This window comes from Nitrobacter sp. (assembly GCF_051535235.1).
In the GTDB taxonomy this organism is placed as follows: Bacteria; Pseudomonadota; Alphaproteobacteria; order Rhizobiales; family Xanthobacteraceae; genus Nitrobacter.
The window spans coordinates 1-113,734 of sequence record NZ_JBPPLZ010000002.1; the positions used below are offsets into that span (position 1 = coordinate 1).

Consider the following 113,734-nt stretch of genomic DNA (forward strand, 5'->3'; position numbering starts at 1 on the left):
GAGGAGCTTGAACCCGATCCCATCCCGAACTCGGCCGTTAAACTCCTCAGCGCCAATGGTACTATGGCTTAAGCCCTGGGAGAGTAGGTCGCTGCCAGGCCTGCCAAGGACAATGATTTCCTCTTTGCGAACTTTTCTTCGCCTCACCAAACAAAAACGCCGTTTCCGAAATGCGCCATGCATGACGGAAGCGGCTTTTTTTGTTCCATCGCTGCATACCGCTCGCCGGTATCAATCGGCCATGATCGGCCGGCAGAATCGGACGGTTCACAGGCCGTTCATTTCGGACCCCATAGCCTCAATGCCGTCATTTCATCCGCGCGAATCGTGAAGAACACCAAGCCGAGGAGAATCTCATGCGCGATATCGTTCGCTCCACCATTATCGGGATTGTCGTTGCCGGTCTCACACTGTTCGTCGCTGCTTTCTCGGCCGGCAACGCTCTCGCACAGGCCACCCGAGCGCCCGCGCCGGCCGAGGCTGCCCCCGCCGGCGATGCGCCGATCAAGCAGATCGCGCTCACGGAGAAGCAGATCGAAGGTGTGCTCGCGGCGCAGAAGGACATGAATGCGCTTGACGACAAGCTGCCGGACAATCCGAATGTGAAACCGGACTCGAAAGTCATGGCGCAGCTCGACGCGATCGCGAAGAAATCGGGCTTTGCAAGCTATGCCGAATACAACAACGTGATCGACAACATCAGTCTCGTGCTCGGCGGTTTCGATCCGGCCACCAAGAAATACATTGGCGTGCAGGAGGTTTTGAAACAGCAGATTGCCGCGGTCCAGGCCGACACCAAGATGCCGGCCAAGGAGAAGAAGCAGGCGCTCGATGACATGAATGCGGCGCTGCAGACGCCGCCGCCTGCGATCGAGAACAAAGGCAATATCGATCTTGTCGCCAAATACTACGACAAGCTTGCTGGCGCGCTGTCCGAGTCCGAGGACGAATAAATTCAACCTCGCGGTGCCGGAAGATCATGGTCCTGAAGGGCTGCGAAGATTGTTGGCTATAGCGAAGAAAGACGTGGGACGCCCCACATAGACGAGCGGAAACGATGGTGCCGCTCTTTGAGCGGTTATGCCCGGCCATGATCGGGTGGTGCGTTCCATCATAACGCGGCCGGCTCCACTGCATTTCAGGCCCGAGGCGTGCGTCGCCTGAAAAAATATCCTGGAAATCAGAATCGTTGTCTGCTGCGGAGAAAGCGACGGTCGGAGAACGCCTCGACCGGCGTGACGACGCTCCTTTGCATCGCGGAACCTTTTCCGTTCCGTTCGCTCTTAACGGGTGAACTTGCCGTAGCCCCGCCGGTGTGAAACCGTGTGGGCGGATCGCGAATGTCCGCATGGGCTCGCATCCGGCGGCCGCGTAACCATGGAGGAGCAGATAGATGGCTGAGGAGCAGGCTCGACCGAGCGGACCGGACCTGACGCAGGGTGTTGATCCCGGCGTTTTCAAGGATGGCAAGCTGGTCGGCCATGTGGGAGACCGGGAGATCCTGCTGGTGCGCGAAGGTTCCGAGATTTTCGCGATCGATGCGCACTGCAGCCACTATCACGGACCGCTTGTCGACGGGCTCGTTGTCGACGGCATCGTCCGCTGTCCCTGGCATCATGCCTGCTTCGATCTGCGCACCGGCGAGGCGACCCGCGCCCCCGCCTTCAACGCGCTCGACGTCTGGGAGGTCGAGCAGCGCGACGGCCGGATCTTCGTCCTCGGAAAACGCGAGCGTCCGGCGAGCAAGCTCGCCAAGCCCGATCATCCCGAGAAGATCGTGATCGTCGGTGGCGGCGCGGCGGGTTTCGCGGCCGCCGAGATGCTGCGCCGCCAGGATTACAAGGGCGGCATCGTGATGCTGAGCAGCGACGATGCTCCGCCGGTCGACAGGCCCAATCTATCGAAAGACTATCTTGCCGGCTCCGCGCCCGAGGATTGGCTGCCGCTGCGTCCCGATGATTTCTACCAGAAGGCCGGCATCGATCTGCGGTTGGGCACGACCGTTACCGCCATCGATCCGGAAAAACGTCAGCTCACGACCACGGACGGCGGCGTCGGTTACGATCGGCTGTTGCTGGCGACCGGCGCCGAGCCGCTCCGTCTGCCTATTCCCGGGGCCAACCTGCCGCACGTTCATACGTTGCGCACGCTCAAGGATTGTCGCGCCATCATCGAGGCGGCGAAGTCGGCGAGCCGGGTGGTTGTCATCGGCGCGAGTTTCATCGGTCTTGAAGTTGCGGCGTCGTTGCGCGCCCGCGATATCGAAGTCCATGTGGTCGCGCCGGAGTTGCGCCCGATGGAACGCATTCTCGGCGCGGAGATGGGCGATTTCGTCCGTGCGCTGCACCAGGAGCATGGCGTCATCTTCCATCTGGAGGACACGGTCGCCGCGATCGGCGAGCAGAAGGTGACGCTCGGCAGTGGCGGAACGCTGGATGCCGATTTCGTCGTCTTCGGCGTCGGTGTGAAACCGCGCCTGGAGCTTGCCGAAAAGGCGGGATTGAAAATCGACCGCGGCGTGCTCGTCAACGAGTTCCTCGAAACCAGCGCGCCGGGCATCTATGCAGCCGGCGATATCGTGCGCTGGCCGGACTCTCATTCCGGAGACAACATCCGCGTCGAGCACTGGGTGGTGGCGCAGCGTCAGGGACAGGTCGCCGCGCGCAACATGCTTGGGCACCGCGAAAAATTCGATGCGGTGCCGTTCTTCTGGAGTCAGCACTACGACGTGCCGATCAACTATGCCGGCCACGCGTTGAAGTGGGATGATATCGAGATCGACGGCAGCGTCGCGGACAGGGATTGCCTGCTGCGCTACAGGCATAAGGGACGCGTGCTCGCGGTGTCATCGATCTACCGCGATATCGACCACCTCAAGGCCGAAGTGGCGATGGAGCGCGCCGTCACGTCGTGAAGTTTGGCTCGCCCTCAGGCACTGTCATCGGGCTGAGGAGTCGTTCTGCCGGGCATATTTCTTGTCGGAATCCGGGTGGATCGCAGCGTTCTCCAATCCTAGATTCCTGACGAGGGGGCCTGGAGGCGGAGCGGTCTATGAGTGACGTGAAGGACTGCAAGTTTGCGCTGTTCGACACCGCGATCGGCACATGCGGCATCGTCTGGAGTGTACGCGGCATCAAGGCCGTGCAACTGCCGCTGCCAGACGAGAACAAGACCCGGACCCGCATTCGCCAGCGCTATGGCGAACTCGCGGAGGCGCTCCCGCCAGCCGACGTGCAGTCCGCGATCGATGGCATGATCGAATTGCTTGAGGGCAAGCCGAGGGATCTGTCCGGTGCGGCGCTCGATCTCGACGGCGTTCCCGATTTCCATCGCGATGTTTATGACATCGCCCGCACCATTGCGCCGGGCCGGACCATGACCTATGGCGAGATCGCCAAGCTGCTTGGCGGCGTCGAACTGTCGCGTGACGTCGGTCAGGCGCTTGGCAGCAATCCGTGTCCGATCGTGGTGCCGTGCCATCGCGTGCTCGCCGCCGGCGGCAAGCCGGGAGGATTCTCGGCCAACGGCGGCGTCGCCACCAAGCTGAAGATGCTCGCCATCGAGGGCGCGGCCGTCAATTACACGCCGAGCCTGTTCGATTGAACCGGTCGGATGAAGCGGATGCCGGCCCCGGCCCGGTCCGGCTGCTTGCACCCGTTACGCCGCAGGCGGCGCCGAGATCTTCACCGAAGGGCGCTGCATCATCTTGTCTTGGAACGCGACGAGGTTCGGATAAGCCTTGCGCCAGCCGCTATCCGTAAAACGAAAGTCGGCGTAGCCGAGCACGCAGGTGAGCGCGATCTGCGCGATATCGAGCGGTCGCGACAGCAGGTCGCTCTGCCTGTCGAAATGCGCCATGCCGGTCCAAACCCGATGCCAGTGATCGTCGGCCCATGCCTGCCAATAGAACTCCTTCGGGCGCGCCGCCTTCTCGTACCGGCACAACACCATCGAATCGAGAATGCCTTGCGCGATCGAATGATCCGTCTTGATCCTCCAGCGCGCCGGACCCGACGCCGGTATCAGCTTTCCGCCGCCGGCGATCTCGTCGAGATATTCGACGATGACGTAGGAATCGAGAATCACGCCGCCGTCGTCGAGGATCAGCACCGGCAGCTTCTTCAGCGGATTGACGTCGCGCGAATAGTCGTCGTCGGGCTTGCCTGGCGCAAGGGCAGCCGGCACGAGTTCGATGGTGTCGATCAGCCCAAGCTCGATGGCGGCGATGCGGACCTTGCGGGCGAAGGGCGAGGTCGGCGAGAAAACCAGCTTCATTATGAAATGCCTCAAGCGCCGATCGCGCCCCTTAATCTTTGTTCTCTCGTCTTAGCTGTTCACGGGACATTACGGGCTGCATTCGACAACCATTCGTCCCGTTTCGCAAGGATGGCCGGGGCGGATCGCAAGGCCGTTCGGGTTTGAGAAATCTCGTCTGCAATTGCTTCACGTCACGGTGATTGGGATCAACCAGGCAGCCTTTGCGTTGGCGTTCTCGAACAAAGGAGTATCGCCAATGCCTGATCTTGCCATTTCGCCGGAAAAGGTCGGTTTTCTCATCGAGAAAGCGCGAGAGTTCGATGCCAAGGAGGGATCGACGGACCCGGATTCCGGTTCAAACGCCTCCGACGACAACATGATCGATGTGCTGACCGACAATGGAGACGACCCGGTGGTTCGCGAAATCACCGGGTTCATCAATTCGCTGTCCGAGGATGAGCAGATCGATCTGGTCGCGCTGATGCGGCTTGGCCGGGGTGATGGCTCGATCGAGGAGTGGACGGATTTGCGGCGCGAAGCCGCAGAAGGACACAACTCCCGGACCGCCAGCTATTTGCTTGGCGAACCGCTTCTGAGCGATTTTCTCGCGGAAGGGCTTGACCAGTTCGGTCTGGAATGGGGCGACGAGCGCACTGTGCCGGCGGGTTGAGCCGTCGCGAGGGGCAGCGACGACCGCCGGCGGCCGATGCCTCATTGCCGCCGTCGTGATAGGATGCTGTTTTATAGCGTTTTCGAGCGAGACGGGACCGGTTCGCGTCAAGAAGCGCGCTAAAGCAAGAAGCTGGAGCCCGGCTTCGGTTCCGTCAGAATGGCTCCAGCAATCCGGAGAGTTTGTTGACCGGCGTAACCCCAGATCCATCCAGTCAGGACCGCGGCGAGCCTGCGGCGCGGCTTGGTCTGGCGCGCGCCCTGCGGCGCGCGAGATGGGCGATTGCATGGGAAAGAGCCTGGCCGCACCTCGCGCGGCTGCTGTCCGTTGCCGGACTGTTCCTGGCGGTATCGTGGGCGGGGCTGTGGCTCGAACTGCCGGCGACGGGGCGCGCCGTTGCCCTGGCGGCCTTTGTCCTGCTGGCGCTGGCGGCGGTGGTGCCTGCGCTCGGGTTCCGCTGGCCGAGCAGCGAGGAAGGGCTGAGCCGGCTCGACCGCAGCGCCGGTCTGCGTCATCGCCCGGTGACCGCGCTCGCCGATACGGTCGCGACGCGGGATCCGGTTGCGCTGGCGTTGTGGCAGGCGCAGCGCGCACGCACGCTGGCCTCGCTCAAGCGCATCCGCGCCGGGCTGCCCTCGCCGCGTCTGCCGATGCATGATCGCTGGGCGCTGCGCGCGCTGGTGGTGGTGCTGATGATCGCGACCTATATCGCCGCCGGGGGCGAGCGAACCGAGCGGGTGGCCGCCGCGTTCGATTTGAACGGCATGCTGACCCCCGCCAATGTCAGGGTCGATGCCTGGGTCGCGCCGCCGCCTTATACCGGCAAGCCTGCGATCATCTTGTCCGCGACGAACAAGGATGCCGGCACATCCGATACCGCGCTTCCGGTGCCGGCGGGCAGCACGCTGATCGTCCGTTCGAGCGGAGGCAGCCTCGACGTCGCGGTCAGCGGCGGGGTGACTGAAAAGGCTCCGGTCGATAACGCCCCGGAAGGCACCAGCGAGCGGCATTTCACCGTTGCAACGGATGGCACGGCGCATGTGCGCGCGCCGTCAGGGCAGCCGAAGTGGACATTCAATGCGATCCCCGATCGCGTCCCGGCGATATCGCTGGCCAAGCATCCGGAACGTCAGGCGCGTGGATTGCTGCAACTGTCCTATCGCATGGAGGACGACTACGGCGTGACCGAAGCCAACGCGGTCTTTTCGGCCCGGACCGACTCCTCTGCGAAGAACGATGCGGCCCCGCGCCCGCTGTTCGATCCGCCGCAATTTCCGCTGGTGTTGCCGAATGCCAGGCCCCGCAGCGGGATCGGGCAGACCGTCAAGGATCTGAGCGAGAGCCCCTATGCCGGCGCCGATGTGACCCTGACGCTGAGCGCGCGCGACGACGCGGGCAACGAGGGGCACAGCGAGCCGTTCGAGCTGCGCCTGCCGGAACGTGTGTTCACCAAGCCGCTGGCGCGCGCGCTGATCGAGCAGCGCCGGATTCTGGCGCTGGACGCCAATCAGAACTCTTCGGTCTTTACCGCGCTCGATGCGCTTCTGATCGCGCCGGAAGTGTTCACCCCGAAGACGGGCGAATACCTTGGTCTTTACAGTGTGACGAAGCAGCTCGAGGCCGCGCGCACGGACGCGCAATTGCGCGAGGTCGTCGGCAACCTCTGGGCGCTCGCCGTCAGTATCGAGGATGGCAATATCACCGATGTCGACAAGGCGCTGCGTGCGGCGCAGGATGCGCTGAAGGAGGCGCTGGAACGCGGCGCGAGCGACGAGGAGATCAAGAAGCTCACCGAGAACCTGCGCGCGGCGCTGGACAAATATCTGAAGCAGTTGGCCGAACAGATGCGCGACAATCCGCAGCAACTGGCGCGCCCGCTCGATCGCAACACCAGAGTCATGCGCCAGCAGGACCTCGACAACATGATCGAGCGCATGGAGCGGCTATCGCGCTCCGGCGACAAGGAGGCCGCCAGGCAATTGCTCGAGCAGTTGCAGCAGATGCTCGAGAATCTCCAGATGGCGCAGCCGGGCCAGGGCGAGGACGGGGACCTCCAGCAGTCGCTGAATGAACTCGGCGACATGATCCGCAAGCAGCAGCAGTTGCGCGACAGGACCTACAAGCAGGGTCAGGACTCCCGGCGCGACAGCATGCACGATAACAGCCATGACGACCACCATGCGATGGATGGCTTGCAGCAGGATCAGCAGGCGTTGCAAGACAGACTGAGGACATTGCAGCAGGAGCTTGCCCGGCGCGGCATGGGCCCGGCTCAGCGTGACAGGCTGGGCCAGGACAGCGAAGAGGGATCGCAAGCTGAACAGGGCGAGGATGGCCTCGGCCAGGCCGATACCGCCATGGGTGACGCCGGCGGGCGGCTTGGCGAAGGCAATCCCGAGGGTGCCGTCGATGCGCAAGGCCGCGCGCTCGAGGCGTTGCGCAAGGGCGCCCGGAGCCTCGCCGAGGCCATGCAGCACGGCGAGGGGCAGGGCGAGGACGGTCCGGGCAGTCGGGCGGGCCGGCAGAGCGGCGGCAACCAGACCGATCCGCTGGGACGGCCGTTGCGTGGCCGGGAATTCGGCAATGATTCAAGCGTCAGGATTCCCGGCGAGATCGACGTACAGCGGGTCCGCCGCATTCTCGAAGAACTGCGCCGCCGCTTCGCCGACCCGTCACGGCCGAAGATCGAGCTCGACTACATCGAGCGGCTGCTCAAGGATTACTGATCGTTGCGTGAGCGTCGTTCGGCCAGCGCATCGGCGACGGCGGTGCGGATATCGGCCACCGAAAACGGCTTGGTGATGACGTCGTGCACGATAGCGTTGAGGCCCGATGCGCGCTCGCGCTGATCGGCGAAACCGGTCATCAGCAGGATGACCAGATCGGGGAAATCGCGCGCGGCGGCCAGCGCCAGCGCGATGCCGTCCATGATCGGCATCTTGATGTCGGTGAGCAGAAGATCGAAGGCGCCCGCATCGCCGGTCAGAATATCCAGCGCCTCGGCGCCGTCAGCCGCGGTCACTGTCTCGTGGCTGTCCATGGCGATGGCGCGGGCGACCAGCGACCGCATCGAATCCTCGTCGTCGGCGATGAGAACGCGCGCCACGACCTACACTCCACTTCCCGTGGCAAGATCCTGCCGGGTAAAGAAACGAACGTCGATACTGCGGCCTTCCGCCGGCGGTGACGCCAGCCGCGAACGGAACCAGGCGGTCTCGCCCGGCTTGAGCGCGGCCTGTTCGAGCACCGCGTTCCACGCATATATCTCGGTGCCGTGCGCGTCACTGACGCTGAAGCGCAGACGCGGCAGTTCGACCGGCTTGCGGGTTTGCGCCACGATCATTCCTTCGATGACCAGTACGGGTTTGCCGTTGACGGTTTCGGTCGACATCTTGACGTCCTTGAAGGCCAATCCACGCAAGTTCACCTCCAGCCCGGCCAGGCGGTAGAACGCTGCGGTTTGCGGCAGCAGCCGCACGATCTCGGCGCGCCAGATCACCAGCGCCATCACCATGGCGGCCATTGCGACGCAGACGGTGTTCAGATTCACCGAAGGCCGGCGCAACGCGAACCTCGGCTTGAGCAGTCCGCGGAGCCGCGAGGTGGCAGTCGAAAGCGGGCGCTCGTTATCCTGAGGCGTATTGTCCTGCTGTGCCGGCGAGGTCCATGCGCCTGCGAGTTCCTGCTGCGCGCCGCTGGGTTCCGGGGTTTCCGGCAGGTCACTGGCGATCGATGGACTGTCGACGGAGGGAACGGTCTCCGCGGGTTCGTTCCATCCCGCCGCATCGTCCGCTCCCGCCATCGAAGGGACGCGAGCCTCGGCGACGGCAATCTTTTCGGGCATTGCCCGCCACGTTTCCTTGCAGCGCGAGCAGCGCACGATGCGACCAGCATCGCCGAAAGTTGCGGAGTCGACCGCGTAGGATGTCGTACAGTGAGGACAGATGATGTGCATGGACGAATCGCCGCAAATGACGCTGTCCGAAGTCTATGCGCCGACCGTTAACGAATCGGAAACCATAACCAACGCAAAACGGGTCCGATCGACGTTCGCCGTTCCGGAGACCGCGCCGACGCGCAGTGGCCGCGGCAGCGCAACCTGTCGGCGCCTTCGTCCCTCGGTTTGTGGGGTGGATCGGAAATTCTCCTCATTTTCTTAAAGGAGTCCGTCAAGGGAACTTCTGAACGACGCACGTTGACGCCCTTTCAAATCCAAGGTTCGCGAAAGGGCGCTCTGAAAATGTTGCGAACTTTGGATTTCGGGGCGCCAGGCTTGATCCGATTCGAAAATGTCGGCTTGCGCTACGGGCTCGGCCCGGAGATTTTGCGCGACCTCAGCTTTCAGGTTCCGGCCCATTCCTTCCAGTTTCTCACCGGCCCGTCGGGTGCGGGAAAGACGTCCCTGCTGCGGCTGTTGTTTCTGTCGCTGCGGCCGACGCGGGGGCTTGTCAACCTGTTCGGTCAGGACGTCTCCCTGCTGGGCAAGGACGAGGTTGCCGATCTGCGCAAGCGTATCGGGATCGTGCTGCAGGACTTCCGCCTGCTCGACCATATGACGACTTACGAGAACGTTGCGTTGCCGTTCCGGGTGACGGGGCGTGATGAATCGACCTATCGGCGAGAAGTCATCGATCTGCTGAAATGGGTGGGTCTCGGCGAACGCATGGATGCGCTGCCGCCGGTGTTGTCCGGCGGCGAGAAGCAGCGCGCGGCGATCGCCCGCGCGGTGATCGCGCGTCCGCAGCTTCTGCTGGCGGATGAACCGACCGGCAACGTCGATCCGACGCTTGGACGGCGGCTGCTGCGGCTGTTCATCGAACTGAACAAATCCGGCACGGCGGTTATCATCGCCACCCACGATATCACGCTGATGGACCAGTACGACGCGCGGCGTCTGGTGCTGCATCAGGGACGGCTGCACGTCTATGAGTAACACGGGCGACGATCACGGTGTTTTAGTGGATCTCGGGCGGGAACGCCCGCAGGTGCCGGCCCGCGCGCGCAACATGTCGCCGATCGTGCCGCGCGCTTCGATCTCCGGCCGCGCTCTGGTCGCCGTCGTCGCCATCATGACGTTTCTCGCCTCGATCACGACCGGTGCGGTGCTGCTGGTCAGCGCCTCGGCGACGGAATGGCAGTCGGACGTCGCGAGCGAAATCACCATCCAGGTGCGGCCGGTCGCCGGGCGCGACATCGAGCGCGACGTGACCGCCGTCGTCAGTGCGATGCGCGCGGAGCCCGGTATTCTCGACGTCAGGCCGTATACCAGGGAGGAGTCGAGCAAGCTGCTGGAGCCGTGGCTCGGCAGCGGCCTGTCGCTTGACGATCTGCCGGTGCCCCGCATGATCGTGGCGCGGGCAGCGCCGGGGACCAGGCTCGACCTTGAAGGACTCCGTGGCCGCGTGACGCAAGTGGCGCCGTCGGCCAGCGTGGATGACCATCGCGCCTGGATCAACCGGATGCGGTCGATGACCAATGCGACAGTGTTCGCAGGCGTCGGTGTGCTGGCTTTGGTCATCATTGCCACTATTATTTCGGTGTCCTTCGCGACCCGGGGCGCGATGGCGGCCAATCGGCCGATCGTCGAGGTGCTGCATTTCGTCGGCGCAAGCGACCGCTACATCGCCAATCGCTTCCTGCGGCATTTCCTGCGGCTCGGGTTCGAGGGCGGCGCGATCGGCTGCGTCGCCGCCATGCTGATGTTCGGGTTCTCCGAATCGATCGCCACCTGGTTTTCCGGAACGCCGGTCGGGGATCAGTTCGCCGCGCTGCTCGGCACGTTCTCGCTGCGTCCCTTGGGCTATCTCGTGCTGGCGGCCCAGACGGTGCTGATCGCGGCGATCACCGGACTGGCGGCCCGCCGCACGTTGTTTGCGACGCTGGACGAAATTGACTGAGAAGCTGTTTCAGGCCTAACGCCTTACCCGGCGCGACCGGATTCCACTTCGCCCTAAAACGAACTAAAGTCGGGTGACCAGGAATATCGAACGGATGAGTGAACAAGCGCGCCATGACAAGCCGGAAGCCACGCGCCAGACGCCGGCGCGGCGTCGCGCCAGGATGCTCGCGGCGGTGGTTGCCGCAGCCGGGATCGCCTTTGTCGGGGCGGGACTGGGCTTCGTCGGATTTCTGTCGCAACTGCGCGGTGTCGAAACCAAACCCGCCAGCAATGCCGACGGCATCGTCGTGCTCACCGGCGGCTCGTCGCGGATTTCCGACGCGATCGAGCTTCTGGCCGGGGGCTACGGCAAGCGGCTGCTGATCTCGGGCGTCCACCCCACCAACGGGGTCAGCGATATTTCGCGCTCCTTGCCCGACAGCCAGCGGCTGCTGACGTGCTGCGTCGATCTCGATCGTTCGGCGGTCAACACCCGGAGCAATGCCAGCGAGACGCGGCGCTGGGTCGACGAACAGGGCTTCCACTCCCTGATCGTGGTGACCTCCAACTATCACATGCCGCGTGCCATCGTCGAATTGTCGCACGCGATGCCGGACACCACCCTGATTCCGTTCGCGGTGATCGGCGACAAGTGGCGCGAAGAGCCGTGGTGGACAAGCGGCGCGACCTTGCGGCTGTTGCTGTCGGAATATGTCAAATACCTCGCCGCGGAGGCGCGGGTTCGTCTGGCTTATATCGGTCTCGAACCCTTCCCCGAGGCGGTCGACCCGTCTGCCGGATCGGCCGAGCCGAAACGACCGCCCTCCGGTTAGTGTATGATCCCGATCCGAAGGCCCGCGCCAGCGCAAAGTGGAAACCGGTTTTGCGATCGGAATGCGCGCGGGTTATTGATGAGAGCATTGCCTTGCGGCTGGCCGGATCCGCTTCCGGCGCCACGAAATTGGATCGTTGATGATTTTGATCTTTCTGCGCTCGCTGGTCTTCAACGTCCTGTTCTACCTGACGATGGCGATCTGGATCATTGCCGCGCTGCCGACCTTCGCGATGCCACGCGCGGCCCTTGTCGGAATGGCGAAAGCCTGGGGACGCTGGAACATCTGGCTGATGCGCGTCATCTGCGGCACGCGCGTGAGGATTCTCGGCGCCGGAAGGATTCCGAAAGGGCCGCTGATCATCGCTGCGAAACATCAGTCGATGTGGGAGACTTTCGCGCTGTTCAGTCTCATCGATCAGCCGATTTTCATTCTCAAGCGCGAGTTGAAGTGGATTCCGTTCTTCGGCTGGTACCTGGCGAAGACCGGCATGATCGGCATCGACCGCAAGGCCGGCATACGCTCGCTCAAGATGCTGGCCCGGATGACGCAGGAGCAGATGCGTCTCGGGCGTCAGCTCGTGATTTTCCCCGAAGGAACGCGGCGGCCGATCGGAGCGCCGCCGGCATATAAAAGCGGCGTCGCCATGATCTATGCTGAGGCCAAGGTGCCGTGCGTGCCGGTGGCGCTCAATTCCGGCCTGTGCTGGCCGCGCCGCACCTTCCTGCGTTATCCCGGAACGATTTCGGTCGAGTTCCTCGATCCGCTGCCGCCGGGATTGCGGCGTGACGAATTCATGTCGCGGCTGGCGGCCTCGATCGAAGGAGCGACGACTGCTCTGGTCGAGGCGGAGCAGCGCGAGCAGGCGCGGTTGTTCGGACGGGTGTCGGATATGCCGGAGAGGGAGGATTAACCGCGCACCGGCGTATCATCGCGCAGCAGTTCCGCCAACTGATGAAGTTTCGGGTCGCGAAAGCCCTGTGCCTCGATCGACTTCACCGTGGACAGCACGTAGTCGCGATTGTGACCGGAGCGGCCGTGGCCCTGCCGGACGTAGCGAACCTGTTCCGCCAGCGTCAGTCGCCCGGCATACTGGACATGACCGCGATCGACAACGTACGCCAGCGCGCTGACCCGCCGGCGGGCGTCGTCCTCGAGCCAGACGGAACGCATCACCTCGCGATAGACGTGGGTGGTCTGCTCGCGCCCGCGCAGGTAAGCGACGGTGGTCTCGCGACAGTTCGGCGCTACGCGGAACGCGATGCCCCGGCAGGCGCCTCCGCGGTCGAGCCCGAGAACCAGCCCCGGCTTCTCCGGCGTCCCGCGATGGTCGAACGAATAGACGCAGAGCGCCCGGTGCTCGCCGATCAGCCGCGCTGGCATCTGTTCAGCAAAGTCAAACCCCGGCCGCCACATCAGCGAGCCGTAGCCGAACACCCAGAAATCGGTATCGGAATGGCCGGAACCCGTCTCGAATTGTCGTTGCGTATTCATCGTGCATGCCTGGGGCGGGGTGCGGAAAAACCTATCGCGTTTTCCGGTCGCATCCTGCTTGAAATATTGCAGACCCGCGCCGTCAGGCGAAGCGGAATTGAAGGGGCTGGTTTTGCCGGAACGGCGCGACTATTGTCCAAGGCAACCGCCGATTTTGACAAATTCAAGAGTGTACCTTCCTGCATGGCCGCAGCCACCACGCCCCCTTCCAAGCATCGTCTTTGGCCCATTTTCGTCATGCCTGCGCTGGTGGTCGTCGCCGCCGCAGCGTGGAGCGCGTTCTGGTTCTATTCGGCTTCGCAGGTCGACCGGACCGTCGACGCCTGGCGCGCACGCGAAGCCGCGTCCGGGCGCATCTATGATTGCGCCAAGCGGACCGTCGCGGGGTTTCCGTTCCGCCTGGAAGTTCACTGCTTGGATGCGACCGTCGAACTGAGGTCGCAGACCGCCGATCAGGCCGCGGCTCAGGCGCCGCCAGTGACCGCGCGCCTCGGGGATATCCTGGTGGTCGCGCAGATCTACACGCCGAAACTGCTGATCGCGGAGTTCAAGGCTCCGGCGACGCTCTCCGAGAACGGGCAGCCGGTGATGGTCGTCAACTGGCGTACCGCGCGCAGCAGCATCGTCGGCTTGCCCGGCACACCGCAGAGCGCGGACATCGTATTCGACGATCCGGCAATCGACCGCGTTGCGGCCTCGGTGCAGACACCGGTTGCACGCGCCAGCCATGTCGAGCTTCATGGCCGTATTGCTGAGAACTCCAGGCCGGATCACCCGACGATCGAGACCGTTGCCGAATTGACCGGAGCAACCCTTCGGGGCGTTCACCCGGTGCTGACCAAGCCGTTCGATGCGGACGTCCGCGCGATGCTGCACGGGTTGAAGGATTTCACGCCCAAACCATGGCCGGTGCGGTTTCGCGAATTGCAGGCGGCGGGCGGCCGCGTCGAGATCATGCAGTCGCGCATCCAGCAGGGCGATCTGATTGCGATCGCCGCCGGCTCCCTTGGTCTCACCGCCGACGGACACCTCGACGGCGAACTGCATATGACGGCGACCGGCTTTGAGGCGATCATTCCGGAACTCGGAATTCAGCAGATGCTGGAGGAGGGCGTTCCGCAGGGCACTCTCGACAAGGTAGCGCCGGGCGTGAAGACAGAGGACATCAACAATCTTTTCGGTGCGCTGGACCGGGCGGTTCCGGGGTTGGGCAAGGCCGTGCGTGAGAACGCCAATGCCGGTGTTACTGCGGGCCTCGCTGCGATCGGTCAGGAGGCGACGCTCGAAGGCAAGAAGGCGCGTTCCTTCCCGTTGCGGTTCGTCGACGGCGCCGTCTTCATCGGGCCGTTGAAGGTCGCCCAGACGCCGCCGCTGTTCTGAAGGTTCTATGCGAGTCTATTCAGATTGAAGCGGAAGCCGCGGAGTCAGTCTGCTCCCTCTCCCCTTGCGGGAGAGGGTTGGGATGAGAGTAGTCGGCGCTACCGGATCAAGTCCGAGCCAACCTGGGTCAAGATTTCTTTGCCGCGTTCGGTTGCAGCCGCCCGAAATCCGGAGCCGCCGAATCCTGACCGATCTCGACGATGCCGCGGCGGATCGCGCGGGTGCGGGTGAAGTGCTCGAACAACGCCTCTCCGTCGCCGCGGCGCATGGCGCGCGTCAGCTTGGAAAGGTCCTCGTTGAAGGTGCCGAGCATTTCCAGCACCGCGTCCTTGTTGGACAGGAAAACGTCGCGCCACATGGTGGGATCGGAAGCCGCGATGCGCGTGAAATCGCGAAAGCCGCCGGCGGAGAATTTCATCACCTCCGAGGACGTGACCTCGCCCAGTTCGTCCGCGGTGCCGACGATGGTGTAAGCGATCAGGTGCGGCAGATGGCTGGTGATCGCCAGCACCAGGTCGTGATGCTCGGGCGTCATGGTCTCGACCCTGGCGCCGATCGCGGTCCAGAATGCGCGCAGTTTTTCGACCGCGGCGGTATCGGTCCCCTCGGGGGGCGTCAGGATGCACCAGCGGTTGATGAATAGTTCGGCGAAACCGGAATCCGGGCCCGAATGCTCGGTGCCGGCGACCGGATGCGCGGGCACGAAATGAACGCTCGCGGGCAGATGCGGAGCCATGTCGCGGACGACGGCGCCTTTCACCGATCCGACGTCGGAGATGATGGCGCCTGGCTTGAGATGTGGTGCGATCTCCTGCGCCACCGCTCCGCACGCCCCGACGGGGATGCAGAGGATCGCGAGGTCGGCGCCATCGACGGCTTCGGCGTTGGTTTCCACCACGCGATCAGCGATGCCAAGCTCCGTCACCCGCGCACGCGTCTTCGCGGAGCGTGCGGTGACGACGATTTCTCCGGCGAGGCCTCGCGCACGCGCGGCGCGCGCGATCGAGCCGCCGATCAGCCCGAATCCGATCAGCGCGATCCGCTGGAACAAGGGCGCTGCCGTCATGCCGGCGCCATGAAGTCGCGCAAGCCCTCCGCCACCAGGCGGTTGGCTTCCTCGGTGCCGATGGTCAGACGAAGCGCATGCGGCAGGCCGTAATTGTCGAGCGCGCGCAGCACCAGGCCGCGTCTGGTCAGAAACGCGTCGGCTTCGGACGCGGTCTTGCCTCGGGTTTCGGGGAAGTGGATCAGGATGAAGTTCGTCACGCTCGGCGTCACCTTGAGGCCAAGTTTTGTCACTTCATCCGTCAGCCAGTTGCGCCACTTCTCCGTATGCGCCTTCGACATCTGGACGTGCGCGGTGTCCCCGATCGCTGCCGCGGCCGCAAGCATCGCAGGGGTCGAGACGTTGAAGGGGCCGCGTATCCGGTTCACGGCCTCCACGATATGCGCCGGGCCGAACATCCAGCCGATGCGCAGCGCAGCCAGGCCGTGGATCTTGGAGAATGTGTGCGTCAGCACGGTGTTTTCGGTCGTCGCCACCAGTTCGATGCCGAGTTCGTAGTCATTGCGCGACACATAATCGGAATAGGCGGCGTCGAGCACCAGCAGCATCTGCGACGGCAGTCCTGCGCGCAACCGCCTGATCTCGTCGAACGGCAGGTAGGTGCCGGTCGGATTGTTGGGATTGGCGAGCCAGACCATCTTGGTCTTCGGCGTCACGCGCTTGAGGATCGCGTCGACGTCGGCGGTGTAGTCGGTCTCCGGCGCGACGACGTTGGTCGCGCCATTCGCCATGGTCGCGATCGGGTACACCAGAAAGGCGTGCGTGGTCGAAATCGCCTCGTCGCCGGGGCCGAGATAGGTATGCGCCAGCAGGTTCAGGATTTCGTCGGATCCCGCGCCGCAGATGATGCGGGCCGGGTCGAGCCCATAGGCGCGAGCGATGGCTTCGCGCAGCACGCGCGAGGTACCTTCCGGATAGTCCCGGAGATGCGTCACGGCATCGCGGTAGGCGTCCATCGCCTTCGGCGACGGACCGAAAGGCGTTTCGTTGGCCGACAGCTTGAACATCTTGCGGCCCGCTTCCGGCACCGGGCTCTTGCCGGGCACGTAGGGCGCAATATCGAGAATGCCGGGATTCGGCACCGGTCGGGACATGATGGACTCCGGGACTGTCCGAGGTTACGGGCGAGCCGCCCCGCTGGAAGGCATCGTATAGCGCGTTGCGTGGCTGCCGACGAGGGCCGTCGAACGGACCGACGCGCCGGCCTCGAACAGCGCCGTTTTGATCGCCTCGAAGCCGATGTCTTTCGTCACCGACACCAGCAGCGCGGCGCCGTCGAAGGCGGCATCGGGCACGGCCACGATCTCGGCGAGCGGCGACAGCGTGCGGGCGGTATCGGCGTTCCAGCCGGAGACGCGCACGCTCCATGTCTCCACTTCGGTCACCCGTGCATCGTCGGCGACGCGCGAGACCACGAACACCGGCAGCGCGGCCGGATGGTCGGCGCGCTCGATGAAAGGAAGCCGGGCGATGATCTTCGGCGCGCCGTCGGCTTCGAGCGCGAGCCACCACGGCGCACGGCTCGATGTCGCCGAAACAAGCGCAAGGTCGCCCTTCGAGTTGGCGACGGCTTCGACGGCGGCCTGCGCGCTGAAATGCGGCACGAACGGCACCGTGAAGCCGAAATGGAAGCGCGCGGAATCCCGCATCGCGGATTCGCCAAGCGACAGGTCGGCGTGCAGCGAGAACGGCGCCTGCACATAGGTGAAGGTCGAGATGATGACGCGCCAGATGCTCTCGACGGTGTCGAGCGGCAGGATGCCGCGGTGACGCTGCGCCAGGCGGCGCATCATGTCGGCTTCGCGCGCCGGGCGGAACGCGGAGCCGACTTCCTGGGTCTGCTTCACCGAGATCAGGCGGTCGATGATGTCGCCGCGCCGCATCAGCAGGCCATGAACCTGCTCGTCGATGGCGTCGATCTCTTTGCGCAGTTCCTGCAAGGAAGGTGGCGCGGGCGGTGCTTTGGTCATGATGCCACTTGTCGGCCGCGAACGGGCGGCTACCGGTTCTGCCATTCCCATCCCGTTTCAGGGGGCGCCTTTTTGCGAAGCCCCGACGCTAAAGGACAGTTGCGCCGGTCCCTCGGCGAATTCGGGTTCTTCGGCAAATAGCGGGTCGCGAATGTAAATGAATTCCCACCAGCGGCCGCATTGATAGGAAAGTAGGCGCACGAAAGCAAAGAAAACCTTGCCCTCGACGCAAGCACTTTCGTCGGGAAGCGCAGCTTGTCTTGACGAAAACCGCATGCGGGATTAGTTTTCGTGAGTTCCGTGGTCATTTGAGCCGGCCGGCTTGCAGCCACGTTAAACAACTCGCTAAACAGGCCGGGGACAGCAAAATCCTGATCCCGGCCGAACCCATGTTCAGGCCGGGTTTTTTATGGCCTGCGGTCTGGCGGTTTCTCGAAGCCGCGGGCGGAGGTCAGTAGCAGGATGGTAAACGTGCAATCGATACCGGGCCCGGCTCCCGCCGAGGATCGAGCCCTGGAGGCGGACCATCCCACCTCGCAGGTTGCGACGTTCGGCAGCGACCAGCCGCTGCGGCTCGATTGCGGCATCGATCTCGCGCCGTTCCAGATCGCCTATCAGACCTACGGCAAGCTCAATGCCGGAAAATCAAACGCCATTCTGATCTGCCATGCGCTGACCGGCGATCAGCATGTCGCCAACGTTCATCCGGTCACCGGCAAACCGGGTTGGTGGGTGACGCTGGTTGGGCCCGGCAAGCCGCTCGACACCGACAGGTACTTCATCATCTGTAGCAACGTGATCGGCGGCTGCATGGGTTCGACCGGCCCCGCCTCGACCAATCCAGCGACCGGAGCGGTGTGGGGGCTGGACTTTCCCGTCATCACCATCCCCGACATGGTGCGCGCGCAGGCGATGCTGATCGATCGGCTCGGCATCGACACGTTGTTTTCCGTGGTCGGCGGCTCGATGGGCGGCATGCAGGTGCTGCAATGGTGCGCGGCCTATCCGCGGCGCGTGTTCTCGGCGCTGCCGATCGCGTGCAGCACGCGCCACTCCGCGCAGAACATCGCGTTTCACGAGTTGGGGCGGCAGGCTGTCATGGCCGATCCCGACTGGCGCGACGGCCGCTATGTCGAGCAGGGCACCCATCCGCACCGGGGCCTCGGCGTGGCGCGGATGGCCGCGCACATTACTTATCTGTCGGACGCGGCGCTGCATCGCAAATTCGGACGCCGGATGCAGGACCGCGAGCTGCCGACGTTTTCCTTCGACGCGGACTTTCAGGTAGAGAGCTACCTGCGCCACCAGGGATCGTCTTTCGTCGAGCGCTTCGATGCCAACAGCTATCTCTACCTGACGCGGGCCATGGACTATTTCGACATCGCTGCCGACCATGACGGCGTGCTCGCCGCCGCATTCCGCGGTACCCGGACCCGTTTCTGCGTGGTCTCCTTCACGAGCGACTGGTTATTCCCGACATCGGAATCTCGCGCCACCGTCCATGCACTCAATGCCGGCGGGGCACGGGTCTCGTTCGCGGAGATCGAAACCGATCGCGGCCACGACGCCTTCCTGCTCGACGTTCCCGAATTTTTCGACATCGCGCGCGCGTTCCTGGAATCGGCAGGCGATAGCCACGGGCTGACGGCGGCAGGGGAGTGAGATGAGCGCACCGCAACCCACCCTGCCACTGGATGACAGCGCGCCGTCCCGGAAGCGCTATCGTCAAAAAGGCCGTTATCGCGGCGACCATCTCCTGCTGGCCGAGATGATCGAGCCCAACTCGAAGGTCCTGGACGTCGGCTGCGGCGACGGCGACCTCCTGCAACTGCTCGAGACCCGCGGCGTCGACGGCCGCGGCATCGAACTGTCGCGCGAGGGCGTCAATCGCTGCGTCGCCAAGGGGCTCGCTGTGGTGCAGGGCGATGCCGATACCGATCTCGTCAACTACCCCGACGACGCCTTCGACTACGTCATCCTCTCGCAGACCTTGCAAGCCACGCGGCAGCCGAGAGTGGTGCTGGAAAATCTGCTGCGGATCGGCCGTCGCGCCATCGTGTCGTTTCCGAATTTCGGCTACTGGAAGATGCGGGTTCAATTGCTTGTCGGCGGCCACATGCCGCGTACGGAGAACCTGCCGGCGACATGGTATGACACGCCGAACATCCATTTCTGCACGATCAAGGATTTCGTCCAGCTCTGTGACGAGATCAACGTCAAGATGGAGCGTGCGGTCGCACTCGATCTTTACGGGCGGCCGCTGCGCTTCAACGCGCCGTGGTGGTTCTGGAACATGTTCGGGGAGCAGGGCGTGTTTCTGCTCAGCCGGGCGGAGAAGACCAGATAACCGTCAGGTAGCGCGGACGGCGTTATCGCTTTTTTAACCAATGCGACAAGGCCTCGCGAAGCTCTCCGATTCGGTACGACATCGGGAGCGTGATGAGATTCGTCAATCCTGTGATCCGGCTCTCCACAGGAAGAAATTATAATTATAAAACAGATAGTTACATAAATTTAAGGACCGGCCGCACCCAACTGCATTGCTGATATGCGTTAAACGCAACCCAGGTATGACTTCCAAATCCCTAACTCCCGTGGTTTCAAAGCGCCGCGTTTTCCCGTCACAACATAATCGCGGATTTACCGTGAAGCGTGGGGGGAAGTGGGAGGTGTTACAGGGGAGCAAGTATGTTTCAGTTAGTTGCGTTGCGCCGGCTGCCGCGTATCTTGGCACTGGCGGTTGGTTTCCTGGCGGTCGTTGCATTTGCGGCGCCGGCCTCGGCAAGGCCTCATCATCGCGCGGGACATCACGCGCACGTTCATCACCACAAGCATCATCATTACGCCCGCCACCACCACCGGCATCGCCATTACCATCACAGATACCGTCACACCTCACAGGGTGCCGAAGAAACCGGTTTCTCGGGCGGCGGTTTCGTTTCGAATATCGTCGCCGAAGCTCGCCGCTACATCGGCGGCAATCCGACCGGCCGCAGCCGGCTCTGGTGCGCCCGCTTCATGAACATGGTTCTGAAACGCTCCGGGCATCAGGGGACCGGCTCGGACATGGCGAGTTCGTTCGCACATTACGGACGGCGGGTCTCCGGCCCGCAGGTTGGCGCCATCGCCGTCATGGGTCGGCGTGGTGGCGGCCATGTCGGTGTCGTCAGCGGTGTGGATCGGCGTGGCAATCCCATTATCGTTTCGGGCAACCACGGCCATCGCGTCGCGGAGGCGGTCTATCCACGTGGCCGCATCTACGCCTACGTCGTGCCCAACTGAGGCATGTGAGTCCCGCTGCCGCCCCTTCCCTTCAATACGGGGAAGGGGCCGCGGTGAACCGGATGGGCAGGACACGCATCGGCGCAATCCCCTCCCATTCTCGTCGGCAGGGATTTCAAAACCGATTGCGTCGGTGCGCCTTCATCCTGAGGCGAACCGATTTCTCGGCCTACAAGAGCGATTCCCGCAGCGTTTCGACCTTGTCGTCGATCCTGACCGTACCGCCGGTGACGACTTCGGCATAGATCCCGCAATCGCAATGCCCCAGCGTTCGCATCAGCGTGCGCGGAATGTCGAGATCGCGAACTGCCGTCTCGGGGTCGACGTTGGTGGCCGTACATCGGACAATGCGTTTGACGACCTTGAGGCGGACGTCGCCAATCGCGAGCGTGCGCTCGAGCAGGTCGAGTTCGCTCCAGGCAGGCCAACCGCGGACGTAAAGATTGGCGCGGAAGCGCAGCGGGTGAACCGGTTGCCCGACCATTGTCTCGATGGCGGCTACGCTGCTGAGGTTGATGATCGAGACCACCTTCCTTGCGACGTCGGAGAAGCTGTGTCCGTTGCCGACGAGAAGCTTCGGCGGTCCCTTGAGTTCCTCGGCGAAGTTTGCGCCGAAGAACCGTTCGACCGCGGCGCGGCCCTCGGCCGTTCCGAGGTCGGCGCGCACCGCCTCTTCGCCATTGACGCCGATGGTGAGGGTCCGGCTGGCATCGTCGTAGCGGCTGCGGAGCGCGGCGAGCCGCTCGTCGCGCATCAGCATCAGGAAACGGGACTTGGGAAAATATCGAGGCGCGGCCGGGTCGAAACCGGTGGGGCCGTTCTCGATGGCGTAGCTGCGGTCGCCCGGAATGGTCTTGCCGGGGCTCAGGATCGCAGAGGGCAAGGGCTCGGCGGACAGGCCCTTGACGGGATAACGGTAAAGAGCGGCTACGGCCGCATCGGGGACGGCAGACATAGGGTTCTTTAAGGGATTCGGACCGGCGATGCCATTGGCTTCCAGCGTTTGAAGCGTGGCGGCCTGACCCGAAGAGGAATGCCGGTTCGCTTGAAGAAACGCGTCAAATCAAAATCATTGAGATCCGCTTCTGCTCCGTTGGAAACGGAGGTCCAAAATCAGCGCCGTTACCCTTCATTTCCTGGGAGCGTATTCCTACATTTGCCACAAGCCGGATCGACGATCCGGCGCGCCGACCGTTGCCGGTTGAGGAACGTCAATGCGGCCAGCGGAAATCCAATACCCAATGAAGATGCCGCTTCTGTGCCTTCGGGGCAGGGACGACAGGCTGAGGGAGATCCCATGAACATTGAAAAATATACCGAGCGGGTGCGCGGCTTCATCCAGTCGGCGCAGTCGCTCGCGGCGCGCGAAGGCCACCAGCAATTCACGCCGCTGCACATTCTGAAAGTATTGCTCGACGACAGCGAAGGTCTGGCGGGAGGCCTGATCGATCGCGCCGGCGGCAATTCGCGCGCGATCCTGAAGGCGACCGAAGCCGCGCTCAACAAGATGCCGAAGGTATCCGGCGCCGGCGCGGGCCAGATCTATCTGGCGCCGGCAACGGCGCGCGCGTTCGATGCCGCCGAGCAGGCCGCCGAGAAGGCGGGCGACAGTTTCGTCACGGTGGAGCGGCTGCTGCAGGCGCTGTTGGTCGACAAGGACAGCGATGCCGGCAAGATCCTGAAGGACGGCGGCGTCACGCCGCAGAACCTCAACGCCGCGATCAACGCGCTGCGCAAGGGGCGCACGGCGGACAGCGCCACCGCGGAAAATGCTTATGACGCGCTGAAGAAATATGCCCGCGACCTGACGCAAGCGGCGCGCGACGGCAAGCTCGATCCGGTAATCGGCCGCGACGAGGAAATTCGCCGCACCATCCAGGTGCTGTCCCGGCGCACCAAGAACAATCCGGTGCTGATCGGCGAGCCCGGCGTCGGCAAGACCGCCATCGCGGAAGGCCTGGCGCTGCGCATCGTCAACGGCGACGTGCCGGAAAGTCTCAAGGACAAGAAGCTGCTGGCGCTCGATCTGGGATCGCTGATCGCCGGGGCGAAATACCGCGGCGAGTTCGAGGAGCGACTCAAGGCGGTGTTGCAGGAAGTGACGTCGGCCGCCGGCGGCATCATCCTGTTCATCGACGAGATGCACACGCTGATCGGCGCGGGCAAGGCCGATGGCGCCATGGATGCATCGAACCTACTGAAGCCGGCGCTGGCGCGCGGCGAATTGCACTGCGTCGGCGCGACCACGCTCGACGAATACCGCAAGCATGTCGAAAAGGACGCGGCGCTGGCGCGGCGCTTCCAGCCGATCTTCGTGTCCGAGCCGACCGTGGAGGATACCGTCTCGATCCTGCGCGGGCTGAAGGACAAGTACGAGCAGCATCATGGCGTTCGTATCGCCGACTCGGCGCTGGTCGCGGCCGCCACGTTGTCCCACCGTTATATCACCGACCGCTTCCTGCCGGACAAGGCGATCGATCTGGTTGATGAGGCGGCGGCGCGGCTGAAGATGCAGGTCGATTCCAAGCCGGAAGAACTCGACTCGCTCGACCGCGAGATCGTGCGGCTGAAGATCGAGCAGGAGGCGCTGAAAAAGGAGAACGATGCCGGCTCCAGGACGCGTCTCGAGAATCTCGAGAAGGAGCTCGTCGATCTGGAGAAGCGCTCGGCCGATCTGACCTCGCGCTGGAACGCCGAGAAGAACAAGTTGTCGGATGCGGCCAGGCTCAAAAGCGAGCTGGATCAGGCGCGGATCGAACTCGCCAACGCGCAGCGTAGCGGCGAATACCAGAAAGCCGGCGAGCTGGCCTACGGTCGGATTCCCGAACTCGAAAAGCGTCTGGAGAGCATCGAGGCCTCCGAAAGCAATACGATGATGAATGAAACGGTAACGGCGGATAACATCGCTCAGGTGGTGTCGCGCTGGACCGGCGTTCCCGTCGACAAGATGCTGGAGGGCGAGAAGGAAAAGCTGCTGCGGATGGAAGAGAGTCTCGCGGCGCGTGTCGTGGGACAATCCGAGGCCGTGCGCGCGGTTGCGACCGCGGTGCGGCGCGCCCGTGCCGGCTTGCAGGATCCAAACCGTCCGATGGGTTCGTTCATGTTCTTAGGGCCCACCGGCGTCGGCAAGACCGAGCTGACCAAGGCGCTCGCCGCCTATCTGTTCGATGATGAAACCGCGATGGTTCGCATCGACATGTCCGAATACATGGAGAAGCACTCGGTGGCGCGGCTGATCGGCGCGCCTCCCGGCTATGTCGGTTACGACGAAGGCGGTGCGCTGACGGAAGCGGTACGGCGGCGGCCTTATCAAGTGGTGCTGTTCGATGAGATCGAGAAGGCGCATCCGGACGTGTTCAACGTGCTGCTGCAGGTGCTGGATGACGGCCGCCTGACCGACGGTCAGGGCCGCACGGTGGATTTCCGCAACACCCTGATCATCATGACGTCGAATCTCGGTTCGGATTTCCTGGTGAACCAGCCCGAGGGAGAGGACACCGGCGCGGTGCGCGAGCAGGTGATGGAAACGGTGCGCGCGCATTTCCGTCCTGAATTCCTCAATCGCGTCGATGAGATCATCCTGTTCCATCGGCTGCAGAAGAGCGAGATGGGAAGGATCGTGGAAATCCAGTTCGCCCGGCTGCAAAAGCTGCTGGAAGACCGCAAGATCGTGCTCGATCTCGATGCGGCCGCGCGCGACAAGCTGGCCGAGAAGGGCTGGGATCCTGCCTATGGCGCGCGCCCGCTCAAGCGGGTGATCCAGCGCGATGTGCAGGATCCGCTCGCCGAAATGATCCTGGCGGGCAAGATTCACGATGGCGATCATGTCGCGATTTCGGCGAAAGACGGCATGCTCACGTTCAACGGCGAAGCGCCGCAGCGCGCGAACATCGAGCCGTTCGAACCGCGCGTGTCGAAGCGCAAGCTGCACTGAGCGCCACCGCACGCGGCCCCTTCCTGCATCGCGGGAAGATGCCGCGTGCGGAAAGCGCGACCATCCCCTTCGCGCCGGTGGCGTGATCGTGCTTTACAGCATTAACGCCGTGTAAAAGGGCCGACGCGCCAGCGCCGATTCCCTGCGCCCCGACCACTCTCCCGCAATGCTAAAAATGGGTACACAGGCGGAATATTCGTTTCGCTGCCGGCGTTCGGCGAAGGGTAATATTCTTTTTTTCAATAACGCATTGTTTTCTCTGCCAAACCGGACCTAATCAAGAAGCCGGACTGTCGAAAATGGCGCGACAGATTCTGTTCGTTCAGCGGCTCGACCCGACCTGTGAAGCGCAAATCGCGGCGGGCGGCGGTTCGTTCCCGAGGTTTGCTTGCAATGACAAAATTGGAATTTCCAGGATCAGCTCTCACGACGGATCAATGGACGCAGGTCAACCAGCTTGCGACGTCGCTCAGTCATGAACAGGCGATCTGGATCAGCGGCTATTTCGCGGGTCTCAGCAATCGTGCGCGTATCGGCGCCGCTGCATCGGATGTCGCGGAGCTTGCGCCGCCCTCGCAGAGCACTCTCACGGCTCCCGCGACGCGGCTTTTGACGGTGCTGTTCGCCAGCGAGACGGGAAACAGCAAGGCTCTGGCCAAAACGCTCGTTGAGAGGGCGAAGGCGAAGGGCATCGAGGCCCGCCTCGCCGACATGGCGGACTACAAGATGCGTGGCCTCAAGGACGAGCAGGACATGCTCATCATCGCCAGCACCCATGGCGAGGGCGATGCACCGCAGACCGCGGTAGGGTTCTTCGAATTTCTGGAAAGCCGCAAGGCGCCCAAATTGCCGCAGTTGCGCTATGCGGTGCTGGCGCTGGGCGATTCGACCTACGAAAAATATTGCGAGGCAGGTAAGCGGGTCGACCGGCGGCTCGAGGAACTGGGCGCGCAGCGACTTGCTGATCGCGTCGACTGCGACGTCGATTATGAAGACGCTGCAGAGGCCTGGATTGCGGCCAGGGTCGCCAGCCTCACGCCGGCCGCGCAGACTGCGCGATCTATCCCGGCATCGGCGGGCGCCGCGCAGGTCCGTGAGCCGGCGTCCGCGACATTCGACAAGAAGCATCCGTTTCAGGCCGCGGTCATCGACAACATCGTGCTGACCGGGCGCGGGTCGACCAAGGAGACCCGCCATATCGAGTTGTCGCTGGCGGATTCCAGCCTGACCTATCAGCCTGGCGACGCGCTCGGCATCGTGCCGCGCAACGACCCGGCGCTTGTCGAGGCTGTGCTGGAGAAGCTGTCGCTGCCGGCCGATGCACCGGTGACGGTGAAGCAGACAACGACAAACCTCAGAGAGGCGCTGAGCGCGACCTTCGAGATCACGGCGCTGACGCCGCGTTTTCTCGACCATTGGGCCGACATCACGGGCGCCGCCGAGCTTCAGGCGTTGCGTGCGCCCGATCAGAAAGAGGCCCGCGCGGCGTTCCAGCACAACCACCATATTCTTGATGTCGTCAGCCGCTTTCCGGCGTCCGGCATCGATGCCGCGCAATTCGTCGCCGGTCTTCGGCCGTTGCAGCCGCGGCTCTACTCGATCTCCTCGAGCCTTGCCGCGGCGCCGGACGAAGTCCATCTCACGGTCAGCACCGTGCGTTACATGATGCACGACCTGCCGCGCGCCGGCGTCGCTTCCGGCTATCTCGCCGCGCGCACCGAGGCGGATGCCACGATTCCGGTCTATGTCCAGTCCAACGACCATTTCCATCTGCCGAACGACGATGTGCCGATCCTGATGATCGGCGCGGGCACCGGCGTGGCGCCGTATCGTGCTTTCATGCAGGAGCGCGAAGCCCGCGGTGCATCCGGCCGCTCCTGGCTGTTCTTCGGCGAACGCAATTTCCGCAGCGACTTCCTCTATCAGGTGGAGTGGCAGGAACTGGTGAAGAACGGCGTGCTGAGCCGGCTCGATCTCGCCTTCTCGCGCGATGCCGCGCCGAAGACCTACGTGCAGGATCGCCTGCGCCGCCAAGGCCGCGATGTCTATGCGTGGCTGGAGGAAGGCGCATATCTTTACGTCTGCGGCGACAGCGCGCACATGGCGCCCGATGTCCATGCGGCGCTCACCGATATCGTTGCCGAACACGGTGGTCTCGATCGCGACGAGGCGGGCGCCTATCTCTCCGCGCTGCAGCGCGATCGCCGCTACCGGCTCGACGTGTATTGAGGCCAGTTTGATGGATGTGAAGGCGGAGCCTGATCGCAGCCGCGACGTTTCCCAACCCCTCGACAAGCTCGGGCCGGACGAAACGCTGAAGGCCAACAGCGACTATCTGCGCGGCACGATCAAGCAGAGCCTGGCCGACGAGATCACGTCGGCGGTGACGGCCAACGACGCCAAGCTGATGAAGTTCTTCGGCATCTATCAGCAGGATGACCGCGACATCCGCGACGAGCGTCGACGTCAGAAATTGGAAGCGGCGTTCTCATTCATGGCGCGCGTGCGGCTGCCGGGCGGCGTCTGCAGTCCCGGCCAGTGGCTGAAGCTCGACGAGTTGGCGCGCAACTACGGGGGCGACACGCTGCGGCTGACCACGCGTCAGACGTTCCAGTTTCACCGTGTCATGAAGCACAACCTGCGCAGCCTGCTACAGGGACTGCGCGACGTTCTGCTCGACACCAAAGCCGCCTGCGGCGACGATACCCGTGGCGTGATGTGCACGGTCAATCCCGACTTTTCGAAACTGCACGCCGAGGTTTACGCTCTGGCCAAGCGCGCGAGCGATCACGCCGTCCATCGAACGGGCGCCTACAAGGAAATCTGGTACGACGCCGAGCGCGAGGAAACGGATGGTCCCGAGGAGCCGTTCTACGGCCGCACCTATATGCCGCGGAAGTTCAAGATCGGCTTCGCGATTCCGCCGAGCAACGACATCGACGTCTACGGCCAGGATCTCGGCTTCATCGCCATCGCGCGACGCGGCAAGCTGAAGGGCTTCAACGTCGCCATCGGCGGCGGCCTTGGCCGGACCGATCAGTCGCCAAAAACCTATCCGCGTCTCGCCACCGTCATCGGCTACATCGACGCCGACAAGCTGTTTCCGACGATCGACGCGGTGATGTCGGTGCAGCGCGACTACGGCGACCGGCTTGACCGGCTGCACGCCCGCTTCAAGTATACCATCGACGAAAAGGGACTTGACTGGATCAAGGCTGAGACCGAGCGCCGGCTCGGCTTCGCGCTCAAGCCTGCGGAGCCCTACACCTTCACCTCGAACGGCGATCCGCTCGGCTGGGTCAAGGGCGAGGACGGCCGCGAGCATTGCATCCTGTTCATCCAGAACGGCCGCGTCATCAACACGCCCGACTTTCCGATGATGGACGGCTTGCGCGCCATCGCGCAGGTCCACAAGGGCATGTTCCGCGTCACGCCGAACCAGAATCTCATCATTTCCGACATCGCCCCAGAGGATCGGCCGGCTATCGAGGCGCTGATGAAGCAATATGGTCTCGACCAGTTCGAGACGCGCAGCGGACTGCGCCTCAATTCGATGGCCTGCGTCGCGCTTCCGACCTGCGGTCTGGCTATGGCCGAAAGCGAGCGCTATCTGCCCGATCTCGTCACCCGGATCGAGGCCATTCTTAATACGCACGGGCTCAAGGATGACCCGATTACCATCCGCATGACCGGCTGCCCGAACGGTTGCGCGCGACCCTACATCGCCGAGATCGGCCTGACTGGCCGCGCTCCCGGCAAATACAATCTTTATCTCGGCGGCGGCTTCCACGGCGAGCGCCTCAACAAGATGTATCTGGAGAATGTCGGCGAGCCCGCGATCCTCGAAGCGCTGGACAAGACGCTCGGCCACTATGCCCGCGAGCGCAAGCCGGGCGAACATTTCGGCGACTTTGCCATTCGCGCCGGCTACGTCGCGGAGGTCAAGGAAGGGCGGTTCTTCAACGACTAAATGGGCCGCGCCGGCCCATTTATATTTCGGCTGAAGCTCTTTAAATATGTCGCGGTCGGCATGTCGCGGCTCCCCGGACGGGATGTGCGGTTGCCGCATTTCATCGAAAGTCCACGAACATCATGTCCGAATCTACGAACCTGAAAACGGTCGCGGCCGCAAACGGCATCGCGACCGAGGATAACGTCGGCGCGGTGACGCCGTCAATCTGTCTGTCGAGCACGTTCACCTGGCCCGGCTTCGGGCGCAGCGGCCCGCACGAATATACCCGTACCAGCAACCCCACCCGCACGCTGCTGGCCGACACTCTCGCCAAGCTCGAAGGCGGCGCCGGCGCGGTGGTAGTGTCCTCGGGTATGGCCGCGATCGATCTGGTGCTGTCGCAATTGTCGCGCGATGAGATCGTGATTGCGCCGCACGACTGTTACGGCGGTACCCACCGCTTGCTGGTGAACCGCCGCGACCGCGGCCACTTCAAGGTGGCCTTTGTCGATCAGAATGATCCCGCCGCGCTGACTGCGGCGTTCCAGAAAAAGCCCAGGCTTGTGCTGATCGAAACTCCGAGCAATCCTCTGATGCGCATCGTCGACATCCGGGCGATTGTCGCGCAGGCAAGAGCGGCCGGCGCCAAGGTCGCCGTCGACAACACATTTCTGTCGCCCGCTCTGCAGCGCCCCATTGCGCTCGGGGCTGATTTCGTCATTCACTCGACCACGAAATATCTCAACGGCCACTCGGACATGGTCGGCGGCGCCGTGATCGCAGCCGATGCCGCTGATGCCGAGGCGCTGGCAGCCTGGGCCAATATCGTCGGCACGACGGGGGCGCCGTTCGATTCCTATCTGGCGCTTCGCGGTATCCGCACGTTGTTTCCGCGCATGGAGTGGCAGCAGCGCAGCGCGCAGGCGGTCGCTGAGTTTCTGATCAAACATCCTCTTGTTGCCGCGTGCCATTATCCGGGGTTGCCCACGCATCCGGGCCATGCTGTCGCCAAGGCTCAGCAATCCGGCTTTGGCGCGATGCTCAGCTTCGAACTGAAAGGAAGCGGCGCGGCGGCTGCCCGCTTTGTCGAGGCCGTTCGGCTTTTCAGTCTCGCGGAGTCGCTCGGCGGCACCGAGAGCCTGGTGGCTCATCCCGCGACGATGACCCATGCCAGCATGTCGGAGGAAGCGCGCAAGGCCGCCGGCATCACGAACGGTCTCATCCGGCTTTCAATCGGCCTGGAGGATACCGCCGATTTGATCACCGATCTGGACCGGGCTCTTGCCGAAATCGATGCGGCGGCTCGTTCAAAAGCGAACGCCTGAACGGTCACGTCGTAGACGGCTGCAGGCCAAAAATCCGCTTGTAAAAAAACGCGGAGCCGACGGGCTCCGCGTCAAACGGCTCGAATGTGTCGGCACGATCGTGTGCCGAAAATTCTGTCGCTTACGGACAGGAATGACGGTAGCCGTCCAAGCCAAGATATGTTCCGGAGGCCGGATCGTAGGAGCGGAAGCGCTGCGCGCAATAGGCCGCGTTCTGTTGTGCGTTGGCCTGACCGGCAGCGATTGCGCCGCCGATAATGGCGCCTGCCGCCAGGCCGCCGATCAACGCCCCGGCGCCGCCGCCTCCACCATGATAGTGGCGATGGTGATGGTGATGTCCATAATATTGAACAGCTTCGATCGAGGACGGAGCCGCCTTGCTCATATCGGACTGGCCCATGAGCGGTGCCGACGTCGCCGGCACGGAAAAGGTGAACGCTACGGAGCCGGCGAGCAATGCCGCTAACATGATCTTCGATCGCATGGTCAATCTCCTCAATGGCAGGATCGGGACCGGATATTTGGTCAAGACGCCGTGATTGGCGAGGCGTCAGATTGACGCGAGCGGCCGGAATAGCAAGGGGTGGGGATGGATGGGCTGCCGGCTCGCGTGAAGAAATGTGTTAAACAAAAAAGATCAAAAAAGACAAAGTCTCTCTCCTGATTGCGTCAGAGGCGGGAAGGCTCCACCGACGGCCCGCTACACCACGACGCTCAGCCGCTTCGCGGCGCGGGTGATGCCGGTGTAGAGCCAGCGCGCGCGGCTGTCCTGAAACGCGAAACTTTCGTCGAACAGCACCACGTCGTCCCATTGCGAGCCCTGTGACTTGTGCACCGTCAGGACATAGCCGTAGTCGAACTCGTCGTAGGGCTTGCGCTGCTCCCACGGAATGTCTTCGATACCGCCAGCGAAGCAGTCCTGCCGCACCGAAACTTTCGTCACCTTGTGCGCGAATTCTTCATCAGGGGAGAGCCGCATCGTGATGATTTTCGATTTCGAGGCCGCTCGCGACTTCACGCGCCACAGGCCGCCGTTGAACAGCGCTTTCTTGCGGTTGTTGCGCAGGCAGACCAGTTTGTCGCCGGCCACCGGCAGCGGATCCTCGATGTTCTGCCGTTGGCGGAATCGCATGTTGTAGGAACGGCGGGTGTTGTTGCGGCCGACCAGCACCTGGTCGGCGTTCATCACGCGTGCGGGATCGAGCTCGCCGCGCGCCACAACCTCGCTTTCGCCGTAGCGGCCGATGTCGAGATCGCGGCCCTCGCGGACGTCCATCGACATGCGCACGATCGGGTCGTCCTGAGCCTGACGGTGAACCTCGGTCAGCATCGCGTCCGGATCGGCGCTGGTGAAGAAGCCGCCGCCCTGGATCGGCGGCAGTTGCGCGGGATCTCCCAGCACCAGCAGCGGACAGTCGAACGACATCAGGTCGCGGCCGAGTTCGGCGTCGACCATGGAGCACTCATCGATCACGATGAGCTTGGCCTTGGAGGCGGGCGCATCGTCCCACAATTCAAAACTCGGCTGCTCCTCGCCGGATTCGCGGGCGCGATAGATCAGCGAGTGAATCGTCGAAGCACTGTCGCAGCCCTTGTTGCGCATCACCAGCGCGGCCTTGCCGGTGAAGGCCGCGAACTTGACCTCGCCGTCGACGCCATCGGCGATGTGGCGCGCCAACGTGGTCTTGCCGGTGCCGGCATAGCCGAACAGGCGGAACACCTGCGGCGTGCTGCCTTTGCCGGGTTTGGCTTTCAGCCAGTCGGCGACGGCTTTCAGCGCTGTGTCCTGATGCGGCGTAAAGGAGGTCATGGGGTCCCGACGCTGACAGAGCCCCGAAGCGGTGCCGCGACTCGATGGTCGAAACCTAACCATTCGCGAGGCCGGCGCAAGATGCGTTCCCTCGGTGCGGTGGAACGCCTGTTGCCCTTGCGTTTAAGCGCCGCTTCGCTTCCGCACCGAAAGCGGGAAGGGTGCTCAGACCGTCGGAACGAATGCGCGATGATCGCCGCTGCCGGGAGGCGTGATCGGGATACCGCCGTCGGCATATTCGTTGAGCTTGTTGCGCAGCGTCCGGATCGAGATGCCGAGAATGTTCGCGGCATGGGTCCGGTTGCCGAGGCAATGCTTCAGCGTTTCGAGAATCAGGTCACGTTCGACGTCGGCGACGGTGCGGCCGACCAACGCCCGCGTCACCTGCTCGGCGGCGAGCGTGGCATGGGCGACGGCGGGCGCGGTCTTCGCCAGGTCGAGACGGTCGCCGTCGGGCGTCAGGATCGCGTCGGCGCCGATCTCGTCGTCGCTTGTCATCAAGACCGCGCGGTGAATGGTGTTCTCCAACTCGCGGACATTGCCTTGCCAGCGGTTCGTCGTCAGCACGCGCCGCGCATCAGTCGACAGCGAACGTACCGGCAGGCCGTTGGCTTCGGCATATTTCTTTGCGAAATGCTGCGCCAGTTCGAGAATGTCGGCGGGACGCTCGCGCAGCGGCGGGATCTTCAGGTTCACGACGTTGAGGCGGAACAGCAGGTCCTCGCGGAAGCTCCCCTCACGCACGGCGTCCGCAAGGTTGCGGTTCGAGGTCGCGATGATGCGGATGTCGACCGGCACCGGCCGCGTGCCGCCGACCCGATCGATCACGCGCTCCTGGATGGCGCGCAGGAGCTTCGATTGCAGCCGAACGTCCATCTCGGAAATTTCGTCGAGCAGCAGCGTGCCGCCGGTGGCTTCCTCGAATTTGCCGATGCGGCGCGCGACTGCGCCGGTGAACGCGCCCTTCTCATGACCGAACAGTTCGGATTCCAGAAGATGCTCCGGGATCGCCGCGCAATTGATCGAGATGAACGGCCGCTTGGCGCGGTTCGAGCGGGTATGGACATAGCGCGCCAGCACTTCCTTGCCGGTGCCGGATTCCCCGGTGATCATGATCGAGGCGTCGGAGCCGGCGATCTGCTGCGCCAGCTTGATGACCCGGGCCATTACCTCGTCGCGGTAGATGAGATCGCGGGAATCGTTCGCCACGGCGGCGAGCACCGCGGCGATCAGTTCCGGATCCGGCGGCAGCGGGATGTATTCCTTGGCGCCCGCATGGATCGCGGCGACGGCCGCTCGCGCGTCGCTGGTGATGCCGCAGGCGACGATCGGCACGTGAATGTGTTCCGCCTCGAGCCGCATGACGAGGGCGCGTATGTCGAGATCGACATCGACCAGAAGGAGATCGGCACCCTTGCCGCCGCGAAGCACGGCCATGGCCTGGTCGTTGCCGTCGGCGTGGGTGACCGAGGCGCCATTGTCCATGGCGATCTTGGTGGCGGTCGTGAGCTGGCCCTTCAGTGTGCCAACGATGAGAAGCCGCATGATCTGCTCCTGTGATGTGTCCCGGCTCGCGGCGGGCGTCAGGCTTTCTCGGCCTTGATGATTTCGGTCATGGTCACGCCGAGCTTGTCCTCCACGAGAACGACCTCGCCGCGCGCCACAAGCCTGTTGTTGACGTAGATGTCGATGGCCTCGCCGACTCGCCGGTCGAGTTCCAGAACGCTGCCGGGCCCGAGCTTGAGGAGCGCGCCGACGTCCATCCTTGAACGGCCGAGCACGGCGGACACCTGGACCGGAACGTCGAACACTGCCTCGAGATCGGACGCGACCCGCGAAACCTGCTCGTCCTCGCTGTATCCGACGTCATCGTCCGCCGGCGCATCGGCGGCATTGAGGTCGGGAAGCGGCACCTGGGTGTCGTTATCGCTCATTGTTCGTCCCCATGCCCTCAGGTGTTGCCATTCGATTTGCGAGCCATGTAGCCACGCACCAGTTCGTCGATCCTGGCATCGATGGCCGCGCGTTCCAGCACAATCCCGCCATCGGCCCACTCGATCCGGCAGTCGCCGGTCTCGATGTCGGGTTCGGCGAGGATGACGAGTTGTCCGGTAAACCCGTTTTGTTTGGCGATGCGCTCAATCTGCTCGCGCGCCGTGTCGTAGAGTTGATCGTTGATCCGCACCACGAGATGCGGTGTGGACACCAGATGCCGGAAACTGTCGCTGACCAGCGCGGCGATTTCCGTCAAGGGTTCAGCGGCGATCAACTCGCTGCACAATTTGCGCGCGACGGCGACGGCGACGTCGACCGCCTCGGTCTCCATCCGCGCTTCGACCCCCGCGACGCTTTGGGCGATTGCCCTGACGTCAGCGGAAATGTTCTCGATTGCCAGCGCGATGCGGCGGTCGCTCTGCACCCTGGCCTCGCGCTGCGCGGCGTCGAACCCGTTCTGATATGCCCGGGATTCCGCGGCCGCGATCTGCTGCGCGATCTCCTGGGTCGTCGGCGCACGCTCGTTGGATTTATGCGAAACCGAGAAGTCCGTATCGAACAGGAATTTTGCCGGAGCGCCCATCAGTACACCAGTTCGTCGTCGGCGCGGTTTTTCGACAGCATGATTTCGCCCTTGGCGGCGAGATCCTTGGCGAGATTCACCAGCAGCGCCTGCGCCTCGTCGACATCGCGCAACCGGACCGGCCCAAGCGCGGCCATGTCGTCCATCAGCATCTTGGCGGCGCGCGACGACATGTTGCCCATGAAGAAGGCGCGCACCTCCTCGTTGGCGCTCTTCAGCGCGATGCCGAGCTTGTCCTTGTCGACGTGGCGCATCAGGGTCTGCGCGGAGCCGGCATCGAGCTTCACCAGATCGTCGAAGGTGAACATCAGCGCCTTGATGCGTTCGGCGGACTCCCTGTTCTCTTCTTCCAGCGCGGTGATGAAACGGGTCTCGGTCTGGCGGTCGAAATTGTTGAAGATTTCGGCCATCACCTCATGGGCGTCGCGGCGGCGTGTCTGCGACAGGTTGGACATGAATTCGCTGCGCAGCGTCTGCTCGACGCGCTCGATGACTTCCTTCTGCACCGCTTCCATCTTGAGCATGCGGCCGACCACGTCGAGCGCCATGTCCTCGGGCAGGATGGCGAGCACCCGCGCGGCGTGCTCGGGTTTCAGCTTCGACAGCACGACGGCGATGGTCTGCGGATATTCGTTCTTGAGATAGTTCGCGAGAACCTCCTCCGGAACGTTGGACAGCTTTTCCCACATGTTGCGGCCAGCCGGTCCCCGGATCTCATCCATGATTCCGCTCACCCGGTCGTTGGGAAGATACTGGTTCAGCAGCCGCTCCGTCGCATCGAAGTTGCCCATCAGGGCGCCCGACGCCGACATCCGCGAGACGAATTCGAGCAGCAGGTCTTCGACCACATCGGCCTCGACCGTGCCGAGAGTGGACATCGCCAGCGACAGATCGCGGACCTCGTCGTCGTCCAGCATCGCCCAGACCTTGCCGCCGTATTGCTCGCCCAGCGCCAGCATCATCACGGCCGCCCGTCTCGGCCCGCTCATTGGCTTGGACTTGGGACGGTTGCTCTGACGACTCGCAAGCGAGGCGACGACGCTGGCGATATCGTTTGCATTGGTTGTTTGAGGTACGGCCATGTCGGATCACGCGGGCTCGGCTAGCCATTGACGGATGATGGAAGCGGTTTCGGCAGGATTGCGATCGGCCAGTTCGCCGACCCGATGCACCGACTGGGCGTGAACCTGGCCCTGCACCTGGGCAACGTCGATCAACTGAGCGGTGGCGTTGTTGCCGGGAACCAGATTTTGCCCGGATGGGGCGGCCTGGGCATTGGCCTCGGACGGAGCCGGGAGCGCGGACGGCGGGCTGGGCGGCGGCGGATCCGACGCCAGGATACGGCGGACCAGCGGCCGGATCACCATGAACGTCACCACGAGGCCGAGCAGCATCATGACCAAGAGTTCGATGACGTACATCACGTCGTCTTTCGTGAATTGCAGCATTCCCAGCAAACCGGCCGGTTCAGCGAGCGGCGCGACAGCGGGCGGCTCGGCGAATCTGAGGTTGACGACCTCGACCTGATCGCCGCGCTTCTGGTCGAAGCCGATGGCTGAGCGCACCAGCGTGGCGATGCGGTTGAGCTGATCCTTGCTGCGCTCGGCGTAGACCATCTGGCCCTTGTCGTCCTTGGTATAGGTGCCATCGACGAGAACGGCGACCGAGATGCGATTGACGCGGCCGGCTTCGGTCACCTCGGTCTTGGTGGTGCGGGAGATTTCGTAGTTGTTGGTCTCTTCGCTCTTCTTGCTCTGGTCGCGAGCAGGGTTTGTCGTGTCCGATTGCTGAGTGCCGGGCAGCTCGTTGTTGACCGTGACCTGGCCGTTGTTGTCGGCGGTGACGGAGGATTCCTCGCGGGTCTGGCTGGATCGCAGCACCCGGCCTTCCGGATCGAACTTGTCCGAGGTCTGGGTGATCTTGTTGTAGTCGAAGTCGGCGGAGAGCTCGACGCGCGCCCTGCCGCTTCCGACCACCGACGACACGATGGTCTCGACCTGATTGCGCATGCGCTTCTCGAATGCCGCGCGCCGCTCGTCTCCGGTCACGCCGTCGGCATCGGTGTTCGAGCCGTCGGCAAGCAACTGGCCAGCTTCGTCCACGATGGACACCCGCTGCGGCTTCAGTCCGTTGACGGCCGAGGCAACGAGATGGCGGATGGCACGGATCTGCTGCGGCTCGAGGCCGCCGCGGACGCGCAGCACGATCGAGGCGGATGGCTGCGGTGCTTCGCGCGAGAACAGCGGCCGCTCGGGCAGCACCAGATGGACGCGGGCGTCCTGGACGCGATCTATGGCGCGGATGGTGCGGGCGAGTTCGCCTTCCAGCGCGCGCAGGCGATTGATGTTCTGGACGAAGCTCGTGGTGCCGAGCGCGTCGGATTTGTCGAAGATCTCATAGCCGACCCCGCCGCCCTTGGGCAGTCCCGCCTCGGCGAGTTTCATCCGCAGCCGCGTCACTTTGTCCTTCGGCACCATGATGACGGCGCCGTCGTTGCGCAACTCGTAGGGAATCGCCTGACGTTCGAGGTCCTTGATGATTCCGGAGGAGTCCTCGACGCTGAGGTCGGTAAAGAGAGTCGTCATCTGCGGGGCGGTGACGCGCATGATGACGAACGCGAAGAAGCCGATCAGCACGGCGGTGACGGCGACCATCGCCATCAACCGTGACGCACCCAGGCCTTTCAGAAATGCCAGCAGCCCCTGCAACGAACCAGCCCCTTGACCCGGCCCGCGGAAAGGCCGACTCGGCAATTATTGCCTATGGTATGGTTTCGATATGGTTAACGACGGTTAAGACCCGTGACGAAATTGCTCAATGACAAAAAACCGGTCTCCAGAAGGAGGCCGGTTTTCCGAGAATTCGCGCTAATCTGGACGTGTCTTACTGGCGATATTGCTGGATTCGCGTGGTGCGCAAACCGGCAAGGCCGTGCTGGTCGATCGAGAACTGCCAGGACAGGAATTCGTCAACCGTCAACGTATAGCGGCTGCAAGCCTCCTCGAGGGAGAGCAATCCGCCGCGAACCGCGGCAACGACCTCGGCCTTGCGGCGGATTACCCACCGCTTGGTGCCGGGCGCCGGCAGATCGGCGATCGTTAACGGGCTTCCGTCGGGCCCGATGACGTATTTCACCCTCGGGCGATGGGGTTCTGTCATGGCGTACTCACAAACTCTAAACCACTGAACTCGCCGAGGAAGCTACGCCTTGCGACTTAAAATTTGCCTAAGCCCAAGGCTTCAATACGATTCTCCTTGAAAAGACTGTTTTGGAACGACGCCGGGTAGCGGTCCCGGACGCGCGAAACCACTCGAATAGGGGCAGAAAGATAGGTTCCGGTCGGCCAGGCACGAGCCGCGCCGGTCAGTTCACGATGCGCTTGATCTGGCTGATGGTGTAGGTCTGGCCGCCGATCGACAGCAGCGGCGGCGATTGGGTCAGATCGACGGAATTGACCTGACCCTGAATCTGCGTCGAGACCATGACCGGATTACCGGACGCATCCGCCGCCGTCGTCGTCAGCGTGTATTTGCCGTCGGGCCATTGCGTGCCGTCGTTGCCGAGGCCGTTCCAGGAGAAAACCTGATTGTCGCCGGCATTGACGCCGTAGGAGCCGGAGAAAACATTCTGACCGGTGCTGTTGGCGATGTTGACGGTGAGGGTGGAGGCGGCCGGGACGCTGAGCTGCCAGGTCGCCGCGCTGTTGGTCATGGTGGCGGTGCTGCCGTCGACGACGGCATTCTTTCCGACGAAGTCCAGCGCCTGCGTCGCCTGAGTCGTTTGCTGCAGGGAAACGAGACTGGCGAGCTGGTCGTTCGTCTTCAACTGCTGCTCGACGCCGGCGAACTGGACGAGTTGCTGGGTGAACTGATTGGTATCCAGCGGATCGAGCGGATTCTGGTTCTGCAACTGCGTCGTCAGCAGCGTCAGGAAGGTCTGGAAGTTGCCGGCCAGCGTACCGTTGTTGCTCGATGCTGCAGAGCTGGAGGAGGAGGCGGGCAACGGCGTCGTGCCCGACACCACCTGCTGAACCGCGGAACCCACTGAACTCGTCATGTCCGTCTCCCTAAACCCTGATATCGAGGCCGCCGCTCGATCCGAGCACCCGGCCATAGCTTCGTCCCGCCGCCGCCGGAACGACGTTGTCTTCGGTCACGATCAGGCGCTGCGCATTGCGGCCGGTATCGTCGCGCGGGGTCTGACCCTGCGAGGATTGATCGCGCAGGCTGAACTGCAGGCCGCCGTCGCCGGTCTTCAGGCCCGCGTCCTGCAGCGCGCGCTGGAGTTGCGGCGCGTCCTGCCGCAGCATCGCGAGCGTTTCCGGCTTCTCGACGGTCAGATGAGATGTGACCCGGCCCTGACGGTCGACGTCGAGGCGGACATCGATGCGGCCCAAATCGGCGGGGTCGAGCCGGATTTCGAAGCGGCTCTTGCCGCTTTGTGCCGTGACCGCGATCTGGACTGCCAGTCCGTTCAACGGCACAGCGGCGCCAGCGGCGACCGCGACATTGTACTGCGGCGTTGCAGGCGTTGGCGCGGCGGTTGATTGCGCCTGCGGCTGCGCGACGGCGCCATTGATGCCCTGCGGTTGACCGTTGTCGGGCTGCGGCTGAGCCGCGCTGGCGTTGGTCGCCTGGGCGGAATGCTGCGGTGCTGCTGCTCCCTGCTGCGTCGCGGGCGTGCCGGCATCGGATGGGGCCGGCTTTGTGCTGTCGCTGGCGGCGGCATCATGCTTGTGATCGCCGACCGTCGCGTCGTGCGGCGCGTTCGGGCTCGCGGAGGCGGCTGACGGCGCTGATGCATCCGAGGTCGTTGGTGGAGGCTGGAGACCGGTCATGACCGACGCGGCCGTCTTGGCCGGCTGCGCATTGTCCGCTGTCTTTGTGCCCGCCTTCGCGGTGGCCGGTGTCGCCGCGGCGACCGCGGCTCCGAGGGTCAGCACGGCGGTTGCCTGCGCGGCCTGCTGGGAAGCCGGCGGGACTGTCGCCTCTTTCACGAATGCTGCTGCGGCAACGGCCGTATCCGCGGCCGGGCTGGAATCGGGGTCCGCGAGCGTGGCTTGACTAGCGGAAGCGGCGTCAGCAGCCGAGGCCCCGGCGGCTCCGGTTGATGCGCTTGCCGAATCGGTGGCTGCGGTTGCGGCGGACGCGGCAGCCGCCGATGGTGTCGCAGCCACCGGTGTCGCGACCGGAACCGCGACCGCAACCGGCGCCACCGCGAATTGCGGTGAGGTGCCCGCGTCTGTGGTTGTGACGTCCGGGGTCGTCAGCGCGGGATTGGAAGCGTCCCCGGCGACCTCGGTATCTCTGTGTTTGGTCCCATGGTGGTGTCCGGCGTTCGATGCCTTCGTGCCGGCATCGGACTTCTGAGCTCCGGTGGCTGGTTCCGCGCTCGAATTGGCTTGCTGTGCGGTGGATGATGGCTGGGAACCACGTGTCGGTGCATTGTTATCAATCGGCACAGTGCGGTCTGGAGCGGAGGCGTTGGAAAGCCGCTCGGGACGCATGGCATGCTGATCGGACCAATTCGACGCGGGCGCGGCCGGAGCCTGCGAGGCCTGTGCGCTGATGTCGACCAGGGCCTCAAAAGAGTTCCCCATCGGCTGGTCGTCCCGCTCGGGCCTCTGCCGCGTATTCGGTAACGACGCGCTGGTGGCGGCTTCTGGTGTCACGCTAAGCACAGGCAACCTCTCGCGATAGGGTACCAAGCGAGCAGCAAGGACCGGGCCATCGTCCGGTTTGAATTTATAATTAGTATATTCAATTAGTTATGCGGCATGTCCAGCCGCCGGCCCGGCCGGTTCGGCTGCTTGTTTTCTGCCCGGCGGCAAGATTTGCCGCTGGTCCGGCGCCGTCATCCGGCCGTGATTGCCTCGCAGGAATACGAACTATATTACTATACAAAAGCTGGTCTTTCGGTCGGCCGGACGGAACGGAATTCCCGCTCCGGAACACCGCGAAAGTCTCCGATCGGCAAGGCGTGCGACCTTGCGCGATCTCATGTATGACGGGATCAATGCTCAACAGTCTGGATCTGGAAGGCCGTCCTCAGGATACGCGGGTCGTGGTCGCCATGTCGGGCGGTGTCGATTCGTCGGTGACGGCCGCGCTGTTGAAGTCCGAGGGTTATGATGTCGTCGGAATAACGCTGCAGCTCTACGATCACGGCGCGGCCACCCATCGCAAGGGAGCCTGCTGCGCCGGCCAGGATATTCATGACGCCCGCAACGTTGCCGAACGCCTCGGCATTCCGCACTACGTGCTGGATTATGAAAGCCGCTTCCGCGAAACCGTGATCGAGAATTTCGCGGACAGCTATGCGTCGGGCGAAACGCCCGTGCCCTGCATCGAGTGCAACCGTCTGGTCAAGTTTCGTGATCTCCTCGCTACTGCGCGCGAGCTGGGCGCCACCGCGCTGGCGACCGGTCATTACGTCGCCTCACACCGTCTGGCCGGCGGCTCGCGTGCGCTGCTCTGCGCGGCGGATTCGGATCGCGATCAGAGCTACTTCCTGTTTGCCACCACGCGCGAGCAACTCGATTTTCTGCGTTTTCCGCTGGGCGACATGACAAAGGCGCAGACCCGCGAACTGGCGCGGCGCTTCGACCTGTCGGTTGCCGACAAGCACGACAGCCAGGATATCTGTTTCGTGCCGACCGGGCGCTACACCGACGTCATCAGCCGGCTGAAGCCGAACGCATTGGAGCCGGGCGACATCGTCGATCTCGACGGGCACGTCCTCGGTCATCATGAGGGCATCGTGCATTTCACGGTCGGACAGCGCCGTGGCCTCGGCATCGCCTCCGGCGCGCCGCTTTACGTCCTCAGTCTCGATGCCGCCAACCGGCGCCTGGTTGTCGGACCGCGCGAAGCGTTGAAGATGCATCGTATCGTGCTGCGCGACGTGAACTGGATCGGCGACGGCGCGCTCGATCGCGCCGTGGGCGCAGGACTCGAACTGTTCGTGCGGGTCCGCTCGACCCGCAAGCCCCAGCCGGCGTGGCTGCGCGCCATCGACGGCCGCTATGAGATCGAACTCGTGGCCGGCGAGGAGGGCGTGTCGCCCGGTCAGGCCTGCGTGTTCTACGATGGGCCGGAAGGGCAGGCGCGGGTGCTTGGCGGCGGGTTCATCGCGCGTGCCATGGCGAAGCGCGCAAGCGGAACGGCCATGCAGAGCGGCACGCCGGTGGCGCCTCTCGCCGCCGAACTGCGCGGATAGGGTTCGGGACGCGCGGACGGCATGGGCAACGACATCGACCGCGCCGGCGTCGCGAAGGCCTATGGCCGCTGGGCGCCGGTCTACGATCTCGTGTTCGGCAAGGTTTTCGATCCGGGCCGCCAATCCACCATCGCCATAGCCGATACGATCGGCGGGCGTATCCTTGACGTCGGCGTCGGCACCGGACTGTCGCTGTCGGACTATGCCTCTACCACGAAACTGTATGGCGTCGACATTTCCGAACCGATGCTGCGCAAGGCGCAGCAGCGCGTGCGTGCGCTCAATCTCACAAACGTCGAAACGCTGGCGGTGATGGACGCCAGGAATCTCGCCTTTGCAGATTCGTTTTTCGACGCGGTGGTGGCGCAATACGTCATCACGGCGGTGCCGGACCCCGAAGCGACATTGGACGATTTCGTCCGCGTGCTGAAGCCGGGCGGCGAATTGATTCTCGTCAATCACATCGGCGCCGAGCGCGGGTTCCGCCGTCTGTTCGAACTGGCGTTTGCGCCTCTGGCCCGGCGGCTCGGCTGGCGCCCCGAATTTCCGTGGCAGCGCCTTGTGAACTGGGCTGCGAAGCATGGCGGCGTCACGCTCTTCGAGCGTCGCCCGATGCCGCCGATGGGGCACTTCTCGCTGATCCGCTATCGCAAATCCTGATCCTCGGTTCCGGCGGAACATCGGCTGTCGCCGTTCGTTGCCACCCCATGCGGATGACAGTCAGGTCCTTATTTGTGTTGGTCGCCCTTGTTGCGCTTCCGGAGATCGCCTTTGCACAGGCGCCGCCGCCGGGCGCGCCCCCTGCCACGACGCTGGCTCCGTCCCCGAACGCAGGCAATTGTGCGCCTCACGATACGGCCTCGCCGAGCGGAACGACGACCGGCAAACCCGGGGAGCCGCTCGGGGACAAATTGGCGAAATCCGACGGCGTGCTGTGCCCGCCCGCGGGCGTCGATCCGGAGATGCGCGCGCCGACCCCGGAAGGCGGCAATACGCCGGTTATTCCGCCACCCGGCAGCCCCGGCGGGGATCCCAACGTGCGGCCGAAATAAGCCCCCAGCAATAAACCGGCATATCGGTCGGCTTTGCTTGACACGCCATTGAGCGGCTTTTTATATGCCGCGCGTTCACGGCTTTCGTCGTGAACACTGTGGCGAGGTAGCTCAGCTGGTTAGAGCACGGGAATCATAATCCTGGGGTCGGGGGTTCGAGTCCCTCTCTCGCTACCATCATCCCCTTTATATTGGGGAATATCGCGAATCCCCGAAAATCGCCGTCACCCGGTCTTGGCCCGCGACTCTTGGCCCGCAACGTCGGATGTTCGGCGCGACGCGCGTGAGGATCGCCATTCGCGGCTAGCGCGCCGGCCTGTCTCCTCTCAGCACGACATAAATTGCCGGGATAACGAGCACGGTCAACGCCGTCGATGATGCGAGGCCGAACAACAGCGAGATGGCGAGCCCCTGGAAGATCGGGTCGGCGAGAATGACGGCCGCGCCGATCATCGCCGCGATCGCGGTCAGCAGGATCGGCTTGAAGCGGATTGCGCCGGCCTCCAGCAGCACCTCGGTCAACGGCCGGCCGGGCCGGCGTGCATGGCGGATGAAGTCCACCAGCAGGATCGAGTTGCGCACGATGATGCCGGCCAGCGCGATGAAGCCGATCATCGAGGTCGCCGTGAACGGCGCGTTGAACAGCCAGTGGCCGAGCATGATGCCGATGAAGGTGAGCGGGATCGGCGTCAGGATCACCAGCGGCAGCTTGAACGAGCCGAACTGCGCGACGACGAGAATGTAGATGCCGAGGATCGCCACCATGAAAGCCGCGCCCATGTCCCGGAAGGTCACCCAGGTCACCTCCCACTCGCCGTCCCACAACAGGGTCGGGTGGGTTTCGTCGTCAGGCTGACCGTGCAGGGCGATCACGGGCTTCGGAAGGTTGCCCCAGTCGATCCGGTCGATCGCGTCACGCACCGCCAGCATGCCGTAGATCGGTGCTTCATAGGCACCGGCGAGTTCCGCCAGCACCATTTCGGTGGAGCGGCCGTTGTGCCGGAAGATCGGCCAGGACGCCGGCTCACGGGTGACGCTGACAACATCACCGAGTTCGACCACTCCACGACCGCCGGGAAGCGCGTTGGCGGGCACCGGTGTCGTCAGCGCGCGCGCATCCATCACGGCGTTCGCCTTGGGCAGCGCGAGGCGGATGGCGATCGGATAGCGTCCTCCACCACGCTGGGAATAGCCGACCGTGGTGCCGCCATAGAGATCACGCAGGGTATCGTAAACGTCAGATTGTTCGACCCTGTAATATTCGAGATTGTCCTGATTGATGGCGACGCGCACGCGCTCAGCCTGGTTGTGATAGCTGTCATCGACATCGACGATGAACGGCACGCTCTTGAACGCCGCGCGCACCTTGGCGGCGACCGCGCGCCGGGTGTCGGGGTTGGGACCGTAGATCTCCGCAAGCAGCGTGCCCAGCACCGGCGGCCCCGGAGGCGGCTCGATCACCTTCACCACGGTGTCCTTCGGCAGGTCGAGACCGCTCAGGCGCTGCCTGAGTTCAAGCGCGATGGCATGGCTGGCGCGCGCGCGGTCGCCTTTCGCGAGCAGGTTCACGGCAATATCGCCCAGCTCGGGACTGGAGCGGAGATAATAGTGCCGCACCAGCCCGTTGAAATCGAACGGCGCACCCGTGCCGGCGTAGGTCTGGAACGACACAATTTCGGGTACGGATGCCAGGCGATCAACCATCGCCTGCAGCGTTCGGTCGGTATCCTCGACAGACGAGCCCTTCGGCAGGTCCAGCACGACCTGAAGATTGGCCTTGTTGTCGAACGGCAGCAGCTTCACCGTGACATGCCTGGTGTAGAACAGCGAGAGCGAGGCCAGCGTCGCCGCCCCGACCAGAGCCAGGAAAATCCAAGCGCGCCACCGCGACGCCAGAACGGGCCTCGCGACAGCAACGTAAAGCCGGCCGAGGCGGCCGCCGCTCGCCGTATCATGGCCTTTGCCGGCAGTATTGTGATCGCCTCCGAGCTTCATCATCAGCCACGGCGTCAGGATGACGGCGACGAAGAAGGAGAACAGCATCGCCGCCGAGGCGTTGGCCGGAATCGGGCTCATATAGGGACCCATCATGCCGGACACGAACAGCATCGGCAGCAGCGCCGCCACCACCGTCAGCGTCGCGACGATGGTCGGATTGCCGACCTCGGCCACCGCGTCGATCGCGGCCTGCGCGCGCGAGCGGCCGTCGCGTATCGCCCAGTGGCGGGCGATGTTCTCGATCACCACGATGGCGTCGTCCACCAGAATGCCGATGGAGAAGATGAGCGCGAACAGGCTGACGCGGTTGAGCGTGTAGCCCATGATCCACGAGGCGAACAGCGTCAGCAGGATCGTGGTCGGGATCACCACCGCCACCACCAGCGCCTCGCGCCAGCCGATGGCGATGGCGACCAGCACCACGATCGACACTGTGGCGAGGGCGAGATGGAACAGAAGTTCGTTGGCCTTCTCGTTCGCCGTTTCACCATAGTTGCGCGTGACCGTCATCTCGACATCCGACGGGAAGATCTGGCCGCGCGCCTGCTCCAGCCGCCGCACGATCTCCTCGGCGATCACCACCGCATTGGTGCCGGGGCGCTTGGCAATGGCGAGCGAAACGGCGGGCGCGCGTTCAAGGCCGGCATCTGCCGTCTTGCGGATGTCGGTGACGCGATTTTCGGCCGGCGAGGTTGCAAGCACGACATTGGCGACGTCGCGGACATAGACCGGGCGGCCGTCGCGCGCGGTGAGCAGGATGTTGCCGATCTCGGGCAACGCCTGCAGGGTCTGCCCGGCGACGATCGCGCGTTGCTGCGTATCCTCCCGCACCGTGCCGATGCGGAATGAACGGTTGGCGCCTTCGATCTTGGCGGCGACTTGCTGCAGGGTGATGCCGTAGAGCGAGAGCTTTTCCGGATCGGGTTCGACACGGAACTGCTCCGGCTGCTCGCCGACGATGTAGGTGAGGCCGACGTCGGGCAGTTTGGACACCTCGACCTGCAGTTCGCGGGCGAGCCGCGTCAGCCCGTTCGCGGTCCAGCGCGCGTCGGCATCCGGCGTCGGGCGCAGCGTCACCACCACGATCGCCACGTCGTCGATGCCGCGGCCGACGATCAGCGGTTCGGGAATGCCGAACGGGATGCGGTTCATGTTGGCCCGGACCTTCTCGTGCACGCGAAGAATGGCGGCGTCCGGATTGGTGCCGACCTTGAACCGCGCTGTCACCACGGTGCCGTCGTCCTCGGTCTGCGAGTAGAGGTGCTCCACGCCATCGATGCTCTTGACGATCGTCTCGAGCGGCTCGGTGACGAGCTTCAAGGCGTCCTCGGCCTTCAGCCCATTGGCAGCGACATGGATGTCCACCATGGGCACGGATATCTGCGGCTCCTCCTCGCGCGGCAGCGAGATCAGCGCGACAAGCCCGAGTGCAAGGGACGCGAGCAGGAACAGCGGCGTCAACGGGGAAGCGATGAAGACGCGGGTGAGGTTGCCGGCGAGCCCGAGCTTCATGGCAGCATGATCCGGTCGCCGTCGTGCAGGCCGGTAAGGATTTCCGTGCGCCTTTGGCCGCCCTCTTCGACGGCCTCGCCCAGAATGACGGCGACATCCATTTCTCCGGTGGGCGTGACGAGGCGTACGTAGTCGACGCCGTGCATCGTCCGGATCGCCGCCGGCGGCACCGCCAGTACCATACGTTTGCCGACCGGGATCGACACCAGCGTGCGCTCGTTGACGAAATAATCGCCGATCCCTTCGACCTCGACATCCGCGATCACGCGTCCGTCGGTGATCTCCGGATAGACCTTGACGATGCGGCCGCGGTGCGGGGCGGACAGCCCGCCCGGCGCGGTGAGCCCGCGCGCGCCGACCGTCACGTCGGCGCCCTGTGTGATCTCGCCGGCATGACGCTCCGGCAGCGACAGCCGCAGATAATACGGCCCCGGCGCGATGCGGGCGATGTCCTCGCCGGGCATGATCACCGAACCGAGCGTGACGGGGACGGTGAGCACGCGGCCCGTCGCCGGCGCGAAGACGGTGCCCTCGCGCGCGCTCTGCTCAATGACGGTCTTCTCCGCCTTGGCCGCAGACACCTGATTGGTCGTCACCTCGAACTGCATCTTGGCCTGATCGAGGCTGACCTGCGTGCCCGACCCGCTCGCCCGAAGCTGCTGCGCCCGCTCGAGCTGGACGCGTGCATTCGAAAGCTGCGAGTTGAGCGCCTCGATCTTGGCGTCGGCGGCGTTGAGCTGAAGCGCGAGCTTGTCATCGACGACGACGGCGATCGCCTGTCCTTCCCTGACTTCGTCACCCTGCGTGACGCGAAGCTCGCGCACCGAGCCGCCGATGCGGGCACGCGCCGGCACCACGATGCGGCTCTCGACCTGGCCGAAGACGGCCTTCATCTCGGGAATCGTCGTGGCCTTGACGACGAATTCAGCGGCGTTGGCCGCCGTCGCGCCGGCGATCGCGGCGCCGGCGAGAACGGCTGTCAGGAAGCGCAAGATCGGTCGATGCATGAGCGTGCAGCTTTCACGGAGCGATCACGAGTTTCGCCCGGCCATCGGATGAAAAGGCTGGTCGTTATTTGAATGCGACGCCGGCCGGGCAGCCTAGTTTCCTGAAGACCATGGCCGCGGGACAAAAGCCTGAGACCGACGCCTGGATCAGATTTAGGCCCACGAAACCCGTGAGCAGAAACCACCAGGGCGACACGTAAAATCCGAGCCCCAGCGAGACGAGAACCATGAAGCCGGCAAACATCATCACGGCGCGATCGATTGTCATTGTCGTTTCTCCTCTGCTTCAAGACTGCGCCTGTTCGGCCGTCTCCACGTGAATGTCCTTCAGCTTCCTGATCCCGAGCATGTCGAGGACGAGGTTTTCGTAGAAGGTCTCGGCCTTGCCCTGGCGTACCTTGCGCAGGAAGTATTTCTCAAAGCCGATCTTGGCTGCGTGGACCCATTTGCCTTGCGACGACCAGTTGACGTTGCGCGGCGGAATCTGGGGCTGGGCGACGAAAGCGATGCCGTCGTCGCCGAAGTCGGCGAGGCAGACCGCGTTCCAGGTTGCGACCGCCTTCGGCTGCTCGCCCTTGAGGAGCGAAGCGATGTTCTCCGCCGTGGCAGTGACCATGGATTCGATCATGAAACCGGTCTTCGGCACGCCGACCGCGAGCGGGGTCTTGCCGACCGGCGGAATGGCGACGCAGACGCCGACGCCGAAAATGTTCGGGAAGACCGGGTTGCGCTGGTGCTTGTCGATCACGATAAAGCCGCGCGGATTGGTCAGACCCTCGACGCCATGAACGGCCTTGACGCCCCGGAAGGCCGGCAGCAGCATCGAGAAGGCGAAGGGCAGTTCGTGTGTCGCCTTGACCGAGCCGTCGTCGTTGACTTCTTCGACGACGAGCTTTTCATGGTCCACCTTGGTGGTTCGCGCATTGGTGATCCATTTGATGTGGCGGTCGCGCATCGCGCTTTCGATCAGGCCCTTGGTGTCGCCGACGCCGTCGAGCCCGAGATGGCCGATATAGGGCTCCGGCGTCACGAAGGTCATGGGCACGCGGTCGCGGACGCGCGCATTGCGCAAGGCCGTTTCGAGGATGAAGGCGAATTCATAGGCCGGGCCATAGCAGGATGCGCCTTGCACGGCGCCGATCACCACCGGTCCCGGCGTCCTGACGAGTTTGTCGAACGCGACTTTGGCTTGAAGGGCATGATCGGTCTGGCAGACGGACTGGGTATGGGCAGTCGGGCCCAGTCCCGGCACCTCGTCGAAGGCAAGGTCAGGTCCGGTGGCAATAATCAGGTAGTCGTAGGTAATGGATGTGCCGTCGTTGAGTTGAATCCGATTTTCAGCCGGCTCGACGCGTTTGGCCCCCTCCGGCCGCAGTTCGATGCCTCTCTGTTTCAGCACCGGAGCAAGGTCGACTTCGATATCCGCCGGCTGTCTCCAGCCGACGGCGACCCATGGATTCGAAGGCACGAACGAATAGGTCGAGCCGAGATTGACGACGGTGAGACGGTCGTCGCGTCTCAGCTTGGTCTTCATCTCATAGGCCATGATGGTTCCACCGAGGCCCGCGCCGAGAACGACAATGTGAGACATGGACTATTCCTCCGATTTATCCGCCGAGTTTCCCTGACATCGCGCATTGCGTCTTGATCTGGTTCAAGGCAGGAGCAAACTGTCCTTTGAACCTTGCGCCGACCTCTCGGAAGGCCGGACACCTTGCACATAACATTCAAGGAGTATAAATTCAATACTATGAATGTAGGAGATATGATGCCGGCGGCGGAGTCGGCCGCGGAACTGATGCGCAGCCTGTCCCACCCGCAGCGCCTGCTGGTGCTCTGCGCCCTGGTGGACGGTGAGAAATCGGTTGCTGAATTGCGTCAGGGGCTCGGGATCGAACAGGTGCCGATGTCGCAGCAGCTCATGCGGCTCAGGTCGGACGGACTCGTCGAAGCCCGTCGCGAGGGAACGACGGTCTACTATTCCATCGCACGGCCGGAGGTTTTGACCGTTGTGGATGCGCTGCATTCAGCCTTCTGCGCACCAGCCAGAGGCAAGCGTCCGCGCGGCGGCCGGCAAATCAACACGCGAGGTTCCTAGAGGGCGTTGCTGGATTTGGTGTCCGCGGCGAATGCGCTTGGGCTTCTGGCGTTTGACGCTGATGCTGGCCCGTGCACGATGAAGGCCCGCTTCTGTTTCAAATCGGGCTGTCCCGATAGGAACAGCGCAGGGGTGGCGGTTACCTCATCGGCAACGATGGCTGTCGGTGCAACAAGGAGAACAATTCTATGACTGCACGTGTGCTGTCCGTCGCGGCTATCGCCCTTTGGCTTATTACCATTGCGGTGGCCGTATTCTTCTTTGTGTACGGTCGGACGCAGGTGGCGCCCGACGGTCGCACGGCTGTTCTGCTGGCATCGGATGAGCGTGATCTCGTGCTCACCGAAATGCGCGGCATGCTTGAAACCGTGCAGGTCGTCGTCGATGGGGTAAAGGCGGGCGACATGAAGCGGATTGCACAGGCTGCGCGCGCGAGCGGCATGGCAGCGGCCGCCGACGTCAATCCGGCACTGATGGCCAAGTTGCCGATCGAGTTCAAGCGGCTCGGGCTCAGCGTCCATAAGCGCTTCGACGAGATTGCCGCCACAGCCGAATCAGGCGCCAGTCGCGAGCAGTTACTCGCAACTCTGAGCACACAGCTATCGGCGTGCGTCGCCTGCCACGCCAGCTATCGCCTCGACGCGGAGACGCCGGCGGCGAAGTGAGCAGGATCGTTCGCAGCCCTGAAAGCGGCGAGGGTGAGGGCTCGCCGTGCATCCCATACGTCTGCGACCGGCACCAACCAACCGAACTGCCAACCACCGTTTTTTAACTGACCTGTTCTATCCTGCTTCATCAGAACGCGAGTTCCCGGTAAGCCACAGAAGGTGCCTCCGCGATGGTTCACTTGTTCCAGTTGCCCTCAGCCCTGACGTGCGTCCTTCCCAGGTAAGCTTTTGAGGGCGCCGCTACCGGTTTCTGCTCACGCAATTTCTCTCGAATCGCGTCATGGCAGCGTATCGGGCGCCGCAACGCTTGCTTCAACCACAACAGATCGACGAGTTTCCCCGTGCGCAAGAACTTTCCGGTTACCGACGCCGAATATCCCGTTTCCGATGAAACGCTGATCGTTTCGAGGACCGACCTCAAGGGCCGTCTGACCTACGTCAACGAGGACTTCATCGACGCCGCGGAATTCACGACCGAAGAATTGATGGGCAAGGCGCACAACATCGTCCGCCACCCGGACATGCCGCCGGAGGCGTTCGAAAATCTTTGGGATACACTGAAGGCCGAGAAGCCCTGGGTCGGCGCGATCAAGAACCGGCGCAAGAACGGCGGTTTTTACTGGGTGCTGGCGACTGCCTCGCCGATTCGCACGAACGGGCAGGTCACCGGCTATACGTCGATCCGCACCAGGCTTGCTGCCGACCAGCGCGCGCTGGCGGAGGAAGTTTATGCAGCCATTCGCGAAAAGCGGCGACATCCGTACCGGATCGATGCCGGCATCATCCGGAAGCGATCGTTCTTCGACCGTTTCGGGCTGTTCACACGGACCATACGGGCGCGAATGACGACGCTGATCACGCTGCAGGTGGCTTTCCTGCTGGCCTGTAGCGCGCTGGGGGTAACCGCGGTTGGCGGGACATGGGGGCTCGTCCTCGGCTTTCTTGGCATTGCCGGGGTTGCTGCCGGAGGGTTCGTCGGGCGTCAGACGCTTCGCGCGTTTGAGGAACCGATGGGTCACCTCAACGAGACGATGCTGAACCTGGTCCACGACAAGTTCGACAACCGCATCGAGATCAAGCGCGACGACGAAATCGGCCTGGCGCTTCGCAACCTTCAGACCGTGCAGACGTTGATCCGCTTCAGCCGGGAAGAGGTTAATTCCACGCAACGCCGCGCGGACATCCAGCGCAAGACGGACATGACAAAGATCGCCGATTCCTTCGAAGCGGCGATCGGCGAAATCGTTCAGGCTGTCGCCACGTCAGCGACCGAACTGGAAGCATCCGCAACCACGCTCGCGTCGAACGCCGACCATGCAAGGGATTTTGCTGCACGCGTCGCCAACGGATCGAACGAAGCCTCCTCCAACGTCAATTCGGTGGCTTCGGCCACCGAGGAGATGACCGCCTCGGTTCGCGAAATCAGCCAGCGGATGCAGGAGTCGGCGCGCATGGCGGGCAGTGCGGTCGATCAGGTTCATTCGGCGACCGAGCGCGTCAGTGCGCTGTCGAGCGCGGCGTCGCGCATCGGCGACATCGTCGAGATCATCAACAATATCGCTGGCCAGACCAACCTCCTCGCCCTCAACGCCACCATCGAGGCGGCGCGCGCCGGGGAAGCCGGGCGAGGATTTTCGGTCGTTGCCTCGGAAGTGAAGGCGCTCGCCGAGCAAACCGGCAAGGCCACCGGCGAAATCGGTCAGCAGATCGGCGACATCCAATCCGCCACGCAGGAATCCGTCGCCGCGATCAACGAAATTCGCAACTCCATCGAAAAGCTGTCAGGCATCTCTTCCACGATCGCCTCGGCTATCGAGGAACAGGGCGCTACCACCCAGGAAGTCTCCCGCAACGTCCAGCACGCCGCCCAGGGGGCGCAGGAAGTTTCCTCCAATATCGGCAATCTCCAGCGCGGAGCGGCGGAAACCGGAACTGCCTCGTCCCTGGTGTTGACTGCTGCGCAAACGCTGTCGCGCGATAGCGCCCGGCTCAAGGCGGAGGTCAACAACTTCCTGAACTCCGTCCGGGTCGCATAGAGATCGACGCGTGGCCAGACGTCGGTAAGACGGAGCCTGGCGTGAAATTGCTGCTGCACCGGGGCAGACGATCATAGCTGGGGTCGAGGTTCGAATCCTTCTCCCGCTACCAGCCTTTCCATGACAACCCGGATCAAGTACATCCGCCGTTCACGGTTGCCGATGCGGATTGCAATGCCGTGCGCGAGCGTGCCGGCTATCCGCGGATAGCCGCGCCCTGAGGGTAAGAAGCAGCCGGCGCAACGGGCATCGACGAAGCCCGCGGTAATTGCGTATCCTGGATTGAACTTGCGGAAATTCTGTCGATCGGCCGAGGGGGCATGCACGAACTTATTGGCGATATCACGCTTTCCATCCTGTTCGCCTGGGGTCTCGGGCTGGCCGCGCACTTTTCCCGGCAACCGTTGATTCTGGCCTATCTGGTGGCCGGGTTCGTCATCGGCCCGTTTGGAATGGGATGGGTCAAATCGCAGGAATCGATCCAGACCATTTCCGAGCTCGGCCTGATCTTCATGCTCTTCATGATCGGCCTGGAAATCGACCTGAAGAAGATCGTGCGCGCCGGGCCGGTGATCCTGATCGCCGGCGGCGGCCAGCTCCTCGGCGGCTGCATCCTCGGCGTATTGTTCTTCATGGCGATCGGCCTGGCCATGGGCCACGGCGGCTTCGACGCGCTGTATCTCTGCGTCGCCTGCGCGCTGTCGAGCACGGTCATCATCGTCAAGGTCCTGTACGAGAAACGCGAGCTTGATACGCTGCCGGGCCGCATCACCCTCGGCGTGCTAGTGCTGCAGGATATCTTCGCGATCCTGTTCCTGGCGGTGCAGCCCAGCCTGGACAACCTGCAGATTTCCATCGTCCTGTTGTCGATCGCGCGGGTCGGCGCGCTGGTCGCGACCGCGCTGATCCTCAGCCGCTATGTGCTGCCACATCTGTTTCACCAGATCGCGCGCCGCCCGGAACTGGTGCTGCTCGGCGCGCTGGCGTGGTGTTTTCTGATCGGGGAGATCGCCGAGCGACTGCATCTGTCGCGCGAAATGGGTTCGCTGGTGGCGGGCGTGTCGCTCTCGACCTTTCCTTACGCGCTCGACGTCACCGCCAAGGTGACGACGCTGCGCGATTTCTTCATCACGCTGTTTTTCGTCGCGCTGGGCATGACCATTCCGATCCCGAACGGCTCGGTGATCTGGCTTGCGCTGACCATCGCGGCCTTCACGGTGGTGAGCCGCGTGATCACGACCTTCGTGCCGCTGTATCTGATGAAGCAGGGCCTGCGCGCCAGCCTGCTGCCGGCCATCAATCTGGCGCAGATCAGCGAGTTCTCGCTGGTCGTGATCCAGACCGGGCTGGCCGCGCGGCACATCAGCACACAGACCGCGAGCGCGGCCTCGTTCGCCTTCGTGGTGCTGGCCGTGCTGAGCACGTTCGCGATCGGACGCAGCGATCAACTCTCGCGATCGGGGATCGGCTTTTTGAAGCGGCTCGGCTTGCGCGATCTCGACCGCGCCGAGGCCGGCGAGGGCGGACACGACGGCGGTGGGCATGGCGAGCCGCGACGCATTGTCATCCTTGGCTTTTTCCGCGCCGCGAGCGCGCTTTTGAGCGAGATCGAACGCCGCAACGAGTCGCTGCTGGACCAGATCGCGGTGGTCGACTTCAATCCTGTGGTGTTCAGCACCCTGTCCGCCCGTGGCCTGCACGTCACCTATGGCGACATCAGCAACGTGGATACGCTGCTGCATGCCGGGGTCGGCGGCGCCGAGATCATCATTTTGAGCGTGCCGGATTCGCTGCTCAAGGGCGCCACCAATGTCAAACTCGTCCGTCACGTCCGCTCGCTCAATCCGACCGCGAAGATCATCTCGACGGCGGACCTGCTGTCGGATGTCGAGGATCAATATGCCGCCGGCGCGGATTACGTGACGGTGACGCGGCTGACGGACGCGCATGAGCTGTTCGCCGCGATCGAGGCCGCCGACAATGGTTTGCTGGCCGACAAGCGCGCCGAGACCGAGGCGCTTCTGAGCGAACGCCGGGAGGTGCTGCCGTAAGCCGATCCTGCTGCCAAATTCGCCATGCGGATCATATATGGGGCGTGATGGTCGGGCGGCGTTCCGGCTGGGTTGGTTGCGCCGCAGCCCGCTCTAGGCCATACGGTCCTTCCTTCAAACGCGAAAGCGCGACTCATGCCCCATCCAATTCCGGACGTCCTCCAGGCCTTCGCCAATGGCGAGATCGTCGTCGTCACCGACGATGACGACCGCGAGGGCGAGGGCGATCTGATCGTCGCGGGCTCGCTCTGCACCGCGGAGAAGATGGCGTTCATCATACGGCACACGTCCGGCATCGTTTGCGCGCCGATCACCACCGAGGATGCGCAGCGGCTGCGGCTCGATCCGATGGTCGCGCACAACGAATCCAACCACACCACCGCTTTCACCGTCTCGATCGACTACAAGCCCGGCGGTGGAACCGGCATTTCGGCCGAAGAGCGCGCCTCCTGTTGCCGGGCGCTCGCCAATCCCAACGCCGGGGCCAGCGACTTTGCCCGGCCCGGCCATATCTTTCCGCTGATCGCGCGCAATGGCGGCGTGCTGCTTCGCGCGGGCCATACCGAGGCGGCGATCGATCTCTGCAGGCTCGCCGGTCTGCCTCCGGTCGGGGTCATCAGCGAGTTGATGAACGACGACGGCACGGTGATGAAGGGCGAGCAGGTGGCGCGGTTCGCTGCCGCGCACGGCCTCAGGCATGTGACCATCGCCGACATCATCGCGTATCGCCAGGCGCGGGAGAAGCTGATCGAGCGGGTCTCCGAATTCATCACTGACAGTCCGATCGGACCTTTACAGGGCTACGCATACCGCTCGCCGTTCGATTCCACCGCCCACGTCGCATTCGTCTATAACGGCATCGGCGACGGCCGGAATGTCCTCACGCGCTTCCACAAGCCCAATATCGTGCGCGATATTTTCGCCGGGCCGAGGCGCATGGAGGTCGTCCTCGAGCATTTCAGGAAGGCCGGAAGCGGCGTGCTGGTGTATCTGCGCGACGGTGCGGCGGGGGTGCCGGTGGCGCCGCTCCCCGAAGACAAATCTGCGGAAGCCGATCGCAACAGGCAGTGGCGCGAGGTTGGCGTCGGCGCGCAGATCCTGCGCGATCTCGGCGTGACCTCGATCCGGCACCTGACCTCGTCCGCATACGAGTATAAGGGGCTTTCCGGGTTCGGTATCGAGATCGTTTCCAACGAATATCTTGAAAGCTGACGGCTGTTGTCGGCCGGGCATGAGCTTATATGCTCTGTGCCTCTCGCTAATGAACCGGATGTTGAGGGCGAGATCATGAACCGCCGGTCGGATCCGTTCCCTCGGGTGCATTCCGCAACGACGTGGTTCTGTTCTCGAATTATCTGTATATTGAGGCGGAGCTGATTGCGCCGATAGCGGCATCTGGACCGATGTGAAAGGATTGTCATGAGCGTTCGTCCGCAAAGCAAGGACCAACCCGTGCCGGTCGGTTTCCAGTGGGACGATCCGTTCTGTCTGGACGATCAGTTGACCGAAGACGAACGCATGATCCGCGATACCGCGCACGCCTATGCGCAGGACAAACTGCAGCCGCGCATCGTCAATGCCTATCTGGAAGAGAAGACCGATCGCGAGATATTCAACGAGATGGGCGAACTCGGCCTGATCGGCGTTACCTTGCCGGAACAATATGGCTGCGCCAATGCGAGCTACGTCGCCTACGGTCTGGTCGCGCGGGAAATCGAGCGCGTTGACTCAGGCTACCGCTCGATGAACTCGGTGCAGTCGTCACTGGTGATGTATCCGATCTACGCCTACGGCGACGAAAGCCAGCGCAAGAAATACCTGCCCAGGCTCGCGAGCGGCGAATGGATCGGTTGTTTCGGCCTCACCGAGCCGGATGCCGGGTCCGATCCCGGCGGCATGAAAACCCATGCCGAGAAGGTATCCGACGGTTATCGGCTAACCGGCTCGAAGATCTGGATTTCCAATGCGCCGATCGCTGACCTGTTCATCGTGTGGGCCCGCTCGGCGGCGCACGACAACCAGGTCCGCGGCTTCGTGCTGGAGAAGGGCATGAAGGGCCTTTCTGCTCCGAAGATCGGCGGCAAGCTCAGCCTGCGTGCGTCGGTCACCGGCGAGATCGTAATGGATGGCGTGGTGGTTCCGGAAGAGAACCTGCTGCCGAACGTGTCCGGACTAAAAGGCCCGTTCGGCTGCCTGAACCGCGCGCGTTACGGCATTTCATGGGGCGTCATGGGCGCAGCGGAAGACTGCATGCGTCGCGCGCGGCAGTATGTGCTGGAGCGTAAGCAGTTCGGTCGTCCGCTGGCCGCGACGCAACTGGTGCAGAAGAAACTCGCGGACATGCAGACCGATATCGCGCTCGGGCTTCAGGGCAGCCTGCGCGTCGGCCGGCTGATGGACGAGGGCCGGATGGCGCCGGAGATGGTCTCCATCATCAAGCGCAATAATTGCGGCAAGGCGCTCGATATCGCACGGGCGGCGCGCGACATGCACGGCGGCAACGGCATCCAGATCGAATATCATGTGATGCGCCACGCCGCCAACCTTGAGACCGTCAACACCTATGAAGGCGCTCACGACGTCCACGCGCTGATCCTCGGTCGCGCCATCACCGGCATTTCCGCGTTTTCGTAGGATTTTCGGAGCGACGCTGCCTTAGTGTTCGTCATGCCCGGACGAAGCCCGGCCATGACAGCATAAACGCAGGTATTCACCCCGATGTCCGAACCGTCTGACACCGAAGACGACATCCCGTTCAACCGCGACTTTCCGCTGAAGCCGGGCGTCGCCGACGAGGTCGTGCCCGGCGTCCGCCGTGTGCTGTGCGACAATCCGAGCCCGTTCACCTTCACGGGAACCGTGAGTTACATCGTCGGCCGCGGCAAGGTTGCGATCATCGATCCGGGGCCGGACAGCGAGACCCATGCGAAGGCGCTGCTCGATGCGGTGAGAGGCGAGACGGTGACGCACGTCTTCGTCACCCACACTCACAGGGACCATTCGCCGAATGCCGCGCGCATCAAGTCCGCCACCGGCGCGCCTGTTTATGCGGAGGGACCGCATCGCGCCTCGCGTCCGCGTTTTGAAAGCGAAAAGCATAATCCGGAATCCGGCGCCGACCGCGATTTTCATCCGGACGTTCGCCTTCGCGATGGCGAGGTTGTGGCCGGCGACGGCTGGGCGCTGGAAGCCGTGGCGACGCCGGGACACACCGCGAACCACATGGCCTTCGCGTGGAAGCAGCGAAGTATTCTTTTCGCCGGCGATCATGTCATGGGCTGGTCCACCTCGATCGTCGCGCCGCCGGACGGTTCGATGGTCGACTACATGGCTTCGCTCGAGAAGCTGTCGCGCCGGGATGAGCAGTTGTATCTCTCAGGTCATGGCCCCGAAATCCCGGATGGGCCGCGCTTTGCGCGCCATCTCGTGCGGCACCGCAGGGCGCGCGAGGCGTCGATCCTGCACCGGCTCGCCAAGGGCGAGGCCGACATTCCGACCCTGGTTCGCGCCATCTATATCGGCCTCGATCCGCGGCTGTCCGGCGCCGCCGGCTATTCGGTGCTGGCGCATCTGGAAGATCTGGTGGCGCGCGGCGTGGTGCTCACCGATGGCGATCCCGTCATCGGCGGCCGCTATCGGTTGGCGTGAGCCCAGAGCCTTTCCGCTTCTGATGGAATCAGCAGCGGGGCTCCATGATTTTGATTTGACGCGTTTTCTTCACGCGAACCGGTAGCCACTTTCCTCGAAAACGCTCTATCGCTTGCCTTCGCCCTTGACGGGAGGCTTGACGGGCACGCGCGGTTGCTTCGCCGGTTTCTCGACGGTGTTTTCGGCGGCGGCATTGATGTCGTCGATCAATTTGCTGACGCGCTGGGCATTGCTGCCGAGATCGTGTTCGAAATAACGCGACGAAGAGCGGATATCGACCCGCGATCCGTCGGTGTCGGGCGTGATGCGGATCGCGACGTCCTCGCGGAATCCCATCACAGGCGTTTTCGCCACGGCTTCGATATGGCCCGGCTGCCGTGGCTGCGGTGCGCGCGCATCGATCACAAGCCATTTGCGCCGGGTGATGAGTTTCTGAACGATGTCGAAGGCACGTTGGGCCGTCACGTCCAGGTCGACGGGTTCGATTTCCGGATAGGCCGCGCGCTGCAACTCGGCGGAATAGAGTCCGGCGTAGACAGCGGTATTGGCGCCATCGGTGCCGCGCAGCCGCGCCAGTTCCACGAACTGCGGCGGATTGATCGGATCGGTGGTGATGTCGTGGATCGCTGGCAGGCTGCGATACCGCAGGGCCAGGTATGCGGGATAGGCCAGTACCAGCGCATTCAAAAGCAGCGCGGTCAGGATGCGGCCTATGCCGCGGGAACCGTCCCGCCAGAGCGCCACCAGGCCCGCGAATGCCACCAGGATCGACAGCCCCGCGCCAGCCAGTGCGCCGAAGAGAGTCACGAGGGCCGGCTTGATTTCGAGGAAGCCGAACCGGACGACCAGGACGGACACCACCGTGGCGACCGCGGAGAACACCGCAAGCCGTCGCGACCACGTAGCCAGCGCGGAGAACGGTTCGGATTGATACGGCGCGGAAAACCTGCGAGCCATTGGAGCGTCTCGTGCGACAGGTGGGTGGTCGCGAGATCACCTAGCGCATTTTGCTGCGCGGCGAAACGTCGGCGTCTGCGCGGGTGAGCGCGGCGAACTCCGCCGACAGGAAATCCAGCAATGCTCGTACCGATGGCAGCAACCCGCGTCGCGACGAGAACACCGCGTGGACGATGCCGGCACGGGGTCTCCACTGTGGCAGCACGTCCACCAGCGCGCCCGAGTCGAGATCGGCCTTCACCACCATGGTCGGAAACTGCCCGACCCCGATGCCGCGTAAAGCCGCAAAGCGCAGCGCCACCATGTCCTCCGTGATGAGCCTTGGTGTGTACGGGATCAGCGCGGTGGCGGCATCGGCACCCTCGAGGCACCACTCGTGACGCTGATGCGGCGGTCCCCAGCCGATGCTGGGAAGCATGGCGAGGTCGGCCGGAACCTGCGGATAAGACAGCTTGTTCAGAAGCGCCGGAGCCGCCACCAGCCGCTGCGTGCTTTCTGCCAATACCCGCATCACCAGATCGTTGTCCTCCAGCGGTGGAAAGCGCACGCGCAGCGCAACGTCGACGCCCTCGGCGATCACATCGACCCGGCGCGGCGTGCTTTCAAGATGGACCTCGACGTCCGGGCACTCGGCCATGAAGCTGGCGATCATGTCGCCAACCTGGAAGTAGAGCAGGGGCGGCGGACAGCTCACGCGCACGATGCCCTGCGGCTTGGTGCGCGAACGCTCGATCAGTTCCTGCGCCGCATCGGCTTCTACCAGCATGGCGACGCAGTGCCGGTAATAATCCTGCCCGATTTCGGAGACGCTGAAGCGCCGGGTCGACCGCTGGATCAGCCGTACTCCCAGCCGGTCCTCCAGAGCCGCGATGCGGCGGCTCAACCGCGAGCGCGGCATCCCCAGCGCGCGGGCGGCGGCCGCGAACCCGCCGCGATCGACCACCTGCACGAAGAAATAGAGGTCGTTGAGATCCTGTATCATTGTCTCATCAATAGGACATTGACGCGCATATAGCCACCTACCGAGACAATTGTCTCGCCCATATCATCAGTTGCAACAGGCGATCGATCCCGGTCGCGCGATGGAGGCTCATCATGAGGAAGGTTCTCGGTGTTTTCAGCGGTCCCCGGCAGCATTGGGTGGGCGACGGTTTTCCGGTGCGCTCGCTGTTCTCGCACGCCAGCCATGGCGATCATGTCAGCCCGTTCCTGCTGCTGGACTATGCCGGCCCGGCAAATTTCACTCCGGCAGAGCAGCCGCGCGGCGTCGGCGTTCATCCGCATCGCGGCTTCGAGACCGTCACCATCGTCTATCAGGGTGAGGTCGAGCACCGCGATTCAACCGGCAACGGAGGGGTGATCGGGCCGGGCGACGTGCAGTGGATGACGGCGGCTTCGGGCATCCTGCACGAGGAGTTCCACTCGCGCGCCTTCACCAGGAAGGGCGGCATGCTGGAGATGGTGCAACTCTGGGTCAACCTGCCGGCCAAAGCGAAGAACGCCGATCCCGGCTACCAGACCTTGCTCGACGCCGACATTCCGGCGGTCGATCTTCCGGACGGCGCCGGCAGGCTGCGGGTGATCGCCGGTGAGTTCGACGGCCGCAAGGGACCGGCGAAGACCTTCACCCCGATCGACATCTACGATGTGAGGCTCAACCGGGGCGGCGTCGCGACGCTCCGTCCGCGCGAAGGCCATACCGTCGCCGTCGTGGTGCTGAAAGGCACCGTGCAGATCAACGGCGGCGAGATCGCGCGGGAAGCACAGTTCGCGTTGCTCGACCGCAGCGGCGGCGAGGTGCGGCTGGAAGCCAACGGCGAAGCCTCGGTGCTGGTGCTCTCGGGCGAACCGATCGATGAGCCGGTGGTGATGCGCGGCCCCTTCGTCATGAATACGGAAGGCGAAATCCGCCAGGCCATGATCGATTTCCAGAGCGGCCGTTTCGGCACCCTGGAGCCGGTCGCGACTGACGCCTGACCGAGCCACCGTGCGGGAGGCGGTACGCCGCTTCCCGCTTTTGACATTGTCCGTCCTTGATGGCGGCGACTACGCTGCCGCCGTCGGCAGGCTGTAATCCTTGAACTGCTCGCGCAGCGCCATTTTCAGGATCTTTCCGGTGGCGGTGTGGGGGATGCTGTCGACGAAAACGACGTCGTCGGGCATCCACCAACTGGCGATCTTGCCGTCCATGAAACCGAGAATCTCCTCGCGCGTGAGGCTCTCGCCCTCCTTGACCTGAACAATGAGGAGCGGCCGTTCGCCCCACTTCGGATGGGGCATGCCGATCACGGCGGCTTCTGCGACCTTGGGATGGCCGACCGCAAGATTTTCCAGATCGATCGAGGAAATCCATTCGCCTCCCGACTTGATGACGTCCTTCGATCGATCGGTGATCCGGACGTAGCCATGCTCGTCAAGGGTGGCGACGTCGCCGGTATCGAAGAAACCCTGCTCGTCGAGGATATCGTCCTCCACGCGGTAGTAGGCGCCGGAGATCGCGGGACCTCGCACCTTGAGTCGGCCAGGAGTCTTGCCATCCCACGGCAATTCCTCGCCGGCGTCGTCTGTGATCTTCATTTCAACCATGAACGGCGCGTAACCCTGCATCTGCAACATGTCGAGCTTGGCTTCGCCCTTGAGATGGCAGAACTGGCCCTGCAGCGCGCCGACCGTGCCGAGCGGCGACATTTCCGTCATGCCCCATGCATGGCGAACCTCAACGCCCATGTCGTCGAAAGCCTTGATCATCGAGCGCGGCATCGCCGAGCCTCCGCAGATCAAGACCTTGAGATCCGGCAGCTTCAGATTGTTCTTCTCCATATGCTGCAGCAGCATCAGCCATACGGTGGGCACGCCTGCGGTATAGGTGACCTTCTCGGTGGACAGCAGGTCGTACACCGATGCGCCGTCGAGCCTGGCGCCGGGCATCACCAGCCTGGTGCCCATGGACGGCGCGGAGAACGCGATTCCCCAGCTATTGGCGTGGAACAGCGGCACCACCGGCAGCATTGTATCCTTGGATGCTGCGCCCAGCGCGTCACCGTTGTTCGCTATCATCGAATGCAGCACGTTGGAACGATGCGAATACACGACGCCCTTCGGATCGCCAGTGGTCCCCGAGGTGTAGCACATCCCCGCCGCGGTGTTCTCGTCGAACGTTCTCCAGGCGAAGTCGCCGTCGGCTTCCGCGATCCAGTCTTCGTAGGCGACCGCATTTTTCAGCGTGGCCTGCGGCATATGTGCTTTGTCGGTGAAAACGATGTAGCGTTCGACGCTCGGGAGCTTGCCGGCGATCTTTTCCAGGAGGGGGATGAACGTGATATCGGTCATCACGATGCGGTCTTCAGCATGGTTGATGATCCAGGCGATCTGGTCCGGAAACAAGCGGGGGTTGACGGTATGGCAGACGGCGCCGATGCCCATGATGCCGTACCAGGCCTCGAGATGACGCCAGGTGTTCCACGCGATGGTGGCGACTCGGTCGCCGAGCTTGATGCCTTCGCGGTCGAGCCGCTGCGCGAGCTTCAGCGCGCGGCGGCGAATTTCAGTATAGTTTGTCCGGTGGATCGGGCCTTCGACCGATCGCGTCACCACCTCGCGCTTGCCGTGAACCTTCGCCGCATGATCGATGATCCGATGACACAGCAAGGGCCAGTCCTGCATCAAGCCGTGCATTCGAACATTCCTCCCGATCCGCGTCCGGTGCAGGTGACAGTTGCCTCGCAGGGATCGACATGAACAAGTTTAGCGCCGGGATGGCAGGGCGCATACGACCTTATGCGCGCCTGGGCCGCGACCGATTGGCCGTGGTCGTGCTCGCCGCTCTTATCATGCCGGCGGGGGTCTCGGCGGCAACCAGGATTCCGTTGCCGCAACCTCGTCCGGCCGCGTTGGCGCCTGCAGGACAGGAAGGCAGGCAGGCGAGCGAGGCTACGCCGGCGATGCCTGAAACTCCGCCGGCGCCTTCCGCCTGCCGTCTGGCGCTGACCGATGCGGTGGCCATCGCTCCGAGCGTTCCTGCCATCACCGGGCCGGGCGCGTGCGGTGGTGACGATCTGGTGCGGCTCGAAGCGGTCGTGCTTGCGGATCGGAGCCGTGTCCCCGTCAAGCCGGCCGCCACGCTGCGTTGTCGGATGGCGTCCGCGATCGCCGACTGGATCCGCACCGACATGGCGCCGCTGGCCGAAGGGCTGGGAAGCCGTGTCAGCGAGCTCGACAATTTTGATTCGTTCGAATGCCGGGGACGCAATCGGGTTGCCGGAGCAAAACTCTCCGAGCACGGGCGCGCCAATGCGCTCGATATTCGTGCGATCAGGCTTGCCAACGGCCGGACGATCGCGCTGACCGATCGTAACGTCCCGCACGAGTTGCGTGAAACGATGATGAAGTCAGCCTGCACGCGTTTCATGACCGTGCTGGGTCCTGGTTCGGACGGTTACCACGAAGATCACATCCATCTCGATCTCGCCGAACGGCGGAATGGCTACCGGATCTGTCAGTGGGGAATTGACGATCCGATGCCCGCGGTGGCGCCGTTGCTGCCGACCGAGCGCCCGGCGGAAGCATCGCCGCGCGAAACGGCAGACGAGAAGGGCAACGCCTCGGAGGCGTCGCGGGAGCATGCGGTGGCGCCTCGCACCGCCTCACGAGCCACGTCTGCGGCTCCGCCAACGGAGGTGGTACCTGAGCCCCGGAAGCGACCAGCGACAGCCGGCACGGCAGGCAAGACCGCGAAAGATGCGTCGAAGCCTTCGCCATCCGTTTCCGGGGCGTCAACGCGGCTTTCAACCGCAAAGCCTGTGAAGCGCAAGCGCAGGCGGCACTCCGACTTGCCGCCGTTCCTCAGGTCGCTGTTGGAGTGAAGCGATGCCGTTCTTCGAACGGCGATGCCCGACGGTGACGTCAGGCAGGGTGAGGTCAGGCAGCAAAAAAGCGCCGGCAGGCCGGCGCTTTTCGCGATTTCAGAACCGCTTCGATCAGTTGAAGCTGCCGGCGCCGCCCTGCAGTGCCATCTTGGAACTGTACGGCGAGTCGCCGTGATGCGGCTCAAGTACAACGACCACCGTTCCAAGCTTGACGCGGTTGTAGAGGTCGATGACGTCCTCGTTGGTCATGCGGATGCAGCCCGAGGAAATCGAGGCGCCGATATATTCCGGCTGGTTGGTGCCATGGATGCGGAACAGCGTGTCCTTGCCGTTGACGTAAAGATACATCGCCCGCGATCCCATCGGATTGTCCGGACCAGGAGGCACGAACTTCGGCACCCCGAGGCGCTCGATCTCGCCGGGCGTCGGGTGCCAGGCGGGCCATTCGGTCATGGCGCCGACCTTCGCGATGCCAGACCACGCCATCGCTTCTTCACCGACGGTAATGCCGTAGCGAATCGCCTTGCCGCCATCGAGCACGTAATAAAGATAATGGTTGTCGGAATCGACCATGATCGAGCCCGGCGCTTCCTTGCGATGATACTCGACGATGGCGCGGCGGAAGGGCTCGGCCACCGGCGTTTTCACGTAGGAGACCTTGGACAGCAACTCCTTGTCGCGCGGCTTCAAGTTGCTGGTGCTGGCGGCCTCGTAATGCGTGGCCTGCATGCAGCCCGACAGCATCAGGCCTGCGGCCAGGATTCCAAGCGTAACCCGAAAAGGCGACATTGTTGTCTTCCAAATACCCCATTGAATCATGACCGTTCGCACCCCGACGCCACGATTCCTCTACGACTCATTATTGTCAAACTTCCCTGAAACTCCAGCACTTAGAAGGTTGTGCCGCCACGCAACGTCGTGTCTGTGGTATTTTTGCCGCAAAATTCCGGTTCGCCGTTGGATGTCGCCGCCGTTCCCTCCGTGCAAGGCGGGATGCGTGCATGGCCGCGGCAAATGGGCAACGGCATCCCGACCGAAGCGGCGGCCCTTTGCGGCTTGCCAAATCCACGCGATTTGCGCACTCCGTGTTCACACCGAATCCACGCCGTCATTCCACGGAGGGGTGCCATGCTCTCGATCTTCGCGCCGGCCGGCACCGCCCTTGTGAAGACCAGTCCGGCCGATCTTGCCGCGCTGCCAGAGAACGCGGTGTGGATCGATCTCGAGAAGCCGACGGCCGACGAGGATCGCGCCGTGGAGCGGCTGGCCGGGGTCGCTGTGCCGACCCGGGAGGATATGCAGGAGATCGAGATTTCCAGCCGTCTCTACCTCGAGAACGGCGCGCGCTACATGACTGCGAGCCTGATGTGCGGCAGCGAAACCGGCGCGCCGCGCATCACCCCCGTCACGTTCATCCTGTCCCGTCATCGCCTCGTCACCGTGCGCTACGACGCGCCAAAACCGTTCACGCTGGTGGAGAACAAGCTCGCGCGCGCCGCCCCGCCGGGGTTGACCGGCGAAGGCGTGCTGCTCGAACTGCTCGACGCCGTGATCGACCGCTGCGCCGACATCCTGGAGCGCGCCGGCGCCGACGTCGATCAGGTCAGCCACGACATTTTCGAACCGGAGGAATCCGCGCGCACCGGTCACGCCAAGCGCTATTCCGAAATCCTGATCGCGATCGGCCGCAAGGGTGACCTCACCTCGAAGGTCCGCGAGAGCCTTGTCTCGATCGGGCGTCTCGTCACCTTCGTCGCCACCGAATCCGACAGCATCAAATGGTCAAAGGAGATGCGTGCGCAGCTCAAGACCATGCAGCGCGACGTCGCGTCGCTGACCGATCACGCTTCCTACCTGTCCAACAAGATCACTTTCGTGCTCGATGCGATGCTCGGCGTCGTCAATCTCGAGCAGAACAATATCATCAAGCTGTTTTCGGTGATGGCGGTGGTTTTGATGCCGCCGACTCTGATCGCTTCGATCTATGGCATGAACTTCAAGATGATGCCGGAACTGGACTGGCCGCACGGCTACCCGTTCGCGCTCGCCATGATGGTGATCGCCGCGGTGCTGCCCTACATGATCTTCAAGTGGAAGAAGTGGCTGTGAGTGGGTTTCCGCGATGCGGAATTTTGCGCGATTGAAGGTCGCGCAGGGCCCGCCACATTTTTCCTCGTAAAATTTGAGCGTTCGCCTGAACGGTTTTCAAAAAAGATTGCTGCCATAACCTGTGAATGAAATCACGGGGACCACAATGGTTGAGAAAATCATAACAGAGGATTGCACAATCCTCGATTTTCGCAGCTATCGACAGTTGCGTAGATTCGGTTCAGACAACGACGCCGTGCGTCGTTCGCCTGCGTCCATGCGGACATGCCGGCATTGCGGTGCCGCATTGCTCGATGGCGAGAGTGACGACGATTGTTCCAGCGCAGGTGTCGGGGCGCCTGCGCTGCGCGCGCCGCCGCGCCGGTTTTGTGCGGAGTGAATTTGCTTCACCCTTCCCTCAAGGGAGGGTGAAGCAGTTAAACGTGCTGGCCGCCGTTGATATGAATTTCCGCGCCGTTGACGTATGAACTCGTCTCCGTGCACAGCACGTAGATGATCTTCGCCACCTCGTCCGGCGTGCCGAGCCGACGCAGCGGGATCTGCCGCTGGACGATGTTCTCGGTGCCTGGCGACAGGATCGAGGTGTCGATCTCGCCCGGCGCGATCGCGTTGACGCGCACGCCGACGCGGCCGAAATCCGCCGCCATCTCGCGGGTCAGCGAGGCCAGCGCCGCTTTCGAGGTCGCATACGCGGCGCCCGCGAAGGGATGCACACGCGAGCCCGCGATCGAGGTGACGTTCACAACGGAACCCTTCGCGGCCTTCAATTCGCCGATCAACCCGCGCGCCAGCATGATCGGCGCCATGAAATTGACGCGGAACACCTTCTCCCAGGTCTCCATGTCGGTGTTCAGCGAGCCGAGCCGCGCGCCGCCTTCGCCCTTCGGCGAGATCGCGGCATTGTTGACCAGCGCGTGCAGTCTGCCGCCCTCGAGCCGGGATCGAATCTCCTGGATCGCCTGCATCGTATTTTCGGGATCGGACAGGTCGACCTGAATGTGATCCTCGGGCCCGGCGTCCCATGGGCACTGCTCCGGAAAAGGATGCCGCGAACAGGTGATGACGCGCCATCCCGCGCTGGAAAACCGGATCACGGTCGCATGGCCGATGCCGCGACTCGCGCCGGTCAGCAGCAGCGTGCGGCGTGGCGCGTTGGGGTCGACCGCCGTCGCCATATCAGTTCGAGGGTTTGCTTTGTCCGGGGTCATGGGTACAGCCTTGTCTTGGTCCACGGCGCGTCAGGCGCCGTGCGGCGGAACTCGATGCGATCGTGCAGGCGAAACGGGCGGTCGTGCCAGAATTCGAACTGCACCGGTACGATGCGCCAGCCGCTCCAGCCCGGCGGCCGCGGCACAGCGCCGATGAGGTATTTCGCGGCTTCTTTCGCGATCGCCTGTTCAAAAGCAAAGCGGCTTTCCAGCGGCTGCGACTGCCTGCTGGCCCAGGCGCCGATCTGCGCCTGCTTCGGACGGGTGGCGAAATAGGCGTCGGCTTCGGGGTCGGTGACCGGCGTCACCGGCCCGCGCACGCGGACTTGCCGGCGCAGCGACTTCCAGTGAAACAGCAGCGCCGCCTTGGGGTTCGCGGCGAGTTCGCGGCCCTTGGCGCTGGCGATGTGGCTGTAGAACACGAAGCCCCGCGCATCGTAGCCCTTCATCAGCACCATGCGCACGTCGGGCAGGCCATCGGCGTCGGCGGTGGCAAGGGCCATCGCGTCGGGGTCGTTCGGTTCCGCCGCGACGGCTTCCGCGAACCATGCCGCGAACAGCGCGAACGGTTCCGCGGCCTCCGTGAAATCACCGGACGTTAACTGGCTTGTGTCCTTGATGTCCGTGGTGTCGTTCATGCGGGGGAGTCCAGGTTGCGCCGGTCCGTCGTCGAAAGCCCGTTGCGGTCCTTATACAGGGCAAACCTATATAGGGCACGTCTGCGCGTTGGCCTATCCGCGATCAGGTCCGCCGCCGCGATGGTGACGGCGATCCTGATCGGGGCGTCGGCCGGAGGTTGCAGTCTGGCGCGCAACGACGGGACTTTTGCGCAGATGACCGCCGGAGATGCCACCGGATCGATCGCAGCGTCCGCACGGAGCGGTCCGACCGACACCGATCTCGCCTTCGCCCGCACGGCCGCCTCCGACGTGTTGACCAAGGGGAGCAAGGACGCGAGCCAGCCATGGGAAAATCCCTCCACCGGAGCGCGGGGCTCGGTAACGCCGCTGGCACAGGCCTATATGGCCGAGGGTCGCACCTGCCGCGATTTTTTAGCGAGTTACGTTAACGGAAACTCCGAAAGCTGGCTGCAGGGCGCAGCCTGCAGGTCCGGTGGCGGCCGGTGGGAAATCCAGTCGCTCAAACCCTGGCAGCGAAGCTAGTTGCGGTCCGCGGACTTAAACCTGGGCTCAGCTTTTTGTCTTGGCGTGTTTTCTCGACGCGAGCGATACCCATCCTTTGGGTCAAGCCCGAGGACATGCCGCGCAAAACGCTATAGATTGCAGGGCCGAATGGCTCTTCAGCCGTTGCAAAAATGCCACGGATGCCCCAGATGATAGGGCACGTGGGTCCGGGGGCCATGATTCCGATTTTTCCGAAGGAGACTGAGACGGATGCGCGACCCCTATGAGGTCTTGGGGGTGCAGCGGGGCGCCACTGCCGCGGCGATCAAAAGTGCTTTTCGCAAGCTCGCGAAGAAGCATCATCCCGATGCCAACAAGAACGATCCAAAGGCTGCCGAACGCTTCGCGGAAGTAAATTCCGCCAACGAGATTCTCGGCGACGAGGCCAAGCGCAAGCAGTTCGACCACGGCGAGATCGGCGCCGACGGGAAGCCGCGCTTTCAGGGTTTTCCCGGCGGCGGCCCGCGTGGCGCGCGTCCGGGTGGTGGCTTCCAGCAGTACGACTTCGGCGGCGGCGGCGGTCCGGGCTTTGACGGCGGGTTTGAGGACATCATCAACAGCATGTTCGGCGGTCCAACGGGAAGCGGTCCGCGGGGCGGGCGCCGCGGCGGCCCGCATTTCGACACCGGGGCCTTTACCGCGCCTGATCTCGATCACAACGTCGCCATGACGGTGTCGCTGGAGGAGTCGGTCAGGGGTGGCGACAAACGCATCCGCCTGCCCAGCGGCAAGGAACTCAACGTCAGGATTCCGGCCGGCGTCACCACAGGCCAGCAGATTCGGCTGAGAGGGCAGGGCGACACCGCGCCCGGCCACCGCCCCGGCGATCTCCTCATCACGGTGACCGTGGCGCCGCATCCGGTCTTCAAGGTCGATGGCAACGACCTGCGCGCCGACCTGCCGATCACGCTCTATGAGGCAGTGCTGGGCGGCAAGGTGCGGGTGCCGACGCTCGGCGGCGCGGTGGAGCTATCGATCCCGAAGAACACCTCGGGCGGCCGCACCTTTCGTCTCAAGGGAAAAGGTGTCCCCAAGGGCGGCGCGTCCGGCGATCTGTTCGTCACCACGCGCATCATCCTGCCTGACGGCAACGACGCCGACCTCGAGGGCTTGATGGAGAAATGGCGCGACGTGCACCCCTATAATCCCCGTCGCGATCCGGGATAGAGCATTTCGAGCGAAACACCGATATGGGATTCGGGGCAGCGTTGCGCGCGCCTCGCTGTCCCACAACCGGCATGCCGAAGACCTAGCTCACGCGCCGTTCGCAGTCATTGGCGAAAGCGCCGAGGAGCGCATCGAACGTTTCCGCCTGCTCCCACTGCGGAATATGGCCGGCGTCGGGGATGCTCTGGACTGCCCCGCGCCACAGCGTCGGCATCGCGAGAGTCTTGAAGTACTCGCCGTTGATGAGTTGATCTTCCGCGCCGTGCAGCACCGCCAGCGGCCGGGTCAGGCTGGCGATAACCTCGACCTCGTCACGGAAACCGTCCGGAGTGATGCTCGCGCCGAGGATCTTGCGTGCGCGGCCGTCCGTCCGCAGCACGTCGTCGATCATGAAAGCTGGCAGGTCGGAGACGCCGGGTCTGAAAGCCGCGGCGACATAACCCTTGGCCTGTTTTTCGGTGAGATCCTGCGCAAAGGTGCAGGCCATCGCCGGGTGCATCAGAAACGCCTGCTTGACCGCGGGCGGAAACGCAAACGGCGGCGTGCCGAAGATCGCAAAACCCTTGGCCTGCGGCAGATCGGGTGCGGCCTCCAGCACGATATGTCCGCCGAGGCTCCAGCCGACGAAAATTGCGTCCGTTGCATCCAGGTGCTCGGCGACATGGCGCATCACGCGCGCATGGCCCGGCATGGTGTAGGCGGAGTCGGGATCGGCCGCGTTGTCGGACTCGCCGTGGCCCGGCAGATCGAATGCGATCACGCGATGCGCCCTGCCGAGATTTCCATCCAGTTGCCGCGCAAAAGCCTTCGACGACGCCGAGTTGCCGTGAACCAGAACGATGGCGCTGCCGGTGCCGGCGGATTGCCGGTACGCGATCTGGCCCGCGTCCGTGGTGATGCTTCCGGTCGTTGTCATGAGCCCCTCTCCGCGACTGATGTCGCGCGGGACCATGACCAAAATATACCGGCCGGGAAAGGGGCTTGCTTCTTTAACGAAGCGCAGTTGGCCGGCGTATCGCCGCTGACGTATTTCGTCGGGCCGAAATGGTGTATATGCCGGAGCATCCAGCTTCGCCGATGCCAGATTCCATCCTCCCGACATGCACACCATCTACTACATTCGACACGGCAAGACCGAATGGAACGCCGATGGCCGCTTCCAGGGCTTGCAGGACATTCCGCTCAATGATCTCGGCCGCGCCGAGGCGGTGAAGGCGGGTGAGACCCTCAGCAAGCTGTTTGCGCACGAGGGTCGCGATCCCCTCGGATTGGGCTTCGTCACGAGTCCGCTGTCCCGTGCGCGCGGCACCATGGAATTGATGCGCAGCGTGCTGAGCCTGCCGCCGCATGACTATTCGGTCGACGACCGGTTGCGCGAGGTCGGTTACGGGCACTGGGAGGGCCTGACGCTTGCGCAGATGAAGGCTGCCCATCCCGATGTGTTCGCGGCCCGCGAGGCCGACAAATGGAGCGTGGCGCCGCCCGGCGGCGAAAGCTACGCCTCCGCCACATCGCGGTTGCGCGACTGGTATCGTTCACTGAAGTCCGGCACCGTCGCCGTCGCGCATAGCGGCACGGCTCGGGCGCTGATGGTCGTGCTCGGCCTTCAGACACCGCAAGCGGCCGCCAGTCTGCGGATCGAGCAGGGCGCGGTGTATGTCCTGCGCGAGGACGGGCTGGCGAAGCATAGCTGAAGGCCAAGCAACCGTACAATCCGCGCATGGCCGGGCTTGTCCCGTGGACGCCCGACGAGGCCCGGCATGACGAACGGTTACGATTTTTCGCCGCTTTGCCGCTTAGGGAAGTAGCATTTCCGCTCCAAAGGTTTGCGATTTTTGCTGCTTCCGGCTACGACAATTGCAAACATGCAGGCCAACATCTGCGAGATTGCAACTTTATGGTTGCGATCGTGCAGGTGGCCAATTGCATTTTTACAAACCCGCTTGGTTGGTTCATGTCCCATAACACCTTCGGCCATCTCTTCCGCGTCACGACCTTTGGCGAGAGTCATGGGGTTGCGATCGGCTGCGTGGTCGACGGTTGCCCGCCGCAACTCGCCCTGACGGTCGAGGAGATCCAGCGCGATCTCGATCGCCGCCGGCCCGGCCAGTCGCGATTCACCACGCAGCGGCAGGAAGCTGACGTGGTGAAGATCCTGTCCGGAGTGATGCCGCACCCCGAGACCGGCGAGCAGGTGACGACCGGCACGCCGATCGGGCTGCTGATCGAGAATACCGACCAGCGCTCGAAGGATTATTCCGACATCAAGGACAAGTTTCGCCCCGGCCACGCCGATTTCACCTATGAGGCGAAGTATGGGCTGCGCGACTATCGTGGTGGCGGGCGCTCGTCGGCGCGAGAGACGGCGATGCGGGTCGCGGCCGGCGCCATCGCGCGCAAGATCGTGCCGGGCGTGAGCGTGCGCGGCGCGCTGGTGCAGATGGGACCGCACAAGATCGACCGCGAGAAATGGGACTGGGACGAGACCGCAAGAAATCCGTTCTTCTGTCCCGACAGGGACAAGGCCGCGTTTTTCGAAAGCTATCTCGATGGCATCCGCAAGAGCGGCTCTTCGATCGGCGCCGTGATCGAAGTGGTCGCGGAAGGCGTGCCCGCGGGGCTTGGCGCGCCGATCTATGCCAAGCTCGACGGCGATCTCGCCGCGGCGCTGATGAGCATCAATGCGGTGAAGGGCGTGGAGATCGGCGCGGGCTTCGACGCCGCCGTGCTGACCGGCGAGGAAAATGCCGACGAGATGAGGATGGGCCATGAAGGTCCGGTGTTCACCTCGAACCATGCCGGCGGCATTCTGGGTGGCATCTCAACCGGCCAGCCGGTGGTGGCGCGGTTTGCTGTCAAGCCGACCTCATCGATCCTGTCGCCGCGCAAGACCGTCGATCGCAACGGCACCGAAACCAATATCCTCACCAAGGGCCGCCATGATCCCTGCGTCGGGATAAGGGCGGTGCCGGTGGGCGAGGCCATGGTTGCCTGCGTGCTGGCCGACCATTTCCTGCGTCATCGCGGCCAGATGGGCGCGCGCTGAGGCTCCTTGAAGCCGCTAGTCTTCCGGCTCGGTGGTGAACAGCAGCGGAAACCCCATTTCACGGCCGGCGTCGGTGGCGCGGGTGGCCTTGGTCTCCGCGATATCCTTTGCGAACACACCGACGACGCAGGAACCGAGCCGGTGCGCGGTGATCATCACATTGTGCGCATGGTCCTCGGTCATGCCGAATTCGGCTTTCAGCACCGCCACGACGAATTCGCGCGGCGTGTAGTCGTCGTTATGCAGAATGACCTTGTGCAGACGCGGGCGTTCGGTCCTGGTTTCGGCCTTTGTACGCGGTTTGATGGCGGTTTGGCTCATTCCGGCTCTACCTTCGACTGGAGTGTTTTCGGGCACCGGCTCGCGTAAGGAGACACGTCAAAATATGGAACTGCATTCGACAAGGAAGATAACCGGCAGGATATAGCGTGGGCGGCAACTGCAAAAGGGGGCGGGCTACCCGGGCGCCGCCCCGCTTTCCGCTCAGGCCGCGCGGACCGTGTCTAGGAACTTTTCGACTTCCGTCTTCAACCGCGTGCTTTCGGTCGACAGCATCTGCGCTGATGACAGGACCTGACTCGACGCCGAGCCGGTTTCGCCTGCGCCGCGGCTGACTTCGGTGATGCTGGAGGCGACCTCGCCGCTACGCTGGGCCGCTTGCTGGACGTTGCGGGCGATCTCCTGCGTCGCCGCGCCCTGTTCTTCGACCGCGGCTGCGATGGCCGAAGAAATTTCGGAAATCGTCTTGATGGTGGTGCCGATCTCTCGGATCGCCGACACCGAGTCGCGTGTGGCGGCCTGCATGTCTGTGATCTGGGTGCTGATCTCGTCGGTCGCTTTCGCAGTCTGCGCCGCGAGCGTCTTGACTTCGGAGGCCACCACCGCGAAGCCGCGGCCTGCATCGCCGGCCCTTGCGGCTTCGATGGTGGCGTTGAGCGCCAGCAGGTTGGTTTGTTCGGCGACCGCGGTGATCAATTTGACGACATCGCCGATCCGGCTCGCCGCCTGGGACAGTTCCGCAATGTTGGTATCGGTCTGCTGGGCCTGCCGGACGGCGTCGCCGGCGACACGGCTCGCCTCGTTGACCTGCCGCCCGATCTCATTCACGGAGGAGGTGATCTCCTCAGTAGCGCTGGCGACGGACTGTACGTTGGAAGACACTTCCTGCGAGGCGGCAGCGGCGTCGCCGGACGTCCGGCCGGTGGTCTCGGCCGTCGCCGTCAGGGTGTTGGCCGCGGCCTCGAGTTCGGTCGAGGACGATGAAAGAGAGCCCACAAGTTCGCCGATCATCGATTCGAATTCGCGGGTGATGGTATCGACCCGCTGGGCGCGTTGGAGTTTGGCCTGTGCGTCGTGTGCCGCGGCCTCGTCGGCCGCCTTCTTGGCGATCAGTGCCTCCTTGAAGATCTGAAGCGCGTCGGCCATCGTGCCGACTTCGTTCTTTTCGCCCTGGTGCGGAACGACGGCGGACAGATCTCCGGCGCCGAGCGAGCGCATCGGCGCGACAATCGAGGCAATCGCGCGCGAAACATCACGCACCAGATAGACGGCAACGCCGACGCCGAAGATCAACGCCAGCGCGATCATGGTGACCACGATGGCGAAGGCCGACTTGTAGCTTCGACTGGCCGCGCTGCCTGTGGCATCCGCTTCCCTGTGGTTCATGGCGATGTCCTCGCGCAGGGTCTCGTCGGCCTTCAGTCCCGCCGGGTCGACCTTGCGGTCATACATATCGACGCTGGTCCGGAGGTCGCCCTTTCGCGAGACCGTCAGCAGGTCGCGAACGTCCGCGACATAGGATGCCCACTGCGCCGAAAATGTTTTGTAGATTCGCTGCTCCTCGGGCAAGGCAATCATCGGCTCATAGGCTTTACGGGTCTTGTCGATCGCCTCTCCGACGGAAACCAGGGTTTTCTCGGCGGCATCCTTTCCCGCGGCGTCGGAAGCAAGCAGGTGAGAGCGGACCGCTGCTCCGTAGGCGATGGTGCCGGCGCGCAACTCGCCGAGTTCGCGCACGCTGGGAAGCCAGTTGGTCCGCAGGTCGACCGCGCGATCATGGATCGCTTCCAGTTCGATCAAGGACAGCATGCCCATTCCCGCCATGGCCAGCAGGAGAAACGAGATCGTGGAGATGATCTTGGCGCGAATTGAGAGACGGGAAAGCATCGTTCTGACCCTTTCGGTAGTCCGCGTTGGCTGACGGAAATTGGGCGGCCGGGCTCGGGCGGAGCGCTAAAACTGAAATGCGGGCGTTCCGGTCGAAGGCCGCCTGCCCGGCTGCGTTGCAGCGGGCTGATGTTCGGATCATGAACCGGTTGAATGAAATGTTCGTAAACACGAGTATACCGGCTTCGCTTAAATCGTGCGTTGCATACGAAAGGGTGCGCGAGAACCGTATGCCCGTTATGCGCGGCCAGGATCACGAAGGGAGCACGCGGCCCGGTTCAACGCCCGCGCTGAAATTTCGCCACCAATTCCACATGCGGCGAGTGCCGGAACTGGTCGACGGGCGTCACGGCTTCGAGCCGGTAGCCGCCGTCGATCAGGACGCGCGCGTCGCGGGTGAAGGTCGCGACGTTGCAGGAGACAGCGACGATGACGGGAATCTTGCTGGCGGCGAGTTGCTTGCTCTGCGCCTCCGCGCCCTGCCGCGGCGGATCGAACACCGCGGCGTCGAAGCCGCGCAGTTCCTGCGGCATCAAAGGGCGGCGAAACAGGTCGCGCCGTTCAGCGCTGACCGGCTTCAGTCCGGCTGTGGCGGCGGCCGCTTTTTGCAGCGCCGTCACCGCCGCTTCGTCGCTGTCATAGGCCGCGATCCGTGCTCCAGCCGCAAGGCGCAGCGCGAAGGGACCGACCCCGCAGAACAGATCGGCGATATGCCTGGCCCTGTTGCAATGGGAGGCGACCAGCGCCGCCAGCGTTTCCTCGCCGGCGACGGTCGCCTGCAGGAACGAGCCCGGCGGAAGCGTGAGGCGGGCCGTGCCGATCTCGATCGCCGGGGCGACGCGCATCAGAACAAGTTCGCCGTGGCGCGTCAGCCGGGCCAGCCGGTGCGTCTCGGTGACGCGCGACAGCGTCGCGATCAACGCAGCCGGCAGGGGTCCGGAGCCGCGGACATCGACATCGAGACCGTTGGTAGTCGCGGTCACCTGGATGTCGAGCGGCTTGTTCGCGGGCTTCAGCACGGAGGCCAACTCGCGCGCGGCATCGAGCGCGCCGTGAAGGGCGGGATCGAGAATCGGGCAGGCGTCGATCGGCACGATGGCGTGGCTGTTCGGTGCGGCGAAACCGACGCGCAGCTTGCCCTCGCCGTCGCGCCGGGCATGAAGAGTGATCCGCCGTCGTCCGGCACCGTGTGCGTCGATCAGTTCGTCGACCGCACAATCGATGCGAGCCTGCGTCAGCGTGTCGATGACGATCTGCCGTTTCCATGCGCGGTAGGCGGCCTGCTGCCAGTGCTGGATGGCGCAACCGCCGCAGGCGCCGAAATGTGGACAGAAGGGTACGATCCGCTCCGCGCTCTCGCTTTCGATGCGAAGGAGGCGCGCGCGTTCGGGATGGCTGGCTGTCGGCTCGACCTTCACGGTCTCGCCAGCGAGTGCGTAAGGAACAAAGACGCTGCCCGCATCCGTCAGCGCGACGCCGTCGCCGCGATGGCCGACATGATCGATGGTCAGGTGTTTGCTCATGCGGTGTGTCAGTTCTGGACGAGAGACCTCGTCATTGCGAGGAGCACTTGCGACGAAGCAATCCAGCTTTTTGCTACAACAATCTGGATCGTTTCGCTGCGCTCGCGATGACATTTAAAAATCAGCCACGGCGTGCCCCGAGAAAGAATTCTGCGTTGCCGTCGCCGCCGGCGATCGGCGACGGAAAGACATCGATGTCGGTGCATCCGAGCGTCGCCGCAAAGGCCGCGATGTCGTCGCACACCGCACGATGCACCGCCGCGTCGCGCACGATGCCTTTCTTGATCGCTGCGCGCGGCGCCTCGAATTGCGGCTTGATCAGCGCGAGGAGATGCATCGGCGCAGCGGCAAGAGACAACGCGACCGGAAGAATGGCCTTCAACGAAATAAAGCTCGCATCCATCACCACCACGTCCGGCCGCTGCGGCAGACGCTTGCCCTCGAAAGAGCGGATGTCGGTGGATTCCATCGACACCACGCGCGGATGGTCGCGCAGGCTTGGATGCAGTTGATCGTGTCCGACGTCGACGGCGAAGACCAGGCTGGCGCCGTTCGCGAGCAGCACCTCTGTGAAGCCGCCGGTCGAGGCGCCGACATCGAGGCAGACATGGTTCTCAATTTCGATCGGATAGCGTTCCAGCGCGCCGGCGAGCTTGATGCCGCCGCGCGACACGTAGGGGTGCGCGGGTTGAGCCTCGAGCGTGGCGCTCACCGGGATGGTCTCGGAGACTTTGCTCACCGCCTTGCCATTGGCGGTAACGAATCCAGCCTCGATCGCCGCCTGCGCCCGCGCCCGGCTCTCGAACAGGCCGCGTTCGACCAGCAGGACGTCGGCGCGCTTGCGGGGAGGGGACATCGTGCTGTCGCGCTTCGCCATTGTCAGCCCATAGCCGTCAGCCCATAGCCGCACCCGGCCCGAAGCCGGCCAAAGGCGAGGCGGCGAGAGTCCCGATTGGATCAGGCCAGCTTGACGGTCTCGGTGTTGACGTCCTTGCCGAGCGCCTCGAATACCTTGGCGACGATCCCCTTGGCATCGAGCCCCGCGACGGCGTACATCGCCGCCGGCGTGTCGTGGTCGAGAAACTCGTCCGGCAGGATCATCGCGCGCATCCGCAGCCCGCCATCGAGCATGCCGTTATCCGACAGCGTCTGCATGACGTGCGAGCCGAAGCCGCCGATCGAGCCTTCCTCGATGGTGATCAGCACTTCGTGGTCGCGCGCGAGCTTCATCACCAGATCGACGTCGAGCGGCTTCATGAAACGCGCGTCGGCGATGGTCGTGGAGAGGCCGTGCGCGGCAAGCTCGTCTGCCGCTTTCTCGCACTCGGCGAGGCGGGTACCGAACGACAAAAGCGCGACCTTGTTGCCCTGGCGAATGACGCGGCCCTTGCCGACCGGAAGCGGGACACCGACCTCGGGCATTTCGACGCCGCGGCCTTCGCCGCGCGGATAGCGCACCGCGCTCGGGCGATCGTTGATTGCGACCTGCGTCGCGACCATATGCACCAGCTCGGCCTCATCGGCGGCGGCCATGATGACGAAGTTCGGCAGGCAGCCGAGATAGGCGTTGTCGAACGACCCGGCATGCGTCGCGCCGTCGGCGCCGACGAGGCCGGCGCGGTCGATGGCGAAACGCACCGGCAGCGACTGGATGGCGACGTCGTGCACCACCTGGTCGTAGCCGCGCTGCAGGAAGGTCGAGTAGATCGCGCAGAACGGCTTGTAGCCCTCGGTGGCGAGGCCGGCGGCGAAGGTCACCGCGTGCTGCTCGGCGATGCCGACATCGAAGGTGCGCTTGGGGAACGCCTTGTTGAAGATATCGACGCCGGTGCCCGACGGCATCGCCGCGGTGATGGCAACGATCTTGTCGTCCTTTTCGGCTTCCTTGACGAGGCTCTGGCCGAACACGTTCTGGTAGGCGGGCGCGTTCGGCTTGGATTTGGACTGCGCGCCGGTTGAGATGTCGAACTTGACCACGGCGTGATATTTGTCGGCAGCGGCTTCCGCGGGGGGATAGCCCTTGCCCTTTTGCGTGACGACGTGAACCAGGATCGGGCCGTTCTCCATGTCGCGGACGTTCTTCAGCACCGGCAGCAGATGGTCGAGATTGTGGCCGTCGATCGGGCCGACGTAGTAGAAGCCAAGCTCTTCGAACAGCGTGCCGCTATTGACCATGAAGCCGCGCGAATATTCTTCGACGCGCTCGGCGCGATCGGCGATCATTTTCGGCAGGTGCTTGCCAAGCTGCTTGGCGGCTTCGCGCAGCGAGCGGTAGGTTTTGCCCGAGTAGAGCCGCGACAGATAGGCCGACATCGCGCCGACCGGCGGCGCGATCGACATGTCGTTGTCGTTGAGAATGACGATCAGCCGCGAATTCATCGCGCCGGCGTTGTTCATCGCCTCATAGGCCATGCCTGCGGACATCGCGCCGTCGCCGATCACGGCGATGACGTTGTTCTTGCCGCCGGAGAGGTCGCGCGCCACCGCCATGCCGAGGCTGGCCGAGATCGACGTCGAGGAGTGCGCGGCGCCGAACGGATCGTAGTCGCTTTCGGTGCGCTTGGTGAATCCGGACAATCCGCCGCCGGTGCGCAGCGTGCGGATGCGGTCGCGGCGGCCGGTCAGGATCTTGTGCGGATAGGCCTGATGGCCGACATCCCAGATCAGCCGGTCGCGCGGAGTGTCGAAGATGTAGTGGATTGCGGTGGTCAGTTCGACAACGCCGAGGCCGGCGCCGAAATGTCCTCCCGTCACCGACACCGCGTCGATGGTCTCCTGGCGCAACTCGTCCGCAACCTGCCGGACCTGCTCGACCTTAAGCTTGCGCAAATCGGCCGGGGTGCGGATGGTGTCGAGAAGCGGGGTCTTGCTGAAATCAGTCACTGCGACATTCCAATTTTATGTCCGGAAGCCTGGAAGGGAAATTAGGACGTCGGCGCCGTCGCGCAACAGACGTCCCCAGGATCACGAAACTTCCCGCGCTGACGTGCCTGAAGCCTGGCTGATACCCCATCCAAGACTGTGATAGACGTCACTCTATATCGTGTCACGCGTTCCAATCATTTTTTGCAAGCTGCTTGAGGCGCTTACTCCGCTTCAGCGCCGGTTGTGGAGCAGGTTCGGCAGCGCGCAGTTCGAGAAGCAATACACCAAACCTGCAGCCAAAGCCAACGGGCAGCCCCCATGAGTAGGAGGGGCTTGGCCGAAGGTTCAAGGGTCGCAAGCCGGCCCGCCGGAAAGTGGAAAGCTAACGCTTCCAAGGGGCTTAAGTTGCATCCCTGGGGGAACCCGCGAGCAGGACCACAATCAAGGACAATTAGTTCAAAGACACTTAATTTGATGACTGTTCCGGCTCCTTAAGGGGGGGCCGGAACGTGTTTCGAATGTTCCGGTCGGGTGGAAGCCCTTACCGCACGTCCAGCGGTTCCGTGCCGGTTGCCTGGCCGGAAGCGTCCGTGGTGATTTTCTCCACACGCGCCTCGGCCTGGCGCAGCAACTCCTCGCAGCGCCGTTTCAGCGCTTCGCCGCGTTCATAGATCGTGACCGATTCCTCGAGCGGGACCTTGCCGTCCTCCAGGCGCTTGACGATGGATTCAAGCTCCGCGATGGCGTGCTCGAAGGACAGTGTCTTCACGTCGGCAAGGGTATTGGCAAGGGTATTTTCGGCCATCTGATGTTTTCCGGAATCGATTGCTTGCAGATTATGGGATCGTTTCGGCCATAGCGCGGCAGAATGTCACGTGCCCATCAATGCGGCGACATGTTCAGCCACCGATTCCTGCAACCCCTGCAGATCATAGCCGCCCTCGAGAACCGAGACAATTCGGCCGTCCGCGGTCGCATCGGCGACATCCATCAATTTGCGCGTCACCCATCCGAAATCGCTCGCCTCCAGATTGAGACTTGCCAGCGGATCGCGCTTGTGGGCGTCGAAGCCGGCGGAAATGACGAGGAGTTCAGGCGCGAATTTTTCGAGCCGAGGCAGGATCAGGTTCCCGAACGTCGACCGGAATTTGATCCCGCCTTCACCTGCCGCCAGCGGTGCATTGACGATGGTGTCATGATCGCCGCGTTCGCTGGTCGCGCCGCTGTAGGGAAACAGCGGCATCTGATGGGTCGAGCAATACATCACCGTTCGATCGGCCCAGAAGATGTCCTGCGTACCGTTGCCGTGGTGGACATCGAAGTCGACCACGGCCACGCGGTCGATGCCGTGCTTGCGCTGGGCATGACGCGCCGCGATCGCCGCGTGATCGAAAAAGCAGAAGCCCATGGCCCGGCCGGCCTCGGCATGATGTCCGGGCGGGCGCGTGGCGACGAATGCGTTGCTGGCGCGGCCGGCGATGACCGCCTCGGTCGCCGCGATCGCGCCGCCGACGCCACGCATGACAGCTTCCCATGTCCCCGGCGACATCGAGGTGTCGCCGTCGAGATAGACCAGCCCATCCGTTGGCGACCTATGCCGGAGTTCGGCGATATAGTGCTCGCTGTGACAGAGCGCGACCGAATCCAGCGATCCTTTCGGCGCCTCGCCGCGTGCCAGACCCTTGAAACGATCCTCGGTCAGCACCTTGTCGATGACGCGAATCCGATCCGGCCGCTCCGGATGGCCGGGCGGCGTCAGATGATCGAGACTGGCGGGATGGGTGAGAACGAGCGTTGTCATGCCATATCCTGATCGCCGCACGGGCATCGCGCGCGACAGCGAAGGGTCAATCTACCGGGTTATGCCAGGTTCCGAAAGGTATTGCGGTCCTGATGCCGCCGGCGGGATCCACTTCGGCGGATCACGGGCGGTGTCGGGCGATCCCACGGGCTCGGCTATGATTCCTTTTTGCGCGCGAAAAACGCCTGAAACGCGGCGATCGCTTCCTCCGAGCGCAGCCGCTCGGCGAACAGATGAGCTTCCTGATCGATCCGGCGCGTCAACTCTTCCGGCGGCGGTTTCAGAAGTTTGCGCGAAATGGCAACGGCTTCCGCCGGCAGCGCGCAGATCTCGCGGGCGATTTTTCCGGCTTCCGCTTCAGCCTCGCCCGGCGCGACGACGGTGGTGACGAAACCCGCCTCGCGGGCCTCCTCGGGGCCGAGCGTGCGGCCCATCACCAGCATGGCGAAGGCGCGCTGATGGCCCATGGTCCGCGGCGCCAGCAGGCTGGACCCGCCTTCCGGCACCAGACCGAGTTGGATGAAGGGCGTCGAGAACGTCGCCGTGCTGCCGGCGACAACATGGTCGCAATGGAACAGCATGGTGGCGCCGATGCCGATCGCGAGGCCTTCTACCGCCGCGATGAGGGGTTTTGTGTTGTGCGCCAGCGCGTGAAGGAATGTCACCGCGTCGGAACCGCGGGGGCCGTCGCTGCTGCCGGACGTGCCGTCCTTCAGGAAGTCGTCGAGGTCGTTGCCTGCCGTGAACACGCCAGAGCCCCCGGTGATGAGAATGCAGCGGATCGTCGGATCGTTTTGTGCGGCATCGATCGCCTCGCTCATCGTGCGATACATCTCGCGGGTGATCGCGTTCTTCTTCTCCGGACGGCGCATGGAGATGACCCGGATCGCGTCGCCGTCGGTGACTGTGACATGTCCGGTCATGATGTGTTTCGTTGCTCCGTGCCGCGCGATCTGGATCTAGGAGAGCAAAACCGCATCGGCGCCGTTCACGGCATCGGCGCCGTCGATCACCGTGCGCTCCAGCGCCGGAGCCTGCACCGCGATCGTCTCGGCGAAGAAGCGCGCCAGCGTGACGTAGCGGCTGGCATCGCCGAATTCGTCGCTATGGTCACGCGCCGCGAGGGCTTCTTCTGCGAGCTTGCAACCGCCGAGCGTCGCTCCGAACAGCCGCAGATAGGGTGTCGCGCCGGCGAGCGCGTCATTCTGTGCCGACGCCAGCCGCTCCAGCAGCCATTTGCTGGCGCGTTCGAGAGACCCGACCGCTTCATGCAGTCTGATACCGGTGGTGCCGAACGCCGGATCGTTCGAAGCCTCCACGCGCTTGACGGTCTCCGACAGTTCGTCGAGCAGCGCGAACACCGCCGCGCCGCGGTCGGCGCCGAGCTTTCGCGTCACCAGATCGATCGACTGGATGCCGTTGGTGCCTTCGTAGATCGAGGTGATGCGGGCGTCCCGATAATGCTGCGCCGCTCCGGTCTCCTCGATGAAGCCCATGCCGCCGTGAACCTGAATGCCGAGGGAGGCGACCTCATTGCCGATGTCGGTCGAGAACGCCTTCGCCACCGGCGTCAGCAGCGCGCCGCGGGCGGCGGCGGCTGTGCGCACGTCAGGATCGCTCGCACGCGCCGCCACATCCAGCGCGACGGCGGTGGCGTAGCAGATCGTGCGGGCGGCGGCGGTGAGCGCGCGCATCTGCATCAGCATCCGCTTGACGTCGGGATGCACGATGATGGCGTCCATGCCATCGCCGGATTTGCCTACGGCGCGGCCCTGCCTGCGTTCTCGCGCGTAAGCCAGCGCGCGTTGATAGGCGCGCTCGGCGATGCCGACGCCTTCGAGCCCGACCCCGAGCCGGGCCTGGTTCATCATCGTGAACATGCATTGCATGCCGTGATTTTCCTCGCCGATCAGGTAGCCGACGGCGCCGCCATTATCGCCCATGGTCATGGTGCAGGTCGGCGAGGCATGGATGCCGAGCTTGTGCTCGATGCCGCTGGCATGGATGTCATTGCGGGCGCCGAGCGAGCCGTCCGCGCTGACGAGGAATTTCGGGATGAGAAAAAGGGAAATCCCTCTGGTGCCCGCCGGCGCATCGGGCAGGCGCGCGAGCACGAAATGCACGATGTTCTCGGTCATGTCGTGGTCGCCATAGGTGATGAAGATCTTGGTGCCGAAGATGCGATAGCTGCCGTCGGCGGCCCGTTCCGCCCGGCTGCGCAGGCTGCCGACGTCCGACCCGGCCTGCGGCTCGGTCAGTTGCATCGTGCCGGTCCATTGGCCGGACACCAGTTTTGCGAGATAGATGTTTTTCAGGTCATCGCTGCCGTGCGCGGCGAGCGCCTCGATCGCGCTGAGCGTCAGCAGCGGGCACAGGCCGAACGCGACGTTTGCCGCGCTCCAGATTTCGGTGCAGGCGGCGTTGATCGCGAGCGGCAGCCCCTGTCCGCCAAAATTCTCCGGCCCCGAGACGGCGTTCCAGCCCCCCGCAGCCCAGCGCTGGTAGACATCAGGCCAGCCGGGCGCGGTCGTCACGTGGCCGTCTTCCAGCCTGGCGCCGTGCTGGTCGCCGCTGCGGTCGAGCGGCGCCAGCACCTCGCTCGCGAACCGGCCGGCTTCTTCCAGCACCGCTGCGGTGATTACGGGATCGTAGTCGCCATAATGGCCGGCTGCGACCGCGGCCTTCATCCCCGCGCCGTGGTTGAGAGCAAGCAGCATGTCGCTGATCGGTGCGCGATAGGTCATGGCGTGCCTCGCGAGCGATGGCTGGACAGGACGGCGCCTGTTGGCCGCCATAGCCGTATTCCCACGAAACCGGACGGCTCTCAACTCTTTCAAGTATAGTGACCATAGTGGCGATGCGGCCCGGCCTCGGACCATTGGCTTCCGGTTTTCCAGGAGCGCAGGGAGAAGGCCCAGATTTCGAGCAGGCCAACCGCTGTCGGATCGGTCCAGCCGGTTGAAAAAACAGGGTTCTCTCTATAGACCGTCGGAGCCCGAGGGAATCCGCGAGGTTACTTTTCGCGCGTTCCGGGCCGTTGGGGCGTAGCCAAGCGGTAAGGCAGGGGATTTTGATTCCCCCATTCGGAGGTTCGATCCCTCCCGCCCCAGCCATCCGGTCCGAGCGCTAGAGACTTTCCCAGTTAAGTCGCAGAAAGGCCCGCTAAGAGCGGGCCTTGGAAGCTGGCGGTCAGTCTCTATCTTACCAATCCGCACCTGCCCGGTACCAAACACCCGAAAGTCTCCGGCCGATATCCCAGATATTTCCGTTTTCGAGGGACCGCTGGCGGAGACGTGGTTCGATCATGGCTGAGCGGACGAGGTCGCAGTGCTATTTGTCCCGTTCTCCGCGGCCTGCGGTGGCGAAGTGAGAATTCTTGGCGCTACCGCCCGAGGCGGCTTTTTGCTGTGAGGCCGGGCGACCTAGCCCGGTCGTCGTCTCTTTCACTTCTTTTTCGCTGCTTTCCTGGCGGCCTTCTTTTTTGGAGCTGGTTTTGCAGGCCCCTTCAGCGAAGTTGTCTTCACCAGTGCCTTTGTCTGTAGCGTAGCCGTAAATGCTGCGTCCTTCGCAATTTTGTCCTCGGTTCCCGCCGTGTCGAAGAGCTTTGTGGTGTGCTTGAATTCCGCCTCGACCTCAGATTCCGTCAAGTCTGACACCTTCAGCGTGCGAAGCCGGGACACGTGGACCGGTCTCGACTTGTTGAGGCGCCGAGATCCCATCATAAGGTGGTAATGTAGGTTGTTGAGGTAGATGGAATCGACAGTGCTGCGGATCTGCTTGAAATAGGCGTCGACCACGAAGTGGATGTCGGCGCCATCTCGCCTCTGCGCGCTCGGTTCGGGCAGAGTATTTATCTGTTTCAGGGAAAGACGCGGTTCTACACGTCCAAAAGCAGTGTTTCGCTAAGTTTCGGATAGTTCTCGCAATATGGACGGATCAGAGTAGCCAATTCACGTGCGCTAATACAAAAAAGACTGGCCAAAGCGTGAGAGACCGATCGAGAGCCCTCTCTCGGTAGTTCACAAACAATTGTTTATAAAATCCAGAAGATCCTGCACGGATACTTTTTACGTCCGCCCAACGGGCGGTTTGCGTCCGCTCAAAACACGTCAAGGCTAAGCCACCATCAGTAAGGTCCAGGCGGTATCCGTTAGAAATAAGATGAAAACCGAAAAAGCCAAAGGGAAGCGAAAAAGCGAAAATCATTATTCCGCACATTATCGGATTGCTGTTTTTAATCAGAAGTGAGCTCAAGAGAAGTGACAAACAAGCAAACGAGAAAATCGAGAAAACGCGCCTGGAAGCGAACAGAACAAGTGGGCTGCACTTGGTGTGGTCCGCAGCTTTTAGAGCTGTGTTTTCAGTCATTGTCACGTTTCCTAAGCGCTCCCAGTGATATCATGCGATGGCGGCTGGCCCTCAAAATCAATGCTAGGTCGGTTGTGGAATATATCAACTGAGTGGAAACCAATGGCAGGTAGACATTTTTCGAGCTGGTTTAGATCTCGCCGCTAAGAGTGCAGGAAACTCTAGCCTTACAGCCGCGACAACTCTTAAAGCTCAAATTCAGATCATATCTGGTGGTGCGGGTGCAATCTTTGCCGAAGCCAAAAGAGAGGCGCAAGAGCATCCAATTTTGACAGGCGTCACTGTTGTGGTGGGTTCAATCGCGGCGGCCTAGTTGGCCGGCCCTCTAACTGCCGGAACGATAGGCTATTTAGGTTGGTTGAATATCTCGGTCGCTTTGACGCGCATCCCGATGCAGCGATTGCTTGAGCGAGTTTGGAGCGACCAGGCGTTCACTGCAATTCTTGTCACTCACGATGTTTCTGAGGCGGTGGCGAAGAAATCATCGAGCGACACTCTCATGCGATCACCCTCGGCGGCGTCGTTCATCTCGCGGCACCGGAAAGGAACACAGCTCTTGCCTATTGGCGGGGCGGATACGTTGCAATTGAACGGACCAGCGATATACAGAGGAATCTTCGGTCAAGCGAGGAGAGGTAGTACCGATCTTTACGATCGGTCGTCGGTCCTCTCTGTGTTCCATCGATCCTCTCTATGTTCCATTTCAATCGTCGTAGGAACTGCGGAAGCGAGGACTCATATCAAGAATTGCGGCGCACTCCGATCCGTATACTCGCCACAATAGCAAGAATATAGCGCGCCGGCCAAACAGGCCCGACTTCGTCGTCCCGACCGCCAACGTTTGCGTCGTCAGCCGACCGGCGCGTGTGCGGCCACAAGGTGCCTGATAATCACTGCGTCTTTGCCTTCGCGCGCTTAACACCCGCACGAATCAAGTCGGCGGCTTCAGCAGGATCGACCCAGCGGGCGAGCTTCACCCATTTGCCCTTCTCAAGCTCCTTGTAGTGCTCGAAAAAATGACCGATTTGCTCGATGAGAATTTCCGGGAGGTCTCGATAGCTTGTCACCCGCTTATAGAACGGATGAAGCCTGTCGATTGGCACAGCAATGATCTTCTCGTCGATTCCGTGCTCGTCCTCCATGAGAAGTGCCCCAATGGGGCGAGATCGGACGACGACGCCCGGTGCCACCGGCGTTGGTGAAATCACCATGCAATCGATTGGGTCTCCATCCTCCGAAAGCGTTTGAGGAATGAAGCCGTAATTCGCCGGATAGAACATTGCGGTGTGCAGGAACCGGTCGACAAACATGGCGCCCGTTTGTTTGTCGACCTCGTATTTAACGGGCGCGCCGCCTTGCGTAATTTCGATGACGACGTTGACTTCGTGGGGTGCATTTGAGCCAATTGGAATGTGCGAGAGGTTCATTGCGATCTTCCTTCTCAGTTACTGCTTATGGCCGACAGGTTACTTCCTGCTCGCACTTGCCGAGTGCGCCTCCCGGCGTAACCGAGCCCGGGCACGCACGAGCGCTGTGCCTGAAAGGGACGGCAAACTCGTCGGATCCAGATTGTTGCTGGTTCGCAAGGGCGATTGCTCCGGGTCAAAAGGATTATCAAGGCTAGTCGCGACGAACGAAGGTCGGATCTTGCGCTAACGGAGACGACGAAGTATGAACCTCGAGCCGCGATAGAGACGTTGCAGCCAGTTTGGCGGTCCAAAGTGTCTGGCGAATTCCCCATTGATCTCTATGGGTCGCCAATAGGATGCCTCCCACGTCTGGAATGCATTCCAAAGCTTTCTGCCCTGATCGCGACGCACGCGCAGAATAACGCAATCGCAGTGCGCGTCGATTCGGATATCGCCTTCCTCATCGACTTTAAACCAGTGATTGCTTGGCAAATGATGCAGCCAGCCTCTATCCCACTCGAAGTCCATCGGTCTGGTTCTGAGTGCCTCTATCATCGGTTGGACGTCCAAAAACTCTATGGCAAACTGCTCCATGATAACCTCCTCAGGTCATAGGTCATGAGGTGCCCACGCCAAGGTCGCGCGGCACTCATGATGGCAACGGCAGATGATCTGACGGTGGGTTTGCCGACGTTCTCCCACCGCGCTTAAACCACGCAGCAGGAGTCATCAGCCTCTCGGCGGGAATGATGGGGGACTCCTTCCCCGACGTGAACGTAATAACGGCGAATGGCGCGGCAAGTTCCGCGCTTCCCGACGAGTTCGAAGGATCCAACTTGCAGCCCGTGCGAGGTTACATCGTTGAAGATCGCGGCGGGAGTTCGCGCTGCCCGCTACTGGGTGGGCTGCTTTAAGTCAGCAATATATAAGACCGCTCTCGTCGGCAGCGGGCCGCAACCCGCGCGGCAGAACGAGAAGGAATTCACCCACAGCGAGCCATATGAGAAGATCATGGGGTGGCCATTGCCACGTGCTCGTCGGGGACCATGAAGGCACGATGCTGGATCGACGCTTGCTCGTGCGTTTTGAGCGAATCCTCGTGGCCGCCGCACGCCCATCAGCTACACAGGTCGTTAGTTGAAGGTGCGGGTCCGGCACGGGCTCAGAACCTTCACTGTCCTCGCCCAATTGCTGGTTTCGTTGCGCGGCCGTCCGATCAAATAGCTCGCGCAGTTCGCGCTCGTCGATGCCGTCCGCTTCCATAATCGTGCGGATCATCGGATCGGCCATGAGATCGTTAAACGTAAGATCGGGTTGATCGCCAGCTTGTCCGCTCATGGTTTTCTGCCTTGGCGAACCTCATGGTTCGCAACTTCGATTGGCAGGAGTCATCAGCGGGCATGCGTTTAAAGGGGGACTCCATCCCCAGCATGTAGAATAGCGCAAAACCGTACCCGGGCAAGTCTCTGCAGCTGAGTTCAACGCTGCTATTCGCCGAGATAAACCGCGCTGGTCCCACTTATGCAGAAGGCGGTACGGCCTCATGCGTTTCCGAAAATGCGTTCATAGAGGTCATGGCCGAAGCTCTTTGGGAGAGGCTTCGCGGGGACGAGCCGGAAGGTTCTCACGCTGTCTTCCTCGCGATCGGCGCGCAGGAACAAGGCCCGCTCATCGTTCAGAAACGAGCGCGCGAACTCATACATGTGCGAGACGAAAAACACCGTGACGTTGTTCTCCAGAAGAGCCGTAACGATCTGGCGAGCGATTTCCGAGCCCTCGCGCTCGTGCGTGGCGGCGAAGGACTCGTTGAACAGAACCACCGCGGACTGGTGAATGTCATCCGCAATCGCGTTCATACGGACGAGTTCTTCATCGAACTTGCCGCTTCGCATGTTGCGATCTTCCTCCCGCTTGTAATGTGTGAACAAGCCGGAATGAAGAGAAATCACGAATGCGTCCGCGGTAACGAACGACCCGCATTGCGTCATTAATTGAGCGAGACCGACGCTGCGAAGGAACGTCGACTTGCCGCCGCGATTGGCGCCGGTAATGATGACCAGGGGCTTGCCTTCGGCGTCGACATCGTTGCCGATCACGGGCCGTCCCATAGTCAATGCCAGACTGGCGTCACGCAGGTTCCTGCAGCGAAAGTGGCCATGGTCCTCCCGGGGCTCAGGAAAAGCAACCGGCTCGCCGATCTGATCGAAGCGCTCCTTGAGATTGAGGCAGCCGAGATAGAATGCGAGTTCGGCGCGCAGAGCCTTGATGAAACCGAGAACGTGCTCGGCCGACTGGTAGATTGCGTCCGAAATCAAACTAAGGCCGCGGTCTTGCAATTCGCTGAAGGCCCGGGCTCCCGCATCGTCGCGCGGATGAAGCTGGTACGTGAAACTCCGCCCTCCAGATGTAAGGATACGGCGCATCCAATTCAGATCGCGTGGCTGCGGCTTTCGCAGCATCGTACCAATCGCTTTGCCGCCTTCGCCAACTTGAGCACTCAGCAGCAGCCCGTTGTGGAATGTCAGGTTATCGAGGTCCGCGCGCGCTGCTGCGAGGCAGGAGTCGTCGAGATCCCGTTCGAGCGTTGCGAAGAACAGCCTGAAACCGGAAGATGTGAATCGGCCGGCATGGCGAATGCAGGTATCCCGCAGGCGGCCAAGCACGTCGAGGCTGCTTTGCAGGGTGTGCACGCCGCTGCTCACCTTCGAGGCGGCATCCCTGCCGTAAAGACTGAAGCTCCAACTATGATCCCGGCTGAACGGCTCGGTCGCGATCGCGTAGAGTTGCCGCGCAACAGCCGGGTTGGCAAGACAGTCCTTCAGTATCGCCTGCCGATATAGAACGGTTGCGATGTCGTTTTCCCATGCATGAGCACAAGCCGCGGACATGATGTCATGGAGATAACGATCCCCTGCCGCGGCGGCATCGAGCAGTACGTTGAGCTCGAGATCCTGAGCGTACGGAATCACGACTTTAGGGGAGGGCGGCTCTGCGTTGAAATCACGATCGGGATGCATCAGGAAGGTCTTCATGGACGGACCCTCCTGCGGAGCTGGTCGTAGGTTATGCCATGCTTCTGTGCAAGCGAGAGCGCATAGGCGAGGCCATCGGCGGGTTTGCGGATGACCTCGAAGGTTCGGTGGACGAGATCTTCGCGATCGACCGTGCTCACCATGCTGACTGTCTTATCGCTTAAGGTGGAAAGCGCGTCGATAAAGGTCACGCAGATACTTATTACATCGGCCGCCAGGATTTTCTCGATAATCCTGGTGCTCAGGAAAACCTGGTCATCCAAACTCGTCGAATTGAAGATTTCGTTGAGAACAATTACGCTATTGGATGTCATGGCTTCGCAGCTCGCATGCAATCGGACGAGTTCATCCTCCAGTTTGCCCCGCAGATTGGCGATGTCCTCTTCCCGCTCGAAATGCGTGAAAATGCGGTCGGGAAGAAACAGGTGTGCAGCCTTGCCCGGGATGGGGCAGCCAAGACTCGCCAGAAAGTGTAGTTGTCCGAACATCCGGGCAAAGGTCGTCTTGCCACCCTGGTTCGGGCCGGAGACCACCAGTAACCGCTCTTGCCCGGTGAGGTGGAAGTCGTTGCGGACGACGGTGCCTGTCTCCTGGACGAGCTTTGCGGCGAGCGCCAGGTCGAAGCTGCTCTCCACCAATGTCTCTTTCGATGAGACAGATACTTCCGGGTGACAAAAGGGCAATCCGGTACGCTTGAGAGGATCGATAAATTCGAGGTAAGCGACGTAAAACCCGATCTCGCGATCGAAGCGTGCGATCGTCTCATCAATGAACCCGCCATGACGACCTACAAATTCGTCAAGGTTGTGAAACTCCACCGGAAAGAGACGGCTCACAAATTCGAGAATTGCCTGCTCGACGTGGTTCAACGAGAAACCGTCCGTGTTTTTGCGAGACGCGGGTGGCTCCGTCTTGGTCTCTCTGAACTTCGCGAAGCGCTCGAGAACGGTGACGGTATAGTCGGGCTCGGACGCGTATCTCCGCACGGTGACCTGATCGCCACGGAACAGCATACCGTAGTTCAGATTTGACAGAAGTTCGTGTAGCTCTGCCGTCTCGCTTACAAGTTGTCGGAACGCGGCCGAATCCGAATAGGCAGTGAGATAACCAAGAAGATTACGCAATCCGGGCGATTGCGGAGCAACGGATTGCAGATCGCGCAGCAACGACGTTACGCCATGACAATAAAGGCCAACCGCATGGAGGAAAACGGTATGCTGATGGCTGCGGCAAGAGATCTGTTCCGCATAACCAAGATTCGCGCGTACGGATCGCATGATCTCGCAGAAGACCGGGAATAGAGCGAACAAATCCGAGCGCTCCAGATCAGAAAACACGGCTTGGCGGTACCGCACGATATCTTCGCTTCGGAAAGGCGAATAAAAGATCGGTCGCAGGGTTTCTTCGTCACGCTTGTTAACGACTGCGGCAATAACCTGATCGAGGTTCAAGTCGATGAAGCAATCAGGCTCGTTGGCGCAATCTAATCGCGCCTCGAGGCCGGGCGGGAACAGGATGCTGCCGAAAGGCACCACTGCAGTGGAAGTAGGCTGACCGTAGCTCGCGCCGATTGAGGCGGCAGGAGAACGATGAGCAACGTCGTGAGCTTGCTCAGTCATGGCCGATCCTTTCGCCAACACGAGGCGCTGCGCTCACGGTGAGCGGCGAGTCGGATGCATGCCCGGCTGCGAAATTAACGTTGCGTCGTCCGGCGACAAGCGTAAGTGCGCGCTGGGGCGCAGTTTGATCCTCCTTGGTCTGGAGCTCCCGGCGAGCCGCGCTCTGCTTGAGCGCAAACCGCCGCATGTCCTCCGCTGTGCGCTCCAGCGTTGCCGCCTGTTGCTGCAGGAGCGCACGGAGGATCTCGCGATCGTCAACCAAATTGGTAACGGCAACCAGATGCGGCAGACAGAGGGCGGACATCTGCTTTCGCCTGACCGCATCGCCAGTCCGAAGCCGCTCTGATACATCCGCAACAGCGCGCGCCTCGGCTTCGTCGCGCACAGCGCACATCAGGCATGAGCCGTGATCCGGTAATAAGGCCGCGACAGCCATTTGCGGATCGCCACAACTCGGCAGTGCTGCGATTTGCAGCAACTTCGCCATCCGCTCGAGAAGCGGTGGGTAGCCTGAACAGGTTCCGAAGGGTGATGCGATATCCTTGTATTCGGCCGTGTGATAGCAACAAAATCCGGACCGGGTCGCGAAGTCGATCTGACAATTGCGATCTGTCGCGAGGTCGTACTGGAACCGAGCCAGAAAATCCCAGCTTCGCCTCTCGACGGTGGCGCAGATTTCGCACGATCGAAGCTGAGCCGAATTGAAATGACCGGCGGCAGCGGCATCTTCCTGACGCCGCCCTTCCACATCGGTGATGCCGCTGAATTTTTTCGTCAGCGCTTGCGCCCGTTGCCGCAACGCTCCCGATCCGTCGAAAGTTGGGAGATCGCCGAGTAGTTCTTCGACGCGTATGCACATGCGCGACAAAAACACGGTACGCTTTTTTTCGACGAGAAATCGGACAAGCTCGTCTTCAAGCGGCGGCAATCCGCTCGCAGCAAGAAGCTCAGAATCATTGGACAGCTTCGCCGCCAGGGCGTCGCGCGCCGAGACCGAAAAGATGCCCACAGGCCGCTGCACCCCAAGTCCCTCGAGATGCCGTCGGACAAAAGCTACGGCCTGGTCTCGTTTCACCGGCGTTACGAGATCCTGCTTATTCAACATCACGAAGACGGGCAGATCGCCAAGGGCTGCGCGAGCGAAGATAAATTCATCATCCGTAAGCGGACTGTCGAAGCTCGTGACAAGCAGGAGAGCGTCCGATTCGGGCAGGAAAGCATTCGTCGTTGCGGTATTTTCGGCAATGACCGAACCAAGGCCAGGCGTATCGATGAAATAGAAGCCACGCCGCAGGATGTCGGCCGGCAATTCAACGTTTGCCGTCGCGATCCCCCGGATGTTGCCCGGGTTGCCGTCCTGCGTAACGTATTCGGCCAATTGCCTAAGAGAGATTTCGCTGTCGAGTCGGCGCTGTCGGTATTTGATCGTCACTTTTTCGGCCGTGCCATAGGAGACTGTCGTGATCACAGAAGTCAGCGGCACGATGCCTGTCGGTAGGCGGTCCAGGCCGAGGATGGCATTCATCAGCGAAGACTTGCCGGGATTGAAGCGGCCGGCAACGACGAGGTTGAAGCGATCTTCCGCGAGGCGGGCAAACAGGTCCTGCAACCGATCGTGCAGCGAACGGCTGCCATCCGTCAATTTGTGCGTCACGACCCTTTGGAGAAGCTCTGCTACCTCGAACTTCGCCCTTTCGTATTCGCGAAGGTCCATGGCTGAACTCCACATCAGCAGTCGTTGCCGCTGGCCCGAGAGGAGCCAACGGGAATCACCGACGTCGCAAACGTATGCGGCCTGCAAAATCCTCGCTCAACAAGAGCACAATCTTGGGGATCGGGACGGTTAGCCCTCATCATGACAGTCCTGCCTCGGTGCCTGATTGGCGCACGGTTCAAATGGCAGGAGTCATCAGCGAACAGAGCGTGAGAGGGGGACTCCATCCCTTTTTTAATGTAGGTGACCCAAGATAAGGCGTCAACCAGCGGCCCATCACGTCATCCGTGCAGGAACGGGACTGGGAACGCTGACTATTCCCTGAGTCTCAAAGAGGTAAATCATCGAAAGATAGAGAGACTTTTATGGGTGCTGAAAGTCTGGGTGCCGGCGGCCGACAGCAATGAAAATCGGGGTCGCTGCCAACTGCATCAGGATGCAAAAGAAAATGGCCGCGGAGACCGAGGCATCATAAAGAATGCCGATCACCGCGCTACCTAGGAACCAAGACCCACCATAGCCCGCCGTGAACAAACCGAACGCCGATGCTCGACGATGCAGTGGGACCATTGGCGCTACTGCCGCTGGGATGATGGATTCATGCACGCCAATGCCCATACCCCAGATTACCGCACCGATCAGAGCCAGCCAGAAGCCGCCGAGGAAAACAAGCGGCGCGAAAAGGGCGGCGGCAAACGTCAGTGCGATAAGTACGGAAAAGCCAAAGCGATCGAACAGGCGTCCGAACACCAGTGAAGCCGTTCCGCTGACGGCCATCGCGACAGCATAGAAAATCGCGATCCATTCATTCGGAACGATATGCGTCTTGCCGAAATGGTAGGCGATCACAGGATAGTCAGCGAAGCCAGCCGCAACGAGTGCGGCGCCCGCGAGATAAAGCCAGAAAACGCGTGGCAAGCCGTCGCTCGCGATCAGTGGCGGCGATGGTTCGAGATCTTGGGGCCGGGGATAGAGCAGCCGCGCGAGTGCGACGAATGCAAGGTTAGTCAAAGCGGGGATAAGCAAAACGGCGAAGGCCTCCTGGTAGCTCCCTCGGTTCGCCAGAATGAAGGCAACCAGAAGCGGGCCGAACAAGGCTCCGAACTGATCGAGCGCTTCGTGAATACCGAAGACGGTCCCGTAGCCGCCGATCTGCTTGGCCGCATGTGACAACATGACGTCGCGCGGCGGATTGCGTATCGCCTTGCCGACGCGCTCGAGGATGATCAACACCGCGGCAGCTTGCCAACTCGTCGTCAGTGCGAGCGCCGGGACGGCCGTCATCTGCACGACATAGCCGAGAATTGTGATGGGCCAGAATTGACCGGTCGCGTCAGCCCACCGTCCGGACATCAGTCTGAGACCGTAACCGAGCAATTCGCCGAAGCCTGTGACGATGCCAATGATTGTCGCGCTGGCGCCAAGCGCTCCAAGATAGGGTCCCAGAATGCTTCGTGAGCCCTCATAGGTGAAGTCCGCAAAAAAGCTCAGGATACCGATCAGCAGGACAAATCGAATGGCGATCTTGCGGTCGCCGCTCGTACGCCTTGTTTGCGTGAATTCCTGAGTTGGCATAGTGCCTCCTACCGGACGGGGGCGGAAATCTGCCGATCAAAGTCCTACAGGATCTGCACTGGTGAATCAGTCGGATCGATTCAGCGATGTAGCGCACGGGGCGTACTGGACACTCTGAGACGTTGGGAAGTCAAAAAAGGATGTCGCCTTGCCCTCGGCTTCGAATAGGTAATCTCGGGTGAGCGGGACGGCGCCGACGGCCTTGGCCAACTGGATCTGGAAAACCATGAAGCCGGCGTAGCGGAAGCTCATCTCACTAGCGACGAGGTAATATTCCCACATGCGGCAGAACCGCTGGTCGTAAAGTTTTTCGACGGCTTCGCGACTTTGCTGAATTCGTTCGCGCCAGAGGCGCAGGGTGTTGGCATAATGAAGCCGAAGGATTTCCAGGTCCGTGAGCCAAAATCCACACCGTTCGACGTGGGGAATAACTTGCGAGAGAGCGGGGATATACCCCCCGGGAAAAATATACTTCTGCATCCAGCGACTGGTTATCGACGGCCCGTGCATGCGGCCAATCGCGTGCAAGACGGCGATTCCCGAGGGAGATAGTAGCTTGTGTATCTGCTCGAAGAACGCTGCATAGTTGGGAGCGCCGACATGTTCGAACATCCCGACGGAAACGATCCGATCGAACGCATCTTTTCTAACGTCGCGGAAATCCATGAGCTTGAATTTGACCCGCTCGGACAGACCAGCTTCACTAGCGCGCTGCTTCGCCACCTCAAGCTGTTCTCGGGAGAGGGTGATGCCGAGAACCTCTACATTCGCGGCTTCGGCGATCGATAACGCGAGACCACCCCACCCGCAGCCGATGTCGAGAACGCGTTGACCGGCTTGCAGTTGAAGCTTTGCGATTAAATGGCGTTTCTTTGCTGTTTGCGCAGCATCCAGCGTCAGATCAGGACGCTTAAAGTACGCACACGAATACTGCAGGTCCTTGTCGAGAAAAAGCCGATATAGTTTATTGGAAAGGTCATAGTGGTGCGACACATTTCGTCGGGAAAGTCGGCGGGAATTGTGCTGAGTCAGGCTGCTAATAATTGGACGCGCCAGCCGAACAAGCCAACCATCGGGCTGCCCCGCAAGGTTCTTGCAGAGAAGGTCCATGAGATCCCACAACGTGCCACGCTCAAGACGTAACGAGCCGTCCATGTAGGCTTCGCCAAGATAAAGATAAGGATGAAGAGCAAGCTTTAGTGGTGTGAATAGGCCGTTCAGCCTTACCACCACCTGTGGGCAATACTCTTCACCATAGCGAGTCTGACGATCATTCGGCCAGATAATACCGAGTGATCCGTTTCGAACGGACTGCCGAAGATATGCATCCAGCACGCGCCCTGCCTCCCGAACTGCGGTCGCAGGCGTCGTACTACACGCAAGCGACCTCCCACCGCACAATGTTGCGGTAGGAGTCATCAGCACCGAGGCAGTTTAAAAGGGAGACTCCATTCCCGCTCTTATGCTCGTCTGCCGGCGGCGCGACGTCAAGGGGTTTGGAGGGCGAACCGGCATTGGCGAACGGCTCGCTTTCTTTTTCGGCAAGGCCGCATTGCACTTTCGCGTTGCGGCTGGTAGCTTTTGTGCAGGGAATGGAGTCTCCCTTTAACCGCCCCCATGGCTGATGACTCCTGCCGTGCGAGATATCGCGGTGGGAGGATTGTGCAACCCGCCGTTAGGCGGGTTTTTATTTGCCAGGGCAAATGTCCTTTCGAACGGATAGAATGTCGCCCCTGCGATGAAAGGATGAATGAGGCGTCGAAAAACCGGGCTCGAACTCGGCCACCGCGTGACCCGAACTCCCATTGGTCAGGGCGGCTTGGCATTTACTTCGTCCAACTGCGGAACAGACGGCAGCCAGCGTAACGCATGCAGCACCAAGAAGACTTGGGATGAGCCGTGAGAACTTTTGCCAGTTCATCGTTTTTCCGGTTGATCTACGGGCTTCTTGGTGAGGCGCATTCGGATCTGCGCCGCACGAAATGGGAGCACCGCGGCGTCAACTGGATCCGCGAACGGCATACTTTCAATGGGGGCGCCTCCGGATTTGTCATCGATCAGTATTTGCTCACCAAGCCAAATCCGAACGGATGGACCCTTCTTGTCGTGAAGGAAATGTTTTGGGACGGCAATGACAAACCCATCCGTTCCACTCAATGGGCCAAACCCCTCTCGGGAAGCCGCTCAAAAATGTTGGAATGGTTCCGTGGGGAAGAACGTCGGATTTCAGGGCAATCCCATCTTTCGCGAGCGACAGAATGATGGAAGTTCCGGAGCGAGATTTGGTCAGTGTAGCCAGCGCAGTCGAAGAGGCTGTTGATCGTTCCAAATCGACTCACAGATTGCTGCTCGACCGATTGATGAGGGGAAGGCTGAGCGAGATTTTCTGTTGACCGCCCTTTTGCTAATGGAGCAGCCCGAAAAAGAACGAAAACTACTCCCACGGCTCTTTGTTGTCCCTCCGCTGTTGGAACGCAAACTCGATAGAGGCGACAATGAACGCCGTAGCCTGCCAGATACATACAACGATCACAACACTTGCCGTCGTGATGTACATGCTGATACGGCCCGCTTCGTCCGCCTTCGTAAGGTCGGCAAGATAGGCCACGAAGTAGGATAAGCCGAGGACTGAAACGATTGAAACGATTGAAAATTTATCCACCCAGCGTTTGTGATTCTTGAGTGCTACGATGAAAGGGATTTCCCTCGCCACGGCATTGTACTCCGGAATTATTCAGCGAAGCAGGGACGTAAACATCTCAATGGAGGCCAGTGTTTCGAAAGAAGTAGATCTGGTGGGGTTAACAGCGACCTCGCGCACGGTTTTCAGTGCATCATGAAAACCGGCAAGCGGGTGTGCCTGAGAACTTCGTGCGTCACGCCGCCGAATACCCATTCGAAAATCTGGCCGAAACGAAAGGCGCCCATAACGATGGCATCGGCCGTGACCGCTTCGGCTTCCGACAGTAAACGCGCGCCGATATGCTGCCCCGGCTGGGTGTGCACGTGCCTGACCTCGGCTGAAATACCCTGGTCCTTCAGTAGCCCTAGCGCTTCCATGCAGCCCTGGCCGGCTCCGAATTCGTCGACAGCGACGATCGTGAGTCGCTTGGCCGCTCGGAGCCAGGGTATCGTGCGCGTGATCGCCTTACGTGCTTGCGTCCGCGGTTTCCACGCAATCACGATGTGCTCGCCCAACGTTTGCGGAAGGTCGCCTTCGGTCGGCACAAACAGAACCGGGCGACCGGTACTAAAAATCGCGGCGTGCAGCGCGTCGGCGGCATCAAGATTATGCGGCTTTGCTACTGCAATGAGCCCAGCTCCCTTCACCTCGGCGACCAAGGAAGATGTGATATCGCCGACATGTTCGAGCCATTTGACGCGAGCACCGGAAAACGCCAACCAGCCTTCAAATATATATCGAGCCTGACATAATCGCTCTTGGGCAGTACCTTCGCGCAGCTCACGCATCGTTTGAAGGTCGATTTCCTCGGCGGCTGCGATGAGCTTGGCGGGATCAACACAGATGTGAAGTGCTGTTAACGGAATATTCCCTGCGAGTTGTGCCGCCCTTTGCGCTACGGTCAGACACCGTTGGGCTGAAGAGGCCTCCTCGATCACAGCCACGACGCCATGTCCCGAGGAAAGAGAAATCTCGGCGGTGCATTCATTATCCTCGGAGTGGACGTGATCTGCGGCAAAGGGAGACAGGTAGAAGCTTTGGCCGGCAACCTCACGTTCGATCTCGAGCAAGCGATTGTACTTCGCCAGACGTTCACCACGGCAGGGTGCGCCGGCCTTGATCTGCCCACCATTCATCGCGACCGCAAAATCTGCGATGAACGGATCGTCGGTTTCGCCGGAGCGGTGAGAGATGATGTAATTCCATCCCGCTGCGCGGCAAGCTGAGATAGCTGCGATCGTTTCGGTGACGGTACCAATCTGGTTAAGCTTGATTAGAACGGCGTTCGTTGTTTTCTCGGCAACGCCGCGCTCGATCAGCTTGGGATTCGTCACATACAGATCGTCACCAACGATCTGGATCGATTGTCCGAGCTCAGCGGTCTGAAACTGGAATGCCGGCCAATCGTGCTCGCCGAACCCGTCCTCGATCGAGACAATGGGGAACCGCTTGATCCAGTCTCTATAGAGCGCTTCGAGAGCGACACTATCCATCGTTCCCGCACCGGACTTTTTCAAGTCATACGAGCCGTCGCGCCAGAACGACGAAGCGGCCGGATCGAGTGCAAGGGCGATCTGCTCACCAGGAATGAAACCCGCGCGCTGGATGGCTTCAACGATCAGCGAACAGGCTGCGTCGTTGCTGTCCAGGTTCGGTGAAAAGCCACCTTCATCGCCGACGCCGGTGGCGAGACCTTTCTCGATGAGAAGGTCGCGAAGCGCGTAATAGGTTTCGGAGCTCCATCGCATAGCCTCGCGGAATGACGGCGCGCTGTGCGGCACAATCATGAATTCCTGAAAATCGAGCGAGTTTGCGGCATGAACTCCTCCATTGATGACGTTCATCATTGGAACGGGAAGGCGGTGGGCCGCTGCATTCGCAAGGTAGGCGTATAGTGGCTTCCGGGAGACCTGCGCACCGGCGCGAGCAATCGCCATCGATGCGCCCACAATGGCGTTGGCGCCGAGTCGAGACTTCGTCTCAGTCCCATCTGTCTCAATGAGAAGGCGATCAAGGTCCGTCTGTTTGGTCGGATCGTGGCCACGAATCACACGACCGATTTCCTCCAAGTTGGCGATCGCCTTGAGAACTCCGCGGCCACGATAGCGCTTGGAATCATCATCCCGTAGCTCATGCGCCTCGCCCTCACCGGTGGATGCTCCCGAGGGTACTGATGCAAATGCGCTGATGCCGCTTTGCAAGCGAATTTCGACGCGCATCGTCGGATAGCCGCGCGAGTCGAGTATTTCGTCTCCGAGTATCGCAGTAATCCTGTCCATGGCGTTCTCCATCCCCTTCGTTCGACATCAACGGCGCGAAATGGGGAATCCTCACGCAGGAATCGCTGCGGATAAGGCCTGCCGAGGAGAACGGGGGACCAAGGAGTCACAACCTTCCTACCACGACCATTCGCGCGGTAGGAGTCATCAGCCTTTCGGCGGTTTCGGGGGACTCCATCCCCATCTTGCTTATGATACCTGCGCCAGCCCCACGAGGCAAGCGAAGCAGCCACGGCCGGAATCTTTCCGTTGTTGCCTTTTGTTACCCTAGGTGGGCGCGCCGCGACCACGGCGGATCGACGGTGCCACACGGGAGCATCCTACGATCAGTTCGGCGACGGCGGTGACGTTTAAAGGCAGATAGGACCGGCCAGGCACTTCGGCACTGGTAAAAGTCACTATCGCTTCGAACGGCGACATAGCCTTCGGTGGACCGAATTGAACCATCTGTCCTGCCACATATCGAATGTTCAGGTCCAGGAAGAGTCCCTCGGCTGTTAAACGGCTCCCAGCGCGTTCAACGACTCGCGCCGCAGGAAACGTTCTGGTTATGGCATCATGGAATGCCTGACGATAAATCGGCCGAAGATCATTACGAAAATTGCGAAGACCAACCAACACGGCGTCAGGTACTGTTCCATACACCCGCAACAGCAGTGCGACTGTCAGCTCCATCAACTCCTCGAAATCGTAGGTGACATGCCGATGTCCCTTGGACTGCCCTTTGCCTGTTTCGAAAGGGATTCCGATCCTGCGCAGAGATTTGATGTAGGAGTTGAAAGTCGACCCACTGACCCCACCGCGAAGGCCAAGCTCCGTCATTAGCCACATGGCTTGGCCATGGGTCAAAGCGAGTGCCGGCGCGGCGTTCGCTTTAGACTTCGCCGGAAGTTTGGAATTGCGCTTGCGCATTTCTGTCGGCGGCGATTGCATGAGACTAGCTTTTGTTCGGCAGCGATGTTGCGGCCCCGTAACGCTTCGCCGGCCAGGAGACGATATGCCCGCCCGGAACCAGATCGCCAAGAATTCCAATTGCAGCTTCAGCGACCTTCGGCACATCGAAAAACTGGATCATGAGGGGCAGGTCGACATTGAGGCGAAGAATATCGTCGGCGCGGACCTCTCCGCTTGCACCGAAGCCGGCGATACCACGGAATACGGTGACGCCCTGAACACCGTGTTGATCCTGAAGCAGCGTCAGGATCTCCTGCATTAACGTTTTTCGACGGCCGTGATCGGCTTCGTGCAGATAAATACGAACCATCAACACTTCCTCCGTCATGTCTCTTTCCTCACAGGTTGCGTGCCATGTAGGCTCCTCCGAATGCGGCTACCAAACCGAGGCCGACGGAAAGCAGGACATACAGACAGGCCTTCAGCACCTCGCCACCTTCGGCAAGAAGAAGCGTCTCCATTTCAAAGGTCGAGAAAGTCGTATAACCACCAAGGAATCCCGTCAGGATTCCAGTGCGGAGCGCCGGCCCAAGCGTCAGGCGCTCCAGAGTTTCAACGAACAGAAACCCCATGAAGAAGCTCCCCATAACGTTGATGCTCATGGTGGCATAGGGAAAATCGCGGCTGTAAACCGCTTGCACAAGGTTCGTTTGTGCGAACCGAGCCCAGCAACCAAGCACGCCAAAAAAAGCAATCGCTCCGTAGGTCCACATCGTATCGTTTCGCCTTTGCAAATCAGATCAGCGTCAGCCCGAGGATCAGCACGAGGAGAATCCCGATCAGGCCGAGGTAAAAATTCAGGTGCCCCGATTGCAGTAATCGCAGCGTGCGCGCCATAGCTTGGACGGCCCGCACTGCGGGCTGGAAGAGGAATGGCCCGAAGATCGGTGCGACGTCATGCTCGAACACTAACTTTTTGACAAAATACCCCTGAGCATCCGCATCCTGCTCGGTATTGGCTGTTGGCCGATAGACGAAGCTGTAGAACGTTCGCATCGCATTGGAAAACGTCAGAGCAGTAGTAGATGCGTGGCTCGGATCTGGGGCAAGGCCGCCGTACCAGACGGGCACTCGACGAAGAGGTTGACGCTGGCTCAGCACAACCAATGCGATCGGAATCAGCGCCAGCAACGGCATGACGACAATCAAGAGGCTCGGCGAGATAAACGCGAACTTGGCTGTCAACGGAACGAGTATTGGTCCGTCATGCATGAGATTTGTCACGACGCTGCCGAACAGCCGTGATGTTGCTCCGCCTAAAGCCGAAAGCCAGAGCGGCATACCGACTCCAAGAGCGAGAACGGCCAGGCCGATAAGACCAACCGAAATGGAGTAGGCTCTTCGAATAGGGGCGGATCTCTTTGCATCCCGCCCCAGTACGCCGAGGCCGATGACCTTGACGAAGGTCGCAAACGCAATCGCCGCGGTGAGAGCCAACCCCGCGCCCGTCAGCGCGAGCGTCAGACGACCGCTGAGATTGGGAAGATTGAAGCCCTGGAAAACGGTCTGGAAGACGTACCACTCGCTGACAAATCCGGCGACCGGAGGCATTGCGGCGAGGCTCATCGCGGCCAGGACAGCGCCTATACCAAACAGCCAATGACTGCCTGCACCGCCATAAGCGATTGCGTAATTACCGTTGGCTCGACGCAGGCCATCGGCGGCGATAAACAGCGCGCCCTTGGCCAGCGCGTGCCCGGCGAGATGCAGCAACGCAACCGTCCAGGCAAGCCCGGCCAGATCCAGGAGCTGATAACTGCGAAAAAGCATCGACGTGCCGAGCGCCACAACTGCGATCGAGGCATTTTCAGCCGACGAAAAACTCAGGAGACAGCGCCAGTCATCCTGTTGGAAAGCATATAGGATGGTCAGAATTGCACTGATGGTCGCCACGACGATCACGATCACGGCGAGCGTCGGAAACGCGCCATCAGGCGCGACCGGCAGCCATTCCATCAACGATCGCGACAAAGCGAAAAATGCAGCGTTCAATACGACGCCGGAGAGAATTGTTGCCGATGCGCCGCTGCCCGAACCATAAGCTCCGGGAAACCATTCATAGAACGGTAACAGGCCGAGCTTGGCGCCGAACCCGATCAGGAAGAGAAGGCCAATGCCGATCATTACTCCGTAAGGAAGTGCGTCTGCCTCATGGATGAATTGCGCAAAACTGAGAGAGGAGGCGCGCAGTCCATAAATCGAAATTGCGAGGACTAACGCGACGGTGCCGACTTCGAGAAGCGCCAGCATGAACAATACGGTTCGTCCCCGAGACGGGTCGAAATTCTCCGACAGGATCATCACAGCGCCGCCAAGACTCATCAGCTCCCACGCGACGATCAGTGCTGCGCCGTTCTGGAGGCCGAATACGCCAAGCGCGCCAAGAAGGCTGATGGCCACGCCGAAAATCCAACCTCGAGAACCTCGTTGGGAGGGCGACATCAAAGCACAGGCAAAGCCGGCCGGAACCAGACCGAAGCCCATAAGCCAGAGCGCTTCCGGATCGAGACGAAATGGGACTGCTTCTCCCATGATTTGACCGGGGAGTATGACCGCAGGCGTCGCAGCCGGCAGGCCGGTGATTGTCGCCAGCACGCCGATTGCGGCGCCCGCCGCCAGCAGGATGCGGCCGATAGTGATAGATCCGCTCAGGCCGGCAACTGCTGCGGCCAGCCAGATGATCGCGCAAAGCAGCAAAAGTTGATTAGCCACCGATCTGCCCCTTTCTTACGCGTTGAGGGGCGCGATCAAGAAACATCAACAATGCCTGCAGGATCGCGGATGGGTTTGGCGGGCATCCGGGAAGATAGAGATCAACGGGAAGCACGCCCTCGAGTCCGGTGCCACACGCGTAATTGCCCCCGGGAATTCCTCCCGATACCGCGCAGGTTCCGACCGCCATGACCCAGCGAGGCTCCGGCATCGCCTCGTACGCAGCCCTGAGCGGCTCGAACATCGCACGGGTGACTGGCCCGGTCACCAGCAGGAGATCTGCAAATCGCGGTGATGGCGTGAAAAAGATCCCCAGTCGATGCAGATTGTAAAACGGATTATTGAGTGCCTGAAGTTCCGACTCGCAGCCGTTGCATGATCCTGCATCGACATGACGGATGTGCAGGCTTCGGCGAAATGCTCTTCGTTCGGTTCGATCTGCGGCCGGATGGCTCGTGCGATCGTTCGACCAGACAAGGTCGGTCCGGTCGCGAACGCCGAATGCCCAATCATGTGACGGCTCCATCGCGCCGCGCGGGCACGCTTCGGTGCAGAGTTGGCAGACCACGCAGCGTCCATAGTCAACGGAAAGACCACCATCCTTTACTTGAATGGCGTTCGTCGGGCACGCGGCCGCGCATTCCTCGCAGCCTTCCTGACACAGAGCCGGGTTGTAGCGCGGCATGCCCAGAACGCCGTCTTGTCCGTCGTTTGCTCCATCTTTCGGCCACGGCGTGGTTGCTTTTCCGCTCGCCAGTCCAAACAACGTCCACAGCGCCATGGATGCCTCCTATCGGTCGCAGCCGGCGATGGTCAGGCCGAAGCTCGCCTCGTTGATCGCATAGTCCATCATGTTTGTGTCGTGCACCGTGAAGGGAAAGGCCCGCCAGTTCGAGAACGACGGCGACTTGATCTTCACGCGGGCGAGACGTCCGTCGCCGCCGATGTGGACGGCATAGAACAAGGAGCCGCGCGGATCTTCGGCCCAGCCCAGTCCCTGCGACAGCGGCGGCGGAACGCAGTCGGTTCGAACAGGTCCCGGTTCCAGCAGAAGCAGGACACGCTGACAGAGAATGAAAGAGGCTTCGACCTCCGCGATGCGGACACGCTCTCGCGCGTAAGCATCGCCTTCTTTCAATGAGCTTACGGCGAGCGGTAACTCTGCATATTGTGCATAGGGATGGTCGCGGCGAAGATCGCGATCAAGACCGGAAGCCCGTTCGATCGGTCCCGTTGCGCCCTGGTCGAAGGCAATTCGCTCCGGCAAAGGTCCGGTTGTGATGAGCCGGTCAAGATGGCTCTCCGATGCTTCCAGGCGTTCGACATAGGCGACGAACTCCTGGCGCAGAGCCTCGAGCGCTGCACCGAGCCACCTATCTGGGGTCAGGTCCCGTCGAAGTCCGCCGGGCGTCAAAAGGCTTCGCAAGAAGCGACTGCCGGTCAAACGAGCGATCAACTGCTTGGCCTTTTCCTCCAGCAGCTTGCCTTGCGCTTCGCCTACCTTGAGCGAGGTCGTATGGCAGAGATGGCCGAGATAGTGGAGATGATTGTAAATCCGCTCCAGTTCCGCAAGCAGAACGCGCAACGCCCGTGCACGGGGCGGAACCGCGCATTTGGCGGCGCGTTCGATGGCTTCACAGTAGGCCAGCGCATGTGCGAGCGTGCCGACACCGGAGACCCGTTCGGCTATGACGACAGCGTGATCCGGCCGCTGTCCCTGGAAGCACGATTCCATTCCACGGTGTTTGAAGAAGAGACGCGGCTGATAGTAGATGATGCGTTCGCCGATGTAGAAAAACGTGAACTCAGCGGATTCCACGACGTCGGCGCGGATGGGTCCGAATGGAAGCTGCTGAACGTCACCCGTTTCGATCGCGGGCAGATGCGCATGGCCGTTCGTCGGCAGATATGAACTGAGACCTCCGTCATTGATCTGGGTCGAGTCGCCGTCGCGAAGGACGAGCGGGTAGGGCTCAGGATGTCCGCTGAACGCCACTTTTTGCAGGTCCATCATTTCACGCTCATACCAGCCGAGCAGCGGTACGACGGACGCAAGGCTCGGAAGCGTGCGTCCAGCGACCGTCCAGACATCGAAATCCTGCTGATCCGGAACCGCGCAAATATAGCGAACTTCAGTTTTCGATTCGTCGGGCGACCAAGCATAGGCGAATTGAATGCGGCCGCCCGATTTGTGCAGCACCTGTGCGGCCGCGTGGAGCTTGCTCGCTTCTAGCGGCTTGATCCGCATCCCGTTCATCGCGCGGCCTCCAGCGGAGATACCACGGTCAGCGCATGTGCTATCGTTTGGAAGTGATCCCATAAGGTTTGCGGCCACCATAATCCCATGACCAGTAAGGGGACGAGCGCGAGCCACATCGGCGCCAGACACCATGCGCTGACTGGAGTCACCTTTCTTTCGGCCACTGTGCCGTTATCGAAGGACATTGTCTTGAAGTGATTGAGAAAGCCGATGAAGATGACGATGAGCAGCACGGCTAATAACGCGACGAGGACATAGTCAGCTTCAGCGAGGCCCGCTCGAATGATGGACAATTCGCTGAGAAAAAGCGCAAATGGCGGCGCGCCGGTGATCGCGACAGCGCCTGCCAGCCATAATCCTCCGAGCATTGGTAGATTGTGAAGGACTCCACGAATTGCCGGAATCCGTTTTGTCTCGTATGCGCGCATGATACTTCCCGCACCGAAGAACATCGCGGACTTGTTCAGTGAGTGGTTCAGCATGTGGTAGAACGCGCCGGCGATTCCGAGAGGCCCGCCAAAGCCGAACCCCAGTGCGATGACGCCCATGTGCTCGACGCTGGAATAAGCCATCAGCCGCTTGACGCCCTTTTGCCGAACGATGAACAGCGCCGCAACGAGCAACGAGAAGGTGCCGAGCGCGAGAAGCGTTCCATGCGCCAGCGGTCCGATCCCGGCCGCGTCAGCGACGACGAGGTATCGCACGATGCCGATCATGGCGGTGTTAAGAAGGGCTCCCGACAACAGGGCAGAAACGGGAGCGGGGCCTTCGCTGTGCGCGTCCGGCAACCAGGTGTGCATTGGCGCCAGGCCGACCTTCGTGCCGTATCCGATCAGGACTAGAAGAAAAGCCAGCGAGACCAAAGGCGAGTTGAGGCGCGGCGCGACCTGTTGAAGGGTTTCCCAGGTCATGTCGTAGGTTGGTCCGAGAACGAACGTGCCGCTCCAGTAGAATAAAACGGTTCCGAGCAGCGCCAGGCTGATGCCGGCCGACACGATGATGATATATTTCCAGGCTGCCTCGATGCTTTCGGCCTCGCGTTCGAAGGCCACCAGAAATGTGCTGATCAAGGTCGTGAGCTCGATTGCGATCCAGTAGAGTCCGGCATTGTTCATCATCGGGCCGACAAGCGTGCTTAAGGCGAAACCCGCGAACATTGCGTAGAAACGATAAAGGCGATCCTCCTCGCCGAGCAACCGCATGTAGCCGATCGCGTAAATCGAAGCGAGAAAGTAGACGATGGCGGCGCATAGAATCGACCAGGTGCCTAAGCCGTCGATGATGATGTATTCACCCCAGAACAGCACCTTTGTATCGGGCACGAGGAGCAGAATCGCAAAAACGGAAATTAGCGAGATAATGCTGGCAACAAGGTTTAGGGCTTCGGCCGCGCGTGGCCGGTGTATGATCACGATCAGAATGATGGCGACGGCCGGCGCTGCGGCAAGGGCGAAAACAAATGCGCTGACCGCGTTCATCGTCATCCTACCAACCGTTTGAGCTGCAACGAACTGGTCGTGCCGACGTGAGTCAACAGGTACTGCACCAGGACGCCGAAGCAGGCGACGACAATGAGCAGATCAAACAGGATGACGATTTCGAGCAGGAGCGGCATGCCGGGAACAAGAATTTGCGCTCCGAGAAAGACGCCATTTTCCAAAACCAGAAGACCAAGGATCTGGCTTATCGCTTCATGCCGGACCGAAAGCATGAGAAAGCCGATCAGCTTCATCGAGAGCATGACCGTCAGCGCGAGCACGACGATCGTTCCGGCAAGACCTAAGGCAGCGCCAATACGATAGGAAACAGCCAGAGCGAAAACGACGGCGAATGCACCGATCACAAGGCTGGAGCTGGCCTGCAGGATCACGTGAACTTCGCGATGTGCTTCCAGGCGCCTGATAATGCGCAGGATGAGATAGGGAAGAAGCAGGCCCCTGAAAGCCGCCGTCAGAATCGCAACGATAAAGAGTTCGTCGTAGTTTCCATAGTAGCCGACCGCGCCCGAAAGAATGGCAATGAGCCACGACTGGGCCGCGAAGGCGAAGAGATAATGGCGAAGCCATCGCGAGCCGAGCATCACGAAGGATAATAACAGGCTGCCGATCGCCAGGAGGCTGAACAGAGAGGCGGGCAGGGGATCGAGATGTGCCGCGAGCATGGGACTAGCTCAGTTGAGTACCGACAATCGCAAGGATCGCCAGCATGAAGGACGCTGCGAGTGGCTCCTGGTATCGGTAGAAGCGCAGTCGGGACTGTACGGTTTCGACGAGCACGACGACGCAGGCGACCATGAGGAATTTGATCGCAAGGGCGCCGAGGGATCCGATGACTCCGATCGCCGTTCCCTGGACGGAGAGCGCCCAGGGAAACAGCAACACGTTGCAGAAGATCGTATAGAGGATGAATTGCTTCATCATCGACGCCCATCGAAGGATGGCAAGCATCGGCCCCGAATATTCGAGAATCCTCGCCTCCTCGATCATGTAGACTTCGATATGCGTGCTTGAATGAATTGGGAGCCGATCCGTCTCGACCAGGATCAACACGAAGAAGGCCGCGACCAGAAATAGATGCGTCGGCCCCCAATAGATCCACGGCTGCGCGACGAGCAGATGGTTGACCACGAAGGGCAACATCGATTTCGCCAACAGCGTGATGCCGACGAAAACAAGTATGAGTGTCGGCTCTGCAAGAATGGTGACCATGACCGAGCGGCTGGAGCCGATGCCGCCGTAAGCACTGCGCGTATCGAGACCGGCGAGCGTGATCATGAACGACCCGAGCGTCAGGATCAGGCCGCCGCCGAGGATGTCTCCCATGTTCGAGAGTGGCAGCGGAAAGTTGGTGAGAACGGGGATCAGAATGGGAACAGTCAACGTTGTAGTGAACGCAACGATCGGCGCTGACCAGTAAAGCCATGACGCGGTGTCAGGCACGACGATCTGCTTGTGAAACAGCTTCCAGAGATCGCGATAAGGCTGAAAGATTCCCGGGCCCTGGCTGCGCTGGACCCGTTCCTGAAACTGCAGGATTACGCCCTGCAATAAGGGCGCGAGTAGCAGCGTGGTGAGTACCTGGGCGATTTGGAGGAGGATATCGCGCGCGGTCACGGGCGGCCTCCCGGCACAGGGAAGGGCAACCTGATAGTTATTGACCGGGGACTTGTTTGGGGAGATCGTTTGAGCAAGGCGCATAACTCCCGTCTGCCAGAAATTGGCTCGACAGGAGTCATCAGCCCCGAGGGCGGTTAAAAGGCGAACTCCATCGCCGTGTATAAGACTGGCCTTCCCTCTCTCGATTGTCAAGAACCAGAGTAACTGCGCAGTGGTCAGTAGCGCATTTTGTCGGGAATGACCGCGCGTACACCGCCAAGAGGATCAGGGATGTCACCGTCGCGACGGGGGATGAGATGGACATGGCAGTGAAATATGGTCTGACCGGAAACCAGACCGACATTCGCGCCGACGTTGAAACCCTTCACCAGGGGATCGGTCTTTATGATCTCCGATCTAAGATGTCGCAACAGTTCATTGGCTGCGGCTAGCTCCGGATCCGTCAGGTCGAAATATGTCGCGGCATGGCGATAGGGAAGAACCAGAGTGTGGAGAAATGTAACCGGCGTCGTATCGCGGACCGCGAATGTCAGCTCGTTTCGCATAACAACGGCAGGCCCATCGCGCAAGGCGCAGAAAACGCAGTCAGGCGCGCGAGTCTTTACGTCTGGTTGTTGGCTCGTTGCTTTTGTCATTCTACAAATGCCGCGTTGAGTTCTATGTGATCCGCAGTCTGGCACTTTTTAGCAAACGTCCCAAGAGGTGAGACGAATGAACATTCGCCAGATGCTACTTGATGTCGATAAAGCCGTTGCCCGACCATCATTGCTCGAAATTGCGGCCGTACTTGACCGGTGCACGGGGGTTGAGGCTGTGAACATTACAGTCGAGGAAATCGACATTGAAACCGTTGGCATGAACGTGTCGATCGAGGGCAGCAATATGAGTTACGAGGAGATCACAGGGGCGATCGAAAAAACTGGTGCTGTCGTCCATAGTTTGGACGAGATCGCGATCGGTGAACGCATCATTCCACGAATCCCCCGCGTCCGATGAAGGCGTTCGATTTTATTCGACACCCGAATAATCGACTCGACATCGTCGCCGGACTGATTGATGGGATCTTGAACGCATTGACGTTGGCAGCCGGCCGCCTGATACACGCCGGTGGCGAGGGTGCGACGCTAAGCCTCGCGGTGCGAGTAAGCGTAGCTGCTGGCGCAACGACTATTTTCGTGTTCTTTGTCGCTCACTACGCGCAGCTACGTGTCGAATTGGTACGACATGAGCGCGAATTGAATTTGATGGCGCATGGTAAGCTCGCTGCTACGAGCCTCGGCCGAAGCGTGTTTTTCGAGTCACTCTACAAAGCCTTGCTGGCAGCAAGCTTTAGTTTGGCAGGCGCGCTCTTTCCTTTAATTCTCTGCGCTTGGTTGACGTCTCCGCCATGGCTGGGTCTGGCGATCACAATTATTGCGCTCGGCGGATTAGGGGCTCTGCTGGCCAAAACTTTCTATGGCTCCTCGCTTACGTGGGGAGTGTGTCTGTTTGTCGGCGGGATCATGCTGACTTTTGTCGGCATGAAACTTGATCTGGTAGGATAATATCGGCTACCCCAACGGTGGGATTTCTATTCGTTCGAGGATTTGGTCGAGGCCGATCAGCCGATAGATCAGAATCGTACCAGTAGCAAAGCTAATATTGACGATCTCATCAGGGGTTCGGCGGTCGAGCGACATGACGATCGAGCGCAGGGAATTTCCATGGGCGACAACAAGGACACGACGGCCTTCGGTGAGGAGTGGTAAGATGTTTCGTTCAAAAAACGGAAGTGTTCGCGCCGCCGTCATCGCAAGGCTTTCGCCACCGGGCGGCGCAATATCATAGGAGCGCCGCCAGAGCTGTACGCGCGCAGCACCCCAGCGGTCGGCCGCTGCGGTGCGGGTCAGCCCGGCCAATTCGCCATAGTCCCGTTCATTGAGCGCAGCGTCTTCGAAGATCGGCGTCGATGCGGTGTGAAGCTCTTTCAGAATCAAGAACAGGGTTTGCTGGGCGCGTTTGAGTTTGCTCGTGAACGCGATGTCGCAATCAAATCCCCTGTTCCTGAGCGTATGTCCTACGGCAATAGCTTCCTGGATCCCGGTTGCCGTCAAAGGCGGATTCTTCAATCCCGTAAAGCGATCCTGTTTGTTAAACTCACTTTCCCCATGTCGGATGAGAACCAATGTACCTCGTTCTCGCTCCGACGATGTCGTGATGGTAGATGCGACAAATGACGGAGATCGATGACGGTCCCTACGCGAGCGGATGACTTTGACGACAAATGGCCCGTTCGGGGAATCTCTATGAAATGGAGCCATGCGACCTCCTGCTCGCCCACAATGCGCGGCTGTGGACGTCGTCATCCGGTCATCACGCACCGGACGCTTGCCGCGCTTTCAGTCAGCAGGAGTCATCAGCCTTTCGGCGGTTAAGGGAGACTCCATTCCCCGTCTCCAATGTTGTTTTAACTTTTGCGCGTCGTGCGGCGCCGGTCAATGATGAGCGCTTATGCTGGAAGAAGACGACAGCGCGGCTTGCGCAGACGACGGAGTGCCTTTGCTGTGCCAAATCGACATCGGCGTCACTGGTTCGCGATTGGTCGACGTTGCACAATTGATCGACCATCGCGATACAACAGAGGAGATCGTCGCATCGCGCATGGATTGTCCGTTGCATGGAGGGCAGCTCTATGCTAGGAAAACAGCTGGGATGGAGTCCCCCCAAATTGCCGTAAGGCTAATGACTCCTACTGCGGTATTGATCGCGGTGGGAGCGTTTTATCCGAACCCACCAGATTGGTGGGTTTTTGTTTGCCTGCAGATAGGCAGGCAGCTTCTCGCCGCGATTATCCTGCGCACAAACATACGACGGGAGAAATAGCATCTCCCGGCGAATGGATAATGCTGGAGAAGGACTGCGCGATGAGCAGTATCGATACCACAACCAGACGAGAACCTGCGGCAGCATTCATTAGCCGAGTTTGGCACTGGATTGGCGATCATCGGGTCGACCATGTTTGGTCTCACGAGCCTCAGCCCGCGTTTCTTATCAAGATCGCCACAATCGTACCTGATGCAAATCGCTTCTTATGCGGAAGCATTTTGCACGGATGTACGCCACTATCTCAGCCCGAGCGAGTGTTGATGCCTGCCAGAAAAGTGATCGGCATCCATGTGCGCGCTTCGAGAAATTCGAGGAACTGAGCGCGCACGTTGATGTTGAGGCCAAGAAGCATCGTCGAGTCAGAGGAGACGCGCTGTTCCGGCAGCTCGATCCGGGCGCGGTCGGCGTCGGCTTCCACACCGACCCGGCGAGAGGACCATAGGCTCTCGTCGCGTTACGCAACGCAAGACACCGGTTGGGCTTCGGCCCAATCGGGTCTTGGTCAGCCGACTGTAAAGATCATTCACCGAGCGGCAACCCACAGTGGGCGGGCTCAATTATGGAGTGGAATCGATGTGCGACTACAGCCTTCATACCATTGCATCGCGCCCGGCAAAAACCGGGGATTTGCTTGTGACGACCTCCTTCTCCGGATCCTATGATTTGCGTGGATTCTGCGCGAAAAATGAGCCCGGCGTTGCTGTTTGCCTGATGCCGGGAACGGAGCTGGCTTTCCGGACAATACCAGCGCGCCATCGCGTTCTTGCACCATTAGTATGGCTTGGCGTCTCCCTTCGCATAGATTCGAAACTGGCGCGGTTTCGACAGGTTAGCTTTGACGACCAAGTCCATGATGCGCTTGAATTCGCGAACGGAGAGGTCGAACTGGTGACCGGTCTTCGTCGAGGATTGGAGGCAACTGTTCTGCAGCTCCCGGCCGCGATTGGCGGCGACCGCTCGGCTACCAAGCACAATTCCGTTGTCTTACAAGCTGAAGCCGTATGGTAGGAGACGTTATGACTATTGAAAGTATTCTGAAGCGGAAGGGTGCCGATGTCACAACCATAGCTCCGGAAGCCAACATTAAGAGGGCGGCAGACTGGCTTCGTGCAAAGAATATTGGTGCTCTCGTGGTGATGAGTGAGGGCGCAGTTCTTGGTCTCATATCCGAACGTGAAATCGTTCATGCATTTTCTCGCTATGGCGAGACAGCTGGGTCGATGCTTGTGAGGGAAGTCATGCAACACGGTGTGACAACCGTGTCCCCAGAGGAAAGTATCAATCGTGTGATGAACCGGATGACGCACCATCGCGTACGCCACATGCTGGTACTACGCGGTGGAGAGCTGGCTGGTATCGTCAGCATCGGCGACGTGGTCAAGCATCGACTAGAGGACCTCGAGCTTGAGACGAACGTTCTACGTGATATTACCACGTCGCACATCGACGACTGGCGTTAGCTCATGGACGCCCGTGTATTTCCCGATCGTTCCACTTGAAACCGGTCTCGCCCGCTCTGTCGAGTCAATGAAAAGTCTAACCCCATCGGTTATTCCATGGGAGCGGCGGCGCGCGGCTCGTGAGACGGAGTGACGCGAGCCCACTTCCGCCAAAACGCACCTCTTGATCTCAATGAAGTCTCTGTTCAACCCTGGGCAACATCGGGCTGGCTGCACTGACCAACAACTAAGTCAGAGGTGAAGATCGGAACCAGCGTCAAGTTAGCTGGTCGACTTTTAGCGCCCATCAATGATGGACGTTGAAGCGCTACTCTTTCTGCAAAGTGTGGGTATAGTACCATAGCGTGCCGTTGAGCACCATCGCGCCGAAGATATTGCCGATGGTAACCGGAATTTGGTTCCAGACCCACCACTCGTAGATGCTCACATTGGCACCCGAGAGAATGGCGGTCGGGAAGAGCCACATGTTGACGACTGTGTGCTCGAAGCCCAGCGCAAAGAACATCCCAATAGGGATCCACATCAGTAGCGCGCGGCCCACGGTGCTGCGTGTGGCCTTGGACATGATGGACCCGAGGCTCACTAGCCAGTTACAGAGAATGCCCTTGCCGATGGCGGCGCACCAGCCAAGAGCACCATAGTGGACATAGCTCACCTTAGCCTCGGCGGTCTTGGCGATAACTTTGAGCATGCCGTCCGGGGGGACAGCTCCGCCCTTCGTCAGCGAAAACCACAGAAGCCAAGCGAACAACAAGCCTCCGATCAGGTTGCCGATCAGCGTCCAGGTCCAGTTGCGAACCAACTGCCACAGCGTAACCGTCCCTGAGTACATGCCGATGGGCATCGTCGCGAAACTGCCAGTCGCCATCTCCAAACCGAGGAAGCTCAGCGTGACGTAGCCGGCCGGAAACACAAGTCCGGCCGCACCAAGCGGGATGCCGGCGGCGACCATCGCAAAGGTCACGCAGGCTCCATAGGCCAGAAAAGGCGTACATAGAGAGCCGCGAATGAGAAGGTGAACGATGCCGAACTTGGCCTTCTTGGCGGCATCGGCAGCCAGCGCAGCCACCATTTCCGAC

102 protein-coding genes, 2 tRNA genes, 1 rRNA gene, 2 pseudogenes and 10 riboswitches (1 of these 117 cut by a window edge) are annotated in these 113,734 nt (G+C 62.0%); of the genes and pseudogenes, 43 read left to right on the plus strand and 64 right to left on the minus strand.

Features of this window, described 5'->3' with window-relative positions; genetic code table 11:
* From rrf to ACS3WA_RS02510, 4 genes are all read left to right on the plus strand, one after another.
* Positions 1–100 (plus strand): 5S ribosomal RNA (gene rrf, locus ACS3WA_RS02495); the annotation flags it as partial.
* A gap of 256 nt (positions 101–356) precedes the next feature.
* Positions 357–953 (plus strand): hypothetical protein, encoded by a 597-nt coding sequence (locus ACS3WA_RS02500; protein ID WP_438276996.1) that lies wholly within the window; start codon positions 357–359, stop codon positions 951–953.
* Between the two features lie 440 nt (positions 954–1,393).
* Positions 1,394–2,914, plus strand: a complete 1,521-nt coding sequence (locus ACS3WA_RS02505) for an FAD-dependent oxidoreductase (protein ID WP_438276997.1) — start codon at positions 1,394–1,396, stop codon at positions 2,912–2,914.
* Positions 2,915–3,051: 137 nt separating this feature from the next.
* A complete protein-coding gene (locus ACS3WA_RS02510; RefSeq protein WP_438276998.1) occupies positions 3,052–3,603 on the plus strand; it encodes a methylated-DNA--[protein]-cysteine S-methyltransferase in 552 nt (183 codons plus the stop codon).
* Between the two features lie 54 nt (positions 3,604–3,657).
* Here ACS3WA_RS02510 and ACS3WA_RS02515 read toward each other — a convergent pair whose 3' ends face one another.
* Positions 3,658–4,275, minus strand: coding sequence for a glutathione S-transferase family protein (locus ACS3WA_RS02515; protein ID WP_438276999.1), 618 nt, complete (start codon positions 4,273–4,275; stop codon positions 3,658–3,660).
* 238 nt (positions 4,276–4,513) lie between these two features.
* On the opposite strand from ACS3WA_RS02515, the gene ACS3WA_RS02520 reads away from it, so the two are divergent.
* Positions 4,514–4,927 carry a DUF3775 domain-containing protein gene (locus tag ACS3WA_RS02520; RefSeq protein ID WP_438277000.1) on the plus strand — a complete coding sequence of 138 codons (414 nt, stop codon included), beginning with the start codon at positions 4,514–4,516 and terminating at the stop codon, positions 4,925–4,927.
* A gap of 185 nt (positions 4,928–5,112) precedes the next feature.
* A complete protein-coding gene (locus tag ACS3WA_RS02525; protein WP_438277001.1) occupies positions 5,113–7,653 on the plus strand; it encodes a TIGR02302 family protein in 2,541 nt (846 codons plus the stop codon).
* Here the strand turns inward: ACS3WA_RS02525 and ACS3WA_RS02530 are convergent.
* Positions 7,647–8,033: a response regulator gene (locus tag ACS3WA_RS02530; protein WP_438277002.1), complete on the minus strand. Its 387-nt coding sequence runs from the start codon at positions 8,031–8,033 to the stop codon at positions 7,647–7,649. The two genes, ACS3WA_RS02525 and ACS3WA_RS02530, sit on opposite strands and share 7 nt — an antisense overlap.
* A 3-nt stretch (positions 8,034–8,036) precedes the next feature.
* A complete protein-coding gene (locus ACS3WA_RS02535; RefSeq protein WP_438277003.1) occupies positions 8,037–8,882 on the minus strand; it encodes an MJ0042-type zinc finger domain-containing protein in 846 nt (281 codons plus the stop codon).
* A 318-nt stretch (positions 8,883–9,200) separates the two neighbouring features.
* Between ACS3WA_RS02535 and ftsE the strand changes: the two genes are divergently transcribed.
* The 4 genes from ftsE to ACS3WA_RS02555 all read left to right on the plus strand — a co-directional run bounded on the left by ftsE (position 9,201) and on the right by ACS3WA_RS02555 (position 12,551).
* Entirely contained in the window at positions 9,201–9,860 is a 660-nt protein-coding gene (gene ftsE / locus ACS3WA_RS02540; protein WP_292610086.1) for a cell division ATP-binding protein FtsE, read from the plus strand.
* Positions 9,853–10,824 (plus strand): cell division protein FtsX, encoded by a 972-nt coding sequence (locus tag ACS3WA_RS02545; RefSeq protein ID WP_438277004.1) that lies wholly within the window; start codon positions 9,853–9,855, stop codon positions 10,822–10,824. Before ftsE ends, ACS3WA_RS02545 begins: the two co-directional genes overlap by 8 nt.
* Before the next feature lie 94 nt (positions 10,825–10,918).
* Positions 10,919–11,638: a YdcF family protein gene (locus ACS3WA_RS02550; RefSeq protein WP_438277005.1), complete on the plus strand. Its 720-nt coding sequence runs from the start codon at positions 10,919–10,921 to the stop codon at positions 11,636–11,638.
* A 139-nt stretch (positions 11,639–11,777) separates the two neighbouring features.
* Positions 11,778–12,551, plus strand: a complete 774-nt coding sequence (locus tag ACS3WA_RS02555; RefSeq protein ID WP_438277006.1) for a lysophospholipid acyltransferase family protein — start codon at positions 11,778–11,780, stop codon at positions 12,549–12,551.
* Here ACS3WA_RS02555 and ACS3WA_RS02560 read toward each other — a convergent pair.
* Positions 12,548–13,132, minus strand: coding sequence for a gamma-glutamylcyclotransferase (locus ACS3WA_RS02560; protein ID WP_438277007.1), 585 nt, complete (start codon positions 13,130–13,132; stop codon positions 12,548–12,550). The genes ACS3WA_RS02555 and ACS3WA_RS02560 overlap by 4 nt on opposite strands.
* A 183-nt stretch (positions 13,133–13,315) precedes the next feature.
* On the opposite strand from ACS3WA_RS02560, the gene ACS3WA_RS02565 reads away from it, so the two are divergent.
* The gene (locus ACS3WA_RS02565; RefSeq protein ID WP_438277008.1) at positions 13,316–14,512 is read left to right on the plus strand and encodes a DUF2125 domain-containing protein; all 1,197 of its coding nucleotides are present in this window, start codon (positions 13,316–13,318) and stop codon (positions 14,510–14,512) included.
* A gap of 127 nt (positions 14,513–14,639) precedes the next feature.
* On the opposite strand, the gene ACS3WA_RS02570 is transcribed toward ACS3WA_RS02565, so the two are convergent.
* The 3 genes from ACS3WA_RS02570 to ACS3WA_RS02580 are packed head-to-tail and all read right to left on the minus strand — an operon-like array spanning position 14,640 to position 17,548.
* On the minus strand, positions 14,640–15,578 hold the full coding sequence (locus ACS3WA_RS02570) for a prephenate/arogenate dehydrogenase family protein (RefSeq protein WP_438277009.1): 939 nt from the start codon (positions 15,576–15,578) through the stop codon (positions 14,640–14,642).
* A complete protein-coding gene (gene hisC / locus ACS3WA_RS02575) occupies positions 15,575–16,672 on the minus strand; it encodes a histidinol-phosphate transaminase (protein WP_438277010.1) in 1,098 nt (365 codons plus the stop codon). The genes ACS3WA_RS02570 and hisC overlap by 4 nt, the downstream gene beginning before the upstream one ends.
* A gap of 24 nt (positions 16,673–16,696) precedes the next feature.
* The gene (locus ACS3WA_RS02580; RefSeq protein WP_438277011.1) at positions 16,697–17,548 is read right to left on the minus strand and encodes a chorismate mutase; all 852 of its coding nucleotides are present in this window, start codon (positions 17,546–17,548) and stop codon (positions 16,697–16,699) included.
* Positions 17,549–17,838: 290 nt separating this feature from the next.
* Positions 17,839–17,918: riboswitch (SAM riboswitch) on the plus strand.
* A gap of 92 nt (positions 17,919–18,010) precedes the next feature.
* On the opposite strand from ACS3WA_RS02580, the gene metX reads away from it, so the two are divergent.
* The 3 genes from metX to ACS3WA_RS02595 all read left to right on the plus strand — a co-directional run bounded on the left by metX (position 18,011) and on the right by ACS3WA_RS02595 (position 20,830).
* Positions 18,011–19,210: a homoserine O-acetyltransferase MetX gene (gene metX, locus ACS3WA_RS02585; RefSeq protein WP_438277012.1), complete on the plus strand. Its 1,200-nt coding sequence runs from the start codon at positions 18,011–18,013 to the stop codon at positions 19,208–19,210.
* Position 19,211: 1 nt separating this feature from the next.
* The gene (metW, locus tag ACS3WA_RS02590) at positions 19,212–19,895 is read left to right on the plus strand and encodes a methionine biosynthesis protein MetW (RefSeq protein ID WP_438277013.1); all 684 of its coding nucleotides are present in this window, start codon (positions 19,212–19,214) and stop codon (positions 19,893–19,895) included.
* A gap of 341 nt (positions 19,896–20,236) precedes the next feature.
* A complete protein-coding gene (locus ACS3WA_RS02595) occupies positions 20,237–20,830 on the plus strand; it encodes a TIGR02594 family protein (RefSeq protein ID WP_438277014.1) in 594 nt (197 codons plus the stop codon).
* A 169-nt stretch (positions 20,831–20,999) separates the two neighbouring features.
* Here ACS3WA_RS02595 and ACS3WA_RS02600 read toward each other — a convergent pair whose 3' ends face one another.
* Entirely contained in the window at positions 21,000–21,785 is a 786-nt protein-coding gene (locus ACS3WA_RS02600; RefSeq protein WP_438277015.1) for an MOSC domain-containing protein, read from the minus strand.
* A 342-nt stretch (positions 21,786–22,127) separates the two neighbouring features.
* Here ACS3WA_RS02600 and clpB point away from each other — a divergent pair, with 342 nt between their 5' ends.
* The 4 genes from clpB (at position 22,128) to metB (ending at position 30,041) form a co-directional block, all read left to right on the plus strand.
* Complete coding sequence (clpB, locus tag ACS3WA_RS02605; protein ID WP_438277016.1) at positions 22,128–24,764, plus strand: ATP-dependent chaperone ClpB; 2,637 nt, start codon at positions 22,128–22,130, stop codon at positions 24,762–24,764.
* Between the two features lie 393 nt (positions 24,765–25,157).
* Positions 25,158–26,993 (plus strand): assimilatory sulfite reductase (NADPH) flavoprotein subunit, encoded by a 1,836-nt coding sequence (locus ACS3WA_RS02610; protein WP_438277017.1) that lies wholly within the window; start codon positions 25,158–25,160, stop codon positions 26,991–26,993.
* A gap of 10 nt (positions 26,994–27,003) precedes the next feature.
* Positions 27,004–28,734, plus strand: coding sequence for an NADPH-dependent assimilatory sulfite reductase hemoprotein subunit (locus tag ACS3WA_RS02615; RefSeq protein WP_438277018.1), 1,731 nt, complete (start codon positions 27,004–27,006; stop codon positions 28,732–28,734).
* A 122-nt stretch (positions 28,735–28,856) separates the two neighbouring features.
* Positions 28,857–30,041: a cystathionine gamma-synthase gene (gene metB, locus ACS3WA_RS02620; protein ID WP_438277019.1), complete on the plus strand. Its 1,185-nt coding sequence runs from the start codon at positions 28,857–28,859 to the stop codon at positions 30,039–30,041.
* Positions 30,042–30,162: 121 nt separating this feature from the next.
* Here the strand turns inward: metB and ACS3WA_RS02625 are convergent, their stop codons facing one another.
* From ACS3WA_RS02625 to ACS3WA_RS02670, 10 genes are all read right to left on the minus strand, one after another.
* Positions 30,163–30,525, minus strand: a complete 363-nt coding sequence (locus ACS3WA_RS02625) for a BA14K family protein (protein ID WP_438277020.1) — start codon at positions 30,523–30,525, stop codon at positions 30,163–30,165.
* Between the two features lie 216 nt (positions 30,526–30,741).
* Positions 30,742–31,851: an ATP-dependent DNA helicase gene (locus ACS3WA_RS02630; protein WP_438277021.1), complete on the minus strand. Its 1,110-nt coding sequence runs from the start codon at positions 31,849–31,851 to the stop codon at positions 30,742–30,744.
* Positions 31,852–32,016: 165 nt separating this feature from the next.
* A complete protein-coding gene (flbD, locus tag ACS3WA_RS02635) occupies positions 32,017–33,396 on the minus strand; it encodes a sigma-54-dependent transcriptional regulator FlbD (protein ID WP_438277022.1) in 1,380 nt (459 codons plus the stop codon).
* Positions 33,397–33,434: 38 nt separating this feature from the next.
* A complete protein-coding gene (gene fliN, locus ACS3WA_RS02640; RefSeq protein ID WP_438277023.1) occupies positions 33,435–33,785 on the minus strand; it encodes a flagellar motor switch protein FliN in 351 nt (116 codons plus the stop codon).
* 17 nt (positions 33,786–33,802) lie between these two features.
* Positions 33,803–34,429 carry a FliH/SctL family protein gene (locus ACS3WA_RS02645; RefSeq protein WP_438277024.1) on the minus strand — a complete coding sequence of 209 codons (627 nt, stop codon included), beginning with the start codon at positions 34,427–34,429 and terminating at the stop codon, positions 33,803–33,805.
* Positions 34,429–35,511, minus strand: a complete 1,083-nt coding sequence (gene fliG / locus ACS3WA_RS02650; RefSeq protein WP_438277025.1) for a flagellar motor switch protein FliG — start codon at positions 35,509–35,511, stop codon at positions 34,429–34,431. The genes ACS3WA_RS02645 and fliG overlap by 1 nt, the downstream gene beginning before the upstream one ends.
* A 6-nt stretch (positions 35,512–35,517) precedes the next feature.
* On the minus strand, positions 35,518–37,137 hold the full coding sequence (gene fliF, locus ACS3WA_RS02655) for a flagellar basal-body MS-ring/collar protein FliF (RefSeq protein WP_438277026.1): 1,620 nt from the start codon (positions 37,135–37,137) through the stop codon (positions 35,518–35,520).
* A 175-nt stretch (positions 37,138–37,312) separates the two neighbouring features.
* A complete protein-coding gene (gene sciP / locus ACS3WA_RS02660; RefSeq protein ID WP_002714638.1) occupies positions 37,313–37,588 on the minus strand; it encodes a CtrA inhibitor SciP in 276 nt (91 codons plus the stop codon).
* A gap of 205 nt (positions 37,589–37,793) precedes the next feature.
* Positions 37,794–38,486: a flagellar hook assembly protein FlgD gene (locus tag ACS3WA_RS02665; protein WP_438277027.1), complete on the minus strand. Its 693-nt coding sequence runs from the start codon at positions 38,484–38,486 to the stop codon at positions 37,794–37,796.
* 10 nt (positions 38,487–38,496) lie between these two features.
* On the minus strand, positions 38,497–40,029 hold the full coding sequence (locus tag ACS3WA_RS02670) for a flagellar hook-length control protein FliK (RefSeq protein WP_438277028.1): 1,533 nt from the start codon (positions 40,027–40,029) through the stop codon (positions 38,497–38,499).
* A 416-nt stretch (positions 40,030–40,445) separates the two neighbouring features.
* Here ACS3WA_RS02670 and mnmA point away from each other — a divergent pair, with 416 nt between their 5' ends.
* From mnmA to ACS3WA_RS02690, 4 genes are all read left to right on the plus strand, one after another.
* Complete coding sequence (gene mnmA / locus ACS3WA_RS02675; RefSeq protein WP_412774800.1) at positions 40,446–41,648, plus strand: tRNA 2-thiouridine(34) synthase MnmA; 1,203 nt, start codon at positions 40,446–40,448, stop codon at positions 41,646–41,648.
* Positions 41,649–41,669: 21 nt separating this feature from the next.
* Positions 41,670–42,308 carry a class I SAM-dependent methyltransferase gene (locus ACS3WA_RS02680; RefSeq protein ID WP_412774799.1) on the plus strand — a complete coding sequence of 213 codons (639 nt, stop codon included), beginning with the start codon at positions 41,670–41,672 and terminating at the stop codon, positions 42,306–42,308.
* 53 nt (positions 42,309–42,361) lie between these two features.
* Positions 42,362–42,700 carry a hypothetical protein gene (locus ACS3WA_RS02685; RefSeq protein ID WP_438277029.1) on the plus strand — a complete coding sequence of 113 codons (339 nt, stop codon included), beginning with the start codon at positions 42,362–42,364 and terminating at the stop codon, positions 42,698–42,700.
* Positions 42,701–42,800: 100 nt separating this feature from the next.
* A tRNA-Met gene (locus ACS3WA_RS02690) sits at positions 42,801–42,877 on the plus strand.
* 126 nt (positions 42,878–43,003) lie between these two features.
* On the opposite strand, the gene ACS3WA_RS02695 is transcribed toward ACS3WA_RS02690, so the two are convergent.
* From ACS3WA_RS02695 to ACS3WA_RS02710, 4 genes are all read right to left on the minus strand, one after another.
* On the minus strand, positions 43,004–46,210 hold the full coding sequence (locus ACS3WA_RS02695; protein ID WP_438277030.1) for an efflux RND transporter permease subunit: 3,207 nt from the start codon (positions 46,208–46,210) through the stop codon (positions 43,004–43,006).
* Positions 46,207–47,217, minus strand: a complete 1,011-nt coding sequence (locus ACS3WA_RS02700) for an efflux RND transporter periplasmic adaptor subunit (protein ID WP_438277031.1) — start codon at positions 47,215–47,217, stop codon at positions 46,207–46,209. Before ACS3WA_RS02700 ends, ACS3WA_RS02695 begins: the two co-directional genes overlap by 4 nt.
* A 64-nt stretch (positions 47,218–47,281) precedes the next feature.
* A complete protein-coding gene (locus ACS3WA_RS02705; RefSeq protein WP_438277032.1) occupies positions 47,282–47,485 on the minus strand; it encodes a YgaP family membrane protein in 204 nt (67 codons plus the stop codon).
* A gap of 18 nt (positions 47,486–47,503) precedes the next feature.
* Positions 47,504–48,808 carry an NAD(P)/FAD-dependent oxidoreductase gene (locus ACS3WA_RS02710; protein ID WP_438277033.1) on the minus strand — a complete coding sequence of 435 codons (1,305 nt, stop codon included), beginning with the start codon at positions 48,806–48,808 and terminating at the stop codon, positions 47,504–47,506.
* A 159-nt stretch (positions 48,809–48,967) separates the two neighbouring features.
* Here ACS3WA_RS02710 and ACS3WA_RS02715 point away from each other — a divergent pair, with 159 nt between their 5' ends.
* The 7 genes from ACS3WA_RS02715 (at position 48,968) to ACS3WA_RS02745 (ending at position 57,718) form a co-directional block, all read left to right on the plus strand.
* Positions 48,968–49,315 (plus strand): ArsR/SmtB family transcription factor, encoded by a 348-nt coding sequence (locus ACS3WA_RS02715; RefSeq protein ID WP_438277034.1) that lies wholly within the window; start codon positions 48,968–48,970, stop codon positions 49,313–49,315.
* 188 nt (positions 49,316–49,503) lie between these two features.
* Positions 49,504–49,980 (plus strand): hypothetical protein, encoded by a 477-nt coding sequence (locus ACS3WA_RS02720; protein ID WP_438277035.1) that lies wholly within the window; start codon positions 49,504–49,506, stop codon positions 49,978–49,980.
* Between the two features lie 344 nt (positions 49,981–50,324).
* A complete protein-coding gene (locus ACS3WA_RS02725; protein ID WP_438277036.1) occupies positions 50,325–52,019 on the plus strand; it encodes a methyl-accepting chemotaxis protein in 1,695 nt (564 codons plus the stop codon).
* Positions 52,020–52,339: 320 nt separating this feature from the next.
* Positions 52,340–54,070: a cation:proton antiporter gene (locus ACS3WA_RS02730; RefSeq protein ID WP_438277037.1), complete on the plus strand. Its 1,731-nt coding sequence runs from the start codon at positions 52,340–52,342 to the stop codon at positions 54,068–54,070.
* Positions 54,071–54,205: 135 nt separating this feature from the next.
* Complete coding sequence (ribB, locus tag ACS3WA_RS02735; protein WP_438277038.1) at positions 54,206–55,282, plus strand: 3,4-dihydroxy-2-butanone-4-phosphate synthase; 1,077 nt, start codon at positions 54,206–54,208, stop codon at positions 55,280–55,282.
* A gap of 207 nt (positions 55,283–55,489) precedes the next feature.
* The gene (locus ACS3WA_RS02740) at positions 55,490–56,704 is read left to right on the plus strand and encodes an acyl-CoA dehydrogenase (protein WP_438277039.1); all 1,215 of its coding nucleotides are present in this window, start codon (positions 55,490–55,492) and stop codon (positions 56,702–56,704) included.
* 84 nt (positions 56,705–56,788) lie between these two features.
* Positions 56,789–57,718, plus strand: a complete 930-nt coding sequence (locus tag ACS3WA_RS02745) for an MBL fold metallo-hydrolase (protein ID WP_438277040.1) — start codon at positions 56,789–56,791, stop codon at positions 57,716–57,718.
* 105 nt (positions 57,719–57,823) lie between these two features.
* Here the strand turns inward: ACS3WA_RS02745 and ACS3WA_RS02750 are convergent, their stop codons facing one another.
* Both ACS3WA_RS02750 and ACS3WA_RS02755 read right to left on the minus strand, forming a co-directional pair.
* On the minus strand, positions 57,824–58,675 hold the full coding sequence (locus ACS3WA_RS02750) for a DUF1499 domain-containing protein (protein ID WP_438277041.1): 852 nt from the start codon (positions 58,673–58,675) through the stop codon (positions 57,824–57,826).
* 40 nt (positions 58,676–58,715) lie between these two features.
* Positions 58,716–59,654: a LysR family transcriptional regulator gene (locus ACS3WA_RS02755; RefSeq protein ID WP_438277382.1), complete on the minus strand. Its 939-nt coding sequence runs from the start codon at positions 59,652–59,654 to the stop codon at positions 58,716–58,718.
* Between the two features lie 116 nt (positions 59,655–59,770).
* Here ACS3WA_RS02755 and ACS3WA_RS02760 point away from each other — a divergent pair, with 116 nt between their 5' ends.
* Positions 59,771–60,652, plus strand: coding sequence for a pirin family protein (locus ACS3WA_RS02760; RefSeq protein WP_438277042.1), 882 nt, complete (start codon positions 59,771–59,773; stop codon positions 60,650–60,652).
* Between the two features lie 69 nt (positions 60,653–60,721).
* On the opposite strand, the gene ACS3WA_RS02765 is transcribed toward ACS3WA_RS02760, so the two are convergent.
* Positions 60,722–62,350 (minus strand): fatty-acid--CoA ligase, encoded by a 1,629-nt coding sequence (locus ACS3WA_RS02765; protein WP_438277043.1) that lies wholly within the window; start codon positions 62,348–62,350, stop codon positions 60,722–60,724.
* A gap of 59 nt (positions 62,351–62,409) precedes the next feature.
* Between ACS3WA_RS02765 and ACS3WA_RS02770 the strand changes: the two genes are divergently transcribed.
* A complete protein-coding gene (locus ACS3WA_RS02770) occupies positions 62,410–63,537 on the plus strand; it encodes an extensin family protein (RefSeq protein ID WP_438277044.1) in 1,128 nt (375 codons plus the stop codon).
* Between the two features lie 114 nt (positions 63,538–63,651).
* On the opposite strand, the gene ACS3WA_RS02775 is transcribed toward ACS3WA_RS02770, so the two are convergent.
* Positions 63,652–64,329 carry a L,D-transpeptidase gene (locus ACS3WA_RS02775; protein WP_438277045.1) on the minus strand — a complete coding sequence of 226 codons (678 nt, stop codon included), beginning with the start codon at positions 64,327–64,329 and terminating at the stop codon, positions 63,652–63,654.
* Positions 64,330–64,668: 339 nt separating this feature from the next.
* Here ACS3WA_RS02775 and ACS3WA_RS02780 point away from each other — a divergent pair, with 339 nt between their 5' ends.
* Positions 64,669–65,649, plus strand: coding sequence for a magnesium transporter CorA family protein (locus ACS3WA_RS02780; protein ID WP_438277046.1), 981 nt, complete (start codon positions 64,669–64,671; stop codon positions 65,647–65,649).
* A 416-nt stretch (positions 65,650–66,065) separates the two neighbouring features.
* Here ACS3WA_RS02780 and ACS3WA_RS02785 read toward each other — a convergent pair whose 3' ends face one another.
* Both ACS3WA_RS02785 and pdxH read right to left on the minus strand, forming a co-directional pair.
* Positions 66,066–66,857 (minus strand): SDR family NAD(P)-dependent oxidoreductase, encoded by a 792-nt coding sequence (locus ACS3WA_RS02785; RefSeq protein WP_438277047.1) that lies wholly within the window; start codon positions 66,855–66,857, stop codon positions 66,066–66,068.
* Positions 66,854–67,495: a pyridoxamine 5'-phosphate oxidase gene (gene pdxH, locus ACS3WA_RS02790; protein ID WP_438277048.1), complete on the minus strand. Its 642-nt coding sequence runs from the start codon at positions 67,493–67,495 to the stop codon at positions 66,854–66,856. The genes ACS3WA_RS02785 and pdxH overlap by 4 nt, the downstream gene beginning before the upstream one ends.
* A gap of 42 nt (positions 67,496–67,537) precedes the next feature.
* On the opposite strand from pdxH, the gene ACS3WA_RS02795 reads away from it, so the two are divergent.
* Both ACS3WA_RS02795 and ACS3WA_RS02800 read left to right on the plus strand, forming a co-directional pair.
* Positions 67,538–68,020, plus strand: a complete 483-nt coding sequence (locus tag ACS3WA_RS02795; protein WP_438277383.1) for an RT0821/Lpp0805 family surface protein — start codon at positions 67,538–67,540, stop codon at positions 68,018–68,020.
* A gap of 231 nt (positions 68,021–68,251) precedes the next feature.
* On the plus strand, positions 68,252–69,208 hold the full coding sequence (locus ACS3WA_RS02800) for a DnaJ C-terminal domain-containing protein (RefSeq protein ID WP_438277049.1): 957 nt from the start codon (positions 68,252–68,254) through the stop codon (positions 69,206–69,208).
* Positions 69,209–69,290: 82 nt separating this feature from the next.
* On the opposite strand, the gene ACS3WA_RS02805 is transcribed toward ACS3WA_RS02800, so the two are convergent.
* Positions 69,291–70,124: an alpha/beta fold hydrolase gene (locus ACS3WA_RS02805; RefSeq protein ID WP_438277050.1), complete on the minus strand. Its 834-nt coding sequence runs from the start codon at positions 70,122–70,124 to the stop codon at positions 69,291–69,293.
* A gap of 184 nt (positions 70,125–70,308) precedes the next feature.
* Here ACS3WA_RS02805 and ACS3WA_RS02810 point away from each other — a divergent pair, with 184 nt between their 5' ends.
* Together ACS3WA_RS02810 and aroC are read left to right on the plus strand one after the other, a co-directional pair.
* Complete coding sequence (locus tag ACS3WA_RS02810) at positions 70,309–70,902, plus strand: histidine phosphatase family protein (RefSeq protein WP_438277051.1); 594 nt, start codon at positions 70,309–70,311, stop codon at positions 70,900–70,902.
* A 260-nt stretch (positions 70,903–71,162) separates the two neighbouring features.
* Positions 71,163–72,254: a chorismate synthase gene (gene aroC, locus ACS3WA_RS02815; protein WP_438277052.1), complete on the plus strand. Its 1,092-nt coding sequence runs from the start codon at positions 71,163–71,165 to the stop codon at positions 72,252–72,254.
* Between the two features lie 15 nt (positions 72,255–72,269).
* Here the strand turns inward: aroC and clpS are convergent, their stop codons facing one another.
* The 9 genes from clpS to ACS3WA_RS02860 form a co-directional block, all read right to left on the minus strand.
* On the minus strand, positions 72,270–72,575 hold the full coding sequence (gene clpS, locus ACS3WA_RS02820) for an ATP-dependent Clp protease adapter ClpS (protein ID WP_438277053.1): 306 nt from the start codon (positions 72,573–72,575) through the stop codon (positions 72,270–72,272).
* Between the two features lie 162 nt (positions 72,576–72,737).
* On the minus strand, positions 72,738–74,420 hold the full coding sequence (locus ACS3WA_RS02825; RefSeq protein WP_438277054.1) for a methyl-accepting chemotaxis protein: 1,683 nt from the start codon (positions 74,418–74,420) through the stop codon (positions 72,738–72,740).
* A gap of 278 nt (positions 74,421–74,698) precedes the next feature.
* Entirely contained in the window at positions 74,699–75,943 is a 1,245-nt protein-coding gene (locus ACS3WA_RS02830; RefSeq protein WP_438277055.1) for a class I SAM-dependent RNA methyltransferase, read from the minus strand.
* A 121-nt stretch (positions 75,944–76,064) separates the two neighbouring features.
* Positions 76,065–76,799 carry a TlyA family RNA methyltransferase gene (locus tag ACS3WA_RS02835; RefSeq protein ID WP_438277384.1) on the minus strand — a complete coding sequence of 245 codons (735 nt, stop codon included), beginning with the start codon at positions 76,797–76,799 and terminating at the stop codon, positions 76,065–76,067.
* Positions 76,800–76,900: 101 nt separating this feature from the next.
* Positions 76,901–78,826, minus strand: a complete 1,926-nt coding sequence (gene dxs, locus ACS3WA_RS02840; RefSeq protein WP_438277056.1) for a 1-deoxy-D-xylulose-5-phosphate synthase — start codon at positions 78,824–78,826, stop codon at positions 76,901–76,903.
* Between the two features lie 523 nt (positions 78,827–79,349).
* Positions 79,350–79,613 carry an exodeoxyribonuclease VII small subunit gene (locus ACS3WA_RS02845; protein ID WP_438277057.1) on the minus strand — a complete coding sequence of 88 codons (264 nt, stop codon included), beginning with the start codon at positions 79,611–79,613 and terminating at the stop codon, positions 79,350–79,352.
* A 66-nt stretch (positions 79,614–79,679) separates the two neighbouring features.
* Entirely contained in the window at positions 79,680–80,609 is a 930-nt protein-coding gene (locus tag ACS3WA_RS02850; protein ID WP_438277058.1) for a histone deacetylase family protein, read from the minus strand.
* 155 nt (positions 80,610–80,764) lie between these two features.
* Positions 80,765–81,532, minus strand: coding sequence for a crotonase/enoyl-CoA hydratase family protein (locus ACS3WA_RS02855; RefSeq protein WP_438277059.1), 768 nt, complete (start codon positions 81,530–81,532; stop codon positions 80,765–80,767).
* Between the two features lie 36 nt (positions 81,533–81,568).
* Entirely contained in the window at positions 81,569–83,353 is a 1,785-nt protein-coding gene (locus ACS3WA_RS02860) for an acyl-CoA dehydrogenase (protein WP_438277060.1), read from the minus strand.
* Positions 83,354–83,647: 294 nt separating this feature from the next.
* Here ACS3WA_RS02860 and ACS3WA_RS02865 point away from each other — a divergent pair.
* A tRNA-Gln gene (locus tag ACS3WA_RS02865) sits at positions 83,648–83,722 on the plus strand.
* Between the two features lie 330 nt (positions 83,723–84,052).
* Here the strand turns inward: ACS3WA_RS02865 and ACS3WA_RS02870 are convergent.
* Together ACS3WA_RS02870 and ACS3WA_RS02875 are read right to left on the minus strand one after the other, a co-directional pair.
* Positions 84,053–84,406 carry a hypothetical protein gene (locus tag ACS3WA_RS02870; protein WP_438277061.1) on the minus strand — a complete coding sequence of 118 codons (354 nt, stop codon included), beginning with the start codon at positions 84,404–84,406 and terminating at the stop codon, positions 84,053–84,055.
* Between the two features lie 139 nt (positions 84,407–84,545).
* Entirely contained in the window at positions 84,546–84,977 is a 432-nt protein-coding gene (locus ACS3WA_RS02875; protein WP_438277062.1) for a hypothetical protein, read from the minus strand.
* A 373-nt stretch (positions 84,978–85,350) separates the two neighbouring features.
* Here ACS3WA_RS02875 and ACS3WA_RS02880 point away from each other — a divergent pair.
* Positions 85,351–85,452 (plus strand): annotated as a pseudogene (locus ACS3WA_RS02880) (ABC transporter ATP-binding protein); the annotation flags it as partial.
* 415 nt (positions 85,453–85,867) lie between these two features.
* Here the strand turns inward: ACS3WA_RS02880 and ppa are convergent.
* The 8 genes from ppa to ACS3WA_RS02920 all read right to left on the minus strand — a co-directional run bounded on the left by ppa (position 85,868) and on the right by ACS3WA_RS02920 (position 95,661).
* A complete protein-coding gene (gene ppa, locus ACS3WA_RS02885; RefSeq protein ID WP_438277063.1) occupies positions 85,868–86,404 on the minus strand; it encodes an inorganic diphosphatase in 537 nt (178 codons plus the stop codon).
* A 225-nt stretch (positions 86,405–86,629) separates the two neighbouring features.
* Positions 86,630–86,980, minus strand: coding sequence for a hypothetical protein (locus ACS3WA_RS02890; protein WP_438277064.1), 351 nt, complete (start codon positions 86,978–86,980; stop codon positions 86,630–86,632).
* Between the two features lie 119 nt (positions 86,981–87,099).
* Positions 87,100–87,162: riboswitch (Fluoride riboswitch) on the minus strand.
* Between the two features lie 139 nt (positions 87,163–87,301).
* A complete protein-coding gene (locus ACS3WA_RS02895; RefSeq protein ID WP_438277065.1) occupies positions 87,302–87,724 on the minus strand; it encodes a hypothetical protein in 423 nt (140 codons plus the stop codon).
* A gap of 37 nt (positions 87,725–87,761) precedes the next feature.
* Positions 87,762–87,822, minus strand: a riboswitch (Fluoride riboswitch).
* 105 nt (positions 87,823–87,927) lie between these two features.
* Positions 87,928–89,418 (minus strand): MutS-related protein, encoded by a 1,491-nt coding sequence (locus ACS3WA_RS02900; RefSeq protein ID WP_438277066.1) that lies wholly within the window; start codon positions 89,416–89,418, stop codon positions 87,928–87,930.
* Positions 89,415–91,037, minus strand: coding sequence for a MutS-related protein (locus tag ACS3WA_RS02905; protein ID WP_438277067.1), 1,623 nt, complete (start codon positions 91,035–91,037; stop codon positions 89,415–89,417). Before ACS3WA_RS02905 ends, ACS3WA_RS02900 begins: the two co-directional genes overlap by 4 nt.
* Complete coding sequence (locus ACS3WA_RS02910; RefSeq protein ID WP_438277068.1) at positions 91,030–92,751, minus strand: dynamin family protein; 1,722 nt, start codon at positions 92,749–92,751, stop codon at positions 91,030–91,032. Before ACS3WA_RS02910 ends, ACS3WA_RS02905 begins: the two co-directional genes overlap by 8 nt.
* Before the next feature lie 179 nt (positions 92,752–92,930).
* Positions 92,931–92,991, minus strand: a riboswitch (Fluoride riboswitch).
* A gap of 123 nt (positions 92,992–93,114) precedes the next feature.
* Entirely contained in the window at positions 93,115–94,326 is a 1,212-nt protein-coding gene (locus tag ACS3WA_RS02915; protein ID WP_438277069.1) for an MFS transporter, read from the minus strand.
* A 66-nt stretch (positions 94,327–94,392) separates the two neighbouring features.
* Positions 94,393–95,661 (minus strand): class I SAM-dependent methyltransferase, encoded by a 1,269-nt coding sequence (locus tag ACS3WA_RS02920; RefSeq protein ID WP_438277070.1) that lies wholly within the window; start codon positions 95,659–95,661, stop codon positions 94,393–94,395.
* 67 nt (positions 95,662–95,728) lie between these two features.
* A riboswitch (Fluoride riboswitch) is annotated at positions 95,729–95,791 on the minus strand.
* 114 nt (positions 95,792–95,905) lie between these two features.
* A riboswitch (Fluoride riboswitch) is annotated at positions 95,906–95,967 on the plus strand.
* Between the two features lie 258 nt (positions 95,968–96,225).
* Here ACS3WA_RS02920 and ACS3WA_RS02925 point away from each other — a divergent pair.
* Entirely contained in the window at positions 96,226–96,588 is a 363-nt protein-coding gene (locus tag ACS3WA_RS02925) for a hypothetical protein (protein ID WP_438277071.1), read from the plus strand.
* A 172-nt stretch (positions 96,589–96,760) separates the two neighbouring features.
* Here ACS3WA_RS02925 and ACS3WA_RS02930 read toward each other — a convergent pair whose 3' ends face one another.
* The 13 genes and pseudogenes from ACS3WA_RS02930 to ACS3WA_RS02990 all read right to left on the minus strand — a co-directional run bounded on the left by ACS3WA_RS02930 (position 96,761) and on the right by ACS3WA_RS02990 (position 108,965).
* Positions 96,761–97,039 (minus strand): hypothetical protein, encoded by a 279-nt coding sequence (locus ACS3WA_RS02930; RefSeq protein WP_438277072.1) that lies wholly within the window; start codon positions 97,037–97,039, stop codon positions 96,761–96,763.
* Positions 97,040–97,152: 113 nt separating this feature from the next.
* Positions 97,153–97,797, minus strand: coding sequence for a universal stress protein (locus ACS3WA_RS02935; RefSeq protein ID WP_438277385.1), 645 nt, complete (start codon positions 97,795–97,797; stop codon positions 97,153–97,155).
* Positions 97,798–98,022: 225 nt separating this feature from the next.
* Positions 98,023–99,288, minus strand: a pseudogene (gene eno / locus ACS3WA_RS02940) (phosphopyruvate hydratase); the annotation flags it as partial.
* A gap of 131 nt (positions 99,289–99,419) precedes the next feature.
* Positions 99,420–99,479: riboswitch (Fluoride riboswitch) on the minus strand.
* A gap of 76 nt (positions 99,480–99,555) precedes the next feature.
* Entirely contained in the window at positions 99,556–100,221 is a 666-nt protein-coding gene (locus ACS3WA_RS02945) for a hypothetical protein (protein ID WP_438277073.1), read from the minus strand.
* Between the two features lie 4 nt (positions 100,222–100,225).
* Positions 100,226–100,570: a DUF190 domain-containing protein gene (locus ACS3WA_RS02950; protein WP_438277074.1), complete on the minus strand. Its 345-nt coding sequence runs from the start codon at positions 100,568–100,570 to the stop codon at positions 100,226–100,228.
* A 10-nt stretch (positions 100,571–100,580) separates the two neighbouring features.
* Positions 100,581–100,955, minus strand: coding sequence for a fluoride efflux transporter FluC (locus ACS3WA_RS02955; RefSeq protein ID WP_438277075.1), 375 nt, complete (start codon positions 100,953–100,955; stop codon positions 100,581–100,583).
* Between the two features lie 22 nt (positions 100,956–100,977).
* Positions 100,978–102,954, minus strand: coding sequence for a proton-conducting transporter transmembrane domain-containing protein (locus ACS3WA_RS02960; protein ID WP_438277076.1), 1,977 nt, complete (start codon positions 102,952–102,954; stop codon positions 100,978–100,980).
* Positions 102,947–103,735, minus strand: a complete 789-nt coding sequence (gene nuoB, locus ACS3WA_RS02965; RefSeq protein ID WP_438277077.1) for an NADH-quinone oxidoreductase subunit NuoB — start codon at positions 103,733–103,735, stop codon at positions 102,947–102,949. The genes ACS3WA_RS02960 and nuoB overlap by 8 nt, the downstream gene beginning before the upstream one ends.
* Positions 103,736–103,744: 9 nt before the next feature.
* Complete coding sequence (locus ACS3WA_RS02970) at positions 103,745–105,211, minus strand: nickel-dependent hydrogenase large subunit (RefSeq protein ID WP_438277078.1); 1,467 nt, start codon at positions 105,209–105,211, stop codon at positions 103,745–103,747.
* Complete coding sequence (locus ACS3WA_RS02975; protein ID WP_438277079.1) at positions 105,208–106,698, minus strand: proton-conducting transporter transmembrane domain-containing protein; 1,491 nt, start codon at positions 106,696–106,698, stop codon at positions 105,208–105,210. The genes ACS3WA_RS02970 and ACS3WA_RS02975 overlap by 4 nt, the downstream gene beginning before the upstream one ends.
* Positions 106,695–107,375: a hypothetical protein gene (locus tag ACS3WA_RS02980; RefSeq protein WP_438277080.1), complete on the minus strand. Its 681-nt coding sequence runs from the start codon at positions 107,373–107,375 to the stop codon at positions 106,695–106,697. The genes ACS3WA_RS02975 and ACS3WA_RS02980 overlap by 4 nt, the downstream gene beginning before the upstream one ends.
* Before the next feature lie 4 nt (positions 107,376–107,379).
* A complete protein-coding gene (locus tag ACS3WA_RS02985) occupies positions 107,380–108,327 on the minus strand; it encodes a respiratory chain complex I subunit 1 family protein (protein ID WP_438277081.1) in 948 nt (315 codons plus the stop codon).
* Between the two features lie 105 nt (positions 108,328–108,432).
* A riboswitch (Fluoride riboswitch) is annotated at positions 108,433–108,495 on the minus strand.
* A gap of 50 nt (positions 108,496–108,545) precedes the next feature.
* On the minus strand, positions 108,546–108,965 hold the full coding sequence (locus ACS3WA_RS02990) for an HIT family protein (RefSeq protein WP_438277082.1): 420 nt from the start codon (positions 108,963–108,965) through the stop codon (positions 108,546–108,548).
* A gap of 76 nt (positions 108,966–109,041) precedes the next feature.
* On the opposite strand from ACS3WA_RS02990, the gene ACS3WA_RS02995 reads away from it, so the two are divergent.
* Together ACS3WA_RS02995 and ACS3WA_RS03000 are read left to right on the plus strand one after the other, a co-directional pair.
* On the plus strand, positions 109,042–109,326 hold the full coding sequence (locus tag ACS3WA_RS02995; RefSeq protein ID WP_438277083.1) for a DUF211 domain-containing protein: 285 nt from the start codon (positions 109,042–109,044) through the stop codon (positions 109,324–109,326).
* Positions 109,323–109,874 (plus strand): hypothetical protein, encoded by a 552-nt coding sequence (locus tag ACS3WA_RS03000; RefSeq protein WP_438277084.1) that lies wholly within the window; start codon positions 109,323–109,325, stop codon positions 109,872–109,874. Before ACS3WA_RS02995 ends, ACS3WA_RS03000 begins: the two co-directional genes overlap by 4 nt.
* 6 nt (positions 109,875–109,880) lie before the next feature.
* Here the strand turns inward: ACS3WA_RS03000 and ACS3WA_RS03005 are convergent, their stop codons facing one another.
* Both ACS3WA_RS03005 and ACS3WA_RS03010 read right to left on the minus strand, forming a co-directional pair.
* On the minus strand, positions 109,881–110,495 hold the full coding sequence (locus ACS3WA_RS03005) for a 2,3-bisphosphoglycerate-dependent phosphoglycerate mutase (protein ID WP_438277085.1): 615 nt from the start codon (positions 110,493–110,495) through the stop codon (positions 109,881–109,883).
* Between the two features lie 214 nt (positions 110,496–110,709).
* A riboswitch (Fluoride riboswitch) is annotated at positions 110,710–110,769 on the minus strand.
* 239 nt (positions 110,770–111,008) lie between these two features.
* Positions 111,009–111,068, plus strand: a riboswitch (Fluoride riboswitch).
* Between the two features lie 368 nt (positions 111,069–111,436).
* Positions 111,437–111,613 (minus strand): hypothetical protein, encoded by a 177-nt coding sequence (locus ACS3WA_RS03010; RefSeq protein WP_438277086.1) that lies wholly within the window; start codon positions 111,611–111,613, stop codon positions 111,437–111,439.
* A 155-nt stretch (positions 111,614–111,768) separates the two neighbouring features.
* Here ACS3WA_RS03010 and ACS3WA_RS03015 point away from each other — a divergent pair, with 155 nt between their 5' ends.
* Entirely contained in the window at positions 111,769–112,203 is a 435-nt protein-coding gene (locus ACS3WA_RS03015; RefSeq protein ID WP_438277087.1) for a hypothetical protein, read from the plus strand.
* Positions 112,204–112,211: 8 nt separating this feature from the next.
* A complete protein-coding gene (locus tag ACS3WA_RS03020; RefSeq protein ID WP_438277088.1) occupies positions 112,212–112,655 on the plus strand; it encodes a CBS domain-containing protein in 444 nt (147 codons plus the stop codon).
* A gap of 307 nt (positions 112,656–112,962) precedes the next feature.
* On the opposite strand, the gene ACS3WA_RS03025 is transcribed toward ACS3WA_RS03020, so the two are convergent.
* Positions 112,963–113,734 carry the 3' portion of a formate/nitrite transporter family protein gene (locus ACS3WA_RS03025; protein WP_438277089.1) on the minus strand. The gene runs 47 nt beyond the window's last position, so only the last 772 of its 819 coding nucleotides appear in the window; its start codon lies off the right edge, out of view — the gene reads right to left on this strand; the stop codon is at positions 112,963–112,965.

Coding starts and splice junctions, on each gene's coding strand:
- ACS3WA_RS02500 (WP_438276996.1), top strand. CDS start 357: ATGCGCGATATCGTTCGCTCCACCATTATCGGGATTGTCGTTGCCGGT.
- ACS3WA_RS02505 (WP_438276997.1), top strand. CDS start 1,394: ATGGCTGAGGAGCAGGCTCGACCGAGCGGACCGGACCTGACGCAGGGT.
- ACS3WA_RS02510 (WP_438276998.1), top strand. CDS start 3,052: ATGAGTGACGTGAAGGACTGCAAGTTTGCGCTGTTCGACACCGCGATC.
- ACS3WA_RS02515 (WP_438276999.1), bottom strand. CDS start 4,275: ATGAAGCTGGTTTTCTCGCCGACCTCGCCCTTCGCCCGCAAGGTCCGC.
- ACS3WA_RS02520 (WP_438277000.1), top strand. CDS start 4,514: ATGCCTGATCTTGCCATTTCGCCGGAAAAGGTCGGTTTTCTCATCGAG.
- ACS3WA_RS02535 (WP_438277003.1), bottom strand. CDS start 8,882: ATGCACATCATCTGTCCTCACTGTACGACATCCTACGCGGTCGACTCC.
- ACS3WA_RS02545 (WP_438277004.1), top strand. CDS start 9,853: ATGAGTAACACGGGCGACGATCACGGTGTTTTAGTGGATCTCGGGCGG.
- ACS3WA_RS02550 (WP_438277005.1), top strand. CDS start 10,919: ATGAGTGAACAAGCGCGCCATGACAAGCCGGAAGCCACGCGCCAGACG.
- ACS3WA_RS02555 (WP_438277006.1), top strand. CDS start 11,778: ATGATTTTGATCTTTCTGCGCTCGCTGGTCTTCAACGTCCTGTTCTAC.
- ACS3WA_RS02560 (WP_438277007.1), bottom strand. CDS start 13,132: ATGAATACGCAACGACAATTCGAGACGGGTTCCGGCCATTCCGATACC.
- ACS3WA_RS02565 (WP_438277008.1), top strand. CDS start 13,316: ATGGCCGCAGCCACCACGCCCCCTTCCAAGCATCGTCTTTGGCCCATT.
- ACS3WA_RS02570 (WP_438277009.1), bottom strand. CDS start 15,578: ATGACGGCAGCGCCCTTGTTCCAGCGGATCGCGCTGATCGGATTCGGG.
- hisC (WP_438277010.1), bottom strand. CDS start 16,672: ATGTCCCGACCGGTGCCGAATCCCGGCATTCTCGATATTGCGCCCTAC.
- ACS3WA_RS02580 (WP_438277011.1), bottom strand. CDS start 17,548: ATGACCAAAGCACCGCCCGCGCCACCTTCCTTGCAGGAACTGCGCAAA.
- metX (WP_438277012.1), top strand. CDS start 18,011: ATGGTAAACGTGCAATCGATACCGGGCCCGGCTCCCGCCGAGGATCGA.
- metW (WP_438277013.1), top strand. CDS start 19,212: ATGAGCGCACCGCAACCCACCCTGCCACTGGATGACAGCGCGCCGTCC.
- ACS3WA_RS02595 (WP_438277014.1), top strand. CDS start 20,237: ATGTTTCAGTTAGTTGCGTTGCGCCGGCTGCCGCGTATCTTGGCACTG.
- ACS3WA_RS02600 (WP_438277015.1), bottom strand. CDS start 21,785: ATGTCTGCCGTCCCCGATGCGGCCGTAGCCGCTCTTTACCGTTATCCC.
- clpB (WP_438277016.1), top strand. CDS start 22,128: ATGAACATTGAAAAATATACCGAGCGGGTGCGCGGCTTCATCCAGTCG.
- ACS3WA_RS02610 (WP_438277017.1), top strand. CDS start 25,158: ATGACAAAATTGGAATTTCCAGGATCAGCTCTCACGACGGATCAATGG.
- ACS3WA_RS02615 (WP_438277018.1), top strand. CDS start 27,004: ATGGATGTGAAGGCGGAGCCTGATCGCAGCCGCGACGTTTCCCAACCC.
- metB (WP_438277019.1), top strand. CDS start 28,857: ATGTCCGAATCTACGAACCTGAAAACGGTCGCGGCCGCAAACGGCATC.
- ACS3WA_RS02625 (WP_438277020.1), bottom strand. CDS start 30,525: ATGCGATCGAAGATCATGTTAGCGGCATTGCTCGCCGGCTCCGTAGCG.
- ACS3WA_RS02630 (WP_438277021.1), bottom strand. CDS start 31,851: ATGACCTCCTTTACGCCGCATCAGGACACAGCGCTGAAAGCCGTCGCC.
- flbD (WP_438277022.1), bottom strand. CDS start 33,396: ATGCGGCTTCTCATCGTTGGCACACTGAAGGGCCAGCTCACGACCGCC.
- fliN (WP_438277023.1), bottom strand. CDS start 33,785: ATGAGCGATAACGACACCCAGGTGCCGCTTCCCGACCTCAATGCCGCC.
- ACS3WA_RS02645 (WP_438277024.1), bottom strand. CDS start 34,429: ATGGGCGCTCCGGCAAAATTCCTGTTCGATACGGACTTCTCGGTTTCG.
- fliG (WP_438277025.1), bottom strand. CDS start 35,511: ATGGCCGTACCTCAAACAACCAATGCAAACGATATCGCCAGCGTCGTC.
- sciP (WP_002714638.1), bottom strand. CDS start 37,588: ATGACAGAACCCCATCGCCCGAGGGTGAAATACGTCATCGGGCCCGAC.
- ACS3WA_RS02665 (WP_438277027.1), bottom strand. CDS start 38,486: ATGACGAGTTCAGTGGGTTCCGCGGTTCAGCAGGTGGTGTCGGGCACG.
- ACS3WA_RS02670 (WP_438277028.1), bottom strand. CDS start 40,029: ATGGGGAACTCTTTTGAGGCCCTGGTCGACATCAGCGCACAGGCCTCG.
- mnmA (WP_412774800.1), top strand. CDS start 40,446: ATGCTCAACAGTCTGGATCTGGAAGGCCGTCCTCAGGATACGCGGGTC.
- ACS3WA_RS02680 (WP_412774799.1), top strand. CDS start 41,670: ATGGGCAACGACATCGACCGCGCCGGCGTCGCGAAGGCCTATGGCCGC.
- ACS3WA_RS02685 (WP_438277029.1), top strand. CDS start 42,362: ATGACAGTCAGGTCCTTATTTGTGTTGGTCGCCCTTGTTGCGCTTCCG.
- ACS3WA_RS02695 (WP_438277030.1), bottom strand. CDS start 46,210: ATGAAGCTCGGGCTCGCCGGCAACCTCACCCGCGTCTTCATCGCTTCC.
- ACS3WA_RS02700 (WP_438277031.1), bottom strand. CDS start 47,217: ATGCATCGACCGATCTTGCGCTTCCTGACAGCCGTTCTCGCCGGCGCC.
- ACS3WA_RS02705 (WP_438277032.1), bottom strand. CDS start 47,485: ATGACAATCGATCGCGCCGTGATGATGTTTGCCGGCTTCATGGTTCTC.
- ACS3WA_RS02710 (WP_438277033.1), bottom strand. CDS start 48,808: ATGTCTCACATTGTCGTTCTCGGCGCGGGCCTCGGTGGAACCATCATG.
- ACS3WA_RS02715 (WP_438277034.1), top strand. CDS start 48,968: ATGAATGTAGGAGATATGATGCCGGCGGCGGAGTCGGCCGCGGAACTG.
- ACS3WA_RS02720 (WP_438277035.1), top strand. CDS start 49,504: ATGACTGCACGTGTGCTGTCCGTCGCGGCTATCGCCCTTTGGCTTATT.
- ACS3WA_RS02730 (WP_438277037.1), top strand. CDS start 52,340: ATGCACGAACTTATTGGCGATATCACGCTTTCCATCCTGTTCGCCTGG.
- ribB (WP_438277038.1), top strand. CDS start 54,206: ATGCCCCATCCAATTCCGGACGTCCTCCAGGCCTTCGCCAATGGCGAG.
- ACS3WA_RS02740 (WP_438277039.1), top strand. CDS start 55,490: ATGAGCGTTCGTCCGCAAAGCAAGGACCAACCCGTGCCGGTCGGTTTC.
- ACS3WA_RS02745 (WP_438277040.1), top strand. CDS start 56,789: ATGTCCGAACCGTCTGACACCGAAGACGACATCCCGTTCAACCGCGAC.
- ACS3WA_RS02750 (WP_438277041.1), bottom strand. CDS start 58,675: ATGGCTCGCAGGTTTTCCGCGCCGTATCAATCCGAACCGTTCTCCGCG.
- ACS3WA_RS02760 (WP_438277042.1), top strand. CDS start 59,771: ATGAGGAAGGTTCTCGGTGTTTTCAGCGGTCCCCGGCAGCATTGGGTG.
- ACS3WA_RS02765 (WP_438277043.1), bottom strand. CDS start 62,350: ATGCACGGCTTGATGCAGGACTGGCCCTTGCTGTGTCATCGGATCATC.
- ACS3WA_RS02770 (WP_438277044.1), top strand. CDS start 62,410: ATGAACAAGTTTAGCGCCGGGATGGCAGGGCGCATACGACCTTATGCG.
- ACS3WA_RS02775 (WP_438277045.1), bottom strand. CDS start 64,329: ATGTCGCCTTTTCGGGTTACGCTTGGAATCCTGGCCGCAGGCCTGATG.
- ACS3WA_RS02780 (WP_438277046.1), top strand. CDS start 64,669: ATGCTCTCGATCTTCGCGCCGGCCGGCACCGCCCTTGTGAAGACCAGT.
- ACS3WA_RS02785 (WP_438277047.1), bottom strand. CDS start 66,857: ATGACCCCGGACAAAGCAAACCCTCGAACTGATATGGCGACGGCGGTC.
- pdxH (WP_438277048.1), bottom strand. CDS start 67,495: ATGAACGACACCACGGACATCAAGGACACAAGCCAGTTAACGTCCGGT.
- ACS3WA_RS02800 (WP_438277049.1), top strand. CDS start 68,252: ATGCGCGACCCCTATGAGGTCTTGGGGGTGCAGCGGGGCGCCACTGCC.
- ACS3WA_RS02805 (WP_438277050.1), bottom strand. CDS start 70,124: ATGACAACGACCGGAAGCATCACCACGGACGCGGGCCAGATCGCGTAC.
- ACS3WA_RS02810 (WP_438277051.1), top strand. CDS start 70,309: ATGCACACCATCTACTACATTCGACACGGCAAGACCGAATGGAACGCC.
- aroC (WP_438277052.1), top strand. CDS start 71,163: ATGTCCCATAACACCTTCGGCCATCTCTTCCGCGTCACGACCTTTGGC.
- clpS (WP_438277053.1), bottom strand. CDS start 72,575: ATGAGCCAAACCGCCATCAAACCGCGTACAAAGGCCGAAACCAGGACC.
- ACS3WA_RS02825 (WP_438277054.1), bottom strand. CDS start 74,420: ATGCTTTCCCGTCTCTCAATTCGCGCCAAGATCATCTCCACGATCTCG.
- ACS3WA_RS02830 (WP_438277055.1), bottom strand. CDS start 75,943: ATGAGCAAACACCTGACCATCGATCATGTCGGCCATCGCGGCGACGGC.
- ACS3WA_RS02835 (WP_438277384.1), bottom strand. CDS start 76,799: ATGTCCCCTCCCCGCAAGCGCGCCGACGTCCTGCTGGTCGAACGCGGC.
- ACS3WA_RS02845 (WP_438277057.1), bottom strand. CDS start 79,613: ATGGCCGAAAATACCCTTGCCAATACCCTTGCCGACGTGAAGACACTG.
- ACS3WA_RS02850 (WP_438277058.1), bottom strand. CDS start 80,609: ATGACAACGCTCGTTCTCACCCATCCCGCCAGTCTCGATCATCTGACG.
- ACS3WA_RS02855 (WP_438277059.1), bottom strand. CDS start 81,532: ATGACCGGACATGTCACAGTCACCGACGGCGACGCGATCCGGGTCATC.
- ACS3WA_RS02860 (WP_438277060.1), bottom strand. CDS start 83,353: ATGACCTATCGCGCACCGATCAGCGACATGCTGCTTGCTCTCAACCAC.
- ACS3WA_RS02875 (WP_438277062.1), bottom strand. CDS start 84,977: ATGACTGAAAACACAGCTCTAAAAGCTGCGGACCACACCAAGTGCAGC.
- ppa (WP_438277063.1), bottom strand. CDS start 86,404: ATGAACCTCTCGCACATTCCAATTGGCTCAAATGCACCCCACGAAGTC.
- ACS3WA_RS02890 (WP_438277064.1), bottom strand. CDS start 86,980: ATGGAGCAGTTTGCCATAGAGTTTTTGGACGTCCAACCGATGATAGAG.
- ACS3WA_RS02895 (WP_438277065.1), bottom strand. CDS start 87,724: ATGAGCGGACAAGCTGGCGATCAACCCGATCTTACGTTTAACGATCTC.
- ACS3WA_RS02900 (WP_438277066.1), bottom strand. CDS start 89,418: ATGAAGACCTTCCTGATGCATCCCGATCGTGATTTCAACGCAGAGCCG.
- ACS3WA_RS02905 (WP_438277067.1), bottom strand. CDS start 91,037: ATGACTGAGCAAGCTCACGACGTTGCTCATCGTTCTCCTGCCGCCTCA.
- ACS3WA_RS02910 (WP_438277068.1), bottom strand. CDS start 92,751: ATGGACCTTCGCGAATACGAAAGGGCGAAGTTCGAGGTAGCAGAGCTT.
- ACS3WA_RS02915 (WP_438277069.1), bottom strand. CDS start 94,326: ATGCCAACTCAGGAATTCACGCAAACAAGGCGTACGAGCGGCGACCGC.
- ACS3WA_RS02935 (WP_438277385.1), bottom strand. CDS start 97,797: ATGCGTGAGCTGCGCGAAGGTACTGCCCAAGAGCGATTATGTCAGGCT.
- ACS3WA_RS02945 (WP_438277073.1), bottom strand. CDS start 100,221: ATGCAATCGCCGCCGACAGAAATGCGCAAGCGCAATTCCAAACTTCCG.
- ACS3WA_RS02950 (WP_438277074.1), bottom strand. CDS start 100,570: ATGACGGAGGAAGTGTTGATGGTTCGTATTTATCTGCACGAAGCCGAT.
- ACS3WA_RS02955 (WP_438277075.1), bottom strand. CDS start 100,955: ATGTGGACCTACGGAGCGATTGCTTTTTTTGGCGTGCTTGGTTGCTGG.
- nuoB (WP_438277077.1), bottom strand. CDS start 103,735: ATGGCGCTGTGGACGTTGTTTGGACTGGCGAGCGGAAAAGCAACCACG.
- ACS3WA_RS02970 (WP_438277078.1), bottom strand. CDS start 105,211: ATGAACGGGATGCGGATCAAGCCGCTAGAAGCGAGCAAGCTCCACGCG.
- ACS3WA_RS02975 (WP_438277079.1), bottom strand. CDS start 106,698: ATGACGATGAACGCGGTCAGCGCATTTGTTTTCGCCCTTGCCGCAGCG.
- ACS3WA_RS02980 (WP_438277080.1), bottom strand. CDS start 107,375: ATGCTCGCGGCACATCTCGATCCCCTGCCCGCCTCTCTGTTCAGCCTC.
- ACS3WA_RS02990 (WP_438277082.1), bottom strand. CDS start 108,965: ATGACAAAAGCAACGAGCCAACAACCAGACGTAAAGACTCGCGCGCCT.
- ACS3WA_RS02995 (WP_438277083.1), top strand. CDS start 109,042: ATGAACATTCGCCAGATGCTACTTGATGTCGATAAAGCCGTTGCCCGA.
- ACS3WA_RS03000 (WP_438277084.1), top strand. CDS start 109,323: ATGAAGGCGTTCGATTTTATTCGACACCCGAATAATCGACTCGACATC.
- ACS3WA_RS03015 (WP_438277087.1), top strand. CDS start 111,769: ATGTGCGACTACAGCCTTCATACCATTGCATCGCGCCCGGCAAAAACC.
- ACS3WA_RS03020 (WP_438277088.1), top strand. CDS start 112,212: ATGACTATTGAAAGTATTCTGAAGCGGAAGGGTGCCGATGTCACAACC.